Raw genomic sequence first — 115,343 nt, forward strand, 5'->3', positions numbered from 1 at the left:
AGCTCAAAGTCTGAAATGATAGTAGTGCGGATATCAGGGCGGACGACCTTTACCACGACTTCACGGCCATCTGTCAGTGCAGCGGTATGCACTTGAGCAATGGAGGCAGCAGCTAAGGGCTTGACATCAAAGCGCGCAAATAGCGCCTCAATAGACTGACCAAGACCATGTTTTGTATCTTGAATTTGAGCGATGGCAGTATCAGCGTCAAAGGGTTTTACTTTATCTTGCAATTGAACAAGTTGTTCGATAATTTCAGGTGGCACTAAATCGCGACGAGTAGAGAGGAGCTGACCGAGTTTTAAAAATAGCGTACCCATATCCTCTAGCGCATATTTCACCGCATTTGGCTGGTGCTTTTTGCCCCAAGCAGATGGATGCATACGAATTAAGCGCACAAGAGGCTGTAATTGCGGAGACTCTTCAACGGTAAAATGAGTATCTATGCGGTAGCTTGCAGCGATACGCCAAAGCTCAAGTAAACGGGCGCGATGAGATAATAGCATGGGTGATAATTACTCTAAATAGTTACTCTAAATAATAAGGCTAGATAAGGATACAGATGGATAAATGAGGCAAGATAAATCATGCTCATCTATTGGTTAAGCGTGCTTGCTCAGCTTTAATCGCTGCTAGCCGTGCCTCTTCGCGCTCGACATCAGCCCGCAGCTTAAGGATTTGCTGTTTGAGACTATCCGCTTCTGCTTTTTCGGCAGGGTCAGAGGCGCTATTGCCCGCCACATCATTTGCCCAATCACTCACATCATCAAAGGCACGCTTGGCAGTATGGCGAAAGCTGCCTTTAAGATGAGATATAAGTAGCTGTAACTGGCTGGCCATTGGTTTGCCAATGAAAGGCTCGAGCTGACCGGCGATATCAGGATCAAATCCAGCAACCAGTTGTTTGAGCTGCATCAAAACCTTGTAGTCGCCATCAATGGGCAGATTGCCTTCAGCGCCGCGCATCAAGTTGAGTAGCTGTGCAGGATTTTCAACGTTGATAGTGCAGTCTGGACTACTATGACCAATACGCCCCATATGTATATCTGCTTGCTGACGCTCGTCAGAATTTCTGCCAACGCTTTGTCCACGTGGTTCAAACACACTATTAGCAGTAATAGGCTCAAAACGCAGATGCTCATGGTTGAATAGAATATCTAATTGTATCTTAGGCATCACCATATTTAACCGCAGCACTTTACCAGCAAGCGGTACAAGACCATCTTGAGTAATCTCATCGCTAGCAATAGCCATATTAATGAGCTTTTCGGCACTTGCCAAAAGTAATACCGTTAGCATAATACTCTCACATATTTAAAATGATTATAGTCATGTTGCAGCATTGTCAGCACTGGTTTTAGTGTTGAGTTATATTGAACAGCATTTGCTATGCCTTAAAACCTCTATGCACAGCAACAATACCGGCCGTTAAATTATGGTAATCACAATTTTCAAAGCCAGCTTGTTCCATCATTTGCTTCAAAGTTTGCTGGTCAGGATGCATACGAATCGACTCTGCTAAGTACTGATAGCTTTCAGCATCGTTGGCCACAAGTTTGCCCATAAGTGGTAAGGCAGTAAAAGAGTACAAATCATAAGCTTTAGATAACGGCTCAAAGATAGGCTTTGAGAACTCTAAAATTAATAAACGACCGCCTGGCTTTAGTACACGGTACATTGAACGTAATGCCGCATCTTTGTCTGTGACATTGCGTAGACCGAAGCTGATCGTCAATAAATCAAAGCTCTCATCTTCGAATGGAGCAAGCGTTTCGGCATTGGCAAGGACGAAGTCAACGTTGTTGCAACCAGCGTTAATCAAGCGCTCACGACCAACTTCAAGCATGGCTGCGTTGATATCTGATAAGACCACATGACCATTACGACCGACTTCGCGGCTAAAGACTTTGGCCAAATCACCAGTACCACCAGCAATATCGAGTACATGCTGACCAGCACGTACGCCAGACAAGCTAATGGCAAAGCGCTTCCAAAGACGATGAATACCAAAAGACATCAAATCGTTCATGATGTCGTATTTTTTGGCAACCGAAGTGAACACGTCAGCCACGCGCGCTTGTTTTTCAGCTTTATTAACAGTTTTATAACCGAAGTGAGTCTCTTCTGCACCATCGGTATCAGGCGTATGTGGGTTATTAATATCATCACGTTGGTTAAAGGCAGCTTGCTTTGCCGCTTGTGTATTTGAGGACTGCGCTGAAGTTTTACTCATTTCATTATTGTTTGGCATAGTAGTTTGCTGACCTTGCGGCGTTCCTGTCGGTAAATCTTGTACTTGCGTGAAGTCGCTATTATTGGTATTTGCTGTGACTGTACTATTTGATACTGAATCATTAATCGATGTATTGTGAGTAGGGTTCTGACGAGCTTGAGCCTTCGAGCTAATGTTTTTAGTATGAGCAATACTATCTTTGACTAATTTATCTTGGATATGGCCGTTTGTAGTGAACTTGTGATTGGTCTTTTTTAAGGTGTCGGTCATAGAATTATCCTGTGGCTTATTTTTATGTCTATTTGGTAGTGACAATTATTTAATAATAATTATTATCTTTCCAAATGTAAAAGCATTTTGCTAGCACTTAAATGATCAATAGTTATTGACCAATATTGTGCGCGCAAAATGCCCAATTCAGTGCCTATTTTAGCCTATGATACAGCAAATACGTCAACGTTGCCGTCACTATCAGTATTGTGAACTTGATCGATAATTTTCAGTTCGCGCTCGCAGAATGGTTCAATAAAACTAGCCACACTTTTGAGAGGTTTCATCGCTGTAAAACCTGCATCGATAAAGTCGTATAACGGCTGATAGCCACGACTATATGCCGTGCCTTTAGCAAAAGAAAAAGCCTTACGTAACATAAATGAGTTGAGATATTTGTCGGTACGGTAACAGACTTCTTTAAGATTGTTAATCTGAACACGGCGTTCATCTGCTTCATTAACAGCGCGGTAAGCTTTAAGCATATTCTCTTCATTGACTGGTAGATCTTGCTCTAGCAACCATTGCGCCAAGTGCATATCCAGCTCAATCGCCAAAATAGCTGCCTGTACCGCCATAGTACCAGTCTCTAATACGGACTCTTTGGCAAGTCGCTCAAGCTTTTTCGCTTTTGGAAGAATACGTTCTAGTTGTTTGGCCAATAGCTTAAACTCCTCACCCCCATATAGTTTGGTGAGAAAATAGCTTGCCATCGGCTTGTTGTTTGGCTGCTCAAATAGCTCTGAATGGGTGCGTTGAATACGCGCGCGTTGCCATGCTTGTACGTCATTAAGCTTAGCATGTAATGCTTCATCATCGTGATAAGGTAATGCCCAGTAGCGCGTTAAATGCTGTTGTAATTCAGATAAAGCAGACATAGCAATCCGTCCTGTATAGGTAAATGTGTATTTTTTAAATGGAAATGGCTTTTATTTTAAAGTTATAAATAGTCGTAAATAGCATCGCTAACGTAATATATTACCTTAAAAGAAATTAACACAGAATACAAATGTCAAACTGTTACATAGCACTGTTATTTCCTGCTCAAACGGATGCTATTATTATTAAACAGTAATAATTAATAAAAGCGCTTATAAAAATAAAATGGAATTAAGATATGTCTAATAATAAACAAGATCCTGTTCAGCATAAAGAGCAATCTAAAGATCAGAAGCTAAAAACGGTAAACAATCAAATGAGCAAGCAAGTGATAGATCAGCGTTTGACTCTCAATCCCCTGAGTCAGTTTTCGATGGATAAGGATGCGCTTAGGTTGGCATTGGTGACTGCACAATATGCCTTGCGAGCGACCCGACAACAAACGCCGCCAACCGTCAATAAACCAACCGGGCTTCTGGTGCTGGTCAATGGGATGGAGCAGGCAGGCAAGGGCACTGCTGTCAAGCAATTGCGCCAGTGGGTCGATCCGCGATTATTAAAAGTAGAAGCAACGATTGGTCACCCGCCTCTCAAATACCAACCTATTTGGCAAGCTCATACAAAGGCCATGCCGCGTCATGGTGATGTCATGGTTTATTTTGGCAACTGGTATGCTGACCTGCTATATAACGTGATGCATATGGCAACCATAGCCATTCAGGATGAGGATATTAAAAAATCAACGCGTAATAAAAGTAAACATTCCAAAGATAAGTGCTCTAAGCATAAAGCTATTAACTACAATGATTCAGATAAACATCAAATGCTACCTATTGCTAAATGGCAAGATTATTTGCAGCAGCAGCTGATTAAGTTGCAGATATTTGAGCGTGATCTAGCGGCGAACCAAACCAAGATACTGAAGTGCTGGTTTCATATTGATGTGGATACCTTGCAGGCACGTTTAAAGGATAAAGAGGCCGATCCACAGTTTTTATATCAAATTGATTGGAGTGATACCGAGATATTAGCGCAGTTTAATCATGTTGCAGTGGCGTTATTAAGGCAACAAGATGACTGGGTCATTATTGATGGTAGTGATAAGTCGCAGGCCGCGACTGACTTTTGTCATGAAGTATTGCAAGCTATGCAGATGGCGCTTGCGAGTAGCGTTCCTGCAGATGATGACAAGGCTACTGACGAAATTACCGATGGAATGGCTGATAAAGCCACTAATGCTAGCAAAAATAACACTAATAACACTAATAACACTAATAAAAATAACAGCGAAAATAGTGATAACAGCAATCAGAACTTTGCATCTAAAAACCCTGAATCTAGGAATTTTGTACCTGTAAAGATACCTGAGAAGCTTATAGAGATTGATGCTCCAGATGTAGATAAGTCAGATTATAATAAGCAACTTGCGAAGAAGCAAGGCAAGCTTGCAGAGTTACTACGTGCACGCAAGGGTCGTCATGTGGTATTTGCCTTTGAAGGAATGGATGCTGCTGGCAAGGGCGGTGCTATTAAACGGCTTGTCGCACCACTCGATCCACGTGAGTACCAAGTTTATAATATTGGCGCACCGATGTTATATGAGTTGCAGCACCCATATTTGTGGCGATTTTGGACGAGTCTGCCAAATGAGCAGACTGATCGTATAAGCCGTATCGCTATCTTTGATCGTACTTGGTATGGACGAGTATTGGTGGAGCGTGTCGAGGCGTTAACAGACAAGGCAGTTTGGCAGCGCGCCTATGATGAAATCAATCGTTTTGAAGCAGATCTAACAGCAGCAGGAACGATTGTTATAAAGTACTGGCTTGCTATCGATAAAAAAGAGCAGTTAAAACGTTTTGAAGATCGCCGCGAGACCCCGCATAAGCAATTTAAACTAACTGATGATGATTGGCGCAACCGTGATAAATGGCCAGACTATGTGCAAGCAGCGGCTGATATGCTGGCACGTACTGATACAATCGATACACCGTGGTGCGTAATTGCAACTAACGAAAAGCGTCGTGCACGTTTAGAGGTACTAGACCATGCTATTGCACAACTAAAATTCCGCTCATAGATATTACATTAAGTACGATAGCATTATTACAAAGCAACTGAAAAGAGATTGGGTTTAAAACGTCTTGATATTAATACCTTATATGTTTTCTTTGACAATTCACCGTGAATATTGATAATAGGGCCAACAATAACTGAAGATTCTATATACTCTTATTTAGCCTAAGCAAAAGTAAGCACTATAAAGACAGCTGATGCAGATATCTTCAGTTACAAATCTTATAGTATCATTATGCATTATGTTCAATTATTTAATATAATAGGCACGTGCTCGCAATGGCTGAATAAGCAATCTGCTAATTTCAGCGCAAAGTTATATTACAAGTGGGTTATTAGCCTTATTTAATAGCAATAATTAAGTTGTTAAAATTGACAGTATCATGAACATAGCTATCATGAGTGAATATTTAAGCCGCAAGATGCTTTAATCAAATGATTTAGCGTTATACCTTGCGGCTTAGTAGTATGTTAGACGCTCTAATTTCTATCGCACGTTTATAACGTGAAAAAGTCAATATAATGACAAAAAATCGATAAAAATCTACAAGCCAATAAATTTCTAAAAAAGTACTTAAAGCAGTGTTTCAAAACAGTATTCAAAAGAACCATGTCGCGCATATGATGTCATGACTTTAATCCTCCTCTGACATAGATAGTGTTATGCGTTGCAATGTTATCAATCGCAAGTATTTTCAATCAGCTTACGCAAGGCGTATTAATTTATGGGTATTAGCAGCAGTTCTACAGAGCCGACCAAACCAGTTGGCAATATGAGAATCAATCTATTTTTTGCTATTTTACTGATTGCGATGACCAGCTATTTTTTATGGTGGGGATTCGATTACACCCTGCGTCAACAGACAACGCTATTCATTGTTGCGACGGCTTTTGGTGTCTTCATGGCATTCAATATCGGTGGTAATGATGTCGCCAACTCTTTTGGTACCTCAGTAGGTTCTGGCACCTTGACTATCCCGCAAGCGTTATGTGTGGCAGCGATATTTGAAGTGTCGGGGGCAGTACTGGCTGGTGGTGAAGTGACCGATACTATTCGAAGCGGAATTGTCGATTTAGATGGTCTGAGTGTCACGCCCAATCAGTTCATCTATGTCATGCTTTCAGCTTTGATTGCTGCTGCATTTTGGCTGTTGTTTGCTACGCGTAAAGGCTTACCAGTTTCAACGACGCACTCCATTATCGGTGGGGTTGTTGGTAGTTCCATTGTCCTTGGCATCACTCTGGGCGGTACTGAGATGGCGCTATCAACGGTAGATTGGGGAACCGTTGGAACTATTGCTATCTCTTGGGTATTGTCGCCGCTACTAGGTGGTGTTCTGTCCTACCTCCTATATGGACGGATTAAGAAAAACATCATTGAATATAATGATAAAACAGAGGCGCACATTGCGACACTCAAAGGCAACAAAAAAACCTTAAAGCAAAATCATAAAGAGTTTTTAGACGCTCTAACAGAGTCAGAGCAACTCGCTTATACTTCAGCGATGTTACGTGACCAAGAAATCTACAAAGATGATGATTGTATTGTTGAAGAATTAGAAACCGATTATTATAAACGGCTTTATGAAATTGAAAACGAGCGCAGTAACCTTGATACGCTAAAAGCACTTAAACAATGGGTACCTATTATTGCCGCTGCAGGTGGCGCAGTAATGACCTCTCTAGTCGTCTTTAAAGGCTTGAAAAATGTCAATAACGGCTTGACGACCCTGCAGGGTTTTCTAATCATGGGGATGATAGCGGCGTTGGTGTGGCTCGCGACCTTTATCTATACCAAGAGTATCCGTGGTAAACATAAAGAAGACTTAACCAAAGCGACATTTATTATGTTTAGCTGGATGCAGGTCTTTACCGCATCAGCCTTTGCTTTTAGTCATGGTTCAAATGATATCGCTAACGCTGTTGGTCCATTTGCAGCGATCATGGATGTGATTCGTACTAATAGTATTTCCACAGAAGCTGCGGTACCACCTGCTGTGATGCTGACCTTTGGTGTGGCACTTATTGTTGGTCTTTGGTTCATTGGTAAAGAAGTTATCCAAACAGTGGGTACCAATTTGGCAAAAATGCATCCTGCTTCTGGTTTCTCAGCTGAATTGGCTGCCGCTGCTGTGGTTATGGGTGCATCGACGATGGGTCTGCCAGTATCGAGCACCCATACCTTAGTAGGTGCGGTACTGGGTATTGGTATTGTTAATAGAGATACCAACTGGAAACTCATGAAGCCGATTGGTCTGGCTTGGATCGTTACTCTTCCTGCAGCGGCTTCAATGTCTGCAATCAGTTATATCGTATTGGTCAACATCTTTTAATGCTAAGGTTGTAAAGTTGGTAAATCAGACTTTATGAGTTAGGTAAACACAATAAAAAACGCTTATCCGTATTTTGCAGATAAGCGTTTTTTTGTATTCAAGTTAAAGCTGAGTATTTAGAGCGTGACATCAATTAGCCATTTTAAGCCTCACGATCTAGATGATGACATACCCTAGATTTAAGCAGTACCGAATTGCTGGCGTTTTTTGGCAAAGAAGCGATCTAAGCGATCCATAGCGTCTTCTAAATCATGCAGATTGGGCAAGAACACCACGCGGAAATGATCAGGTGCATCCCAGTTAAAGCCAGTACCTTGCACCATTAATACTTTTTCCTCTAGTAGAAGCTCCATCATAAACTGCATGTCATCCTCTATAGGATAAACGGCAGGATCCATCTTTGGAAAGCAGTAAAATGCGCCTTGAGGCATGGTGCAAGAAATGCCTTTGATAGCATTAAGACGTGAAACAGCCATTTCGCGTTGCTTATGTAAACGTCCTTTTTCTGAAGTTAATTCTTTCATACTTTGATAGCCACCCATCGCGGTCTGAATTGCATACTGTCCTGTGACGTTTGAGCATAGGCGCATGGACGCAAGCATGTCCAAGCCTTCAATAAAATCGCTGGCATGTTGTTTTTTACCAGAAACCATCATCCAGCCAGCGCGAAAGCCTGCAATCCGATGCGATTTAGATAGTCCGTTATACGATAAAATAAGAACCTCATCAGACAAGGTGCTCATTGGCGTATGCACCATGTCGTCATAAAGCACGCGATCATAAATCTCATCTGCCATAATGACCAAGTCATGCTCAATGGCAACTTCAATGATTTGTTTGAGGACTTCATCTGAATAAAGCGCACCCGTAGGGTTATTAGGATTGATGACGACAATGCCTTTGGTCTTGCTAGTAATCTTTGATTTGATATCTTCAATATCAGGATGCCAGTTGTCTTCTTCATTACAGCGATAATGCACTGCTGTACCGCCAGCGAGATTGGTTGCTGCTGTCCATAATGGATAATCTGGCATCGGAATCAAAACCTCATCACCATCATTCATCAACGCCTGCATAGTCATGACGATCAGCTCAGAAACGCCATTACCTAAATAGACATCACGCACATCTACGGCAGATAGCAGGCCTTTTGATTGATAATATTGCAGTACAGCTTTACGTGCCGAAAAAATACCTTGCGAGTCTGAATATCCAGTGGCTTCAGGCAAGTTCATTGCTACATCACGCAGGATTTCATGTGGTGCGCTAAGTCCGAAGGGAGCAGGGTTACCAATGTTTAGTTTTAAAATACGCTGACCTTCTGCTTCCATCTTAGTCGCTGTTTGTAGCAATGGTCCACGGATGTCGTAGCAAACGTTTTGTAATTTAGTAGATTTTTTTAGTGATGTCATAGTATTACTACCTGTAGTTATTTTATTTTTTGAGTCTGCTTGCTGGTCTGTTGATTGTATTGCGCTGTTAGCTTGCTTACTGACAGTTTTTTCTTGTGAATTATAAGATGGATGATGAATGGCTTGAGTATCTGATGGGCTAGCTAGTCTATCGTTGTTAATAGCGTCTTGATTCTTGTCGTCACTCTTTAGGTCGCCACGAAGTAAGTAACCTTCGCTACATCCCAAGATACGTGCGAGAGTTGGCAGTTTAGATGAGACGATACCGTTAGTGCCACGCTCCCAATTGGAGATCGCGCCGCGACTAACTTTTGCACCAGCTTCAGTCATCGCTTGAGCCAATTGCTCAGCAGTAAGACCCTTATCTCGACGCAACTGTACTAAACGTTCGGCTTGTGTCAGCTTGTCCTTAGTATCACTCATAATCGTCCCAGCCTTCTATTTTGTTAGAGCTATTTTAATGACTCTAATTAGGTGTTTTTAATAAATTAAGATTTTAATTGGTATGGAATTATATTTTCACTGTGTCTATTGCAAGATATTATTGCATTATTTACATGGATGCAAGTTTTTTAACAATTGATAATGCAAGTTATTCTTGCATTAAGTTAAGTGAGAATGTAATGGTAGTTTCAATAAGATTATAAATATCATCATAGCTGACATAAGAATTAGTAATCTGCATTAAATAAACTGGAAATGACACAGGTTCTAATCGTCACATAGTGTTGTTATATTCTTTATAATCATGATGTTATTAAAGTCTTAACTAGCTTATTAGTGTTTACCTCACAGCTCGCATTTTTACGTGTAGATTTGGTAAATGTAGAGAAGGATTTATTGTGTAATCATGGTGAATTGCTATATCTTATTTATCTACTATGCTGAGTACTACATACATTCATTAACAAATACGGGCAGCGGGTTTTAGATACTTGCCTTGAATAACTGGCTTATAACCAACAGATAAAGAACGTTAGATTAGTCTCTTAAAGTGTTCGCAATAGTACTTTATTAACAGGCTAGATAATAATTGGCAGACTAGATAATAAATACTCAAATTAAGGATAGACCATGCAAGACAATCAACTTAGCAAAGAAGAGATCAGCCAGTTAACTGAAGCTGACTGGAAAGAACGCTTAAGCGCCGATGAATATCACGTAATGCGCGAGAAGGGTACAGAACGTCCATTTACTGGCGTTTACAATGATACTGAGGATAAAGGTATCTATCGTTGTAAAGGCTGCGGTGCCAATTTGTTTGACTCTGCGAGCAAGTTTGATGCTAGCTGCGGTTGGCCAAGTTTCGATCAAGGGATCGATAACAGTGCTATTGAAGAGCATGTTGATAATTCATTGGGCATGACTCGTACAGAAGTCACATGTAGCAACTGCGGTGCACATTTAGGTCACGTATTCCCAGATGGGCCAAGTGAAACGACAGGCATGCGCTATTGCATCAACTCAGTTGCTATCGATTTGGACGAAGCAGACAAGTAGAATAAGTACTGTTAAGACGACTACATTTTGCACCATTCAAGTAAGTGATTAAAACAAGGATAGCTGATGAGCACTATTTATGATTTTACGGCTGAGCGTGTAGATGGTACGCAGCAAGCGTTTTCTGACTACCAAGGTGAAGTGCTGCTGCTGGTTAATACTGCTAGCAAATGTGGCTTTACGCCTCAATTTGAGGGTTTAGAAGCACTTTACCAGCAGTATAAAGATCAGGGGTTAATGATCATCGGTTTTCCTTGTAATCAATTTGGTAGTCAAGATCCAGGCACTAATGACGAAATTGGTGCGTTCTGTCAAAAGAACTATGGCGTGACCTTTCCTATGATGGCCAAGATAGATGTCAATGGTGACCATGCTCATCCTATCTTTGAATGGCTTAAAGAACAAAAGGGTGGGGTACTCACAGATGGTATCAAATGGAACTTTACTAAGTTTTTAATCGGTCATAATGGACAGGTAATCGATCGCTATGCACCAACGACCAAGCCTGAATCAATGAAAGCTGATATCGAGCGTGCATTAGTAGCCGCTAAATAGTTTGAATAACTAAAATAGCTTTATATTGCTAAAAATATAAAGCTAATTAAAACAATTGCTTGTCGAATTATTAAGTAATAATGCAAAAAATATGGAATAAAAGGTCAAATAGTATTTGACAGGCAGTTGTAAATCTATATAATACACACCCACAGCAAGGGGCTTTAATTAATAAGTTCTGAGTTGTTAGAAATTATCGTTAAGGTATTTCGATATTAACTAGAGCGTGACTACTTTAGTTAATAAAAGCTTTAGAAAATTCTATTTAAAGAATTTTCTCTTGTAGTAAGATATAGGAAACGAGTTTTATAGAATTTTCAGATACGAAAATTCTCTTGCGCTCGGATGAAGCAGTGCTTCATTTATTCCTCGCTCAGGGTGATTAGCTCAGTTGGTAGAGCGTCTGCCTTACACGCAGAATGTCGGCGGTTCGAATCCGTCATCACCCACCACTTATTAGCAAGTGGACCTGTAGAAAGGTTAGATGCTAAAACGACCTAAGCAGCGGTAGTTCAGTTGGTTAGAATACCGGCCTGTCACGCCGGGGGTCGCGGGTTCGAGTCCCGTCCGCTGCGCCATATTTAAAACGAATTTAGACTCTCGAGTTTATCCAAGTTTTGCCCCAAGTATTCATTTACTTGGGGTTTTTTTGTGCTTGATTACTTTGTATAAAATATTGATTTATAAGATTATTTTTTTTATAACTTAATACTTTTCAAAAACTTCTCTCTTGTTATATTCAGTATGTTTTCTCGAAAATTATTTTGTTGTTTTTTATCTTATTAGAGGATTATATTGGCAGATTATGTAATAAAAGATGGTGAAATATTGATATGTATTTATTAACTAAATGTTTTTAGTTATAGCTTATATCGAAAAATTCAGCTTGCGTCGTCTTTGCAAGAAGGTTACTGTTATAGATAATTTATGTATGCCGTTGCTAATTTTCATCTAAATATATCCATATATGCGGATATATTTATCAGATTGTAATAATTGTTCCTCATGCGTCTGACAAAAGTATTTTAGTAAACTGAGCTTATAATAATAATTTTAAATCCAGTGTCGGATTTATTCGGCAGTGAACCAATGATCCATGCTTTTGCAATGTGTAAAAAAACAATTGTACTAAACATCTAAATGGAGAAATTGAAATGATTGAGAATAACAAACCTACCTCAGACAAGAAGTATCCCAAATCCACAGAATATAAAGGACGGAAAATTAAGTTTTCTGATCTGCCAAGCTCTGACCTAAAGGACAAGGCGGCACTTGAAGTCGAGAAACGCATCGATAAAAGCCAAAAGCACTTACGGAAATTAAAGGTTGAAATCGATGACAAAGCATTTGAAGTCGTAGAGTTAAATGAAGGGATATTTGAGTCCGGTTTACTGCCGTATTCTTCGTACTCATCGCCGGTTGAGTTGGCACAAGACGTGATTGACTACATAACAGAATTTAAAAAATAAACTCTCTTAAAAATACAGTTTATCCAAATTCACACTGCCTGGACCTTTGCTTCAAGCATCTAATTCCAAGCATCTTATAAAGGAATTTTCACTCATGACTTGTAGAAAAAATGTGAATGCTCTGACGACAGAGGAAAAGGCAGCTTTCATCACCGCTATTAAACTTATGAAGGCCGAGGAGTACGTGTACGTCGACAACCCAAACGATGAACCACACGTACGTGCCAGATATCCTAATATAACCAACACCTATGACAAGTATGTACTCGACCATCATATCGCTATGTATACAGGGACCCCAGGAGGGTGGGGGAATGGTTTTTTGACTCGCAATGCAGTGTACCGTGGTCCAGCGTTTTTGCCATGGCAACGTGAGTTTATACGCCGTTTCGAGCTGGACTTGGACAGATTGGTGCCCGGGGTGACTTTGCCATATTGGGACTGGGCGTCAGATGCGGCGAACCCTATGAATGCGGTGGTCTGGACGAATGACCTTATGGGCGGTAACGGATCTGGCGCGAGTAGAGTGGTTCGAAGTGGTCCATTTGCTTATGATGATGCAGATCCAGATAACAGTTGGGTTATTATTAATTATCTTGGACTACCCGACGGCGGATTGGTTCGGAATTTTGGCTCGCGCCGTAACACTCCGAACTTGCCCACTCAAGCGGACATTGACGAAATACAGCAGATTTCCACATATGATAGCGGTAATTTTGATACTAGTAGCGTGGGTTATCGCGGCGCGAACGAAGGCCGCATACCTGTCAATGGAAAAACACCTCCGCCTAGTAATACCCATGCTCTCGTACATGAATGGATAGCTGGCTCTATGATGCTTGGCACGTCGCCCAATGACCCGGTGTTTTTTCTGCATCATTGCTTTGTGGATAAATTGTGGGCTGATTGGCAAGCGCTGCATCCAACAGTACCTTATGTACCGGGCAACACAGCAAGCAATAATCTTAACGGTCACCGCTTGAATGACGAGCTTGTTGGTTTGGGTACGCTGATATCTGCAACGTTGGATCACCATGCTATGGGGTACTCATATGATACGGATACGCCGCCTATAGTGACCCCGGTCAACACGACGTTAGTATTTAACGACACCCCTGTAGGTAGCACCGCTGTGCAGGCTGTAACTTTTAACATTAGCACCCCAACTCCTGATAACAGTTTTTGTAGAGATTTGATATTCACTATCACAGCCGGCCCGACAGGCACGGGGTTCGGAACTCCTAACGGCGATAGGGTCGTCGTTAATAGAGACAATACGAATACGGCGCAGGTTTGGTTTTCTTACACGGCTACCAGTGACACTGATCCAGTTACGGGAGAAGCAGAAATTACCAGTGTGCAAACAGGGCAGACGTGGCACATTAGTTTGTCTGCCAACACTATGCCTGTCAATAATACCACTAGAAAAAATTTGAATACTCTGACGACAGCGGAAAAGGCAGCTTTCATTAACGCGATTAAGCTCATGAAAGCCGAGGAGTACGTGTACGTCGACGATATAAACGATCCAATATACGTACGCACCAGATATATTAACATCACCAACACTTATGACAAGTATGTACTTGACCATCATATCGCTATGTACACGGCAACACCTGGGGGCTGGGGCGGGAATTTCATGAATCGAAATGGAGCGCATCGCGGTCCATCATTTTTGCCATGGCACCGTGAGTTCATACGCCAGTTCGAGCTGGACTTGGCTAGATTAGTGCCTGGGGTGACTTTGCCCTATTGGGACTGGGCGGCGGATGCGGCAGATCCTATGAATGCGGCTATCTGGGCCAATGATTTTATGGGTGGCAACGGATCTGGCGCGAATAGAGTAGTTCAAAGTGGCCCGTTTGCTTATGATGCAGCAGACCTAGAGAACAGTTGGATTATCATTAATTATTTTGGACGGAACGACGGCGGGCTGGTTCGGAATTTTGGCAGTAGTACTTTGAATTTACCTACCCAAGCTGACATAAACGAAATACAGCAAATCTCTACTTATGATAGCGGTGATTTTAATCAAGGTAGCGTGGGTTATCGCGGCGCAAACGAAGGACGTCTGCCTGTCAATGGCAAAACACCACCACCTGGCAACACCCATAACCTCGTACATGAGTGGATAGCTGGCTCTATGTTGCCTGGCACATCGCCTAATGACCCGATCTTCTTTATCCATCACTGCTTTGTGGACAAACTGTGGGCTGACTGGCAAGCATTGCACCCAACAGTGCCTTATGTACCGGGCGACACGGCAAGCAATGATCTCAATGGTCACCGCTTAAGCGACGAACTTGTTGGTTTAGGTGTGCTGGTATCCTCAACGCTGGATCACCATGCTATGGGATACTCGTATGATACAGATAGCCTGCCATAGTGACATCGATCAATATAGCGTCAGTGTTTAACGACACGGCTGTAAGTAGTACAACCGTGTAAACTGAAAATTTTAATATCAGTGTACTCAATCATGACGGTGATAGCGTCATGATTGATACATAAAAAGCTAAAGGAATGATATATGTCGTCCCTTTGGCTTTTTATTGCTTAGCTTTTATAGCTTAGTATGAAGAGTTAGATGGTACGTACTTTTCAATCAGTTTATTTTTCATCATAAACCTCTTTTCATCTAGCATAGTGCCAATGAGCAAGTATCTAATTAATCCATCGACATATAATCCATTACATATGAATGTAGCCTGGACTCACTCTAATCATCATATTTCTACTCAAGCAACATTAATCTGCTATTAGACTTTCACTTTATATTTATAAGCAATTCTAAAAATCACATTTAAAAAGAATTATAAGAAATCCTATTAAATAAATCTTAGTTATTTAGTATATTTGTAATAATGAGTATATCAAATAACTAAATTGAGTTTAGATTAATTAACAATACTTCTTAAGATATTAATGCAAATTTTACAACCATCTGGAGGCTGGTATTAGGTTTTTGACTCTCTTTTTCTGCTGCAAATTTTGAAAAACATTAAATCTAATAGGAGTGGATTTTATCGTCAGAATGCTAATCAAAATCTCTGTAGATGGAATCTCATGGGTTTGACAACTCAAATTAGACTGTGTATAGATAAAAGTGATAAACCATTGATGTAATGGATAATTTCCAAGCATTAGTACATTTATTTTATGTGTTTGGTAATCATTTCTACATCTGCTCGTGCTGTTGACTTTCAGTTGTGATGTCCGCTGCAATATAAGGCTAAACCAAACAGTCGTACTAAATATCTGGCTAATGGAGAAATTAAAATGAATGAGAATAACAAACATACCCCAGATGAGAAGTATCCCAAATCCATAGAGTATAAAGGACGGAAAATTACCTTTTCTAAACTGCCAAGCTCTGATAAAAACCAAAAGCTTTTACAGAGATTAAAGGTTGAAATCAACGATGAAGCATTTGAAGTCGTAGAGTTTCGTAATGGAGCATTTGAGTCCGGTTTATTACCATATTCTTCATACTCGTCACCGATTGAGTTGGCGCAAGACGTGATTGATAACATATCAGGTTTCTGACAATAACTCATTTCATATACACAGTTTATTCAAATTCACACTGCCTGGACCTTTGCTCCTAGTAATTAACTTCAAGCATCTAATTCCAAGCATTTAATAAAGGAATTGTCACTCATGACTTGTAGAAAAAACGTGAATTCTCTGACGACAGAGGAAAAGGCCGCTTTCATTACCGCTATTAAGCTCATGAAAGCCGAGGAATATGAATACGTCGAAGATCTAAACGATCCAGCACATGTACGTGACAGATACCCTAACATAACCAACACCTATGACAAGTATGTACTTGACCACTATATCGTCGCGCGAACAGGAACACCGGGGGGGTGGGGGGTAGGTGACGGGGTACGAAATGGAGCGCATCGTGGTCCAGCGTTTTTGCCGTGGCACCGTGCGTTTATACGCCAGTTTGAGCTGGACTTGGACAGATTAGTACCTGGAGTAACATTGCCGTATTGGGACTGGGCGTCAGATGCGGCGGATCCTATGAATGCGGCCGTCTGGGCCAACGACCTTATGGGCGGCAACGGATCTGGTGCGGGTAACTTTGTTCAAAGCGGACCATTTGCCTATAACGCTTCAGACATAAATAACAGTTGGAATATCATTGATATATTCGGAAATAATACCAACTCATCGGGTATGCATTTTGGTTTGGTTCGGAATTTTGGCTCTCGTCCTAACACTCCGGACTTGCCCACTCAAGCTGACATTGATGAAATTCAGCAGATCTCCATTTATGACAGCGGTAATTTCGATTCAACGAGCGCGGAGGGTTATCGCAGCGCGAATGAAGGACGTCTAACTGTCAACGGCAAAACACCTCCGCCCGGAAATACCCATAACCTCGTCCATGAATGGATAACTGGCTCTATGCTGCCTCCCACCTCACCCAATGATCCGGTCTTCTTTCTACATCATTGCTTTGTGGATAAACTGTGGGCTGATTGGCAAGCGCTGCATCCAACAGTGCCTTATGTACCTGGAGACACAGCAAGCGATGATCTCGAGGGTCACCGCTTGAGCGACACGCTCTTTGGCTTGGGTATGCTGGTATCTGAGACGTTGGATCATCATGCTATGGGTTACTCATATGATACGGATACGCCGCCCATAGTGACACCGCTTAACACGACGTTAGTGTTCAACGCCATACCTGTAGGTAGTACAGCGGTGCGGGCTGCAACTTTTAATATAAGTCCTCCTAGTCCTGACAACAGTTTTTGTAGAGAGCTAATCTTTACTATCACGTCTGGCCCAACGGGTACAGGGTTTGGAACGCCTGACGGTGATAGGGTCGTCGTTAATAGAGACAATACTAATGTGGCACAGGTTTGGTTTTCATACACGGCAACCAATGCCGGTAGCTCAGGCCCAGAAACCGCGGAAGTTACCTGTGTGCAAACTGGGCAGACGTGGCTCATTAGTTTATCTGCTACTACTATTCCCAAACCAACGGTTGCCACCGTTTTGGTGTTGGATAAATCTGGTAGTATGGCTTGGGACGCAGGCGATGGTCGGTTGCGTATTGATGTGCTCAAAGACAGCGCGCCTGTATTCGTCGATCTATTAGGCGATGAGGACGGCATTGGTGTGGTGTATTTCGACAATGATGCGACTCTAGGGACTCCGATTGCGGTTGCGGGCGCAGTAGGGACTGGCTCTGGGCGTATAGCTGCGAATGAAGCCATCACGGATCAACCATCACCTGGCGGTTCGACGTCTATTGGTAGTGGGATTGAGTTGGCCAGTAGCGAGTTGGATGATTTGGCATCTGGCAGCTATAATCATACCGCTATAGTGGCGCTAACGGATGGTCGCGAAAACCGATCGCCTTACATTGACGAATTGGATATTGGCATCATTGATGACAGTGTCTTTGCCATTGGTTTAGGAACGGCACTACAAATTGAGCCTGCTGCCTTGATTGCACTAACTGGTAGTGCGGACGGTTACGTTTTGATGACTGGCACGTTGGACTCCAATGATTACTTTACGCTTCAAAAATACTTCTTGCAGATATTGTCAGGGGTTAAAAATACGGAGGTAGTGATGGATCCCGAAGGTTGGATTCAACCTGACCGCGAGATACGTATTCCGTTTAATCTTAACGAAGCAGATATCACAGTGGATGCAATTTTGTTGACGGGAGACGTTCTACCAGATGTTTTTGACTATGTGCTTGAAACTCCGAGTGGCAAAATTATCGACCCAAGCATTGCCAATGCTTCTGTTGAGTTAGCGTTTTCAGCAAATGAACATGTGCAGTTTTATCGCATGACTTTGCCGACCGCTGTCGCAGGGTTGGAAGAACGTGAAGGTCAATGGCATGCCGTCCTCAATCTGAATGAAAAAGTATTCGCTAAATATTTAGCCAGCCTTGAAAATGACCGTGAAAAATTTGATGAGGTCAAAACACATGGGCTACGCTATTCTTTCAACGTGCATTCTAGCTCTGATTTACGCCTCAAAGCGCAGCTTGAACAAGCCAGCCGAGAACCAGGTGGCATGATAACGTTATCAGCACAATTAACCCAATACGAGCGCCCCTTGGACAATAGTGCGTCTGTCCGAGCGGAGTTGGAAAGACCTAACGGCACTAAATCAAACCTAACCTTATCGGAGGTTGAGCCTGGTGTTTTTAATGTCACATTCAATGCTGGTTCAGCCGGTGTCTATAAGGTGCGAGTTTTGGCTAAAGGTCAGTCGATACAAAACAACCCTTTTACAAGGGAGCAACTCTTAAGTGCTTCGGTCTGGATAGGCGGTGATGAGCCGTTCCCAAGCAGTAACACGGATGGACGTGATCAAAAACTTTGCCATCTGCTCATGTGTTTGCTGGAGATGGATAGTATTCGCAGCTTCCTCAAACGACAAAAGATTGATGCCGAAGAGGTGATCGAATGCCTTAAAAAAGTTTGTACAGATGACAATCAATCGGAATTACGGCCCGAGATTGCCAAAAACAAACAATTGGCCGATACCTTACTCGCGTTTGCTAAGAACCCAAACCTCATAGCAAAGTTGCTTAAAGCTGCGAAAAATATGTCGTAGTTTTATAGACATATAAAAAGCCAAAGGGATGAAATAATTTTTCCCTTTGGTTTTTAATTTAACGTATAAATGATCTTCAGAAACTTCTATTCATAGAAAACTCTATAACATTATTTAGATAATTAGCTGATACAACTAATTCGGTCTCAAGTATTCGTTTATTCGGGTTTTTTTGTGTGCCCTTAATTTGTAACATTGAAATGTTAGATTAAAGACACGTTTACATAATAGTTATTAGCTTATAGAACCTGATTTCTGATAGAGTAAGATCTGCAGGTTTTTACTCTTCATTAGTTTATTAATGATAATCGGTCCTCATTTGGTATTAAACCCTTACAAATAACAATGATTTATTACCAACATAGGATAACTATCACGAGATAACTATGTTATATTCTGAAAAAAGAATACAGCTGTACACTAATTATTCATTAACGAACAAGGAAGTTTTTTATGCCAAAATCAAATATGTCAGATAAAAAAGTTGCTTTAGTAACCGGCGCGCTTGGTGGCATCGGTACGGCTATTTGTGAAAAGTTAGTGGCTAGTGGCTACCATGTTATTGCAACTTTAAGTAAAGACGATCCAGAACGTACGAAGAAGTGGTGCGATGACAATGGATTTGACTCGAGTAACTTTGAGTTTCTGGCCGTTGATGTGAGTAATCACGAAACCGCGATGGTAGCGATTCAACAGACAATTGATAAGTATGACAGTATTTACGCCTTGATAAATGGAGCAGGTATTACTCGTGATAGTAGCTTCAAAAAAATGAGCTTTGCGCAGTGGAAGGAGGTAATTGACACCAACCTAACGTCTCTTTATACCATTGTTCATCCAGTTTTTGTAAAAATGCTAGAACAAAAAACAGGCCGCATTGTCAATATCAGCTCGATAAATGGTTTACGTGGTCAGTATGGACAGACGAACTATTCGGCCGCTAAAGCAGGTATTATTGGATTTACTAAGGCTCTAGCATATGAAGGTGCTACTTCTTCAGTTACCGCCAATGTCGTCGCTCCCGGTTATACATATACGCCCATGGTAGAAAGTGTACCTGAACACATAATGGATAAAATCAAAGAAACTATACCAATGAATCGTTTAGCTAGTGCAAATGAAATCGCTGCTGCTTGTATGTATCTTATTAGTGATGACGCAATATTCGTCACAGGTGAAACCATATCAGTTAATGGTGGTCAATATATGTCTTAACTCTAATGTTAAATAAATTATATTTGTTACATTACTAAATAATGTCTCAAACTTAATAACATTATAATGTTTTCTTAACAACCAACACGCGTAATTCTTTTAACCATCAATCCTCGGAGTAGTAATATGTCACAGCAAACCCCTCAAGATTATATGAATCAGTTTAACGAGAGCGCAAAAAAAATGTTCGAGCCTTGGACAAAGCTAAATCAATCATTCGATACACGGAGTAATAATATGTCACAACAGACCCCGCAAGATTACGTGAACCAGTTCAATGAGAGTACACAGAAAATGTTCGAGCCTTGGACAAAGCTAAACCAAGCTTTTTTGAAAAATGCTGAAATGATGACCGAGTTTTCCCTTAATACTATTAAGACCTACGCAGAAATGGGTCTAGAGAATATGCGTCAAGTTTCAGAAATAGACTCTCCAGAAGCTGCCAAAGACTTTAGCAGCAAGCAAGCAGAAATGCTTAATACAATTAGTCAAAAAATGCTATCAGATGCTCAGCGCATGACAGAGCTTGGCAGTAATATGCATGATGACGTTATGAAAGTTTTGGGTGAAGTTCAGGGTCAAACCAGTGAAAAAATGCAGGAAAATATGCAAAAAACTGCTGACCAAGCAACCAAGACAGGTCAAGAATACGCAGCAAATATGAATAAGATGGCTGAGCAGTTTAGTGAGCAAGCCACAAAGGCTGCAAAAACTGCTACCGGCACAAATACACAAGCAGATACCAAATCAGATACTAAAGCCGATACTAAAGCCGATACTAAAGCCGATACTAAAGCCGATACTAAAGCCGATACTAAAGCTGATGCTAATACAAATTCCAATTCCAATGCTAAGACAAATGCAAAGACTGGTACTAGTAATACTAGCAGCACTGGAAAATCAACAAATAAGTAATTGTAATTACTGATGAATTTAATTATCTTATTAGTAGTTAATAATGAGATATCATGTAATTATCACACCTAAAAGGTGGGTTAGATAGCTCTATCCCATCTTTTTTCTATTGTGTTAGCAGTGTGAACTTATTGTGCTTGCACTTTCGTACAAATTAGATGTAGTTTATAGCTAGATATCGTTTATAAACAGGAACATGGGTAAAGATATGGATAATCAGCAGTCCGATAGGGATAATCAGAACTCCGATGAACAATCAAACAAGTCATCCCACGAGTCAAATACACAAGATAGTCAAAATAACCAAGACAACACTAATGATGCCTTTAATTTTAGTGGCTTTGGTCAACAATATTTAGATCAGTTGAACCAAGTTAGTCAATTCAACCAATCTTTATTTAATCAATCTGGTCAAACTTCAAACCCATTTGAAGCCAATATGAAGCTATGGCAAGATTCAATGAAGAGTTTTGGCAACTTTATGATGCCGAATGCTACTGGAAACGCGGGTTCTCAGAAACCAGACTCATGGCAAAATGATCAAAATACTGACAACGATGCGGGTGACTTTAACGAATCGACCCAAAAGTTATTTAGCGAAATGTTAAAACGAGTCGGTCAGGACGATAATATAAGCCAGTCCCTAATGCTTAATTTGATAGACGGATGGCAGCAGTTCAATACTGGCGTCACAGACAAAAGCCCCACTGTGTTAATTGAACAGCAAACAAATCTGTGGAAACAGCAGTTCCAACTGTATCAAAACACCCTAATGAAGGGATCAGAAAATCAACCACAACCTCTCGTTACCCCAGAAAAAGGCGATAGACGCTTTGAAGATGATGAATGGACCAACAATCCTGTTTTTGACTTGCTAAAACAAAGTTATCTGCTAACGGTTAACGGCATGATGGACACCATTGATAATACTGAAGGTGTTGATGAAAAAACTCGCCAGCGTTTATCCTTTTTTACTCGTCAATGGCTAAATGCAATGGCACCAAGTAACTTCTTATGGAGTAATCCTGAAATACTGCGATTGACCATGGAGTCAAAGGGACAGAATCTAGTAAGGGGACTCAAGCAGCTAACAGAAGACATGGAAAAAAGCTCTAAAATGCTGAGCATTCGCATGACTGATAATGATGCTTTTAAGCTGGGTGAAAACATCGCCACGACGACGGGCAAAGTGGTGTTCCGCAATCGGTTGTTTGAGTTGATACAATATAATCCAACTACAGCCAAAGTTAATAAACGTCCTTTATTGATTGTACCGCCATGGATTAATAAATTTTATATCATGGATTTAAAAGAGAAAAACTCATATATCCGTTGGGCGCTCAATGAAGGTCATAGTGTATTTGTTATGTCGTGGGCCAATCCAACGCGGGCTTATAAAGACGTCAATATGAAAGACTATATGCACGAAGGGTTGCTGACTGCTTTAGATGTCATTAAAGAGATTACTGATGAGCCAGATGCCAACGTCATCGGTTATTGCATCGGCGGTATGTTACTGGCGTTGACGCTGTCTTGGTTAACTGAAAATGAGCAGGCAGATCGTATTGCTAGTGCTACTTTCTGGGCCACGATATTTGACTTTAGCGATCCTGGGGATTTAGGCGTATTTATTGATGAACGTACGGTGAGTGCTCTTGAACAAGAAGGAGATCAACAAGGTGTATTCGACGGACGATTAATGGGCGCCGCCTTTAGTCTGTTACGTGAAAACAGCCTTTATTGGAATTATTATGTGCAAAATTACCTAAAAGGTGAGCGTCCTATTCCTTTTGATCTCTTATATTGGAACTCTGATGCCACCAACGTGACGGCCGCATTGCACAGTTTTGTACTACGTGAGCTGTACCTAGCTAATAAGATGATTAAAAAAGGCGAACTAGCATTTGACGGCGTGAAGATTGATTTGTCAAAAGTGACTATCCCAACCTATGTCGTGGCAACATTGCAAGATCATATCGCCAAATGGAAAGGGAGCTACGCGTCTACACAAGTGCTCGGTGGAGATGTTACTTTTGTACTCGGTGAGTCAGGACATATCGCTGGCATTATTAACCCGCCAACGGGAAAATACGGCTTTTATATACATGAAGATTATGTCGCCGATCCTGATGAATGGTATGCCAAAGCAGAAAAACAGGATAAGAGCTGGTGGCTGCATTGGGGAGAGTGGATCAAGAAGCACAGCGCAGGCGAAGTAGATAGCAGACAACCGGGTGTGAAGCACACAGGTAAAGAGTGGCAGGTAATATGTGATGCTCCGGGAGAATATGTACACGTTAGAGCGGATGAAGCTTTACGCTCGATTAACACCTAGTTGACAGATCTTATATTTTGGTTAAAAGTTAACTTTACCGGATGATCAATAGGGGTGGCATACAGCTCCTATTGAGCTTAGAACTTAGTATCAAGATTTCAGTATCGAGATTCAGTATTAAAATCAATATATACAATGTATGAAAAAACATGATCGTTAACTCAAAATTGGAACCAGCTATGTCAGACATTATTGAAGAAAATATTGAAAATCCAGACAAAGCCGAAGTATGGTTAAGTCGTAGCAACCCACATCATAGAGCTACAGGTTTGATACCAAACTTTCAAGATATGGTAAACCATCAATTTTACAAAAATGAAAGTACCTTAGACGAACTCAACCTACAAAATCACTATAGGACAGATAGTGCTGGTTTGCTAATAGAAGTTACTTGTAAACATCTACAACAAAATCATCAACAAATTCAAGAAAACATACGGACACTGAGTCAAGACAAGAATGCCATCATGAACAGTTGGCAAAAGACGTATACCCCAAAAAGGCTATGGCAAGAATGGTTAAGCTACAGCACTGACAGTAGTAAACGATTTTTACAAACGGTCGATGTACTCAAGGAGCGTGGCGATATTTTTCTTGAGCATGAGCTGGCTGGCTGTCCACCGGTTTTAGATTATGATTATCAAGTAATCATGGATGCAAGCAAGTTTGAACGCCCGTGCAACTATGTCTTACTGAGAATAGAGCCGCCTGAAGGGATTGTCACCAATGACAATGAACGCCCTTATATTATTATCGATCCTAGAGCTGGGCACGGTGCTGGTATCGGCGGCTTTAAACATGAGAGTCAAGTCGGTGTCGCACTTAATCAGGGGCATCCTGTATATTTTGTGGCGTTTAAGCGTCTTCCAGAGCCGACACAAACCATTGCCGATATTACTTATGCAGAAGGAAAGTTTGTCCGTGAGGTAGAAAAGAGACATCCAAATGCAGAGTCACCAGTAATCATTGGTAACTGTCAGGGTGGATGGGCAGCGCTCATTTTAGCTGCAACCAATTCAGATATTAAAGGCCCTATCGTCTTAAATGGTGCGCCTATCTCAGCTTGGAGCGGAGAGGTTGGGATCAATCCAATGCGTTACAAAGCAGGTGTCAACGGTGGCACTTGGCTATCCATGCTTAGTGCTGATATGAATAACGGGGTGTTCGATGGGGCAGCACTGGTCGATAATTTTGAAAAAATGACCCCCTATCGCAACTATGTGGGAAAATATTACGATCTGTACAAAAACCCACAGGCTAATCGTCAGCGCTTTCTTGATTTTGAACGCTGGTGGGGTGGATTTTTCTTGATGAATGATAAAGAAATTCAGTGGATTGTAGAAAATATCTTTATTGGTAATCGTCTTGCTCGCAATACCGCACAGCTAGAAAAAGGAACAAATATTGACCTGCGTAATGTCAAAGCACCGATTATAGCTTTTGCCTCACGTGGTGATGATATTACTCCTCCACAACAGGCATTAACGTGGATTTTGGATGCTTATAGTGATGAGAGAGATGTTGAAGTATGCGGTCAACGTATCATCTATATGATTCATGAACAAGTAGGTCATTTGGGTATCTTTGTGAGCTCAAAAATAGCCAACCATGAACATACAGGTATTGCCTCGATAATGGATATGATCGAAGTTTTACCTCCTGGACTCTATGAGTTGGATATTGACCGTATTGAAGGATCTGGGCAAGAAAAAACGTTTACCGTTGATTTGAAGCGTCGTACTTTTGAAGATTTAAGTCAGGCGATAGGGGATAATCGAACGGATGAAGAGTTATTTAAGGCAGTACATCGCTATTCGATGACTCAAACCCAAGCTTATGAGCATAATTTGCGCCCACTAGTGAAGGCTATGAGCAATGAGACTTCTGCTCAATTTATGCGTACTATGCACCCACTGAGACTGCAAAGAAGCATATGGAGTAGTAAAAATCCGCTAGCAGTAGCTGCCTGTAATTTGAGTAAAGCAATTACTACTACAACCGATAATCAACGAAGTGAAGACTTCGTTCCTACACAAAAAACTCAAAAAACGCATCAGCCTTCTGATGTTTATGCCAGAGTAAAACTGCCAGCTATTGAATCTATGCAGCAGGATAACCTTTTCTTGCAAGTAGAAAAAATGTTTATGGATAGTGTTAGAGTGACGCTAGACTTTTGGAGAGATTGGCAAGGTAGGTATACAGAGAGTATGTTCTTCGGCATTTGGTCAATGCCTTGGTTTCGTGAGTATGGAGAATCAGTAGGCTCACGCCGTCTTTTGAATAAAGATGAATTGCATGAATTGCCGAAGGTAGAGGAGGCACTGACCAAAATTGCTGAAGGTGGTTTTAATGAGGCGGTTGTGCGTATGATGATCTTATGCAATATTGTTGCTGATAATAACATAGACCGTGACCAGCTGATGCGTTTGACCGAAGTGCTTACTGAGCAAGAACCTTTTACTCACTTGTCGCACACTGATTTGGCGGCTATGATACATACTCAGACGCTTATCGTTCGTTTTGCTGAAGATGCCTCTATTAAATCTTTAAGCACACTAATCGAGACTAAGCCAGAACGCATCGACGCCTTCAAATTGGTTTACTATGTGGTTGGCAATAAATCAGAAGACAAGAACCCTGATACCTTGTCAATGATGAATGATATTAAAACAGTATTAGATTTGACGGATGCTGATATCAAGTAGTAGTTTTCACAAGCACAAAAACCTCAAGTATTCGTTTACTTGGGGTTTTTTTGTCTGTTAATTTATTTAATAACACCAAGAGTTTTATGAATAAGTCGTTAATATGCCAAATATCTAGGCAAGATTTAAAAATAGCTTCTTTTACTACTTTTGGTAGTGTGCTATTAATATAAGTTAAATAACAACCTATGAATAACTATTATCAATGGATAAGGTTTAACATCATCCATAATTTTCTTATTATAAAATGGACAAAACATGGAATATAACAATATAGCTAGACAGTCGCTAGGGTTTTTCCCAACACCATTAATTGAACTCACCAGATTAAGCAAAGAGCTTGCTGGCCCTGAGATTTTCATGAAAAGAGATGACAATACAGGACTAGCACTAGGCGGTAACAAAACCCGCAAGCTTGAGTTTATCATCGGTGATGCGCTTGCCAAAGGCGCAGATACGATTATTACCGCAGGTGCTGCACAATCAAACCATTGTCGCCAAACGGCAGCCGCTGCAGCGAGCTTGGGTCTTGAATGTCACTTAGTGTTAGGCGGAGAAGAGCCTGAGCAAGTAAGTGGCAATCTGTTGCTGGATAAAATATTCGGTTGTCATATTCATTGGGCAGGAGCCAACCGTAAAGGTGAAGACATTCCTAAAATCGTTGAGCAATTAACCAAAGCAGGCAGGAATGTCTATGTGGTGCCTTATGGTGGCTCAAGCGAGCTAGGTACTTTAGCATTTGTAGAAGCCTTTAAAGAGCTAGAGTCGCAACGTGAAAGCATCAACGAAACATTTACTCATATCGTCTTTGCCTCCAGCTCTGGTGGCACACAAGCAGGCTTAATGCTTGGTAATAGAATATTCAACTCGCCTTATAAGATAGTAGGTATCAACATTGATAAAGGCGAAACCGATAAAGTGCCATTTGATCAATATACTATCTCTCTTGCTAACAGTACGGCAAAACTCATCAATGCAGATTACGAGTTTTCAGAGTCTGATTTAATTCTTAATTCTGATTATGTTGGCGAGGGTTATGGAGTGGTTGGCACACTCGAAAATGAAGCCATTGAGTTGACGGCGCAAACAGAGGGAATATTATTAGATCCTGTTTATACGGGTCGTGCGATGGGCGGGCTCATAGATATGATTCGTACGGGAAAAATTAAGAAAACCGACCGTGTTTTATTTTGGCATACTGGCGGTGCGCCTGCCTTATTTGCCTATTCAAGTGATTTGGATGTCACTCAAAGACACTAATAAAACTACGTTTAAACTTTAAAAAAAGAGGCTGTCCATGATTATGAGAATAATCTTAGGCAGCCTTTTTAGTATGCGAATGCTTATCTATTTACTATAGTCGATACTAAATAAAATGGATACGTTATTTGATAACACGAAACTGGTATAAATTTTTCTGGCTTGCTGTGCCTACGCAGATAGATGCTGCTAAAAATTCATACCAGTAGTCCTGTATCTTGTTATCATCGCTTGTCTATTTATGATAACTGCTCGCGACCATGTGGCGTATTAAAGTCAATATAAGGACCGACAGGTACGATGCCAGTTGGATTAATATTGGCATGACTGGTGTAATAATGGCCCTTGATATGATCCATATTTACGGTCTCGGCTATACCCAGTACTTGGTATAAGTCTCGTAGGTAGCCCCAAAGGCTAGGGTAGTCGACGATACGGCGCAGGTTACATTTAAAATGACCTACATAAACGGCATCGAAACGCACAAGCGTGGTAAAAAAACGCCAATCAGCTTCAGTAATGGTATTACCGACCAAATAACGCTGGTCTTTCAAACGCTTCTCTAGTACATCTAGCGCATCAAATAGCTCATTAACGGCTTCTTCGTAAGCTTCTTGCGTGGTTGCAAAGCCAGATTTGTAAACCCCATTATTTACAGCAGAATATACAAACGCATTAACCTCATCGATCTCCGCTAGTAGCTCTGACGGTATAAAGTCACCTGATAGCGCACCAACCTCATCGAAGGCTGAATTGAACATACGAATGATTTCGGATGACTCGTTACTGACGATAGTGTTGGTTTTTTTATCCCATAAAATAGGGACGGTGACGCGTCCTGTATAATCTGCTTTTGCGGTAGTGTATATCTCATAAGCGTAGTTAGCATGAGAGATAGGGTCGGCAATCACTCCAGCGCCATCTGCAAACGTCCAGCCGTGATCACCCATGTAGGGATGAACGACAGATAGCGAAATCATATCTTCCAAACCTTTGAGCTTACGATAAATGGTCGTGCGATGCGCCCAAGGGCAGGCCAAAGATACATATAAATGATAACGATTAGGTTCAGCTTTGAAGCCGCCTGTACCTGTTGGTCCTGCGCTACCATCTTTGGTAACCCAGTTTCTAAAGCCTGACTCTTCACGTTTAAAATGGCCGCCACTAGCATCGGTATCGTACCATTGGTCCTGCCATTTGCCATCGACTAATAAGCCCATACCGATCTCCCATTTATTTTGATTTAAGTATTAATTTTTAATTTAAGTTCGAATTAAAAACGACTATAACGAGGATTGATAAAGATAGGTGATAGTTCAGCTTGAGTATCTATTAAAAAAGGTATGCAAAGAGGGACTGTATTCTTATGATTTTGTAGTTATGGCAAAGCGTTCGTCTCTATCTTAATTAATCTTACCGTTATCAATCTTACCGTTATACTGTCATTACAGTTTATTAGTTATTTAGAAGTAGATAAATAGCCATAATCACAAATCAAAGTTCTTATTTGAAGAACAATGATGAAACGGATAAATTGTTTTCATTTTTACGCTATGTAAGCCATTTAGTGAGGCTTACAGTGAGTCGAAGGCGTATCTTTGGGCGGGAAGCCGAAGTGTTTTTTGTAGATACGCGAGAAATAACTTTGATCGGTAAAGCCAACCTGATAGCCAACTTCTGCAACAGAGCTACAATTAGCTTTAGTCAATAGCTTGTTGGCGGCTAGCAGTCTGGTTAGTTTGACCCATTCCGAAAACGAGTAAGGCAGGTCTTGAAATAAAAGATGTATATAGCGCTCAGAGATATGACAGGATTGTGAAACTAGCTTGGGAGAAATCTGGGGGTTGGCCAAGTTAAAATGTATAAAATTTTCGATACGTTGCAAGTGAGCGGCTTTTATCGTTGAGACTTGGCTGTCTGCTAGAGATAGGGTAGGACGGTGCAAAGTATGTATGATTAAATCTAGTAGTTGTTGCTCTAATAATTGCGACTCTACAGATGATAATTCAAAATTAGTGGCTAAGTGCAGGGCATGATTGATTTGATGATTAAGTAGTCTGCCAGAGCCTTTTTCAGTAGTGATAGGCTGGGCAAAATATTGCTCTATTAAACGCTGGTGGTTTTCTAACTTGGCGATAGGCACTTTGAGGACTTGTAGCTTTACAGTTTCAGAATGGTAAAATTAATAAGGTTCGTGAGACAGCTCGATAAAGAATTGACCTGGGTGACAAGTTAACTGCCGTTTTTGTTGTTGGAAACATACTGAGCCATTGAGTGGAAACGTCAGCAAAATACTATCGCTGGCCTTGGATAAATCCTGACCACTACGCTGATAATGGACAGAATCAGCAACATAGTCTGAGATACCCATTTGATCCAAAACTGCTTGTTGAATTTGTCCAGTGAACTGATTGGGTCTTTTGACTTGTACTTTTAAGTCAAAATAGGTTTCATTAACAACACGTTGCCAACCGTTTGCATTGAGCAGCGGTTTACTTTCTGATTGAAGCCCCTGAATGCTACTAATTTTCTCAAAACCAGTGTGCTCATCGTGTTCTTTGTTTATTACTTGACTATGTTCCATTTGCATTCATCCTTAAATGCTTGGCAATGAATTTACAGCTCTTTATTCTTTCTCAACTTGTTTTTCAAATTTATCTTGTTTTTCATGTTTGTCTTAATAAAAACGATAAATACCCTTCTCCCATAAAGAGAGAAAGGCGAAGGTTTAACTAATACCTATAAAGAGTATTATATTCACATTATTAAATTTTACTCAACTTATATGTTCCAGATTGATGCAAATCAGCTTGCCAATTAGGTTTAATCACAATAGTTGTGGTTGGCTCTTCAATCAAAGCTGGACCAGTAACGACTGCTCCTGCGCCCAATTTGTTGCCATCATAAATAGGCGTTTGAATCCACTGGTAAGTATGATCATGTATCATCTGGCGCTCATCCACTTTAGCACTTTCTACAGATCCAACTTGAGCATCTAGCGTCGGTAGCTCAGGTTTAACCACTTTACCAATGATTGAAACTTCTACGTTCACAAGCTCTACAGCACTATCTCGTTCATCATAAGTATATAATTCTTTATGACGCTTATGAAAGGCTTGTAGGATATCTGCGGCAGCATTACTATCTATGTTGCCGTTTGGCACGATGACATTGCATTCATGGACTTGTCCAACATAGCGCATCTCCATAGCGCGTTCAACTTCTATATCGTCGTCACTAAATCCGTCCTCTTTAAGCTTTTCAATACCATCTTTCTCTAGCCTTGTAAGAGTGGCATTCAAAGATTCAAGGTTAGCATCTGCAGACATAATCATAATCTGAGTGGCTAGATATGAGTATTTGACATCAGAGATAATCTGGCCAAAAGCACATAGGCAAGAGGCTGACTTGGGCACAAGTATGGTATTAATACCCATCTCTTCTGCTAAAGGAATAATGTGCATACCAGCAGCACCGCCTGCACAGACTAAGGCAAAGTCGCGAGGGTCATAGCCTTTTTCGATAGTGATGCGGCGAATACCATTGGCCATATTTTGATTGACAATAGTGCTGATGCCATAAGCCGCATGCGGCAAATCAATATCTAATGGGCGAGCGATATGCTCTTCGATAGCAGCCCTTGCTTTGTCTTCATCTAAGGTGACAATACCGCCTAATACCGCGCCAGGACGCAGATAACCCAGAATCAAGTTGGCATCGGTGACCGTCGGTAGCGTGCCACCTTTACCATAACACGCAGGACCTGGGGTCGCGCCTGCACTTTGTGGTCCTACCTCTAGCATGCCAAAGGTATTGATATGGCCGATAGAGCCACCACCTGCACCTAAGGTTTCGACATGAATCATAGGTACGCCAATACGATTTCGTAAAAAATCAATATCACGATTCAGACTGGTTTTGCCGTCTTTTGCTAACGTAATATCAAACGAGGTACCACCCATATCGACAGTAATCACATTATTGATACCGAAAGGTTCAGCGATATACAATCCAGCTTGCGGGGCAGAAGCAGGTCCTGAGTTAATGGCGTTAACCGCACGCTCCTTCATCACTTCGCCCAATGCAAGACCGCCATTAGATTGGAAGTAACGTACCGGTTGATCAGCGCCGAGCTGTTTGAAGTAGTCATCAATTTTATAGACATAAGATGACATAATCGGACTCAAATAAGCATTAACTAGAGTCGTCGAGGTGCGTGTATATTCTTTAATTTGCGGATAGACCTCACTGCCGCAGCATACAAATGCATCAGGCATGTGCTGCTGTACCAGCTCTTTTGCGCGCTGTTCGTGCTTGGTATCGCGTATTGACCACACAAAAGAGATGGCCACACTTTTGATATTTTGGCGTTTAAGCTCTTCTATGGCTGCTAGAATATCGTCTTCATTAAGCTCTTCACGCTCTGTCCCATCGGCAAGTATCCGTCCGCGAATAGGGAAGCGCAAATCTCGCGGTGCTATCTGCGGCGCTGGGGGATAGCTGGCATCATAACGGTGGCCTTCTTCTTTATGACCCAAACGAATTTCGATACTGTCTTCATGTCCCTTAGTACAGAGTAATCCTACCTTCACGCCTTTCATTTGAATCAGAGCATTCAGGGCAACAGTCGTACCGTTAATACATAAGTCACAAGCTTGGATAATATCTGTGATTGAGCGATTAAACTTCTCTGAAATTTGTTGCAGCCCGTTAGCAATCGCTTTGGTACCATCTTCAGGGGTAGAAGGGGCTTTAAACAGATGTATGTCTCCGCCTTTTTCAGCCAACACGAAATCGGTAAAAGTACCACCAGCATCTACGCCTAAACGAAATTCATAACTCATAAGTCATCCTTAAACTTCTTTATATAATATGTAGAGTCAATACATCCCTGTATTAACTATGCCGCTTCTGCACGTAAGGCTTTAGTGGCTTTTTCATCTAGTTGCAAGGTCTCGCTATCGATAACGACACCGTACTCCTTGGCAGCAGCATTTATAGAGACAATACCTTCTATAACGTCACGTAGCACCGCTTCAGGCTCACGCTCAAAAGAGCTACCAAAACCACCGCCACCAGGGTTGGTGTTACGCGCGCGTTCTCCAGCCTTTATCTCAATCACAGTATTATGAAGATGTAAATCAGTCTGGCCGCCTTCACGGAACACTTCTAGCTTACCTAATTTGAGCTCTGGTGAGATTTGCTCAGCACCGCCTGCACCCATGGTTGGGATATGACGTCCTTCACCGAAGGCAACAACCGTCATGGTATGATCAAGTGGCTCAACTTCCCAGACTGTACCGCAACCGCCCCGCAGTCGCCCAGCACCGCCACTGTCTTCTGCCAATCCATACTTATGAATGACGATAGGGTATTGGTATTCTAATAACTCAATATCACCTGAGCTTAATGCGCCAAAGCAACATAAAGGCCCGCAAGCATGCCAGCCATCCATTTGCTGAGTCGCTCCTGCACCTGAAATAATTGACGCGAGTACCATGGTGACATATTGTTCACCCGTTTTTGGATCAATACCGGCGATGTTAACCCCTGAGGAATGTCCCCATGATGCCGTTACGCGCTCAGGTGCGGCGTCCTCTAATGCTTTACGAACCGCATCTGTCAGCGTCTCCATCGGCGTAGTAGTACAGTTAACATGAGGTGCGGGTTCTTTGGCATTACATAGCGTGCCATGTTCACCTAAATCTACCGTGACGCAGCGATACAGACCTTCGTTATAAGGAGGGTCTACTTGAGCGAACATCATGAGGCCAAGCAGGACGCCTGACATCGAATTGCCAGCATAAGAGTTAATAAAATAAGGCACTTGTGGCGGACTGCCTATCTTGATATGGACATCACTGCCTTTGATAGTAATGTCAGCAGTGATGGTCAAATCGCCAAGACCATGTCCTGAATCTTCCAGAATGGCCTCGCCATGATAATCACCATCATTCAGTGATTCGATAAGCGAGCGCATATGCCTATCAGCCATGTTCTTCAGCTCTTCGATAGCTGCACGAACCGTCTCTACACCATATTTGTCTAGCAAGGCAATCATGTTGCGCTCACCAACCGCGCAAGCACCGTACTGAGCATTCAAATCGCCTTCTTGATTGCGACGTGAACGCATATTGCTATGAATTAGGTTGATAACGTCGTTACGTCTAACGCCTTTTTCCCATATTTTGATCGGCGGAATGCGCAAGCCTTCGGCATAAATCTCTTTGGCGTCTGGGTTATATCCAGCAGGAACAGGGCCACCAATATCGGTGACATGACCTTTACATACGGTCCAAAATACCAATTCACCTTCATAAAATACGGGCTTATACATACAGCAATCTAAAATATGACTGCCCATAACGACAGGATCATTATGATAAATAATGTCTCCTTCATGAATATCATCACCATAAAACCCTGCCACTGCTTTCATGGCTGGCATCAATGAGCCTAAATGGATAGGGATATCTTGACCTTGCAAGATCATTTCAGGTAGATGATCAAACAGCGCATTACTATAATCGTGAGCTAGGTTAAACACACTAGAGCGTGCTGTTTTTTCTAAGGTAAGTGTCATCTCGCGTTGCGCGGTTTCTAACGCGCCACGAACAACGGATAAGGTGATAGGATCGAGGGCCGTGGTTGAAGCTGTGGTCGAGGTGTTTGTAGCTTGATTCATGATTCACTCCTTGTAATCTTATTATCGCACTGACTTTACTATAGCAACGCGCACTGTAAATAAATGGATTGTGCAGGTACAGTATTTGACTGTGAGCGCACTTTTTATCTCATTTATTTAGCCAGTCATTGTTTTTGGTGAGAGTTGTAAAACGTGTTGCTGATTTTTGGGCATCAATATCGCGTACAGGACAGTCGCTGTAATAAAGGTCAAGGTCGCATACCAATTGACCCAGCTACCGCCCAGATTCATTAGTACGATTCCGACGATTGAGGCTGCTATCCAAGCGACTAATCCTGACTTATCAAATGCTGGCAAGCGCTGCGGATCAATGACGGGAACCGCGCCAAAGATATCTTCACGTTTAGGATAGAGAATGTGGGTTAGGGCAATAGCCACCCAAGCCACCACAAACACGCCTTGATAAGCAAGCGCTTGTAACAGATAGGCAAATACATCGAGTAGCATGAGAACGAAAATAAAAGTACCAATTAATAAAGCCCCAACGAATTTTGGAATCTTAATATTGATAGTATCTTTGAGGAAGGCCTGTAAATTGGTCGTCGCTAATAAGTAATTTGCAGTGTTAATACGAGTTTGAGTAATGACCACAAATATGAGGCCGAACACACCCATTAATTTTACCAGTCCTAAAGTGATGGACACCTCGGATAACGCGCCTTCTAAGGGGATAGTGCTCACTAAATAAATACCCGCCAATCCGCTTAAGAAAAAAGCGACGAGATAGAAGGGGATACCGAAATTAAACCAAGATAAGAATTTACTGTCTTCTTGCTTGCCATAACGCGCATAATCAAAGGTATACATCATCAATACCCATATGCCCATGTAATATACGGCAACGTTCCACCAGCCAAAGGGCAGTGCTTCTTCAGGCCCTAAAGACAGCCAAGCACTACTATAACCATACTCATTGGTCGCCATGACGACCGCCGCAATGAGTCCGATAATATAAAACGGCAAGAGCACACCATTTAGTTTGTCCAGCCAGTTTTGGACACTGCCCATAATCATAGGCACACTATAAGCCACCACGATTAAAGCGGCGATCCAGTAAGGGACAGAGGGGTAAGTTTGGCTAAAGGTGACGGCAATGACAGAGCCTTCAAATACCGCGTAATACATAGCCGTGGCAAAAAATATGAGTGTCGCTAAAGCTGCGCCTTTGTGACCGAATAATACGCGAGAAAACAAAGCCACTGACATGCCTGTACGAATGGCATAGCGAGTGATGATTCCATTGATAATCCCGTAAGCGACGCAGCTTATCAATAAGCCGATAATAGCGTTCTTAGTTCCATAATTCTCTGCCATCGCAATACCAATGACCAGATAGAACATGGCGCTACAAACGCCCCACCACGCCATGGTTAAAGAGCCTTTGGTAGCTCGATCTTCGTTTGACACTAACTCTTGGTTAGGATCAGAAGGGGTGGCAGAAATGTCATGCCCTTTATTCTTTGGTTGTATTACACCCGCCATATCACACTCCTTATGATAGTCTATTGGTTGTACTGTCGTCATAATCGTCTATCGACTAAACATAATTAGTTGCAAAGACTTTTGATTCGTTGACAGTAGCCACATCATGCCTTTTACGTCCTGTAAAAAGATGCTATTCCTACAATATCTCTATATCTAAAAAGATAAATGTAGTCATTTAACTATAGACAATACTTTAAGAAATAAAATGACTGGAGATGCAGTATTTTTGATTGAGGGTGCAGGTTTGTTAGAATTTATCGGTTGGTGGTTTTTGTTCACTTCCACCTAGCCACATCTGTAATAGTTATTTATAGTACTATCAGCGAATATAATTAGCTCGATCACCATAACCAACACCACCGTAATAATTATTAAAAATAGGGCTTAAAAAAGATGGATACCTTAAATATCCTATACTTAGTAGGGGCATTGTTAATTTTCGCCAGTATCATGGCAAGTACGCTATCAGCACGCTTGGGCGTTCCATTATTGTTGTTGTTTTTAGCAGTAGGCATGTTGGCGGGCGAGCAGGGTATCTTGGGGATTGAGTTTTCACAATATAACATTGCCAACTTCGTCGGGCAGGCAGCCTTAGCCTGTATCCTGCTAGACGGCGGATTACGTACCTCTTTTAAGTCATTTCGAGTCGGTCTAAAGCCTGCGGTCACTCTAGCGACTTGGGGCGTACTTGCTACCGTCATGGTGCTAGGGGTCTTTGTTACTTGGTTACTCGATGTTGATTGGCGCTTTGGTTTGCTAATGGCAGCAATCGTTGGCTCTACCGATGCGGCAGCAGTGTTTTCTCTATTACGTAATGGCGGCGTCAAGCTCAATGATCGGGTACAAGCTACGCTCGAATTAGAGTCAGGTGCCAACGATCCTTTGGCTATCTTATTGGTTACGGGTCTAATTGCTCTAAATGTAGATCCTGCTGGGCAGACGGTATTCGGATTTTTAGGTTTACTATTACAGCAGTTAAGCTTTGGCCTAGGAATGGGCTTACTCTTTGGTTATCTACTATCTAGGCTACTACCCAAAGTTCTTTTGGCAGAGGGCATGTATGCAATTTTGATACTATCTGCTGGCTTGTCAGTCTTTGCGGCTACCAATTTAATTGGCGGTAGTGGCTTTTTGGCCGTCTACCTCACTGGTGTGCTAATCGGCAACCATAAGGTACGCTCAACTGAGCATGTCATGCGAGTGATGGATAGCTTTGCATGGTTATCGCAAGCGGTGCTTTTCGTCGTTTTAGGACTATTAGTCACCCCATCTAACGTCATCAATGTCTGGCATTATTCAGTGGCAATTGCAGCCTTTATGATTTTGGTTGCCCGTCCTATTGCCGTCTATACCAGTGTTAAGCCTTTTAAGTTTAAAGACAGAGAGATCGGTTTTATCTCTTGGGTTGGTTTGCGCGGTGCTGTCCCTATTACCCTTGCTATTTTGCCAGTCATGGCGGGGATAGATGGTGCCTTTATGCTGTTCGATATTGCATTTGGGGTGGTGGTCTTATCGTTGATTTTACAAGGAACGACCATTCCTATCATGGCGAATTTATTTAAGGTGCGTATTCCGACTAATAAAGATCCAAAAGAAGAGCATGAAGTTTGGGTGTCAGACAAGGCAAGTATCACCTTATATAAGTTTGAAGTTCAATCAGGGGCGTTTGCTATCGGTCGTCATCCTAAAGGTATCTCTAACCGGGTGAGTCCTGATGAGATTAGTATTTTTGCGCTAGTGCGCGGACAACAAATCGTCATTGTCGATGAAAATACCAAGCTAAAATTTGGTGATAGTGTCTGGTACGCCATGAGGGGAAACCATGCCAGTAAAATTGCTAAGATTTTTAATGACACAACGTTAGACCGTAAAGCTATTGATGACTTTTACGGAGATTGGTTATTATCGCCCAGTGTCAAACTTGGAGATTTACCATTTTTTACGGGCGTTATAGCATCCGAAACCCTCGCAGATAAACTCAAGTCTAAAGCTGACGACCAATCAATAAATATGTGGCAGCAGACCGTTGCTGAGTATGTTAAAGAAAATTTAGAAACTGCTCCAGTGTCGGGTGATACCGTCGCGATAAATGACGAATGGTCGTTGGTTATTAAGGAAGTCGATGACAAAGGAGCATTGAGAACCATTGGTTTAAAACACCAAGAATTGCCAACGGTGGTCTAATGCGATAGTCAACTTGGCTACTGTTAAAAAAACGAAACTATGAAGCATTAAGTCATGAAAAGTCAGGCCATGTCTGATAAAGGATAATGCTCCTGAACGTACTTGATACACAACTCATAAAAGGCTTGCGCTGGCGGTGAGACGGTTTTATTGGCCAATTTAAAGATACCAATTTGTCTGTTTAAAGTCGGTTCAAGTAAATCAATCCAAACAAGCTCAGGCTCATTAGAGGGGAAGGCAAGCTTGGGCAAAGTCGTGATACCAAGGTCATTGCGTAATAGTGAAAATAAGGAAGTAATGTTTTCGACCGTATAGCGTGCATTGCGATTGAGCACCTCAGCTGGCGTGTTCTCAAGTAGCCGACAAGTGCCGTTATAAATAAAAGGCTGCGTGACTAGCTGTTGCCATTTAAGCCCTTTTTTTCGTTGGCTCTTTGTCTGGTTGTTTGACTGCTTTTCTAGCTGGTTTTTCAATTGATTTAACGAATTGCTTTTTAAGCAAACGACACCAATAGGATCTGAGATGAGCGGGGTAAAATCTATATCCGTCTGATCCATACTGGTACAGTTACCCAATGCTAAATCTACTTCACCTGCCAACAATCGATTGGCCACACCAACAGAATTATCATCTATTAATACAATCTCAATATCAGGGTGTTTTTTTGAGTATTCGACCAATACGCTAGGCAATAGCTTAGTCACTAGCGATGGCACGCTGGCAATTCTTATTTTACCTTTGTCGCCAGACGCAGACGCTTTAAGATCATCTTCTAGTGCTTTATAAATTGTGAGGAACTGCTCAACCTTCGGTAAACAGGCTTCACCGAAAGAGGTAAGCGTGGCCTTATTACCACTTTCAAACAAACGCTGACCGAGCGTTTTTTCTAATTCTTTGATGGATGCTGACAACGCTGCTTGCGACCGATTGGCACGATCAGCTGCGGCACGAAAGCCGCCTTCTTCTACCACAAATAAAAAATGCCGTAATTGCTGTAATTTCATATTTTTAACTCTCTAAATCTATTCACTAATAATATATCTCCCATGATAGATTAAATCTATCAATTTTAATATTTAATTAGTTAGATTTGTCATTATTAAAAAGGTAGCATGGATGCAACATAGCAATACAGGCTATCAAGTAAATAACTGATGCCACCATCTATTTAAGGGATATCACCACATGACGACTCACACCGCCAAGCAACCGGTTAAAACCTCACTTTACGCTTCTAAGTCACCGTTAGAGTGGGCGATTACTAATAATGGCACGCTGTATACCGCGCAGATTCCTATCGATGAGAACGGTGAAGTGGTCGCAGGTGGTATTGAGGCGCAAACTCGGCAAACGCTAGACAATCTTAAGCACACATTAGAATGTGCCAATGTCGGCATGGATTCGGTATTGCAAGTGCTTATTTATGTGACGGATCGCGAGTATCTCAAAACCGTTAATCAAGTCTACGCTGAATACTTTGAAGCACCATACCCAAACAGAGCCGCTCTGGTTATCTCAGGACTTGCTCGTGAAGAGATGCTGGTAGAGCTGGTTGTTTATGCCGCTGTGCCTTAAGCTTCTCATAGATTCTCTAATAAATAATCATTGTACGTTTTCAGTATTTTAATTATTCAAATAAATTTTCTAAGCATTTGATTTTAATCGTTTTACTAAGGATGTTCTTATGTCAGCCCAAACCACACAACAAGTATTGCAACAAGACCCAACCAAATCACTTTATATCAATGGTGAATGGCAAGCGGGCGCTGATACCATTGCCAATATCAACCCATCTGATACCAGCGAAACCATTGGTGAGTTCGCACAAGCAAGTAAAGACCAAGTAAAAGATGCCATTGCCGCTGCTCGTCAGGCGCAGCCAAAGTGGGAAGCAACGCCACTTGAAAAGAAGCAGTCTATCCTGCAAGCGATTGGTGATGAGATGATTGCCCGCTGTGATGAACTAGGTACTTTGTTGTCACGTGAAGAAGGCAAACCTTTTCGTGAGGGTCGCGGTGAAATTTATCGTGCTGGTCAGTTCTTTCATTATTATGCTGCTGAAGTATTACGTCAAATGGGCGATCTTGCTGACTCGGTACGTCCTGGGGTCAAAGTCGAAGTCACCCGTGAAGCTGTCGGTGTGGTTGCAATTATCTCTCCTTGGAACTTTCCAACTGCAACTGCCGTATGGAAAATCGCGCCAGCTTTAGCATTTGGTAACAGCGTTATTTGGAAGCCTGCGAACTTAACGCCTGCCAGTGCGGTCGCGTTAGCGGAAATTATTCATCGTCAAGGCATGCCAGAGGGTACGTTTAACCTGTTATTAGGCGGCGGCTCTAGCGTCGGTGATGCGCTCATCAATTCTACAGATATCGATGCAGTCAGCTTTACGGGTTCTGTACCAACAGGTCGCAAAGTTGCTGCTGCTACGGCACCGAACTTTATCCGCTGCCAGCTTGAGATGGGTAGTAAAAACGCCTTGGTCATCGCTGATGATGCCGATTTGCAAGTTGCTATTGATGCGGCGGTTGCTGGTGCTTTTGGTGGTTCAGGACAAAAATGTACCGCTTCGTCGCGTTTGATTGTTATGGACAGTATCCATGATGCCTTTGTCGAAGGTGTGGTCGCAAAAATGAAGACGCTAAAGGTCGGTCATGCGCTTGAGGACGGTATCTTTATGGGGCCTGTGGTCGATGACAAGCAACTGGCAGCAAATATGGACTGGGTCGAAAAAGCCAAACAGTCTGGAGCCAATTTAGCCTTTGGTGGTGAGCGTTTAGAGATGGCTCACGATGGCTACTATATGTCACCGACTTTGTTCACCGAAACCGATAACAGCTGGGATATCAACCAAGAAGAAGTGTTTGCTCCGCTCGCCTGTGTTTTGCGTGTCAAGGACTTGGAAGAGGCGATTGCCATGACCAATGATACCCGCTTTGGTTTGACTGGCGGCATCATCACCCAAAGTCTGCGTAGTAGTGCGATGTTTAAAGAGCAAGTACAAGCGGGCTGCGTGATGGTGAACTTAGCGACAGCGGGTACCGATTATCATGTTCCGTTCGGTGGTCGTAAAGAGTCGAGCTTTGGCCCACGCGAGCAAGGTCAGTATGCCAAAGAGTTCTATACCATCGTCAAGACTGCTTATCAAAAAGCGTATTAACTTGTATTAAAAATCGTATTTGTAAAAGCATAAAAAGGGAATGGATATGTATCAAGATCATATCGTCATTGACGGATTACAGTATAGCCATTGGGATCGTGACTACTTCAAGATGCTAAAAGATAGTGGTATCAATGCGGTACATGCCACCTTGGTCTATCACGAAGACGCGCGTCAGACCATGACCCGCTTTGCTGAATGGCACGCGCGCTTTGAGAAAAATAGCGATTTGATTTTGCCTGTGTATTCGGTCGCTGATATCAAAACCGCAAAAGAGCAGGGTAAAGTCGGTATCTTTTTTGGCGCACAAAACTGCTCACCAATCGATGACGAAATTGGCCTGATTAGCGTCATGCGCCGCTTAGGTTTATTAATTATGCAGCTGACTTATAACAACCAAAGCTTACTAGCGACTGGCTGTTATGAGCAGAACGATAGCGGCGTTACGCGCTTTGGTCAGCAAGCTATCGCTGAGATGAATCGCGTTGGGATGATTATCGATATGTCGCACAGCGCTGAGCAGTCTACGCTTGAGGCGATAGAAGTCTCATCGCGTCCGATATGTATCAGTCATGCCAATCCGACTACCGCACATGATGCCCTGCGTAATAAATCGGATACTGTCATTAGCGCCTTAACCAAAGCGGGTGGCCTGTTAGGTTTTAGTTTATATCCGTTCCATTTGCCCAATGGTAGCGCATGTACGCTTGATGACTTCTGCACCATGATTGCTAATTGCGCTGATCAATACGGTGTCGAGCATTTAGCGATTGGTAGTGATTTATGTCTCAATCAGCCGCAAGCGGTGCTCGAATGGATGCGAAATGGACGTTGGTCAAAAGCGATGGATTATGGTGAAGGCAATGCTAATAATTCAGGTTGGCCAGACACTTTACCATGGTTTGCTGGCAAAGATGGTATGGAAAATATCTATAACGGCCTGCTAAAGCACGGCTTTAATGAGGCTGATGCTGGAAAGATCATTGGTCAAAACTGGTTCGATTTTTTAGAGCAAGGTTTAAAACCTTTGGCTTAAAGATTAATACTCTAAAGCTAATTTTTAAAGGCTCGTTTTTTAGAGGTTCATTGTTTAAATCTGAGCTTTGCAAGCTATTACTCGAAAGCGCTATAAGACGAACGACGTTTTATAGCGTTAAACTCCTTTCATTTTTATAGTGGATTGACTGTATATCTCTGATTTAAACAATATAACGTTAGCATATGGAGCCACATCATGGCCGATTTAAAGGGATTTAACAACGATGAGCAAGGACGCTCTATTATTGGTAGTGATATCAATAAAACCGTGGGTACATTGGCTCATGTAGAGGGGCCTTCCGATACTTTAGGACTTAAAAACCCAGCGTTTTGGTACAGTGGTGGTTTTCTAGTCGCCTTTGTTTTGATGGCTATCTTTGCAGAAGAGCGCTTGGCAAAAATAGTTGAAGTAGGCTTTGCTTGGTCGGTCAATATCTTTGGTCCTTTTTGGCAAATACTGCTATTGGCGACCTTTGTGATTGCTTTAGCTGTTGGTGCTGGTCGCACGGGACGTGTCATTTTAGGTAATTTACCAGTGCCTGAGATGGATAGTTTTAAATGGATGGCCATTCTTTTCTGTACGCTACTTGCTGGCGGTGGGGTATTTTGGGCAGCCGCTGAACCTATTGCACATTTCGTTTCAGCTCCGCCTTTATATGGTGAGTCACCAGACTTGCAACAACGCGCATTTAACGCTTTGTCACAATCCTTTATGCATTGGGGCTTTTTGGCGTGGGCCATTGTGGGCAGCTTGACGGCTATCGTTGTGATGCATTTGCACTATGACAAAGGTTTACCGCTTAAACCACGTACGCTACTTTACCCTATGTTTGGCGAGCGTGTGCTCACCGGTCAAACGGGCGCAATCATTGATGCTTGTTGTATCGTTGCGGTTGCTGCTGGCACGATCGGTCCTATCGGATTTTTGGGTCTACAGACCAGCTATGCTCTTAATGTCTTGTTCGGCATTCCTGATACTTTTACCACTCAGCTGATTATTATCCTATTCGCTATTGCGCTTTATACCATCTCGGCTATTAGTGGACTGACTCGCGGTATGCAACTGCTTAGCCGCTTTAACGTCATATTAGCCTTTGCGCTCATGGTCTTTATTTTAATCTTTGGACCGACCAATTTTATTATCAATGGCTATATTCAAGGTGTCGGTGGCTTGATTGATAACTTCATTCCGATGGCAACTTACCGCGGTGATGAAGGCTGGCTTAGCTGGTGGACGGTGTTCTTTTGGGGTTGGTTCTTAGGTTACGGCCCGATGATGGCTATCTTTATTGCCCGTATTTCACGTGGCCGTACGATTCGCCAATTAATCACCACCGTTTGTATTATTGCGCCATTGGTTACCTGTTTTTGGTTCACCGTCGTTGGTGGTTCAGGGCTGGCGTTTGAGATTGCCAATCCCGGTAGTGTTAGTAGCGCTTTTGAAGGTTTCAACTTACCTGGCGCGCTATTGGCGGTCACGCAGCAATTGCCGTTTCCATTGATTACCTCGATACTGTTTTTGATTTTGACCACGGTCTTTATCGTGACGACAGGGGATTCGATGACTTATACCATCAGTGTCGTTATCAGTGGCGAGCATGAGCCAAATGCTATGATTCGTACATTTTGGGGCGTTATGATGGGGGTTACCGCTATCGTATTAATCTCGCTTGGTTCAGGCGGGGTAACGGCGTTGCAATCATTCATCGTGATTACCGCTGTTCCGGTTTCGTTTGTTTTATTGCCGTCACTATGGAACGGACCACAAATCGCACAGCAAATGGCACGCGATCAAGATTTGTATCGTCCGAATCGAGTTGAAGTCAATCATCGAATGGCGGAAGAAAAACTCGCTAAAGAGAAGGGTGTTAAAGAAAATAGCTAATGGGTCAACTATCGTAATTGCAAGCTAGTCATTAGAGGTTAATTGCGATAGCCATTCGTTTGTTTAAAGCAATTTAGTTGAAATGGTTCGTTAAAGTTGTTCGTTGAAACGGTTAGCCAGTTTACTGGCCTAGCACATTATGTAAGGTAGTGGAATTATGAATTTGGTTCACGCAAGCAATGAGAGCATTGACGTAGCGACACTGTCTTTACGCAGCCCCGATGTGGTTATGAATGCTGAAAGATTGGGCGCCATGCACCAGACGCGTATCAGCTTTGTGCGCACATTATTGCGTAAAATTGATAGAGAAAAATGGACGCTAAGCAGGCATCTTTGGGATTTAGATGACAATGGTTATGGACAAGTCATTTATCGCCTGCAAACCCCAGAGTACAAGTATCATCTGGTGGTATTCTGTAACGAGCTGGCGGATGACGAGCGTAATGATCGGGTAATAGCACAAAAGTGGGACGTCACCTTTGGTCTGGTTTTTGGGGAGATTGGTCAGGAGCTGCTCGATAATCTCAAAGCCAATGTGCCATTACAAGAGGCAGGTCGCAACTCCAATATGGTGATGGTGCTGGCACGTGCTAATAAAAGCGTGCGGGTCTTTGATCATATCGTCAGTGCGCTAGCTGATGGCAAGCAGCCAGACCTTGATGTACTAGCACAAGTAGGTTATATCCTGCGTACCACGGCAGTCTATGGCAATGGCAAATTTGGTATTTATGACTTTAAGCCATTAGATCATAGTGAAGACTTTAATCAGTCGTTTCGTGCGCAGATGTGTGCGGTTTATTTACTGCGCGAATTTAGCCTTGATTGGGTTGATTTTTTAGCCAAGAAAAAGGGCGGTAGTAAAACGGTCGCCCTCCATCCAGAGATTAAGCGTTATCTCGGAATCGGTAATGCGACTGGTCTTGGTATGGCGCCATATTTGATTAACCACCCTTGCGTCGTTGATCAGTGGCTCACCACTCGCGAAGAAGCCGTGCAAGCGACCTTGGTCTGTGCTATTGAAGCAGAAAAGACTGAGTACTTTGAAAGCTTACTTAAGCGTGCCATTCAGCACTTTACCGAAATCGTTACCATCAATGAGCAGCAAGCTACATTAAATGCGACCGTGGTTGCAGAGTTGACCTCATTACAAAGCGCCTTGATGACGACGATTGAAGATTACACGATATGGGCAGAGTTCCTGCAAGCTCATAATCACTTAAGTTTTGAGAGCCAAGAAGTCATCATTTCCTGCTTGATGGAGCTATATCCTGAGCGTGTGGATTCGTTTCAAGAAAAGGTCAACGCCGATGAAAACTTAATACTACCTAAAGGCAAAGTGATTCAAGATTTGCTTAACGTATTAGAATCACGTTATCAATGGGCGATTACTATTGATTTTAATGAGCCTGAAAATAGCTATTGGTTTTGGTATCGATCGGTGGATAAAGAAGAGCCACGCATGGGCGTACGCGGACAAGAGCCCGGTGATGATCGAGAGCTGTCATTAGACATCGCACGGCAAGCAAAAAATCTGTATTTAGCATTACAGCAAGCCGATCCACAGCAGCTCATATCTGAGTTTATGTTAAGCAAACCTAAGTACCGCTCTATCGCTCGCCGCGTATGGACCATGGGCCATAAAAAAATGGGCGATATCCAGATGAATGTCTTACATAAGAATGCACCGCCGATGCATCTGCTACGCTGTAAGCTATCGATGTTTGGCGCGACCAAGTTCGATCCTAGATCTGATCGCTGGGTGCGAATTACTTTGTTCCAAGGTGCGCCTTTATTTAGCGAGGTGCATAGTGATGAATGGCTGTTTCCTTTATTGCCTAATTTGTCAAAAGAAGAGCCGTCAATAAAAGAGTCATCCACACAGTAGGGAGGTTTAGACATGATTGTATCGCATAATGAAATCGTAGCAATGGTGTATAAAGCCTTTACTGGTATGCACCGTGAAGTAGGCGAAGCTGATGTTATTGCCTCAATGGTGGCTGAGCTAGAGATGGCTGGACTCGACGGTGTGCGCCACTTTAATAATGCCAGCCCATATATCTTAACTGAGCAAGATACGCCCATTGATATCGTTCATCAAGAAACGGGCGCGATTCGCTTTGATTTGCATGGCAGCAGTTTGATTTGTCACTTGCCTGCCATCATGGACTACGCACTAGAAAAAATGGGCGATCTTGATCATTTTCAGATTTATTTAATGAACTGCCATAATCGCTGGTTGGCTTATAGTGAGCTGGTTAAATTAGCTGATAATGGCATTGCCTGTCTAGCGAAGTGGGATAATGGCACAGTACCCAAGCATACTTTGTTAACCTTAAACCAAGGCTTTGTCTATCCTGATTTATACTTTTTTAATGAACCGCAAGACAATTATAATACTAATGATATGATCATTGAGCTGGCTACTGCTAACTTCGATATTGAGCAAGAAATCGAGCATTTCGATCATAAAATATCGACGGATGAGCTATTTGCAACGCATCAGCGCTCATGGAAGGAAGGTATCCATGTCGATGATGAACAGTGGGCAATACTCAAAAAAACAGCGGCCGCTATACTGGTAGAAAATAGCGAGGCGTCAAGCAAAGGCGCGGGCGGGGTGTAGATTTTATAGCCTTTAACACTTTTAAAACTTAGGTTCTAAAGTTTGAACCTCTTGTACACACACTATCTAAAAACTAAGATTGCGTTAATCAGTTTTACCCTAAGTATTTATTTACTTAGGGTTTTTTTATGTTTAATGCTTTTATGAATGTTAGGTAGGTTTGTTAGTATAAATACTTTTTTGGGACACAGTACAGAGGCTATTAATTGTACTAAAACTGTAATATGCCAATTTTTGCCTTGTACACATAAAGTTTTATTCATATAATAATATTAAGAATAGCTAATTCCAGGATTAGTATTATTAAGTTTTTATTAATAATATAATTCAACTTCGTTATACCATTTCAGCATTTATTAATGAGTTAGTAGGTTTCGGCTGTAAGATTTTCCTAGCCCTAAATTTTTATAATTATTCACTTTATTATTAGGATATTAAATATGTCTAACAAACTTTTAGAATTATTGAACCCTCAGAATAGTCAGCTTATTTTTATTGATCAACAGCCGCAAATGGCGTTTGGCGTACAGTCGATTGACCGCCAAAGTTTAAAGAACAATGTGGTTGGTTTGGCAAAAGCGGCTAAAGCTTTTAATATTCCAACGACGATCACTGCCGTTGAAACGGCTAGCTTCTCTGGTAATACGCTACCTGAACTTTTGAGTGTATTTCCACAAAACGAAACGCTTGAGCGTTCTTCGATGAATTCTTGGGACGATCAAAACGTACGTGATGCCTTGGCCAAACATGCACAAGATGGCCGTAAAAAGATTGTGGTATCTGGTTTATGGACAGAAGTATGTAACTTATCTTTTGCGTTATCATGCATGCAAGACACAGACTACGAAATTTATATGGTTGCTGACGCTTCTGGTGGAACTTCTGTTGAAGCGCATCAGTACGCAATGGATCGTATGGTGCAAGCGGGCGTTATCCCTGTTACTTGGCAACAAGTCATGCTTGAATGGCAACGTGACTGGGCTAATAAAGCCACTTATGATGCGGTTATGGATATTGTAAGAGAGCACTCTGGTGCTTATGGTATGGGTGTTGATTATGCTTATACAATGGTGCATAAAGCGCCTGCCCGTGCTCAATCTATTGGCAGCATCGGCCCTAACCCTGCCAAAATATAAGATTAATTAATCACAAAAGGTTGGTTGTGTCTTTAGCTATTCTGGACAGCTAAAGGTTCAGCCAACCCTTTATAATAAAATGATAGGAATATGAAAATTTATATCATCTCATTGACTGTCGGTATTCTCGCTGGTTTGTTATATGGTGTACTAAAAGTGCGCTCACCTGCGCTCACCTGCGCCGCCAGTTGCTGCCTTAGTTGGATTGTTTGGTATGCTGATGGGCGAGCAGATAGTGCCTTTTGCTAAGCAGTTTATTAACAAATCCTCCTTTGCCTTTCACCAAACCGTGACACTAGATAGTAAAAATAGTAGCGCGCCCGACAGCACTGTTTCTTTAAAAGCTCCTATACAGAATGATTAAAATTAATAACAGTACAATGTTTTGAGATGTAGTAATTATAGAAACGTAGTGTTTATAGAAGCAATGTAGTGTTTATAAATGCAGTGTCATTTGATTGGTTTTATTGCTAATAAAATTCATATAGTTAAGTTGTTTGACACTAAGGTCTCTTACTATAACAAGGATAATATTATGACAAGCCCTGACATTATTTATTACAACGGTAAAATGACCACCCTTGATCCTGCTAAGCCTAATGCTAGTGCTGTCGCTATCAAGGACGACCGTTTCATCGCTGTCGGCAGTGATCAAGAAATACAAGTGCTCAAAGGTGATAATACCAAGTCGATTAATCTTAATGGACGTAGCGTGATACCAGGTCTATTCGATAACCATACACATGTCATTCGTGGTGGTCTGAATTACAATATGGAACTGCGCTGGGATGGCGTACGCTCATTAGCCGATGCTATGTCTATGCTAAAAACGCAAGTAGACAAGACACCGTCACCGCAGTGGGTTCGTGTCGTTGGCGGTTTTACTGAGAATCAATTTGTAGAAAAGCGGCTACCGACATTAGATGAGATTAACGCTATCTCGCCAGACACGCCAGTGTTTATCCTGCATTTATATGACCGCGCTTTGCTTAATGCGGCAGCGCTTCGCACCGTGGGCTATACCAAAGATACGCCAGAACCACCCGGTGGTGAGATTCAACGTGATGCCAATGGCAATCCAACAGGTTTGCTTATCGCCCAGCCTAATGCGACTATTCTTTATGCCACATTAGCCAAAGGACCAAAGCTGCCGTTTGATTATCAAGTCAATTCAACCCGTCATTTCATGCGTGAGCTTAACCGTTTAGGCGTGACTGGCATCATTGACGCTGGTGGTGGTTCGCAAAACTTCCCTGATGATTATGAAGTCGTGCAAAAGCTCAATGATGATAATCAGCTTACCGTACGTATGGCTTATAACTTGTTTACCCAAAAGCCGAAAGAAGAGAAAGAAGACTTCTTAAGATGGACGCAGACCACCAATTATAAGCAAGGCGATGATTACTTCCGCCATAATGGTGCAGGCGAGATGCTGGTATTCTCAGCCGCTGACTTTGAGAATTTTCGTCAGCCGCGCCCAGAGATGCCGCCTGAGATGGAAGGCGAGCTTGAGGATGTTATTCGTATCTTGGTACAGAACAAGTGGCCATGGCGCATGCATGCCACTTATGATGAGACTATTGAGCGCTCACTAAATGTGTTTGAAAAAGTCCATAGAGACATGCCTATCGACGGTCTCAACTGGTTCTTTGACCATGCGGAAACTATCTCACAACGCAATATTGATCGTATCGCGGAGCTTGGTGGTGGTATTGCGGTACAGCATCGTATGGCGTATCAAGGTGAGTACTTTGCTGAGCGTTATGGTACGGCTGCTGCGGCAAATACGCCACCCGTTAAGCAAATGTTAGATAGTGGTGTCAACGTATCTGCCGGTACCGATGCGACGCGCGTCGCGTCTTACAATCCATGGGTATCTCTGGCTTGGCTTATCACTGGCAAAACTGTTGGCGGTATGAAACTATATGATCAAGACAATTTGGTCGATCGCGAAACAGCACTACGGATGTGGACTGAAAAAGTCGCTTGGTTCTCTAATCAAGTAGGCGAACGTGGCCGCATTGAAGTGGGACATTTGGCTGACTTTATTGTGCCAAGTAAAGACTTCTTTAGCGTGGCAGAAAATGAGATTCCATATTTGACGTCGAATATGACGGTGGTTGGCGGAAAAGTCGTCTATGCTGATGGCGAGTTTTCAGATTACGATACGCCACTACCGCCTGCTATGCCAGATTGGTCACCAGTCAATCAATATGGGGGCTACGGTGCATGGGGCGAACCTGAGGGTGCGGGTAAAAATTCACTAGAGCCATTAATGAATCAAGCAGCGATGGCTTGTGGTTGTGCCAGCGCTTGTACGCTGCACGGTCATAACCATGCTAAAGCTTGGACTTCGAAAGCACCAGTGTCTAATTTTAAAGACTTCTTTGGTGCCTTTGGTTGCTCTTGTTGGGCAGTGTAAGACCACTCTAGCTGATAGCCTGACTTGTTTATTGACATTAGAAACCCGCTAAATTATTTTTAGCGGGTTTTTTGCTGTGTGTTGTGCATTGTTAAAAGCTCTAAGTCATCACTTATCAACATTTCTGATTTATTATTTGTTGAATTATTTCAATATGTCTGTATTATTGGACATATGGAAATAACAAATGCTATCGCAAGCTTCGCTGCGCTCTCTCAAGATACTCGTCTCAAAGCCTTTAGGTTACTTGTCAGTCAAGAGCCTGAGGGTTTGCCTGCGGGTGAGATAGCCCGTCAGCTGTCTGTGCCGCATAACACTATGTCGGCGCATTTATCGGTGTTGGCACGAGCAGGGTGGGTAGTGTCAAAACGCCAAAGTAGGCAGATAATTTATCGCGCGTCGCTGTCGCATATGGAAGCTGTCGTGCAGTTTTTATTGCAAGACTGCTGTGCGGGACATCCAGAGCTGTGTGCCTCGCTGATGGATAGCTTAAGCGGCTGTGAGACTGCCAAACCTAATAAACAAGACAGTCTTTAAAGCAAGCGCTAAGCCGATAGCTGATTCAATAATTATCTCTCAATAAATAAATTTTTAATAAACGTCTTCTTAACAAATATATTCTTAATAAATATACCCATAAAATAGGTAAGATTGCTATGAAACCATTAATTTTTCATAATCCTAACTGCGGTACTTCTCGTAATACACTAGCCATCATGAAGGCATCAGGCGAGCAGCCAGAAGTAGTGGAATATCTGAAAAACCCGCCAACCCGTGACTACTTGTTTGAGCTATTGGCAAAAATGAACCTCTCGCCAAGAGAGTTGCTACGCAGTAAAGAAGCCATTAATGATGAGTTGGGCTTAGATAATCCTGAGCTATCTGATGATGATATTATCGATGCCATGATTGCCCATCCTATCTTAATCAACCGTCCTATTGTGGTCACAAATAAAGGCGCAGCCTTGTGCCGACCTTCAGAGCGAGTGTTTGAATTGTTAGAAAATCCAGTGAGCAGCTTTACTAAAGAAGATGGAGAGGTTCTATATCATGGTCAAGGTTAATACATGTCAACCTGATGTAGATGACTTAGCCAATCTAGATGACTTGCCTAATATTGATGCCAGTAAATTACAACCGATTGATATTGAGTCATTGATTGCGCCAAATGACCCACGTCATCCGCCTAAGATACTAGTGCTATATGGGTCGTTACGTGAGCGCTCATTTTCACGGCTGGCAAGTGAGGAGGCAAGTCGGCTATTGCGTTGGTATGGCTGCGAGGTGCGGATTTTTAATCCATAGGGGTTGCCACTGCCTGATGATGCTGATGTCGATCACCCTAAAGTGCAAGAGTTACGCGAGCTGGCGCAGTGGTCAGAGGGCATGCTGTGGGTGAGTCCAGAGCGTCATGGCAGCATCACCAGTATTATGAAAGCACAAATCGATTGGATTCCATTATCACTGGGCGGCGTACGTCCAACCCAAGGCAAAACCTTAGCGGTGATGCAAGTGAGCGGTGGCAGCCAAAGCTTTAATACCGTCAATCAGCTGCGTATTCTTGGACGTTGGATGCGCATGATTACGATCCCCAATCAATCGTCTATTCCTAAGGCCTTTTTAGAGTTTAACGACGATAATCGCATGGACAAGTCGCCCCTATATCTGCGCCTCGTTGATGTCTGTGAGGAATTAGTAAAGTTCACTTGGCTTACTCGTGGACGCTCAGCCTATCTGACTAATCGCTATTCAGAACGTGTTGAAAACGCTGAAGCAGTATCGCAACGTGTCAATCAAAAATCGCTCTAATCTTTTATATATTAAGTCGGCTAAACCAAACCAGCTAAACCAATTCGGTTAAAACAAGCTGGTTAAAAAAGTCAGCTCAAATAAGGTTGCTCCATGCTCGCATTAATTATCTTTATCGTGACTTTAGTTTTGGTGATATGGCAGCCTAAAGGATTGGGCATTGGTTGGAGCGCGATGGGCGGTGCATTGGTCGCCTTAGCTTTTGGTGTGGTGCATTTATCTGATGTTGGTATCGTCTGGGACATTGTTTGGGATGCAACCTTTACTTTTGTGGCGCTTATCATCATCTCAATTATATTAGATAAAGCGGGATTCTTTGGTTGGGCGGCCCTACATGTGGCTAGACTTGGCAATGGGCAAGGACGGTTGTTGTTTCCTATGATTGTGATATTGGGCGCGTTTATCTCCGCGTTTTTTGCCAATGATGGCGCTGCATTACTTCTGACACCGATTGTCATCGCTATCTTGCTACGGCTTAATTTCTCACCGCCATCGGCATTGGCTTTTATCATCGCCACGGGCTTTATCGCTGATACTGCCAGTCTGCCGTTAGTGACTTCTAATCTGGTCAATATCGTCAGCGCCAATTATTTTGATATTGGCTTTGGACGTTATGCGGCAGTCATGGTGCCGGTAAATATCGTTTCTGTCATCGCGACATTAGCAGTGCTATGGGTGGTCTATGCGCGCCAAATTCCAAAACACTATTCCATCGCCAATCTTAGCGCACCTGTATCCGCTATTGAAGATTCGCTGGTTTTTAAGGCAGCTTTTCCGCTATTAGCATTATTACTTGTTGCTTATTTTGCGACTGAATCACTAGGTATTCCTATTTCCCTCGTCACTGGCGCTGCTGCGCTGGTGCTGATGGCTATTGCAGGGCGCTGGTGGCAGGGTGGTCGGGGAGCTGTTGTTTCTGTATCTGATGTTGTACGTAAAGCACCTTGGCAAATTGTATTGTTTTCAATCGGTATGTACTTGGTCGTTTATGGGTTGGGTAATGCAGGGTTAACGGCTTATGGTGCCCAAATACTTAACTGGTTAGGACAGCAGGGCAATATCATCGCTACAGTAGGGACTGGATTCCTTTCGGCGATAGTGGCTTCTATCATGAACAACATGCCATCCACCTTAGTAGGTGCATTGGCTATTGATAGCGCGCAAGTACCCGCAGCGACTCGCGAGCTGATGATTTATGCTAATGTGATCGGCAATGATTTGGGACCGAAGTTTACGCCCATCGGTAGCCTTGCGACATTATTATGGCTACATGTATTGGCAGAAAAGGATTATAAAATCAGTTGGGGGCAGTATATGAAAATCGGGCTGCTCATCACGCCGCCAGTATTATTAGCCACGCTGTTGGCCTTGGTATTTTGGTTGCCGATGCTACCGAGTTATTGAAATCAGTTATAATTATCCGTTGACTCTTATCTATATATCGGGATATCATGATTTATGAATATTGAAAATGTAATCTCCGCCCTTAACAACCCTATGCGGCGCAAAATTCTTGAATGGTTGAAAGATAGGTCGAACTTTCCGCCTTCGCTACCAGAGCATGCTGATTTGGACGGTGTTTGTGTTGCGTACATTCAAGAAAAAGCAGGGTTGTCACAATCGACAATTTCAACCTATATGAGTCTTTTAAAGCAGGCTGGTTTGGTCATTGCTGAGCGTCATGGACAATGGACCTTTTATCGACGCAATGAAGTCAATATCCAAGCGTTCCTTGATGAGGTTGAGAAAGAGTTGTTAAAGCATTAATAGTTAATATAAGTAATTAGCATATAGGCCAACCACTTTAAAATCGATACAGCGCTACTGGGATGAATTTTTCGCAGCCTCTGTGTTAGCAGCAAGCAAGGAAAATCTATACCAGTAACACGTGGCTATTAACGTATCTATTCTATTTCGTACTGATAAAACTAAAGACAATGCATTTAACAGAACCACAGTATTTAACAGAAACTTAATATCTAAATATTTCGATATAACGATGGAGAAAGTCGATGACACAATTACAGACTAAGCATGAACTTTCAAGTTCGGCCAATGTATTAGCCGCTCCACTTGAACTGCCATGTGGTGTGATGCTCAAAAACCGATTATCAAAGGCCGCAATGTCAGACTCACTTGGTGATGGAAAAGGCAACGCCACTACAGCACAGTCACGTCTCTATGAGCGCTGGGCGGAAGGCGGTACAGCCTTGTCCCTGATTGGCGAAGTACAGGGCGATCCTCGACATCCTGAAAAACCTGGCAATCTAGTATTAGGACCAACTACTGATCAAAACGCATTGCAATCCTTGGCACGTCGAGGATCTAACGGTGGAGCGCATATTTGGCCGCAACTCGGACATGCTGGAGCGTTATCCTATTTGCCTGTCAGTCGGCCTAAGGGTCCATCTGCGTTAGACCTTGAAGGATTGAAGTGTGAGAGCATGTCAGTCGAAGATATTAAGGAGTTACCAAGTATCTACGCAAAGGCTGCGTTAATTGCCAAGGATGCAGGATTTGGTGGTGTGCAGATTCATGCTGGACATGGCTTCCTTTTGAGCCAGTTTTTATCTCCGTTATTCAATCGACGTACGGATGAATATGGCGGATCAATCAAGTCGAGATTTCGCATTGTTCAAGAGATTATAGATACGGTTCGGCAAGCTGTTGGAGACGCGTTTCCGATTGGTATTAAAATCAATTCAACCGATAAGTTGGAAGGTGGATTGACGGAAGACGACGCTATGGAGATGGTTCGATTGCTTGATCAGACGTCTATTGATCTAATCGATATCAGTGGCGGAACTTATTTTCCAGGGGCAGTTGCAAGCTCAGACAGTAATTCAGGTACTGGGCCTTATTTCCTTGATTTTGCAAGCCGTGCGAAAAAAATAACTGCGATTCCAATCATGGCGACTGGTGGCTTTAAGTCACGTCAGCAAGCAATTGATGCTGTCGAAAGCGGTGCTGTAGACATGGTAAGTATAGGACGTGCTATGGCGCTTAATCCACATCTTGCACATGATTGGCTAAGTATTGATGGGGGCGATCCAGAGTTTCCAAGATTCGATACCAATCCTCCAGGCGGTGTGACTGCTTGGTATTCGATGCGACTGACAGCACTTGCAGAAGATAAGGAGGATGAATTCAATTTGAATCTCGAATCTGCTATGAGCATATATGACAAGCGTGATGCAGAACGCTGTGAGGGCTGGTGTAAAACCTTTGATTACTTAAGAGAATAAACTTGGAACATCTAACTTTGAGTGCTACAAAATTACCTCAACTTGGAAGTAATAATCATCTTTGATAGTAATGCTGACTTTGCCGTTATGGGCGTTGACGATAGCTTGCACAATGGATAATCCCAGACCTGATCCTGCATGCATAGTTGTCGTTCTATGATGACGATGGAAGCGCTCAAATAATTTGTTCGCCTCAGTTTGAGTCAAGGGTTCGTCCAAGCGATTGGTGATGGTTATTTTTAAAGGTGATGGTTTAGAGGTTTGTTTTATTGTTTGCCCTAGATTTTGGATGTCATTATTTTTTACATTGCTTGCTACATTGACTTTTGCGCTATTTACCACGTGATGAGAGGCAATAGAAGTAGTGGCAATCGCAGATGCTGCAATAGTAATGACGCTATCACTAGCCGCATAATAGATGGCATTTGACATTAGATTGGCAAACAATCTTTGCAACAAGCCTTCATCGCCTAATACTGCGCCAAAGTTGCCCGTTTTTTCAAAAGCTATCTCACGATCTTCCGCTATCATTTCATAGTAGGAGATAAGCTTTGTGATTAGTGACTCGGTATCGACAACGTTGAGTTGAGAGTCATAAAGCCCTTTTTGAGTTTTAGCTAGCAAGAGCATGTTATTAATCAGCGCAGATAATTGCTCAAGCGTGTCATGCTGATGATGCAATTGCTCGATATATTCATTGGTGTTTCTCGTCTTGCTAAGCATGACCTGAGTCTGAGTACCAAGGGTTGCAAGCGGGGTACGCAGCTCATGCGCGATGTTATCCGAAAAGCGCGATAATGATTCAAAGTTACTCTCAAGCTTACTCATCATTAAGTTATAAGACTCAGCAAGCGGTCGTAGCTCGCGCGGCATATCATTGACGATGACTCGTTCATCCAGCTTTTCAGGGTTGATGCCCTTCATCTTTTGTACGATAGTAGATAAAGGCGCAAAACCCCAGTAGACACTTAATGCTGCGACTGACACCAATAGCAGGGTAATCGCTATCAATATCATACTGAGCTGGCGGTTAAACTGTAATAAATACTGATGATGGACATCAATAGGCAGGGCGATAAGCGCGAGCATTTGATTGTCTTGAATGATAACTGCTCGGTAACTTCTATTATTTATCTCTATAACAAACTGCTGTTCGTGATGGTCTTGCCATAGAGATGACAGGTTAAAATCTGTGGGCAATTCATCGGCAAAACTACTAGGAGTGCTAGACAATAAGCGGCCGTTTTTATCGGCTACGAGCGTCTTTAGATCGTAGTCTAGCCAAGAGGAATGCAGGTGGTCAGCTCCAATTGGTGCTGGCGCTTGTGCTGGTAAAGTGGGCGAGTTCAGCGAAGTTGATGAAGATATTGAAGAGGGTAAAGTTGGAGAAGCCGTTTCTTCATCGAGATGGGTTACTCGCTTGCGTAGATTAAAGGCGGCATGAGTAATAATCTCTGAATCCATTTGCTCAAAGTGACCATTTACAGAGCGCTGAACCCAAATGTAAATAACGATTTGAGAGATAACAACGAATATCGTCAGTAAAAAAATTGTCCGCCATAGCAGTGGTAAGCGTCGATTTTCGAAGTTATATTTCATTTTATTTGGCTTCAGTGCTATTGATGGCAACGCTATTCATTGCATTGTCATTGATTGTAGCGCTATCAGTATTCGTATCCGAAGTATTTACGGCATCCAATCTATAACCCATCCCGCGCACGGTATGAATCAGCTTTATAGCAAACTCGTCATCGATTTTGAGTCGGAGACGTCTTATAGCGACGTCAATGACATTGGTATCACTATCAAAATTCATGTCCCATACTTGCGATGCGATGACGGAGCGCGGCAATACCTCACCTTGGCGTTCTAACAAAAACTGCAATAGGGAGAACTCTTTTGCAGTCAGCTTAATGGCGCTGTCGCCTCTATATACGGTGCGCTTGGCAATGTCCATTTTTAGATCTGCTAACTCCATAATAGTACTTTTATAATCAGATTGATTGGCACGGCGCAACAGACTTTTTATTCTGACTATTAATTCTGCAAAGGCGAAAGGCTTGGTTAGATAATCGTCTCCACCGATTTCAATGCCTTTGATTTTATCACTCAGATCATCTTTTGCAGTCAAAAACAGGACGGGCGTATGCTTCCCAGCAGCGCGGTAATTGCGTATCAACTCAAAGCCACTGACATCAGGTAGCATCACATCCATTAACACCACGCTGAACTCATCTGTCATCAAGGCATGATAGCCGTCTAGACCAGTCATATGGTGGTCAACGATGAAGCCAGCCTCGGTTAGCCCCTTTTTTATATACTCTCCAAGCTTTATCTCATCTTCTACCAGTAATACTTTCATAGCCTATCCTTTTTAATAATATTTCTTATATTAATAGCACTTCTTATATTAATAGCATTTCTTACTGCACTTTAATGATTCGTAGCTTAACAGAAGATGCTTGATATAACTGCGCGGGCCAAAAAGCATAGGTGCCACCGTGGGTTTTAGCATTTGGTCTTATTGGAGAGTATGACAAGATTTATTTATTTCTAACAAACATGTCATGTATTCGTCATTAAGCTGTCAGTCTCAATTTAGTATCCTTAATCAACGCTAAATAGAAAGCTTTGTCTGCTAGAGATGGCCTTTAGAAGATAAAGATGACTTCTATAAATAGCTTCACTAACAAACATTCTACTTGAATGTCCAATTATTTATTTTTGAGAGTATTATATGAAAAATTATGGTCTAAAAAATGCAGCTCTATTATCACTGTCGATGTTTATTGGCATGTCAGCAGCAAATGCTCATACTACCAACCTAAGTACTTCGATTATCGACAACTGCGATGCGGTTACTGAATTTGCAAAAAATGCTGATCACAATGATGCGCAGATATCTGATGCTCAAATGAAAAGCTATGTCAATGCAAGAGCGGCCTGTCAGGTTCAGCACCAAGATCAACATCTACAAGCTGAAAAGTATTTTGTAGACAAGTACGGTAGAGATCGTGACAGTAATGCTAAGACAATACTAAAGGATTACGTTCAGCATTAAAATCTATAGATGCGAAGATGACAGAATTGTCATCTTAGTGTCATCTGTCAGTCAGAATGAGTAAGTTATCATTTAAACTGATTTAATAGCCTTAGTCTTTGACAACTTTAAGTGACAATATATTCTTTAAGTTTCAATACATTAAAGCTGAATTCAACCCAAACCTACGCTTTATAAGCTGTTAATCAAATCAAACAAGGAATTAATTATGTCACTATTCAAATCAATGCCTAAATCAATCATCGTTACTGCTGTTGCTCTAGTCGTTTCAACGTCTGCTATGGCACATGATCCAAAAATGCATGCTGAAAAGGATCAAATGAACTGCGAAAAGATGGAAAAGCATGTGCAAATGATGGGCAAAATGGATCATAGCAAAATGGATATGAATGACCCTGCTATGAAAGCAATGATGGCTAATATGGGCAAAATGAAACAAATGTACCAAAAACACTGTGTGAGCAGTGACAGTAAGTCTTAAGAATTTCAAATCTAGTCCTGTTAAATATACATCACTATTAGGCAGTTTTATTAAATAAGCAGTTTTGTTAAATGATAGTGATGTATTAACAAAAATGGATTTTTAGGATAAGTATATGAAATTTTTATTGGGGGCACTTTTTACTGTTGTTGTCGCAATTGCTGGTATTTTCATTGTCGTTATCAGTGGCGTCTCAAATGTTGGGGCCGATCAAGAGCATAGTCCTATGGTCTACAATTTCTTGGAGACAGCTCGTAATCGTTCTATAGAAAACGCGAGTAAAGATATCATCGTTCCAGATTTAGAACAGGTGGACATGATTAGCACTGGTGGCGCGGATTACAAAGATATGTGCGCAGGCTGTCATTTGTCTCCTGGGGTAGAAAAGACTGATTTCAGCGAGAGTCTATATCCTAAACCGCCTAACTTTACCAAGACTGATGTTGTTGAACGTTATCAGACGGAAGCGGGTGCACAACAAAGTTTTTGGGCGATTAAACATGGCATCATGGCATCTGGAATGCCAGCATGGGGAGCTTCTCATGATGACGATAGGATGTGGGCAATGGTTGCTTTTATTAGATCATTACCTGAATTGAATGAAAGTCAGTACACCATGCTAACGACTAGGTTAGACGACGATATGTTGGATATGTCATTTGATGGCAATATGGATATGTCGGGCGATGAATCTGGAATGCAGCATTAATTATTTTCAATATTATGGTTTTTAGTATCGTGGTTTTAGTACATGGGTTTTAACACATGGTTTTTGATGTCAACAACGCAGTACTGAGCAATACTGCATAGGTGCTGCGCTTAACATTTTATATTAGGCCCATACTACTTTAGATGCAGGGTAAAGTATTTAGAATATCAAATATGTAAACAAACGCTTAGGAGTGGCTTTATGAGACGCTATACCAATATTTTTTCTAATGAACACAACCGGTTATCTGGTCGTGTTCTTTTAGTGATGGTGACATCTTCACTATTATTAGCGGCTTGTAGCCAATCAAATACGAGCGCATCTGATTCAAAGCCTGTACAACCTGAGCCAACGGTTGCTACACAAACGGCTCAGGTAGTAGAACCACAAGCTGAGCTTACAGCGGTGACGGCTCCTTTGATAAACCAATCAGATCTCCTTAAAAATGTTTCTGCCACTGTTTATAAAGATGCCAATTGTGGCTGTTGTAAAGAATGGGTAGGTTATGTAGAAGATAATGGTCTAAATGCAACGGCGAACGATGTTGCAGACTTGTCTTTATTCAAAGAGCGTTATGGCGTACCGCCGCAAATGCAGTCTTGCCATACCGCAGTCACCACCGATGGTTATGTCTTTGAAGGCCATGTCCCCGCCAAGCACATGGCACAATTCTTAAAAAATCCGCCTAGCGATGCTATCGGTCTTGCTGTACCCGGTATGCCAGTCGGTAGCCCTGGTATGGAGTATCAAAACCAATTTATGCCGTATCAAATTATGCAAATTAATAAAGACGGTACGACAAGCGTTTATGCTGATGTTGAGTCGCCGCAACAGCAATTGTAGTTTTGGTTTGAATAGAGTTAACCACCATCTCGCAGATTAAGTTAGGTCATCATTATGAATAATAAAAACATGCTTAACCGTCGACGTTTTTTGACAGGGTCATCTACGCTACTTGGCGCGTCTATGTTATCGACGTTACCAACCATTGCCAATAGTGCGTTGGGTGCAAATCAAAAAAACGCCGTCATTAACAGTGATAAACCCGAGCATAAAGTACCCATACTGACAGGCAAAGAGTTTGATCTTTATGTCAGCAAAAAACCCATTATTGTTAATGGAAAATCAAGCACGGCGACACTCATTAATGACTCATTACCAGCGCCGACGCTAAAAATGCGCGAGGGTGATACGGTAGTGATACGCGTCCATAACCAGATGAATGAGTCAACCTCTATCCATTGGCATGGTCTGCTAGTGCCATTCGAGATGGATGGCGTGCCAGGTATTAGTTTTGATGGTATCCCAGCGAATAGCACCTTTACGTATAAATTTACGCTAAAACAATCTGGCACTTATTGGTATCACTCGCACACTGGATTCCAAGAACAAACTGGTATGCGCGGGGCCATTGTCATTGAGCCAAAAGGACGCGAACGTCATCCTATCGAGGAAGACCATGTCATTTTACTCAGTGATTGGACGCACCGCGATCCGCATAACTTACTGAAACTATTAAAGCAACGCGCCGACTTTGATAATTATCATTTACCAGATTTCAAAAAGCTACTGTCCGATATTGCCGCAACAGATCTAGAAGCAGCTTTTGATAAGCGCAAAATGTGGAATCAGATGCGGATGATGCCGACAGATTTTACTGATCTGTCCGGTGAAAAGACCTTTACCTATTTGATGAATGGTAAAACGACAGCGGCTAACTGGACGCAACTTGTCAAGGCTGGACAGCCGGTCAAACTACGTTTTATTAATGGTTCAGCGCAGACGATATTTGATGTACGCATCCCCGGCTTAAAAATGAAAGTCGTCGCGACGGATGGGATTGATGTCAGTCCTGTCGATATCGATGATTTCCGTATTGGGGTGGCCGAGACTTATGATGTCATCGTGACGCCGACTAAAGACGCGCATACCATATTTGCTCAAAACATAGATCGGTCAGGCTACGTTGCGACAACGCTTTCGACCAAAAAAGGCGCTCGTCCTACGATACCTGCTATGGACAAAATCGAATGGCTGACGATGGCCGACATGATGGGCGCCATGGGCGCTGATGGCTATAAAGCCAAGCATGCTAAGACAGAATATGACTTTAAGTCCGATATGCGCGTTGATAGTCCGCGTATGAACCTTGATGACCCTGGTATTAATCTACGTAACATTGATAGAAAGGTTTTGAATTATAGCCAGTTGCGCTCTGTCGGCGATGAGATAATGGCAGAGCAGCGCAAACCCACCAGAGAGATTGAAATACATCTGACGGGAAACATGGAGCGCTATATTTGGGCTCTAGACGGAGTTATGTTCAAAGATGCCGCACCGGTCAATATTAAGCCCAACGAGCGCGTACGTATTACCTTAGTCAATGACACCATGATGAATCATCCCATGCATTTGCATGGTATGTGGAGCGATCTGCGGATGCCTTCAGGTGAGTTTCAAGTACGTAAGCATACGATAATGGTACAGCCTGCACAAAAGATAAGCTTTGATGTCACCGGAGAAGCTGGCAGATGGGCATGGCATTGCCACTTGCTCTATCACATGGAAGCAGGGATGTTTAGAGAAGTTGCCGTTGTTTAATAAACCTTCGAATATGAGCCTTATTATGAAAATATATAAAGTAGGTCTACCGTTTATTGGCATGTCATCTTTGATGTTATTAATGTCACCTTTAGCAAATGCTGCTGAGATGTCGCACATGGATCATGGCAGTATGGATATGTCTGGTATGGATATGTCTGGTATGGATCACAGCAGCATGGATATGTCGGGCAATATGTCAGATATGGACCATAGTGGCATGGATATGTCAGGCGATATGTCTGATATGGATCACAGTGGCATGGATATGTCGGGCGATATGTCAGGTATGGATCATAGTGGCATGGATATGTCGGGCATGGATCATGGCAGTATGGACATGTCAGGGATGCAAGGTGGCGAAGCACCAGCCGATGCTCGAAGCCCTGACTACTCGAACGGTGTTCCCTATGGTCGCTTTGGTAAGCCTGTGATGATGGGTAGCTTACCGTTATGGGGCGTATCAGTAGACGATCTGGGCTATCAGTTCGAGGAGGATCAAATCAATTATGAGTTTGATACGTGGTACGGTACAGACAGCAACCGCGTAACGCTACGTAGCGAAGGTAGTATCCAAACTAAAGACGATAAAGAAATTGATAGTTTAACCTCACTCGCTTACTGGAAGCCACTTAGTATTTTTTGGAATGGGGAAGCCGGTGTTGCTTATGATACCGAAAATGATAAATCTGCCGTGATGGCTGGTATTGCAGGCACTGCACCTTACTTCATCGAAACCGATGCTAGAGCTTATTTATATACTGATGGGCAAGTTCGTCTAGATCTAGGTGCAGAGTACGAGTGGCGCTTAGATCAACATTGGGTAGTGATTCCAGAAGTAGAGCTGACGGCATTTAGCAAAGATGATACGGATAACCATATTACTAAAGGCTTTAATGAGTTTGGGGCTGACGTTAGGCTTACTTACGAGATGTTAAGTCGTCAGCTCGCACCTTATGTGGGTATCAGCTATGAGACCGCTTTAGGCAACGCAAGAGATTTGCGACGTCAAGAAGACGAAGCTGTTGATTCTAGTAGCGTTACAGCTGGTGTGAAATTTTGGTTCTAGTGTTAACCATGTAAGCAAAAAACAGTTTATAACACTAGCTCCAAAAAAAGGCACCTCTTCATTTAGGTGCCTTTTTTACTAAATTAAGGACAAGAATATGAATAACCATATGGATAATAAACAGAAGCAAATGAACCCCTATGTGAAGTTCACCCTGATGATTTTAACATCGACAGTGGTGATGTTTATCATGATGTATTTTAATACTTATCAATGGGATCACGTTTATTTTAGCGAAACCAGAGCTTATATGGCGTTATATATGGGCGCTATGATGGCTATTATCATGCTCGCCTTTATGACCAATATGTATAAAAAGACTAAGGTCAACCTAATGGTTTATGGGATTAGCGTCGTGCTATTTGCCTTTGGTCTATGGGGCGTTAGATCACAACAAACAGTCGATCAAGTGGATTGGATGCAAGCGATGATACCGCATCACTCGATTGCTATTTTAACCAGTTCACGTGCTGATATCGAAGATCCGCGTGTACGTCAGCTTGCTGATGACATTATCGAAGCCCAAAAGCGTGAAATCGATGAGATGCAGCAACTTATTGATGAGTTGGAATAAACAGTCGTAAATTTTGAGCATTTCATATTAGGTGTCATTAAGTAAGCAGCCTATTGAAAGGTATACGTTCACACGCCAGTACTATATCATTACTTATACTAAGGAAATAACAAATAAGGAGTACTTATAATGGTTATTATGATGCACGGTATGATGAATGGGCCTATGGATGGCATGATGAATGGATCGATGATGCATGGTATGAGCTGGGGAATGATGGTTGTCTGTTTAGTATTTGCCCTACTGTTTTTTGCCATATTAGTATTAGTAATTATGTCGCTGCTCAAATATCTGCGTAAACGAGATTGAGTCTTACGCTTAACTAAGTTGTTAAGCGTGTAAAGCAAGAGTAGAAACAACGGCTATCAGCGGTTGATATAACTGATTCAAGATCTCTACTCATGGTCTTCAAGGAGTGGTTTTATGAAACATATTGACGATACAAAGTCTATAGAAGGTGGACAGTACGATAAAGTACCTGCTGGCTATAGTGGCACAATCTATACCTGCCCAATGCATCCCGAAGTCCGAGATATTGAGGATAGTGGCTGTCCAATATGCAACATGGCACTCAAACCTGAAGACCAAGTTGTTAAAGAGGTCGCTGATTCCAAAGACAATGAAGACAGTCATGCGCATTGTCATGGTACGGATACTACTGATAATAGTGCTGAGGTAAAGTCTATCAAAGGCAGCAAGTACGACAAAGTACCCGAAAATTATAACGGTACGATTTATATTTGTCCTATGCATCCAGAAGTTAGAGATGTTGAAAAAAGTGATTGCCCAATATGTGGCATGTTTCTTAAACATGAAGACGAGGTTGCTAAAGATGATAGTCACGACAGTTGTCATGGAAAGGGTAGTAGCGAGGTAAAGTCTATCAGAGGCGGTAAATACGACAAAGTACCAGACGATTATAAGGGTACGGTCTATATCTGTCCTATGCATCCCGAAGTCCGAGACGTTGAAAATAGTGGCTGTCCAATATGCGGCATGGCACTTGAGCCAGAAACGGTCACCATCGGCGAAGAAGATACGTCTGAGCTTGACGATATGACCCGTCGATTTTGGGTTTGTACCGTACTCACCATACCGCTATTTTTATACGCGATGAGCGATATGTTCGGGATAAACTTAGATAATATTGGTCAATATGATATCTCAGGCCCCGTCTCGCAGTGGTTGCAATTAGCGCTTGCTACTCCCGTTGTACTGTGGGGCGCCGCGCCGTTCTTCGTTCGAGGCTGGCAGTCTATAAAAAGCCGCAATCTAAATATGTTTACTTTGATTGCGATAGGCGTAGGCGCTGCTTATATTTTTAGTATTATCGCGACCTTTTTCCCGCATATTTTTCCAGACAGTTTCAGAGATAGCGCTGGTCAAGTCGGTGTGTATTATGAAGCGGCAGCTGTCATCGTAACCTTAGTGCTACTTGGTCAAGTGCTGGAGCTAAAAGCCAGAAGTCAGACCTCGGGCGCAATCCGTGCTTTACTTGAGCTCGCACCGCCGACTGCAAGACGTGTCGATGAAAACGGCAACGAAGTCGAAGTCTCACTTGATGAAGTCATCAGTGGTGACCAGCTAAGAGTTAGACCTGGAGAGAAGCTGCCAGTAGACGGTACTGTGCTCGATGGTAATAGCAATGTTGACGAATCAATGGTTACGGGCGAACCCATTCCTGTCTCAAAAGTGCAAGGTGATACGGTCACCGGCGGTACGGTGAACGGCACTGGCACGCTATTGGTCGAAGCGGTCAATGTCGGAGCAGATTCGGTATTATCCAAAATTGTGCAAATGGTCGCCGAAGCCCAGCGCAGCCGTGCCCCTATCCAGCGCCTAGTAGACCAAGTAGCGGGTTGGTTTGTGCCCATTGTCATTGTCAGCTCTATCATAACCTTTATTGTATGGGCGACATTCGGACCTGAGCCGGCTATGGCCTATGCACTGGTCAACGCTATCGCGGTACTCATTATCGCTTGTCCTTGTGCGCTCGGACTTGCAACGCCGATGTCAATCATGGTCGGTACGGGAAAAGGCGCACAAAATGGCGTACTGATCAAAAACGCCGAAGCACTAGAGACGATGGAAAAGGTTGACACTATTGTCGTTGATAAGACTGGAACGCTCACCGCTGGTAAGCCCGAGCTTACCGCAATTGATGCGCTCGCAGGTCAAGATGAAGACGAGTTCCTCGCACTGGTAGCGGCAGTAGAAAGCGCGAGCGAGCATCCTTTAGCAGAAGCTATCGTTAGAGCGGCTCAAGAAAGATCACTCACTATTCCTAAAGCTACTGACTTTAATTCGACTACTGGCGAAGGTGTACAAGCCGTGGTCGATGGTAAGAAAGTCGCTATTGGTAACTCAAAGCTTATGGAGAGTTTAAACAGCTTCGATCAGGATTTATCTACTAAAGCCGACGTCCGTAGAAAGGACGGTGAAACGGTAATGTTCGTGGCGATAGATAGTAAAGCTGCTGGTATTATTTCAGTTGCTGATCCTATTAAACCAAGCACCAAAGAAGCTATTTCACTGCTTCATGACGCGGGACTAAAAGTCGTTATGCTAACGGGAGATAACGAAAAAACCGCGCAGGCAGTCGCTAACAAGTTAGGCATTGATGAAGTCCATGCGGATGTGTCACCAGAGGACAAAAACCGCATCGTCAAAGAGATGCAAGACAGTGGTAAATTGGTGGCGATGGCAGGTGACGGTATCAACGATGCGCCAGCGCTAGCGCAAGCGAATGTCGGCATTGCTATGGGTACTGGCACTGATGTGGCAATGGAGAGTGCAGGGATTACCCTGCTAAAAGGTGACTTAATGGGAATTGCCAAAGCCTATAAGCTTAGCCACGCAACCATGCGTAATATCAGACAGAACCTGTTCTTCGCCTTCATTTACAATGCGCTTGGTGTTCCAATTGCCGCAGGTGTGCTCTATCCCGTATTTGGGCTTCTTCTTAGTCCTATGATAGCAGCGGCAGCTATGAGCTTATCGTCAGTTTCGGTGATTGGTAACGCGCTGAGATTGCGTACTTTGGATTTATCCAAATAGTATTGGGTATTAAGCATAATGTGGTTTAAATATACCTAAGACAATTTAACAAAAAAGTGATTTAAAGGGCTACCATTGAACACAGTGGTAGCCCTTTTTTATGGACTATAACGATAACTGGACTTTCAAACACGGTATAAATTTTAAATTAGAGTTAGTCAAGTATTTAGACTCAATCAAAGCAGGGTAGTGGCATAATAAATAATGGGTCTGTTCTATAGTCAGTTCAAAATAAAAATGTTATGCCTTGGACAAATATCATAAAACAATTTGGATAAGTCATTTTGCATCCAACCTTGGCGTAGAAACTTCACTTGAGCCCATTTCTTTTCGATAGGGTTTAGGTCTGGGCTGTACGGCGGCAACCAAAGAATACATGGTCATACCCTCGTCTAAGCTTTTTAGTACTTGTTTGCGAAAATCTAGTGAGTAAGTCATGGTCTTTATGATAACAATTGGGTTTAATAATTAGTTTATAACACTTTTAAATGGGTTTGGCTATAGATAAGCGAAATAATTTAGGATAGCGTAATGCGAAAGAATAAATTAAGTCAGTACGAACAAAATAGGCTTATTAAGTTATTTATTGCTGGCTCTATAGCGAGTACAGCAGCGAGTAAACTCATTCTAGGAAAGCCCCTCAAATCATTAGCAATTAAGAATATTAGCAATCGGCGAGATAATCATGAAACTAAACCTAACAAAGCCTTTAAAACGAAGCTACTGGCAAGAGTCCATTGCTCCAGTAGAAGTATTGCCTATATTAAGTGGCAAGCATCAAGCTGATATAGTGGTTATCGGAGGTGGTTTTGTTGGTCTATGGACCGCTTTAACTATCAAGGAATACGAACCAGATTGTAATGTGGTAGTGCTCGAGCAAGATATTTGCGGAGGAGGCGCGTCAGGACGAAATGGTGGGACCATACTGTGCCTGTAGCTCTTGCGCCCAAACTTTGCGCTCGACAACAGGCTCTATAGCTTTTTTATAATCTCTTCCTGCATCTGAGATTTTAAGCTTAAATCAGCATACATCTGTTTGAGTCTGCGGTTTTCTTCTTCAAGCTCTTTTAGACGATTCACATCAGACGATTCACATCAGACGATTCACATCAGACGATTCACATCAGACGATTCACATCAGACGATTCACATCAGACGCTTCACATCAGAGTCTTCCATACCACCGTATTTGGACTTCCATTTGTAGAAGGTTGAACTAGCGATACCGTATTTACGGCATAGCTCTTTGGCAGGTAACCTTGCATCAGCTTCTTTTAAAATGGATACAATTTGCGTTTCAGCCATTCGTTTGCCCATGTTAAAACTCCTTATAGGCATTTTATAAGAAATTCTATGGCTGAGCTGTATTAGTTTAGGGGATAGTTACACGAGCATGCAACTTTTATGATTTTTCATCAGTAACTCTAATGCTGATTTCTTGTGTACGTTTCTTAGGTCTGTTATTTGGCATTAAGACTTCTTAATGAAATGATATCTATCGCATATAACTGACATTAACTTCTCTGGTAGAGCTATGCATTCGCATACAAATAGGATACCATCGACGATATCTTCTTAGTCGACTGGTGTACAGCCTACAATGCTGTATTTACAGTAATATTTATAACAACTTTATATTAACCTTTTGGACAGTGTTCTTATGAAATTTAGAAAAGATATTAATGGCCTTAGGGCAATCGCAGTTATCGCTGTTCTGCTATTCCATTTTAATCCTTCTTGGATGCCAGGTGGCTTTGCTGGCGTTGATGTCTTCTTTGTAATTTCAGGGTTCTTAATGACTGGGATAATATTTAGAGGTATTGAGCAAGAGAAATTTTCTATTCTGAAATTCTATGTTGCTCGTGCCAACAGAATTATTCCTGCCTTAGCATTGCTTTGCTTAGTACTAATGATTTTTGGTTGGTTTTACCTTACGCCCTTTGATTACAGAATATTAGGTAAGCATGTTGCCAGTAGTATAGGTTTTTTATCCAACGTCATGTACTGGAGGGAAGCTGGATATTTTGATGCAGCTTCCCTTGAAAAATGGCTGTTACACACTTGGACATTATCAGTAGAATGGCAGTTTTACATCATCTATCCATTAATTCTGGTCGCTATGCGCAAGTTTCTGTCAATAAAGACTATGAAACTCATACTACTAGTGGCAACAGTTCTAGGCTTTATATTTTGTGTTTTTTCTACTTACAAATGGCCCAATGCTTCTTACTTCCTATTGACTACCAGAGCGTGGGAGATGTTGATTGGTGGTGTTGCCTATTTTTATCCTTTTACTTTAAAAGAGGGCAGAAAAAAGTTTGTAGAGTGGATAGGCGTAGCTTTGGTTGTCAGTTCTTATTTTTTAATATCAGCAGAAAATCCTTGGCCAGGTTACCTAGCATTATTTCCGGTTCTAGGATCGTTCCTAATTATCCAAGCACAGCGTAACGATAGTATTATTACGAGCAATATAGTCTTCCAAAAACTAGGGACTTGGTCTTACTCAATTTACCTTTGGCATTGGCCACTTGTTGTAGGTATATACTACTTCTCACTAAGCAGCTCTTATATTTACTTAGGTATGGCACTCTCTATACTTCTTGGGTTTTTAAGCTACAAATATGTTGAAAAAATCAATTTCAGAAAAGAGTTTGGCAACTTATTTACTTATTTAAAACACAAGCCTATATATATAGTATTGGTAGTTGGAGTCATGGGAAGCTTTGTTTTTTTAGATAAAGGGATTGAGGAAAGATTTTCGTTAAGCGCAACTGACAAAAATATTATTGATGACCTAAAAATACCTTATAGAAATAACGGTTATTGTTTTTATTCATCTCATGACCCAAGTTTTGAAGTAAGTCAAAGTAAGGGAGTTGATTGCTATTTAGGTAATAAAGAAGAAAATGCCAAGACATTACTATTTGGGGATTCTTTTGCTGGTCATAATGAACCATTTTTTGACGAGGTATTTAAGGCTAATGACGCATCCTTTCAATCAATAGTTACCAATTGGTGCGTTCCGTCTCTTACTGAAAACTTTATTGGTTCTAAAACGAATAAGGCCTATGAGCAATGCTTACTGAATAGAAAGTACCTGAAAGAAAATATGCAAAATTATGAAAATTTAATATTCGCAGGATCATGGGGTAATGCTCTAGAATTTAAACAATTTAAAGATGTGGAAATACTGATTGATGAAGCAGCTAAGCTGGATGTAAATATATTCCTTATGGCAGCTCCTTATGATTACAAAAAAAATCCATTACAAGGTTTTTATAAAAGTATTTATTTTGATCAACCATTTGATATTGATGTTTTCGATGGTAACGATAAATTCGTAAGTGAAGCAAACATGAGACTGAATAATTTATCTCAAAACTATGACAATGTTTATTATATTGACAGAACAATGCTCTATGAAAACAACAACACTTTTGATGTTGATGGAATTACTGTTCCGTATACTTTTGATGGAGATCATATCTCAGTTATAGGTTCAAAATATTCTGCAAAACACTTTATGAATCACAGTAAGTACCAAGCTATGATAAATAACTTTAAGTTAAATTAACTGTTTGAGGCCTCAGAGGGGACGTATGCCCCTTTTGACGGCACGTGAAATGATGGTTGTAGCAAAGCAAAAACTCCAACTTTCACGACTGCTGACTTATTGGTTGTATACTTGGAGCATCTATTTGTCTGTACTTATTTTTAGAAATACCTGTACTTATATAAAGGCGTAACTGACTAACTGTCACTTCGGGCATAGCCCTACGCCTTACGTCACTAAAACAGTCTCCCAGACTGTTTCTTAACGTTCCTCATTTGCAAAGTACGCCGTGGCCTCATTCGAGCATAGCTCTCATCTTGCGTTGGGGCGAAGCAGTGCTTCGCTTTATCCCTCCTCATTTAGGATCTTTAGTTCCTCTTCAGCGACTTTAAGCTGCCGCTTGAGCCGCTTTATTTCCTGAATAGCTGCCACAAGCTCAAGATCATATTGTTCTGTGCCAATAAGCTTGCCTTGATTGGCTTTGTTCTGCCAGTTTGATAAGGCTTGCATCGCTATGCAAAGTTGCTTGGCAGTGGCCGAAACATTACCGTTGTTGTCCGCTATCTTCTTAACGGCTTCTGCTTTAAATTCTGTGCTATAAGTTCTGATTTTCTTGGTCATAGTAAACTCCTCATTGAGTCGTTAGTTTACCAAGTTTATCTCTACGGTTTCTTAAGCATAGCTCGGTTTTCCATTCTTCGGGCCTTTACTCAGTCCAATGATAGCGGCAGCTGCTATGAGCTTGTCGTCAGTATCGATGATTGGTAACGCGCTGAGATTGCGTACTTTGGATTTGTGATAGGCGCTCATACTAAAGCTTGGTCATAGACCTGTTTAAGCTCATTAAACTTAGCTGCTTGTTCTAGGTGGTTTAAGGTAGTGAGCTTTATTGATTCTGTAAAAGAAACGCCCGAAACATCATGGATGATATCTTTTAGAGTTAATGGCTTACCCAGCTCAAATAAGTAATAAAGGTCAACTGAATCCGATGATTTTCCTGACTGTTCTTCATTAATGGCACGTCTCGATTTAAGAGTCACGTTTTTGATAGGCCAAAGCATGGTAATTTGCTTGCTATTGGTATTTTGCTCAGATGTGATTGCCAATGCCAAATAGCGTATTTCATTCACAATGTTTTGTTTGTATTTACCTAAAAATGTACTTTGAGGCAGATGATACCAAGTAGCCAATCCATTTTTAAAATTATCAAAATAGGCCGAATGGCGTCCTTTCCCCCCCCCTCCCAAAGCAATAGTCATAATCAGATCAGGATATAGCACTTGCTCCATACCTGAATAGGGAATACGTGCAGCATCTTGTAAATAGAGACTCTCTTCAAGATTATGAGTATGCTGTGTGAGTTTATCTGCATGAGAGTCGTGGTCGTTTACTCGGTATGCGACAGCGGTACTATTTACAGTACTGCTATTTTTGATTTCGCTGCTATTTTTGCCACTATTATACGTTGGGTTAGTAGCAAGGTTATTCCCCAATTGCTGACGCAAAAAACTCAATAGCCACTGATGCCCATTATTACTATTTGAATCTGTTTTAAAGGGGCTTGGCAGTAATGCGAATGCACCAATCCCGACCTCATTGATCTCATCGAGATAAGGATTCGTAGTAACTGCTTGATTAAAGTAACCGGGATATAAAGCAAAAGCACCGAATACTGGACGACTTTTTTGGAATTCAGTCGTATCTTTGCTTTCTTTATCCTTTGTTAGACGAATTAAGGCATCACGGTAGCGATGCATCTGATTTATCGCATCATCTGGCACGTAGTCGGTAGTATCGATATTTATATTAGTATCATCGTAGCGGTTTTTAATGGTCTTAATACGGTACTTAGCGTCAAATAACCAAATAAAGCGCTTGTTGCTAGGTTTAGGTAGCGTTATCTCTAATACAATATCAGGCTTCTGGCTGATGAGATATGAGCGAATATCTGCCCCTGCTTTAGTGAAAATTGGCTCGTGAGCGAGCCTTGCTGTAACCCCATCGCTACGCTTAAATTCAAATGCACCAGCGAAGCCATCCTTTAACTGATATTCAAAAAAGTCATTCAACTTTAGTGACTGTTTTTCAGTAGTTATTTCTTCAAAGCCAAGCTCATCTAGCAAGATGTTTCTGAGGGTTAAAAAACACCACACCTCATAAATTTCAGCGACCGACTTCATAGAGATATTAGATTGATTATCAAAGACATCTAGGTAAAATTTTAACTCTTGCCAAATTCGATATACTGAGCTGTAGCCGACCTTTTGCTGCAATACCAATGACTCGTGGTTACGTCCATTATAAGCACCGACATCAGTCATAAAGCCTTGTTTCAGGGTTTTCTGTAGAGGCTGTTGCCAGTGGTGTAGCTCATCTAAAAACGTGTTAGACAGCCGTTGTTTATCCGGTGCTGCGTTGTTTTGTCTAAGCTTATGTTCAAAGTCAGCCAGTCGCTTCTTGGAGGTAGAGACCACCATCTTAACAAAGCGGTTCTCTGGAGTATCTACGCTCAGCTGTTTTTTGGTGACTTGATAGCGCTTTTCATACAGACCATTAGCAAAATCTTCTTTTATTTTTGCACCCAGTCGCGCTGGTAGCTTACCTTTTAGCCGTGATGCTTTATTATAAGAGGTATGTGCTTGTAGGCGGCTATGCGGTGCTTGGTTTATGACTTTAAGACCTTGCTCAAGTTGGCTACGCAGATGGCTAAAATTAGCTAACCATAACAATGGAAAGTAGTTACGCTGTTGGCTGTTCGCGGCATCCTGCTCGGTTTTTTCTACTAAGCTAAAGCGCCATAGCGGAAAGACGCTATCAATCGACCGATACATCGCTGGCAAGTCATCGTGCAAGCTCATCTTGGTGGGCAGCACTTCAAAGGCAATATGGCTTTGATGGGTTTGACCGTTTGTGACATATTCAAGAGGAAGGCGCATCCAGCCGACATGGTTAGAGGTATTAATAGATCCTGTCAAACGTGCTGGTATTGAGCGATGTGCTTCAACGAATCGAAAGCTTTCATTCACTAAATGACTGCGATGGGTTAAATAAGCGTTTTCAGTTTTCGCTTGTTCATCAAAGCCCTTTTTATCAAAAAATACCCATTCAAATTGATATTGGATATTTTCAAAGAAGATAGGCTCATTAATCTCAATTTGGTTAAGCAGAGTAGACTGGTTAATTGCATCATCTATGTCGATTCGCTGACCCATAAAGGTAGCATCAATGATAGATAATGGCGGAGAAAAGCGGATAACGGGTATCTGGTAATGAGTAAGGTCATTAGGCGCATGGTGTGCTTGGCGTTTTTCTACAGTTGCCTGATAAGCAGCTTGCCGTTTGCTAATATCGCTACACCAAATGGACAGCTCAAAATCAGGAGTTTGTATCCGTAACAGTTCTGGCATTATTGCTCCATATTGCTCCATTAATTTTGCTGTATCAGTGCTAAATGCCAAAGGCTAAGAGCAGCTACTGAGTTTAGATGTGCTTATGCATTTTAGCGATTAAGGCCAAAAACTGGTAAATCCTGAACGTTCTAAACGTCCTTTCATCCATGCTAGTTTGGCTCCACTGCGACAAGTGATACGCAATACTTTATCATCCTCTTCTGCTACTAACTTCTCGCGATATAAGTCAGGACGAGCGTTAGGAGAATCCTTTGGCTCATGCCAAATATCAGCAAGCTCTCGTGCTAATACGAGCGATAGCTCATCAAACAATGAATCGTTGTTAGTAGTACTATTATGAATAGTCAGTTTATCGTGATCACCTTCGATACGTGGCAGCACTTTATGCATTAGGAAGTCATCCCATACCGCTTGTAACTGCCGATCATCTGTCGGTTGGGTACTAATAACGGCTAGCAATAACTCGTTGAGTGCTCTAAAAGCCAATTGGAATGGCGTGTTATCAAGCACGCTATTAATAGACTGTAAGAAGCTAATACTTCTGTTACCTGTGCTATCTATAGTAGGCAAATCGTCGATAGTGGCTTGAGAATAAAGGGGATAACTCAAAATGTTATAAGTCACTTTCGGTTCGAAGAAGTGTTCAAAGTCATTGGGGAAAAACTCACCAAAATCAAAGCTCAAAGCGCGATCAATCACTTTGCGTGAGAATCCATGGGTAGTTTCATCCATATTTACCGTACCAGCGACGATTAGATTAAAGGGTAGGCTTAAACCATGCTCACAAAACAATTCCCACTCTCTATCGTATTTACTATCTATAAAACCCAAATCGCTACGCAGTTTGTTTGTGTCCGCTAATTGTTTAATAGTTGCTGATTTCAAAAGAGGATCACAGCAATAATCAAATTGCTCAGCATCCCATTGCCATACGCGTGTCTCTAACACTGATAAATAATCAGCAAAATACTGCTCAACAGGCGCTAAGTTCATTTCATCTAAGCATAGCCAATAGGGCAGTACTCCATCTAATTGAGCTTTATCGCCAGTCACAGTGAGCCTTGTATCAAGGCCATTAGAGTCGCTAACGCTTAGCTTAAGCCCAGCATCGATAATCGCCCGCCACGATTTAGCAATGAATTGCAGCACATCAGTGATGATGTATTCAGCGTTACCATCTCCACCCAAGCGTGATATATAGCCTAATATGTCACTAGGCTCATGCCAATCAGGGCGTACGGAAGTTAGGCAGTAAGTATCGCTAAGGCTGCCTGTGGCTTTGGCTTGCTCACGGACAAAACGAGTTTTACCAGTGCCAGAGATACCAGCTAGGAGTAGGAAGGGTTTGGATAGGGGAGTTACATCATCAGGGAGAGATTTTTGCTTTTTTTGGAGAGGTTTAGTTCTTTCTTCTGGCTTATTCATAGTAAATTTCTGCAACTCTACTTCAATATCTAAGGTTTCTATCTTCCGATAATAAAACAATAGCTTTCGTAGATCTTGCTTTAAAGATTCACTGTCTAGCTCTATATCTAGGCTATAGTACTTAGCGACGATATTTGCAGTCTCATAAGACTTACCTAGTGGTGTATTCGCATTTAAATCTATTCTTTGCTCGCCCCAGTCTTTTAATTCAGGAAACTTTTCAAGTATATACTTCTTAATAAGCTCTGCCCTGATATCAGCTTTAACTTTACCTAGCTCTTCCTTAGGTGTTGTTGTACCTTGGTTTAAAGATAAGTAAAAACCTAAGCCATCGGTACTGAATAAGTACACAGGGTATATACCATCTTGGATTGCTGTCGTTATTTTGGGATTAAGTATTGCAAGCCATGGAATATTAGCCCAATTTCCAGCTCCCACGCTAGCTTTTATTAAATAGTTATTATCAAAATCTTTAACGATAGCTGCTATTTCTTCTTTTAAGTCGTTTCTCAAAAAGTTGGCGGTTGGATGGTTTGTAAAAGACTCATTAGTTGCTTGAACCCAACTAGAAGTAAATTTCTTTAATTTTTCTGCAAGGTTCATGTCAGCCATTTATTCATCCAAAAGGTCAGCTTAAGTTTGTTGATTAGTGTACACAATACTAATAAGTTAGGCCAGACAAGGTAATAGATTCTGTATCGTGAGAATATAAAAACTATTGATCTCAGTTATTTTTCTAATCTATATAGTCTAAGCAATTAACCAAACATTAATATTTCTCAGAGTTTGTGCTGGGCTAAAGCCTCAGCCTACGGACGAATCGCTTATAAAATAGCCTTCTGCTAAAGTAGGCTGTATATCTAAAAGTTACTGAATAAGGGATAATACCCGTCATGGATTCTGCGACACTATAATAGCTAAAATGAGCCGAAACTTATAGCCGTAGACATTCAATACCGCAAACTCATATAACAAGGCAGTTCTGAATGACCAACAATAACCCATATAATCTTGTGCCCCTGCAACCTACCGGCAGAAACGAAGAAGACAACGTAAACACCTATTCTCCTGATGACATGATAACCATATACGAGCAACAGTTTCTCACGCAAGTACCCGAAGACAAACTAACCGAGTTTTTACCAGCTCTAAAAGCCTTTTATGATATCGATGATAATACTTTAGATATCAGCGCGGTTATTTTTGACGCCATCGCTGATTTTTGTATTATCTATAATCATAAGGTAAAAGTAGGAGATTATCAGATATTAGGAAATTTAGTAGAAGAGCAGATTGAAGTAGATGAAGACAATGCAGACGATGAAAATAGTGATAGCCAAGCCTACACGATAGACTGTATGCGTACTTTCTTTATCAATGATGTAGAGCTGCCTTATCACTTTAATGTATTCATCCAAGGCGAGGGTTACTCTACTTTAACCGAAAGAGATACGTTGTTAGAAAAAATATATTGGTTCGTCAATGCTGGGTTTGATGAGCACCTATTAGGAAATCCTGAGGATGTCGTAAGCTTAGAGTCTATCAACGAAGAGCTAGCCAGTTTGGGTATCAGAGAGATGGATCTGACCACCATCTATGAATTAGTTGATTATGTTGAAGATAGTATCATAGATGATGACATGGTAGATGCGCTAAATAAGCTAATAGATGACGCTGAGTAGGGTTTGGTTTTAGTCGTAGGGTGCATTACACGTACTCTACGAGCCAGAGCCAATATATCGTGAGTTTTTTGAGCAGTTTTATAAACTAACACGCAAAAAAATACCGCTAACAATGAATCGTTAGCGGTATTTTAGTATTGGTACCGGTGGTCGGACTTGAACCGACACGCTTTTAAAGGCAACGGATTTTGAATCCGTCATGTCTACCAATTCCATCACACCGGCGTGTTAGGTGATAAAGTTTGTTTAAAAACTAAAAATTATCGAATTGGGCTACAGGGTTAACTGTATAGGCTGCGTATTATAACAGCCTATTTTTAGCCGTCAAGAATTATTTATGATAATTGCGTATTAATTAACTCAGTACTAATTAATTTATCCGACAAACGCACGTTCAACCGCATAATCTGCCTGTACGCCCATACGCGGTGAGACAGTAAGACCAAAATCATCTAAAATCGCTGAAACTTCCGCATTGAATGGCATGCTACCGCAGATCATCACACGGTCATCTTCTTTATTCATCGGTGGTAAACCAATATCTTCGAACAGTTTGCCTGATTTCATTAAATCGGTGACGCGCCCAGTATTTCTGAACTCTTCACGTGTGATAGTCGGATAGTAGATGAACTTTTCGCGGTACCATTCGCCAAAGATTTCGTCATTTGGCAGCTCGTTTTCAAACATATCTTGATAAGCCAAATCATCAATGTAACGTACACCATGTACCAAAATGATTTTATCAAAGCGCTCATAAACTTCAGGGTCACGCGCCAATGCTAAGAACGGCGCAAGTCCAGTACCAGTTGATAGCATATAAAGGTGTTTACCCGGCAATAAATCGTCAAGCACTAACGTACCTGTTGGTTTTTTGCTGACCAATAGCTCATCGCCGACTTTGATATGCTGTAAGCGTGAAGTCAATGGGCCGTCTTGAACTTTGATAGAAAAGAATTCTAAATGCTCTTCATAGTTAGGGCTAGCAATCGAGTAAGCGCGCAGTAATGGTCTGCCATCGATAGCGAGACCAATCATCGCAAACTCACCATTACGAAAACGTAAACCGTCATCGCGCGTGGTTTTGATGCTGAATAGAGCGTCATTCCAGTGATGAACCTCTGTGACCGTTTCGGTGCGAAGTTTTGACATAAAGTCCTCGTTAATAGATTACTGACTACATTATTAGGTTTAAATGAGTATTAAATTAAAATTTTCAACGGTGAATCCAATATTCTAAAAATACCTGCTGTTTTTAATAATTATCAAAATAATTATAAAGACAGCTATCGCGACTGCTCATGATATAAATCTTAAACCTACTAGGCTTATCCGACTTGGGCATCATGGGTCTAAGAGCATCATGAGTCAAGCAAACAGGCTGTGTTATAAATATCGCTATTTTAACATTATTATAAGCGTTATACGGGGCTGGGAATGCCTGCAAAGTCTATGTATAGAGACGCTAGCATATGAATGCAAGCGATTCTCAACAAATTCACCGCTCATAATACCAAACTTTAAAATAAAAATCCGCTAAGTGGCTCTGAGCGGGCATGATAAAATAGAATATCGTTAGTAAATAATTTTGTATGATTGGATGAGACCGTTTTATAGTCAGTCTGTTTTATTGTATAAATCTGTTTTGAATAGACAAATTGTCACTATTGGCAAGTTTTTTTGGAGATTTTTTATGTCAGGTGACAATATGGTAGAGGGCGATAAGTCAGAGAGCAATGCGTTAGAGGGCAATGTGTCAGAAGGTTATCACCATGCGCCAATTATTGGCTACCATCGCGCGCCACTATCACAGAAGTTTGGGGCGCCAAGACAGCCAAATCTGGTGGCACTGACAAGTGTGATTGAGATGCTAGCGCCTTACGACACACCAGCCGCGTTTGTCGGATTAGAAGCGTTTAGTCATATTTGGCTTAGCTGGCAGTTTCATCATAACTTTATAAATAAAAACGGCCATGCAAATAAAGCCAGTCATGCAAGTAAAAACGGCCATATCAATAAAGCGGATAGCAGTTTTCGCGCGCAAGTACGACCACCACGGCTAGGCGGTAATGAGAAGATAGGCGTGTTTGCCAGTCGCAGTATGTATCGACCTTCAGGTTTAGGGCTGTCTGTGGTTAAACTTCAACGGGTTGAGGTAGTAGAAGGCCGCGTATTACTTATCATTAGCGGTGCTGATATGATTGATGGTACGCCAATTATCGATATCAAACCCTATGTGGCTTATAGCGATGCTGTTGATGATGCAGAGAGTGGCTTTGCGCCAACTGCACCAACACTGCTGAATGTGACAATGACTGAATCTGCTTACGAGCAGTTTATGGCTTTGATTAATGTAGAGCAGGTTAATGTAGAGCAATCTGATAAAGCTAATAATAAAAATAATGACACAAATAGTGGTACGGAAAATGCTGCATTACTTTTTATAGATTCAATGAATTCAATAAACTTAACAAATTCGCTAAACTCAAGAGATGGGCTTGTCCACAAGGTGCAAAAGCAATTGCTGGAATCTGATATCGACTCTATAAAAGCCTTAATCGCGCAAGATCCACGTCCAGCCTATCGCCGTACGGAGATAAATACACCTTTTATCATGCGCTATAAGTCTGTGGATGTGAGTTTTCAGTTGCTAGAATCAGGGCAGCTACAAATAATGGCAGTTGTAGAAGTGAATGAGACCTTGTAGGGTGCTCTTTAAGCACCACTTACCGATAATAAAAGAAGAAAAATATGTCCGCTCAGCAGTATTCGATAGTGATTGATTTACGTTGGTGTCTTGATGAACTATTGGCAGATAGGGTGATTGACCAGCGTGGCTATAATTTGGTGATTACTAGTCGCCGTGATAAGGCGCAGCATCCGCTACTGACGATTAGTGAATTTGGTTTGCCAAATGGTCATGCGCTTGATAATAAGCCTGAGAATAAATTAACACTGGCATGGCTCAATCAATGGCTGGCAGCCAAAGCAGATATGCCAATCGTGCGTATTGACCCGTTAAAGGTTGATGTGCCGGCAGTGACGCAGCTGATGTCTTTTGAGTATGCGCGCTTGCAGCATATTTTGCCGATTGAAGTGACGCTTGATGAGGTAGTTATCGGTACCGATCAGCCGTTTTATACGGATTGGCACTCAAATATCGAAAAAATCATCAAATCTAAAAGCTATCGTACGGTCTATATTAATCCTGAGCAGATTAATCGTTATCGGCAAGAGTTCTATCAAGTCACGCAAGCGATTGCCGGGGCGAATAGTATCCATAAGCGTGCGGCAGCTGATGTGACCAATGTTGAAGCCTTATTACAACTGGGCGACAATACCAATCCAGATGCCAACGATCAACATATCGTCAAAGTCGTCGATTGGTTACTGCAGTATGCCTTTGAGCAGCGCGCGAGTGATATTCATTTAGAGCCGCGCCGTGAGACGGGAAAAGTGCGCTTTCGAATTGATGGCGTGCTGCATACTGTTTATGAGATGCCACTGGCGATTATAGTAGCGGTGACCGCACGTGTTAAAATTTTAGGACGTCTTAATGTCGCAGAAAAACGCAAACCGCAAGATGGTCGCCTAAAGACACGTACCCATAACGGGATGGAAACCGAGCTGCGTCTGTCTACCATGCCGACTGCTTTTGGCGAAAAGCTGGTCATGCGCGTATTTGACCCAGAAGTGTTGGTGCGCTCGTTTGCTCAGCTTGGTTTGTCGGGTAAGCAGCTTGAGACTTGGCATGAGCTGACGGCACATCCAAACGGCATTATTTTGGTCACCGGTCCGACGGGTTCTGGTAAAACTACCACCTTATACAGTACGCTTAAGCAGCTAGCGACGGAGCAGGTCAACGTCTGTACTATCGAAGATCCTATTGAGATGATTGAGCCAGCCTTTAACCAAATGCAGGTCAATGCAGGCGTGGATTTGCACTTCGCTGATGGTATCCGCTCCTTGATGCGTCAAGACCCAGACATCATTATGGTCGGTGAGATTCGAGATGCTGAAACTGCTAATATGGCAGTGCAGGCATCCTTAACTGGACACTTGGTACTCTCGACTTTGCATACCAATGATGCGCCCAGTTCAATCACTCGCTTACACGATTTAGGGATTCAGCCGTTTTTGACTTCGGCAACTATCTTGGGCGTGATGGCGCAGCGCTTGTTACGTACATTATGTCTACATTGCAAGCAAGCAGTTGATGTTACGCCAGATAGCGAGATAGCTATTCAGTGGCAGGAGTTGGTACAGCCTTGGCGCGCTGCTGTGCCAGCACAAATTTATACGGCGCAGGGCTGTGAGCACTGTCGCCATACAGGTTATCAAGGCCGTGTCGGTCTGTACGAGATCATGCCATTGTCGAATGAACTAAAAAAGCTGGTAGCCGCTGATGCCAATTTGGATACGCTCAAACAACAAGCGTACCGAGAAGGCGTGCAACCATTGCGCCTATCTGGGGCGAAGCGCATTAGTGAAGGGGTGACGACCATAGAAGAGGTGATGCGCGTTGTGCCGTTGCATTGATTACATTAAAAATCAGCTTTGATCAGTACGTGTCTAAAGCACACTTGAAAAATACTCTTTTCACTGCAATTAACACTAGTACAACTTGAATGCTTTATCCGAATATTTTTTGTCTGCAAAATTACTATAACTTATCTAAAAAATTACTATAACGAGATTGTTTATGTTTACTGATAGCCACTGCCATCTAAACCGTCTGGATTTAACAAAGTATGATGGTCAATTATCCGGCGCGATAGCTGCTATGAAAGAGGCCAATGTCACCCGTGCGATGGCAATTATGTGTGATTTTGCTGAATATGATGAGATTGCCAATATCGTCAGCACCTACGGTGATGAAACCTTAAATTTAGGCATGAGCGTGGGCATCCATCCTTGTGAAGATATTGGCGTATTGCAATCAGCGACGGTCGAGCGTTTGCTAGAGACCGCTGACGCTGAGCACGTTTGGGCAATAGGGGAGACGGGGCTGGATTATTACTGGTCGACAGAAAATAAAAAAGAGCAACAAGCAAGCCTTGCGCGTCATATTCATGCCAGCCAAAGTTTGAAGAAACCGCTGGTCGTACATATGCGTGATGCCAAAGAGGACACTATCGATATCTTAAAAGCGGAAGGTGCAGAACATGGCATTATTCACTGCTTTACCGAAGATTGGGACACGGCAAAACGTGCGCTGGATTTAGGGTTTTATATCTCATTCTCAGGTATTGTTAGCTTTAAGAGCGCGCAAAATATTAAAGAGGCTGCGCAAAATATGCCTAGGGATAGAATACTTATCGAAACTGATAGTCCGTATCTAGCTCCTGTGCCAAAACGTGGCCGACCTAATGAGCCAGCATATGTTCCTTATGTCGCTAGCTGTATTGCCGATATGTATGGCTGTAGTAGCGATGAAGTCGGTGCACTGACTGCAAAAAACTTTGAAAATTTACTGGCACAGTATCATTAAAATCGTTATGCTATGACCAGTCAGTCATTAATTGTATAGTCCTATTACTGCGTAAAGAGCTATTAAGCTCTAAAACGTAAGCGTATGATTATCAATGACTATTAAGCAAACGTAAGCAATGTAAGCATAGCCACTATTTATATCATAGTCCCTTATAGCCCTTTATAGTCTTCGTGCAGTTCTCATACCGTCATTGCCGACTCACTATCTATCGCACTGTCATAGCAATAGGGTCATATGCTTAGTCTTGTCAGGTTTTAGGAGAGGTTATGAGTCGTCAACATCAGTTTAAAGCTCGCGAAGAGAATATCTTAGCGATGGCTGAACAATTATTACTTGAGTCAGGCGACGGTGATATCACTTTAGACAGTTTGGCCGATCAATTGGATTTGGCAAAAGGTACGCTATATAAGCATTTTTCGAGTAAAGATGAGCTTTATTTACGTATTATCATTCGTTATGAAGAGCAACTTTTTGAGATAAATCGTATTGATGATTGCCCGTCAGCAGGGATTGCGCGAATGATATTTCAGCAACTGTTCAATCCCCAAAAAGCCATGCTGCTCAATCAAATAGAGGAACGTTTGGCTGCTTCGGTGACCGGTCTCAACCGTCTATTCGGTGAGCTATACGATATTCGCCGCCAGCGTATGAAGCGTTTGCTCGATATAATCAGTATTTATCTAAAAGATGAGCGTAGCAGCTTAAGCACCCGTGATTATCTGTCCTCCATTTGGGCGATGGGTCAAGGTGGAGCAGGACTGTTGAATTCCAGTTTCTATCAGCGTTATTTAGGTCGTCGTGATACTTTACGTTATGTTTTTGTGCAGCAAATGCTTGAATTGCCCAGTCATTACCCAGCTGATGAGATAGATCAACATGCATTGGATGAGGACATGCAAGAGTTGGTTGAGCAAATTGAAACTGAATCAGAAGAACATCGTAATGCGACTTACTGATAGGGTGTACTTTTACTGATAGCATAGATTAAGATTGGTAGGTTGTAAGAATTGCTTTTATAATTTTTAAAAGTAACTTGCCAATTTTTAATCATGTTGATTTGATCTTTTTATGATTATGCTGAAAAATGACCTAGGTTTATAATAATTACTTCTTACTCCCATTCTACGTATTATATTGTTGATAGTAGGTACACCATGCCGATCACTGCCAAGACTCAGTCCAGCTCAGTGGTCGAGCACGCTTTTTGCCCCACAAAAAGTAAGCTAACTAATCTAAATAATGACACAGCTATAAAATTCAGTCATCGCTGTTGTCAGACTCCTAAGCATTTTCAAGAAAGCTGTTCGCAAAAAAAACAGCTCCAAGAAAACCATCACCGAGCACTTTCTAATCGAGTAATACCTAGTCGAATACTTCCCACAAAGTTCGCATTATCAAACTTACCACGTTCGCAAACAGGCTTTACCTTGGTTGAAATCATGGTAGTCATGGTTATTCTGTCTATATTCGCTGGCATGATTGCTGTGTCAGTCGGTAGTAGTGAATCCAGAAAAAACCGCGCCTTTTATGAGCATCTTACTGACTCATTAAGTTATGTCAGACTACTGGCAGCTGAGCGTATGCAGCCGATGGGTCTGAGCTTGCAAGCAGACAAGCAAGGTCAAGTGACGCCCGTCATTATGAGTTTATCAAACCCTTATATCAGCTATCAGACCCAATCAGTAACGCCAAGTAACGGTGATAGTACGCCCAAAAACTCAATGGAGTTGTCTGCAGACTTGTCCGGTATGTCAGGGGCTAATGGAGAAAGTCAACCAACTCCTAGCTGGGAGCTGGAATCGGAAGTCACGTTGCCAGAAATGCCAGCTGGGGTCAGCTTAAGCATTCAAAGTCTGCAGGCGAATAATGCGTCAGGGCTAGAGTCTGCCCAAACTTTACAACCTTGGTTTAATGGCCAAGTAGTGCCGCAAGTATTGTGGTTTGGTACTGGGCAGGCAACTCCTGTCACGATTGAGGTGCGTCATCAGTCGCGATTAGTCGGAGAAGTCATCACTATTATGCCGGATGGCAGTATGACTATAGGGCAGGGGCTGTAGCAGATGACGAAGAAATATAATTATAAGTACAAACCAACAACACATATTAAAAATCGTAGCGCATATCAAATTCCATTTTCAAAGCGTGAGGGTGGGTTTACACTGATTGAAGTGATGGTGGCACTCGCCATATTAGCAGTGGTCGCCGTTGCCGCTAGCCGTGCCAGTAGTGCATATCTGAACTCGGTTGAGGTATTACGTACGCGTACGCTTGCACACTTTGTGGCACAAAACGCCGCGGCTGATTTGCGGATTCAAGAGTCGTGGTTGACGGCCAATAGCACGCAAACGATGGATGCCCAAGGCCGCGCGTGGCAAGTAGCCATGACTGTCAATAGCACTTTGACGCCAGCGTTAAAGGAAGTGAATATCAGTGTTGCCCCTATTATCGATGGGCAAGTGCGCTCAGCGGTAACGGATATCAATGTGATCCTAGGCAATGCAGAGCAAGACGTCGGTAGTTTAGATTTGGGTAGCTTAAATCCAAATGGAGGCAACCCGTGAGGCAGCAGCGCGGCTTTACCTTACTTGAGCTCATGGTAGCGATGGTGATATTTGCGATGCTTGCGGTCGCAGGGTGGCAAGTATTTGATGGGGTCAACCGTGCTCGCGAACGGGCGCAGTTTCATGCCGATCAGCTGGCGGTCTTACAGTATGCGTATTTGCAATTGCAACAAGATATGGGTCAAGTCCTTGCTTATCAAGCACCTTCTACGCAAAATAGTAGCGCGAACGGCTCCAACCTGAACGCCAATACCAATGGCAACACTAATGGCAATGATACTAATAGCGCTCAAGACTCTATAGCTGCTGAACCCTTTATGAGCTTAGATGGTGAGCAGCTTAGCTTTGTGCGTTTTGCTGATCCTGATCCACGCTACCAAACCAGTCCAAGCTTGCAGCGTGTTGACTATATCTTTGCAGATGAGCGTCTTATCCGTCGACAATACAACAGTATCCAAGGTGGGGCTGATAGCGTCAGCTTAGATACGGTGCTTCTTAACGGTGTCACAGCAGGGCGCTGGCAGGCCTACTTACCTGAGGTGAGTAATAATTTCCCTAGCGCAGATAACCAATTTGGTAATAATGAGAACAATAATAGCGATAACTCTGCTATTGATAAGCCGGAAACTGTCTTACTTCCTAAAGGGGTAGGGATGAGTTTTACTTATCAAGATATGCCGATTACTTGGCAATGGGCCCTCGCACCACAATCTCTACCAAATAATAGCAATAGCGGTGCTGGTAATGAGAATAACAACGGCAATAATGAAAATAACTCTGATAACATGACAAATGGTCAATAATAGGAGGCGCTTATGACAATGACAGCAGACTCCCAGCGCGGTGTGGCACTATTGACCATTTTACTTTTGGTTGTCAGTATTACAGTAGTAGCAGGTGCAATGCTTGCTAGTCAGAAAATCGCCATTCGCCGCAGTGGCTTATTGTTTAATCAAGATCAACTACTACAAGACATCGAGGCCGGTCAGCAGTTAGCAATTACCATTATTCGCGCTGATGATAAGCTGAATGATACCGATAGCGCACAAGATATTTGGGCACAGCCGATGCCGCCTTATACTTTAGGGGTGCATAGCATCACTATGGAGCTACGTGATGAGGCTAGCCGCTTTAACATCAATAATCTTTATCATGATGGCACAGCCGATACCAATGCATTAGCGGTGTTTCAGCGTTTATTGACACAGTTAAATCTAGAGCCTGAAATTGCTATTGCGGTGCTTGATTGGCAAGATGCAGACAACGAAGTCTATAACGATGGCGGTGATGAGAGTGTCTTATATAGCCAGTCAGCAAGTAGCAGCGCCAATAAAACTCTGCCCAATCAGCCATTGGTTAGTATAGACCAGCTCCAAGAAGTACGCGGGGTCAGCGCTGAGACCTTGGCAATCTTACGACCGTATATTACCGCAGTGCCTTACTTTTTACCTACCAATGTCAATACGGCAAGCCCTGTATTGCTCGCTGCGCTGATGGATGAGGTGACCCCAAAACAAATGCAAACGCTGACAGATCTGCGTGCACAACAAGTATTAGCATCTGTTGATGATCTATGGCAATTGCCACCGTTTATTAGTATGGGCACTGAAGAGCGTAAAGGAATGGACTCATTATTAGCGGTGGATACTCGAGCATTCAGAGCTCTTATCACCGCCACTGATAGCACCGGTGTAGGTGCAGCACGGCAACGTTTTGCGACAGTATTAATTAGCAAAACGAGCGCTAGCAGCGACGATGATAGGGATGATAATAACAATGGCAACAATAACAATGCTAGTGAAAGCAATAATAATGAGGCTAAGACAGTAGAAGTAATATCACAGCGCTTATGGGCATTCCGTCCTAGCTTTTAATGACTAATACCATTAATGAGAAGCAGCTAATGCATTATCAATCATTTAATGCACTATCAATCATTAAGCTGAGTTTCTTCGCTCGATTTCCAGTTATAAGCACCATAAAATAGCATTTGTGCTTGACGGGTACAATTGTGTAGCATCAGCTGTTTTTTATCTTCAATTTCTGCTGAATCAACTTCATCGTCATGCTCTTCAGAATAAGTCAGCTCTAACCAATCGATAATCCAAGAGAAAAACATATTAACCCCCGCCTCAGCGAGCAACCGGCGGTCATAAGCATTGATATGAGTAAAAGCAGGCTGTAAAGCTAGATCTTCTCCTAGTATTTTCCCATGCATCTTTATCAGATCGCTAATAGCTTTACGGACAGCTTCTGAGCCACCAAAGCGTTCACTGACCAAAAACTGCCAATAACGTGGCTGCGCGCTCACGGTTTGTAAAAATAGCTGAATACTCTTGGCAATCTGACGATCAAAACTGCGTTTACGGCCAATCTGTAGGCCATCACGCAACGTAGCAAGCGTACCACCTAACTCTTCAACAACTAATGCCTCGCCCAACGATTCCATACCATCAAAATGGCGGTAAAATGCGGTCGGCACCACGCCAACCTCACGAGTTACTTGTCTAAGACTGATAGAGCTAAAAGATTGCCCAGTGATACATAAGTCTAGCACTGCATTAAAAAATGCGCGCCGAGTTTGAAGCTTTTTTTGTTCGCGACTGCTCATAATATTTCAAAATTACCTAATAGATGTTTATCATACTCATTTCAACGCAAAAATACGAATGAAATCCCTAGTTATGATGGATAAGATGGATATTGGATGGTGAATTTACTAGACCATCGTACCCCAATGACCTTGCAACTCCTGCGCCAACCTATAAGCTTCATGATCGTTCATGCCAGTAATAAAATCTAAAATATTTAGAATGTTATGATAAATATTATCGGATAGTACCCGCCGATGCTCATCAAGATGCGGCTGTAGCAAGCTTAAGAGGCGCTGCTGCTCAAACGGTTTTGGTGCGTCCGCAAGGGCTGTCCAAGCCAGTGGCATAAATGCATCAAGGAGACGATGCAAGCATTGATTGGCCATCAGCTCCATACGTACTTTACTGGGATGATTAAATATTTGTTCGCGGGCCAACTGCTTGGCTTGGGTAATGCCATTTTGTACAGTGGGCTCGCAATGATTAAATAAGCTACCTGTGAGTGTGCCAGCAAGCATAGCGCTAGAGTTGGCAACAAAGGCATCGGTTACCGTATTAACCAAGCGCATCATGGCCCGAGCACGTAGAGCTGCTAGCTGTTGTCTGACGGAAACTTGCGGTGGCAAAGCGATAGGCAATGCAATGGTATCAGAGCGTTCACCGATCAGCTCATAAAGGATGGCTGCTACATCGCTATAACTCAGCATGTTTAGATGAATACCATCCTCTAAGTCTATCAATGCATAGCAAATATCGTCTGCCGCTTCAAGTAGATAAGCGAGTGGATGACGCGCAAAGCCATCATGCTGCTGCGAGCGCGGCAAATGCAAACAGTCTGCCAATTGCTCCAACTGCGCAGCTTCACTATAAAAGCAGCCAAATTTCTGCACGTTGGTCGTCGGTAAGTTTTTGTTAACATCCTCATTCTTCTGGTCGCTGTTTATTGAATTGCTATGCGTTGCTAGCCACGGATACTTCATAAACGCGCCCAAAGTTGCGCAGGTCAGACGCATACCGCCCTTATCTGGATGATGCTCATTACGCGCTAGCAGTCGAAACCCTTGTGCATTGCCTTCATAAGCCAGCAAGTCCAATTGCTCATTGCTGCTCAAATGCTGCAAGATTGGTTGACGATCTGGATGAATAAACCAATCACGGATAGCATACTCACCAGCGTGACCGAAAGGTGGGTTGCCGATATCATGGGCAAGGCATGCTGCTTGTACAATCACCCCGACATCAGCTGGCGACACGCCTGCTGGCAGTCCGTTATCCAGTTTGTCATGCAATTTTTCTGCTGCCATTATCCCTAGCGAGCGTCCAATACAAGAAACCTCAAGCGAATGAGTTAAGCGCGTATGGATACCTAGTTGATTGGTGAGTGGGTGAACTTGGGTTTTTTGATTCAGCTGACGAAAGGAATGTGAAAATACCAAGCGATCGTAGTCTTTATGAAAGGAGGAGCGAGCACTGTCTTGGATAGGTGCTTTTTTCACACTGCCTAAACGCTGTGCGGTAAATAATTGTGCCCAATGATCGGCTGGAGTCTGTGGCTTCTTAAAATGAGCGACCATAATCTATAATCCATTATTTATTATCGTTTTTTAAAATATGCATTGTAAAAATGTGCGATGTTTTTCAGCGCTGGTTAAATCAGTATAATAAAAAAAGCCAGCACAAAGGCTGACTTTTGGTTGTTCTATGCTAAGACTGTGTAAGCAAGGTATCAAGTAAAAGAAATACTTAAACCATCAGAAGGCTTATACGTTAAAGCGGAAATGCATCACATCGCCATCTTGTACGATATAAGTCTTACCTTCTAGACGTGATTTGCCTGCAGCAGCTGCGCCTTTTTCGCCATTGTATTCAATAAAGTCATCATAAGCGATTACTTCAGCACGAATAAAGCCTCGCTCAAAGTCTGTATGAATCACGCCAGCTGCTTGAGGAGCTGTAGCGCCCACTTCAACGGTCCAAGCGCGTACTTCTTTAACGCCAGCGGTAAAGTAAGTCTGCATATCAAGCAAGTCATAACCACCGCGAATCACTTGGTCTAGACCCGCTTCTTCCATGTTCATCTCGGCCAAAAAGTCTTTTTTATCATCTTCATCAAGCTGTGCGATTTCAGATTCAATTTGGTTACATAGAGCGATAACGATAGAATCTTCGCCAGTGGCATAGTTGCGCACGGCATCTAGATAAGGATTGTTCTCAAAACCATCTTCGCTGACATTAGCGATATACATAGTTGGTTTCAAGGTAATTAAACCATAACTTCTAATAAGCTTTTGCTCATCTCTGTCAAGATTGGCGGCGCGCGCGGCTTTACCTTCTGCTAATAATGGTTCGATTTTTTTGAACACATCAAGCATGGCCCCAGCATCTTTATCACCACCTTTGGCTTTTTTGGTTAAGTTAAATACCGCGCGCTCAACGGCTTCGAGATCAGCGAGTGCCAATTCAGTATTGATGGTTTCGATATCATCAATAGGGCTGACGCGACCATCGACGTGTACGACGTTGTCATCATCGAAACAACGTACCACGTGAGCAATCGCATCGGTCTCACGGATATTGGCTAGGAACTGGTTGCCCATGCCTTCGCCTTTTGACGCACCAGCGACCAGACCGGCGATATCGACAAACTCCATCGTCGTTGGCAATACGCGTTCAGGATTGACGATGTCAGCCAATTTCTTTAGGCGTGGATCTGGTACTGGCACGATACCAGTGTTGGGATCTTTGGTACAAAATGGAAAGTTTTCAGCGGCGATTCCCGCTTTAGTTAAGGCATTAAATAAAGTGGACTTACCCACGTTTGGTAGGCCGACGATGCCGCAGTTAAAACCCATAGTAGTTTCTCAATATAGTAATAAGACTGAATCCAACTCTTAAGCTAGTTTAGGCTATGGTTTTAGCCCAGCATTTTGCTTTCGCAAAGATTTAAGCTGAGCTAAAACGGTAGCCTATGATAATGATAGCTAGAAAGCTAAGAGTCAGATAGTTAATTGGTTTAATATGAAATAAAAATTGGCGCTATTGTAGCAAAAATTACCTGCCAACGGGCGTATAGATGTGCTAATTTTACTTCAACTCAACCACTCCAATCATGACACCCATCTCTTTTTTATCGTGTTTATCGATACTGGGTGCATATAATGCCGAAGCAATCCCGCCATCTAAAAATAGTGCATTCGGACAGCTTAAGTCATTTTTAAACAGCGATGCAAACTGATAAAACGTCACAGGCTCATTACTATTAACGAGACGTATACTGCCATCACTGCAAACACCTGCACCATTACGAAACTTGATTGAGTTGCTATCCGAGTTAAACTGCGGGTGTATCTCATCGTTGATGACTAGCATCGGCCCTGATTGCGTGGCATACCAAGGCTTAGCTTCGTCATTCTTAATCTGTTCATCTAAAGCGTTGCTTTCGGTAATTTGTACATTGCCAGATTTATCCCACCACATGACCCCATTAGGCAGTAAATGGAAATTGCCACCACCTTCGTTTAGGTTTAAGGCGCGAATCTCTTTACCTTTAATGACTGTATAACCAATCGGCGCGTAACTTTCGTTATACATGCCTGCATTCATAGCAAAATTAAGCGTTTGGTTAGTTGGTAATGTCGCTAATAAGTTATCAAAAGTAAGCAATGGCTGCGTATCGCCGGGCTGTTGCCAAAAAAGCTGTAGTGAATAACGTTCGCTATTTAACGCGTCAGCGTTAACGCTACAAATACTATAAGTAAATGGCGTATCTTGCGACTGACATGACCAGTTTTCTGTGTCGCTGTCAGACGCATCAGCGCCTATTGGTTGGCAAGCACTGACGCTTAACGCTAGCAGTGCTAATGATAAGGGTAAGGCAAAAACGAAACTTGGCATCAATTACTTATCTTTTGTAATATGGATATAATTTATAGACTTTTATTGCTGAGCACTTTTTAGCTACTGTTCAATCGCTAGTAGATGGAAATTCGCGAAAAGTATTGTTGACGTTGCCGATTAACTGTCCACCGCCAGTGATGCTAGCGAAGTTCCCAAGGCTCTGTTCCGTTGATGTGGTGGTTTCTCTACCTTTATCTCGTGAATCTTTATTATAAGCAATTAGGGCATCGTTATTTGCTAAAAAGCTATCAGGATTTGCCATGACCCACATCTGATTAAACACGTCCGCGCGGGCGCTACTATTAAGTAGGGCGCCTCTATCAGTGAAATAAAAGAATTTCGATAAAAGTTTTATCTGCCCGTCATCTAGACGACGCGCAATATGATAAGGCTGCAACTGACTCGGATGTTGTAGACCAACGGCACCGACGATATTAGAAAGTGATTTGAGCGTATTCTTATGAAAGCTTGCGACGCGCTCAGCTTTACTAGGCACATCGAGCGCCTTTTGACGATAGGGGTCTTGGGTCGCAACGCCTGTCGGGCAGGTGTTGGTATGACAAGAGCGCGACTGAATACAGCCAACGGCAAACATAAAGCCACGTGCTGAGTTACACCAATCTGCACCCAGTGCGATTAGGCGAGCAATGTCGAAGCCGGATACGATCTTACCACTGACGCCAAGCTTGATTTTGTCACGGATGCCAGCGCCAACTAAGGTGTTGTGTACCAATAAAAACCCTTCAACCATTGGCATGCCAACGTTATCCATAAATTCAACTGGTGCTGCGCCTGTGCCGCCTTCTGCGCCATCAATGACAATAAAGTCAGGATAGTTATCAGCTTCTATCATGGCTTTGACAATCGCCATAAACTGCCAAGGCTGTCCAATACATAGCTTAAAGCCGACTGGTTTGCTGCCCGACAACTCACGTAGCTGCTGCCAAAAAGTAACTAGCTCGCGCGGAGTGCTAAATGCCGTATGGGAAGAGGGCGAGACGCAATCTTGACCAGTAGGCACTTGACGCGTATCAGCAATCTCTTGGGTGATTTTTTCCGCTGGCAACACGCCACCTTTACCAGGCTTCGCCCCTTGAGATAGCTTAATCTCAATCATTTTTACTTGAGGGTCGACGGCTTTTTCGGCAAAAGACTGTGGATCAAAATTGCCATCATCATCACGGCAACCAAAATAACCGGTACCCAACTCCCAAATCAAATCGCCACCAAATTTACGGTGATAGGGGCTAATCGCACCTTCACCGGTATCATGGGTGAATCCGCCCATCTTAGCGCCTTGATTAAGCGCCATAATGGCGTTGGCAGATAAGCTCCCAAAGCTCATCGCTGAGATATTGAATACTGACATATTATGCGGCTGCTGACAACGTTCGCCACCGACCATGATGCGAAAATCTTGGTTTTCTAGAGGCTGGCTGACCGCCGACTGCAAAAACCATTCTTTACCGGGCGTATATAAATTATCCAACGTACCAAAGGCATTGGTATCACTGACGTTCTTGGCGCGTTGATAAACAAGGGCGCGCTGCTGGCGTGAAAACGGCACTTGCTCTTTATCGTTTTCTAACAAATACTGACGAATCTCAGGACGAAAGTCTTCAAGTACGTAGCGAATATGCCCCGCCACTGGATAGTTTCTCAAGATGGCATGCTTTGACTGTATGACGTCATAAATCCCCAAACATACTCCAAACCCGCCAAGAATAATCAGCCACCAATTCATCAATAATAGCCCTGCTAAAAACAGCAAGACAGCAGCGGCAAAAGTGCTGTAACGTAACAGCACACCGACTAAATAAGGCGAATTGGTTTTGGGTTCTGGGTTTAGATTGGTACGAGATTGGGGCATAACAACGCTCAACAGTAATATGTAAAGATTAAAAAGGCGAAGATGATTGAAAGAGAAAGTAGGTCAAAAGTCCACTCTTTTATCATCATTATCAAACACAGATAACGCGCTCAGATTTATCGCCTACATCATACACATATGATATCACTGCATAACGGTATTTGAGTAACAATGTGCTAATACTAGTATTCTGACATTGATATTATTAGGTGGTTTTAACAGATAACCTGCACCAATGTTTTATCGCCATCAATGGCTTTAAACTTATTATAAATTACAATCTACGCACAGCCTTCTCCCAACCTTAATGCAGACTCAAAGCCGATACTGATGCTGGTCACGACATTATTATCGACTTGATATTTAGTGCCAATTTTTTGCTCACTGCTTTGACCATTATCTTCATACCAATAGTAGAGAATAATATTCTCGTTTGGATTGCCGTAAGGGCTGTCTTCGACTTCAGGTTGTTGTCCTTGATGCTTAGCGTATAGTTGTTCAAGACTGTCACCTACCATAACCCCATAAGCAGATAAGATGTCTGTACTTGATGTACCTATTTCAACCACAGTATTGTCGATGATTATATAACCAGCAGCAGGATGAGCAGTGCTCTGAGCGCCGAAACAGCCGTCTAAATTTTCAGTGTTTTGAGTCAATATCTGTGGGTTAAAGTCAGAACCGAGCTTTATATTGTCGAAGCTGTTTTTAGTAAACGAACCAGAAGGTGTGATATCAGTAGTAGTGCGGTCATCGACCTTAACTTTGGTATCTATATCGGTGATAGTATCTGGCGGTGGCGCACAGCTGGTTAAACCTAGGAGTAGAGCGGTCATCACTACTATCATTCGGTGCGAGCTAGCATATAGAGTCATCGTTATATCCTTATTCACTAACATCAGTCACTAATATCAGTTACCAACGTCATATTCTGGAATCATAGTCAGATCTGTAGTGACATCAATTTGATAATTATAAGTATGTTTTTCACATTAATAATACCATTAGTAACGCTATCTGACTGAGCAGTAAAGTAGTAGCGTAATAGTTAAAAAGTGTTGAACACAGGCTCATATTGTTTATCAGTGATTTCTTATATTCTAAGCACCATTTCCAATCCGCTCAGCCAATTCCTGCAACTTAGGCACAATTACCGCTGCATAGTCGTCGCTTTGCCAATTAGCACTCGGAACGCTGGCATTGAGTGAATAGGCATACTGTCCAGTGGCAACATCAAATACCCCAACGGCTACTGCTAATATATCACTAGAAAACTCGCCGTCAGACAACGTATAACTGTACTTCTTATAATATTCTGCTGACTGATTTAACGCTGTTTGCGCATGGCTGTAATCTGTGTCAGATAAATTATTTTGCAAGTGAGAGCTAATGACCGCTTGTCTGGTTGGTAAGCTTGCCGCATAGAACGCACGTCCAATAGCGGTTCGTGCGACGGGGACCGCTGAGCCTACTTGTAGATTCACGGATAGGCGAGCAGGGCTACGGCAGCAAGCTAAGTAGCGCATTTCACCTTCGATTTCTGTCGCCAAGTTTACTGAGACTTCATTTTGAGCAGCAAACTGACGGAGTAATGGCTCGGCAAACGCGACCACATCATGACGACTCCATGCCGTCGCACTTAGTCGTACCGCGCTACTACCCAATTCGTACTGACCGTGTATCGTCGTACGCAAAAACCCAAGCGTAGTTAAGGTATAAATTAAGCGTGTAACAGTCGCCTTTGGCAGTTCTGTCATTTGACATAATTGCTGGTGACTTAGCTGATCTTGATGTTCAAATGCAGCAAGTAGGGTTAAGCCACGGCCAAGGGCAGTGACAAATTGCCGATCATCTTCCTCTTTGCTTCGAATAAGCGTCGCACCCATTCGATCTAGTAAAGGCATAGTTGCTAGTGATTTTCTTATCATTTTTTGACCATATATATTTAAAAGGGTTTACAAGAAGAATAAATTTTGCTTAAATGGTTTATATTATGAAACTAAGTTTCGCACAGCGGAACATGTAAGTCAATTACTAGTTGCATTAACCAAATCAATCATTATCGTCGGTCAGGATGACTGACACCAAGGAGATCCACATGGCAACATCTACTCGCCCAAGTTTTGATTGGGAAGATCCTTTTTTATTACGTGGTCAGTTAACCGATGAAGAGCGTATGGTCAATGACAGCTCACGTCAGTTTTTTCAAAAAGAGCTAATGCCTGGCATTATTGAAGCCAATCGCCATGAGAACTTTGATCGCAACATTATGCGCCAAATGGGCGAGATGGGCTTGCTTGGTGTGACGATCGAGGGTTACGGCTGTGCTGGCTTGTCAAGCGTGGCTTATGGTTTGATTGCTAAAGAGGTTGAAGCAGTAGATTCTGGTTATCGTTCAGCGATGAGTGTGCAGTCAAGTTTGGTTATGCATCCTATCCATGCCTACGGTACTGAAGAGCAAAGAGAGAAGTACCTACCTAAGCTTGCAACTGGCGAGTATGTCGGTTGCTTTGGTCTGACCGAGCCAGATTCAGGTTCAGATCCTGCGTCAATGTCGACTCGTGCGCGCGCTGTCGATGGCGGTTATGAGCTGACTGGTAATAAAATGTGGATTACTAACAGTCCTATCGCTGATGTGTTTGTCGTTTGGGCAAAAGATGATGCAGGCGACATTCGTGGCTTTATCTTAGATAAAGGTATGAAAGGCTTATCAGCACCGAAGATCGAAGGTAAGTTCTCACTTCGTGCTTCAGTCACTGGTGAAATCGTCATGGATAAAGTATTTGTCCCTGAAGCCAATGCTTTCCCAGATATCCGTGGTCTTAAAGGTCCGTTTGGCTGTTTAAACAAAGCCCGTTATGGTATCGCATGGGGTGCAATGGGCGCAGCTGAGTTTTGCTGGAAAGGCGCACGTCAGTACACGCTAGATCGTAAGCAGTTTGGACGTCCACTAGCAGCAACGCAGTTGGTACAGTTAAAGCTTGCTAATATGCAAACTGAGATTGCTCTTGGTTTACAAGCGGCACTACGTGTGGGTCGTTTGATGGACGAAGACAATGCAGCGCCTGAGATGATTTCATTAATTAAGCGTAATAACTGCGGCAAGGCATTAGATATCGCTCGTGTTTCTCGTGATATGCACGGTGGTAATGGTATCTCTGATGAGTTCCATATCATTCGCCATGTTATGAACTTAGAAGCGGTGAATACTTATGAAGGTACGCATGATATCCATGCACTTATCCTAGGTCGTTCGCAGACTGGCATTCAAGCGTTTTATTAATCTAAAGCATTCAATAGTTTTTGATTAAAGTACAACTCAGTATAGATTTTCAACGACTAACGTACGTTACTGTTTAGCCTTTAATATAGCGCTTAACATTAGCGTGCGTTTTTTTATAAGTTGAAATAATGGTATATGAGCAAGCTTAAAATAATAGATATCTCAATGTTTCTAAAAGGTAAGGGAATATCATGAGTACAACATTACAACCTTCTAATGCACAAGACGATGTTGATAATGCACCACGGGCAGCATTACAGGGTATCAAGGTATTAGATTTATCGAGAGTATTGGCAGGTCCATCTTGTACGCAAGTTTTAGCAGATCTTGGCGCAGAAGTTATCAAGGTTGAACGTCCTGGCATCGGCGATGAAACTCGCCACTGGGCCCCGCCAAAATTCAGCGATGACACTTCTGCCTATTATGCGACTATTAACCGCAATAAAAAATCGCTCACTGTTGATATTACTAAACCTGCAGGACAAGTCATTATCAAGCAGTTAATCGCTGATAGCGATATCGTGGTGGAAAACTTTAAGGTTGGCGGTCTTAAGAAATATGGCTTGGATTACGATAGCTTGAAACAAGACAATCCGCGCCTGATTTATGCGTCATTGACAGGTTTTGGACAAACGGGACCAGATGCTAAGCGTCCAGGTTACGATTATATTATTCAGGGCTTATCAGGACTGATGAGTATCACTGGTCCTAGTGATGGTGAACCGCATAAGGTTGGCGTTGCCGTTGTTGATTTATTTGCAGGCTTGCAGCTCACGATTGGTATCCAAGCGGCACTATTAGCGCGTCAACATAACGGACTTGGGCAGCACGTTGATGTGGCGCTACTCGATAGTGCGCTGGCAATGTTAGCCAATGTCGGTATGAATCATTTAGCGTCAGGAACTGTACCGCCAAGACTGGGTAACCAGCATCCTAATATCGTGCCTTATCAAGTGTTTGCAGGTCAGAGTGAAGAGCATTTCATTTTAGCATGTGGTAATGACAGTCAATTTGCCAAACTTTGTGAAGTGCTAGGAGTCGATTGGCATACCGATATTCGTTTTATGACCAATCCTGCACGAGTTGCAGAGCGTGATCTATTGTGTGATGAGCTGGCTAAGAAGTTTGCTGAGCACCCGCGTGCGTATTGGTTGGAGGTTTTAGATCAGGTAGGTATTCCGTGCGGTGCTATTCATAATATCGCTGAAGCCTTAGCAATGCCGCAAGCACAAGCACGTGAGATGATTGTTGATTTCGCCGCGCAAGGCAGTCCTGTAAAAGCACTTGGTAGTCCTATTAAGCTTTCAGGGTCTCCCGTCACTTATCGTACGCCGCCACCAAAATTAAGCGAGCATACTGACAGCACGCTTGCAGATCTTGGTTATGATAGTGAGATGATAGCGAAGCTTAAAGCTGATGGAATTGTTTAGTTAGAATTAGTCAAAATAGTAAACAGGGAGTTGCTGGATGCTATTTTGAGTATTCTGTTTTTTGAGGCGTTTTAAGTTTAAAAGCTTATAAACCAAGGTCTTTAGGTGAAAGCTGTTGGAAAAACTAGGCTGAATGCGAAGGTATAAAGCCTAAGCGCTGTTCAATTTGTTTAGCTAATTCAATAAGGACAGCACTAACTTCGGCACGCTTAGATTCATACTCTACCTGCAAAAAGCTGACCGCCATGCCAGCGACTGCAGTGCCAGATGCGTTGCGAATATAAGTACCCAAGCAATACATACCCTCGCGTAGTTGCCCATCATCCAATGAGATACGACTGCTATGAATAGCGGTCAGCTCGTCAGATAGACTAGCAAAATTATCTACACCATTTGGGGTTATTGGTTTAGGAAAGTCGCTTTCGTATAGTGTCTCGATGGTGTCCATAGATAAGGTGGAGAGCATAGCCTTGCCGGTCGCTGAAAATACCGCTGGTACGCGCACCCCAGCACGGAAGGTAAAACCGAGTGGGGCAGGCGCTTCATGACAGGCCAAAAATACGACCTCGCCTAAGTCTAGCTTGGATAGGGTGACAGTATGTTGTAGGAGCGCCGGATATTGTACGATTAGATCTTTAAATAACTGTATGACCCCCTGCTGCTGCTCATATTTGCCCGCCCAATACATTAAGTATGATCCTAGATGAAAGCGATTCTCAGTATCTTTATAAATGACATGCTTGGTCAGTAGACTTTGTAGAATATTATGAGTTGAGCTACGAGGAAGCTCTAGTTCTTTAGCGATATGTGCTGCTGTTAAAGGCTGAGAGCTGGCCGTAATCAAGTCTAAAATCTGGAAGGTTTTATCTAACGCAGGAACGGCGGTCGAGCTCATAAGTAACCTATAAAAGTAAGTAGAAGTAGAAGGGTATAAAAATAAAGCTTTAAATAGTCAGGAAAATGATAATAGGGGTTGCAAAGTGTATCCTATCATTCTTATAATGATGTCTCATATATAGAATTGATGTTCAGTATATTGAACAACGTAACAGTTATCAATAATTATTTATAGATAGAAAGTCGTATCCAAACGATGCCTTTATTTATTATTACAAACACGCAATCAGCCTAATCGACAAGGAGTGTCAACATGTCACAACTGCCACAGTCTACGCTAAAGCTATCAAACCCAGACCTACTCAAACAACATTGCTTGATTAAAGACGGATGGCATGCCGCCAGTGATGAGGCAACTATTGAAGTGAGCAATCCTTTCAACGGCGAAGTCATTGGTAGTATTCCAAGCCTGACGACCGATGATGTCAACGATGCGGTTGCTGCTTCTCATGAAGCACAAATCACTTGGGCGGCCAAAACCCCAAAAGAGCGTGCTGAGCTACTACAAAAGTGGGCAGACCTCATCGATGCCAATAAAGAAGATTTGGCTATCATTATGACCGCTGAACAAGGCAAGCCTTTAAATGAATCACGTGGTGAAGTTGGCTATGCCAATAGCTTTATCCGCTGGTTTGCCGAAGAAGGCAAGCGTGTTTACGGTGATGTTATCCCTGCTAATCAATCACAACTGCGCCATGTCATCCTAAAACAGCCTGTTGGTGTCTGCGCGGCCATCACGCCTTGGAACTTTCCAGCGGCGATGATTACTCGTAAAGCAGCGCCTGCATTAGCGGCAGGCTGTACGATGATTATTAAACCTGCGACCGAAACCCCATTTTCTGCGTTAGCGCTTGGCGCTTTGGCGGAGCAAGCTGGTATTCCGGCAGGCGTTATCCAAGTGGTCACTGGTAAATCATCTGTCATCGGCGACATCCTAACCGGTGATGCTCGCATTCATAAGCTATCGTTCACAGGCTCTACCGAAGTCGGTCGTACTTTGATGGCTCAATGTGCGCCAACTATCAAAAAACTGTCATTAGAGCTAGGTGGTAATGCGCCCTTCATCGTCTTTGATGATGCCGATCTTGAAAAAGCCGCTGAAGGCTTGATTGCTTCTAAATATCGTAACGCTGGTCAAACCTGTGTTTGCGCCAACCGTGTCTATGTTCAAGACAGTATCAAAGATGCATTTTTAGATGTATTCGTCAAAAAAGTGGCTGAGTTGAAAGTGGGTAACGGCTTGGAAGAGGGCGTTGATATTGGCCCTCTGATTAACAAAAAAGCGTTAGAAAAAGTGCAAGCACTACTCAAAGATGCATTAGATAAAGGCGCGACGCTCATTGCTGGAGGCAGCACTAACAGCGCATCGGAGCTGACCTACAATCCAACGGTCATCACTGATCTTAGTAGTGATATGGATATTGCTCACGAAGAAATCTTTGGTCCTATCGCAACTATCTTTACCTTTAAAGATGAAGAAGACGTCATTCGTAAGGCCAACGACACTATCTACGGCTTGGCCGCTTACTTCTATAGTGGCGACTATGCACGCTCATGGCGTGTGACTGAAGGCCTTGAGTACGGCATCATCGGCCATAATACGGGTTTAATTTCTACCGAAGTCGCACCATTTGGTGGCGTCAAGCAATCTGGATTTGGTCGTGAAGGATCAAAATATGGCATCGAAGAATATGTTGTAACCAAATACTGGTGCTCTGATATTAGCTAATAGCCTAGCTAATTGGTTCAATATTTAGTTTTAAGCCTTCAGTTGATCAAATAAGTTGTTCGACTGAAGGTTAATTAGATAAATCACTACTCAATAACCGCCACTTAATAACTGGCACTTATGTTAAAAATAAAGAAAAGGACATTTCTATGACTACTACCAATCAATCATTGTTTGAGCGCCGTAAAGCTGTTTTACCAACAGGGCTTGGGGTTGCGTTTCCTATTTTTGCAGAAAAAGCAAAGAACTCAGAAGTTTGGGACGTTGAAGGCAATCGTTATATCGACTTCGTTGGTGGTATTTCAGTATTGAATACTGGTCACAGCCATCCAAAAATCACTCAGCGTGTGCATGAGCAACTAGATAAGTTCACCCATACTGCGGCGCAAATGATCAACTACGAATGCTACGTGGATCTTGCTGAAAAACTTTGTGAAAAAGCCCCTATCAGCGGTGAGAAAAAAGCTTTCTTCTTAACCACTGGTGCTGAAGCGGTTGAAAACTGTATCAAGATTGCACGTGCTAAAACGCGTCGTCCAGGTGTGATTTCTTTCGTTGGCGGTTGGCATGGTCGTACCTTAATGTGCATGAGCCTAACGGGTAAAGTATTGCCATACAAAAAGAACTTTGGTCCTATGCCAGGTCCTGTGTTTCATGCGCTATTCCCTGCTGAAGAGCTAAATGTTACAGAAGCTCAAGCACTGCATAGCCTTGAGATGATCTTCCAAGCGGATATTGATCCTAGTGAAGTGGCCGCGATGATTATCGAGCCAGTACAAGGCGAGGGTGGCTTCCATCAAGTAACGCCTTCATTTGCTAAATCTTTACGCGACATCTGTGATGAGCACGGCATCGTCCTAATTTTTGATGAAGTACAGTGTGGTTTTGCTAGAACAGGTACTTTATTTGCAAGTGAGCAGTTAGGCGTTGAGCCTGATTTGATGACCAGTGCCAAGAGCTTGGCTGGTGGTTATCCTATCTCTGCGGTCATTGGTCGTGCTGATATTATGGATGCCCCTCAAGTAGGCGGTTTAGGTGGTACTTATGCTGGTAACCCACTTGCTTGTGTAGCAGCGTTAGCGGTTATGGAAGTGATTGAAGAAGAAAACTTACTTGAGCGTAGTGTGGAGATTGGCGACAAAATTGAAGCATTCTTAAAGGGCTTAAACCTTAGCAGTATTGGTCATATCCGCCATAAAGGCGCGATGCTAGCTTTTGAGCTAATCGACAGCGAAGGCAAGCCTGATACTGATGCAACGGCTAACCTAAAAACCAAATCTTTCGAGCAAGGATTATTATTAGCATCTTGTGGAATGCACGGCAACGCCATTCGTGTGATGGTACCGCTAACAGTTGAAGATGAAGTCCTACAAGAAGGTCTTGATATTATTAAGGGTATTCTAACTGCTTAATTTTTATTAAGTCTTAGCTATTTTACATTAGACAATATATTATGCGTTGTAGCACTATTAATTAGACTTATTAGTTTGATTAAAATTTAAGATGTCAATGTAGTAGTCAAGGTCTACCTCGACTTCGGAGCACTAGCTCTGAGTATAAGCTCTGCAACGGCGTCTTGTAAATCAAGACGCCGTTGCTGTTTTTGAGGTTTGAGAAACTTCAATAATCAAAAATGTTTGTTGGAGACGGTACTCAATAAGTACGTTGTTTGAATAGAATAATAGGTAGGTTTAACCTATAAATCAAAGTCAGCTTAACCCTAAAAAGGTTAACACGGATGACACACGGACAAGGAGTAAATTATGTCTGGATTAAAGAAATCGTTGGGGACGTTCGATATTATTGCCCTAGCATTTGGTGCTATGGTAGGTTGGGGCTGGGTCGTCTTAGCTGGTGGCTGGATTTTATCTGCGGGCACATGGGGCGCTATGCTAGCGTTCTTAATTGGCGGTATAGCAGTGATACTGATTGGCGTTACTTACGCTGAGCTGGCATCATCAATGCCGATTACAGGCGGTGAGCATACTTATACGCACCGAGCATTGGGGGTCAATGTCTCTTTTATTTGCTCGTGGAGTATTTTGTTTGGTTACTTCTCAGTAGTCGCATTTGAGGCAGTAGCCCTACCAACAGTCGTTGAATACTTTATACCCAATTATAACCAAGGTTACCTATGGACCATTGCCGGTTGGGAAGTTTATGCCACGTGGGTAGGCGTCGGTATGCTAGGGTCGGTCGTTGTAACTTGGCTTAATATTCGTGGTATGGAAGTCAGTGCTTGGTTCCAGAAGACAGCAGTATTAGGTATCTTGTTTGTTGGTACGCTGCTAATTATCGGTGCAATACTATACAATCCTGAGACTTCAAATGCAGTGCAATCGCCAGCCTTTATCGGTGGAGTCGGTGGCATGATGGCGGTTATCGTGATGGTACCGTTTATGTTTGTAGGCTTTGACGTTATTCCGCAAGCGGCAGAAGAGATTGATCTGACACGTCCTAATATTGGTAAGTTTTTGATTGTCTCTATCGTCGTTGCTGTGATGTGGTATGTGGGCATCGCATGGAGCGTTGGTACGACATTGCCACTTTTGCAAGCGGAAAACTCAACGCTTGCTACTGCTGATGCAATGACTAACGCATGGCAAGGCAAATGGGCAGGTATCTTACTAGTTATTGGCGGTGTACTCGGTATTTTATCTAGCTGGAATGCGTTCCTAATCGGTGGCAGTCGTCTACTATATGCCATGTCAAAAGCGCATATGTTGCCAGCATTCTTAGGTAAATTACATCCAAAATACAACACACCTGTTAATGCAATTTTACTGATTGGTGGTCTTGCAACGCTAGCGCCATTGTTCGGTCGCAAGATGCTGGTGTGGATCGTTGATGCAGGTGGTTTTGGTATTGTTATCGCTTATACCTGTGTTGCTATCTCGTTCTTAGTGCTACGCTACCGCGAGCCTGATATGGTACGCCCGTTTAGAGTACCAGCTGGAAAGCTGGTAGGCATAATCACAATTGTTTTATGTTTTGGCCTACTTATTCTATATATGCCAGGTATGCCTTCGGCGCTTATAGGTGTTGAGTGGTGGATCTTCCTTGGTTGGACAGTGTTAGGTATTGCATTGTATGGCTATGCATCAGTTAAATATCCAGGTCAAAGTGAAGCAATCATGTCAGAAGAATTACGTCAATTGAAGATTGTGAATCAGTTGTGGTTAAAAGACAATCCGCCCAAAAGATAATATTTTAGATAAAATATTATCTTCCAATAAAAAAGCCTAACATTCAATGTTAGGCTTTTTTTCTAAAAAATTAATTCATTAATTACGATTTATCACGAATTAACTTATAGTTTAAAAATTCAGTGATACCAAGGGTACCAAGCTCGCGACCAAAACCTGAGCGTTTGACGCCGCCGAATGGGGTATTGGCTTCAGAACCAGAAGGTGAGTTGATCGTAACCATACCGACTTCCAATTGCTCAGCGATCTCTGCTGCTAATGCTGAGTCTTGAGTCTGAATGGAAGCACCAAGACCAAATGGGACATCGTTGGCAATCTTGATAGCATGTGCAACATCACGCGCCTTGTAGATGACTGCGACAGGACCAAATAGCTCTTGGCTATAGACATCCATTGAATCATCAACGTCTGCAAGTACGGCAGGAGCAAACCAAGCACCGGGCTTGTCTTTGACAATGCCGCCTTCAACCAATACAGTTGCGCCCGCTTTAATAGCACCGTCTAACTGCTCTTGCAAATTCTCCGCTGCACTCTGTGATGACATCGGTCCAATAAACGTTTTCTGATCTAACGGATCAGACAAAGTCATTCCACGTACGGCATCGGTGAAGCCTTTTACAAACTGGTCATACACGCTTTCGACGATGATTAAGCGTTTAGCAGCATTACAAGCTTGTCCCGTGTTACCAAAGCGACCTTCGATTGCACCTTTAACGGCTTGCTCAATATCAGCATCTGCTGCAACGATAAAAGCATCAGAACCACCAAGCTCTAAAACGACCTTTTTAAGGGCGCCGCCCGCTATTTTGGCAACCGCTTGTCCTGCACGCTCAGAACCTGTCAACGATACACCTTGCACTCTGCTGTCTTCAATAATAGTCGCTGCTTGATCGTTGGTAGCAAAGATATTGTTATAAACGCCATCAGGTAAACCGGCGTCTTTTAGGATCTCAACGACGACTTCTGCGGTATTAGGACACTGCGGCGCATGCTTTAGGATAATGGTATTACCCGCTACCACGTTTGGTGCCACAAAGCGTGCTACCTGATAATGCGGGTAGTTCCATGGCATAATGCCAAATAATACGCCAACTGGTAGCTTTTCTACCGAGGCTGAGCCTTGATCTACATCAATGGTATTTGGTGCTAATAGCTGCTCAGCATTGTCCGCATAATAGCGATAAATTTCAGCAACTAGGCCAATTTCACCCTTTGCTTGGGCAACTGGCTTGCCCATTTCTGTAGCAACCCTATCTGCCAGCTCATCCTGACGATCAATATAGATGTCAGCGACTTTATTTAATATTGCACTACGTTCGCTAAGAGACGTTTTTTGCCAGTCTTGATAAGCCGTATCAGCTTGCTCAATAGCATTCTGAATATCTTGTTCGTTTGCAGTAGGGTAAGTGGCTTCAACTTCGCCAGTAGCTGGGTTGGTTACTTGATATTCGCTCATAAATATTCCTTAGGTTCAAAATCCATTTCTGGTTGTTATTTAAAAAGGTGCTTACTCTGTTAAATTAATTTAAATCTTAGAATAAAGTCTTAAACTAAACAGCCCTTAACAGGTTTGTTGTTAATTAATCACAATTTGGCTGCTGGTTGCTGCTGGGTAATACAATGTATATTACCGCCGCCAAAGACAATCTCTTTCGTCCGTACTCCCACTACCTGATGGCTAGGAAAGACTTTTTCAAGCTGCGCAATTGCTAAACTGTCATTAATATCATCATATTGCGGTACGATAATGGCATCATTACAGATTAAAAAATTGGCATACGAGGCGATGCATACATCACCTGTACGACGTGCTTTAGCATCATCAGACTGCTCAACGTCGTAATGTTCAGGCAAAGTTACGGGGTCTTTAGTACAACAAAGCTTATGAACTTTCAAACGTCTACCTTTAGCATCTGTCATAGCAGATAACTGCTGATACGCTTTTTGCGTAGCGTCAAAAAACGGATGACTAGGATCATCGGTAAATAAGCAAACCACTTCACCGGGGCGCGCAAAACAAGCAATATCATCAATATGGCCTGTGGTCTCTTCAGGATCAATACCGTCATCGATCCATAGCACTTTTTGAGCATTAAGATAAGCTTTAAGCTGGTCTTCAATTTGGCGCTCGGTAAGATGCGGATTACGCCCAGAACTGAGCAGACACATACGCGTAGTCAGTACTGTGCCTTCGCCATCGACATGAAAAGCGCCACCTTCCATCACAAAACCTTCAGTACGATAGCGTTTGATATCTAAATAATCGCATAGACGCGCAGCTAACTTATCATCATCATCCCAAGGTGCATAAAGACCGTCATAGTCTCCGCCCCATGCATTGAAAGTCCAATCACAGCCGCGTAGCTCACCTGCATCATTGATTAAAAAGGTTGGAACGATGTCACGCGCCCATGCATCATTGCTCGGCATGGAGATGACTTCGATATCATCAGGCAGGCTATCACGACATTGTTGATAGTCATTAAGGTTGACTAAAACTGCGACCTCACAAAAGCGTCTGATAGCCATAGCTACCGCTGCATAAGCTGCTTTAGCAGGTATAGCTTGCTGACGCCAGTTATCCGCTCGATAGGGCCATACCATCCATACTTTCTGTAATGGCTCAAATTCCGCTGGCATATAAAAGCCGTCATCGGACGGAGTTGAGTCTTGAATGAGTTCAGACATATGAGTCACCTTGTTAGCAGTAGTATTTTAAGAAACGATTTTGTATGGCCTATATCAGTCATAGTTTGACATTATTTGCAGTTTAGCCATGGGTAAGTAAAGTGCCATACATAGATGGACGACGATCGCGGAAAACACCCCACTGATGACGATCACTGGCAAGCTTATCCAAATCAAAGGTTGCGCTAATCACTTCAGTTTTATCTGCTGAGGCTTCTTCGATAATCTCACCTCTTCCATCAGTGATAAATGAGCTACCGTAGAACGCCATAACGCTATCAACGCCGTTCTGCGTTATCGTCTCGGAGCCGATACGATTAGACGCCACCACTGGCATTAGGTTGGCTGCTGCATGACCTTGCATACAACGCTGCCAATGGCCTTTTGAGTTGATACCCAATGTTGGCTCATCACCAATCGCTGTCGGGTAAAATAATATCTCAGCACCCATAAGTGCCATACTACGCGCGCATTCAGGGAACCACTGATCCCAGCAGATACCTACACCAATCTTGGCATATTTGGTCTCCCAAACCTTGAATCCAGTATCGCCTGGGGTAAAATAAAACTTTTCGGCGTAAGGAATACCATCTGGTATGTGGGTTTTACGATAAGTGCCCAGTATTTCGCCATCGGCATCAATCACGGTGACACTATTAAAAAAAGTATTACCTGATTTTTCATAAAAGCTAATCGGTAGTACCACTGCTAGCTCTTTGGCCAAGTTTCTAAAGTGTTTGATAGCAGCGTTGTCTGCTACTGAGGTAGCAAGCTTAAAATAATCGAAGTCATGAACTTGGCAAAAGTAGGGGGTCTCAAACAACTCTTGTAGCAAGATAATATTGGCGCCAGCCTTGGCAGCTTTAGTGACTAAATCAGTAGCGATATCAATATTTTGTTGTTTATCCCAGCTACAAGCCATCTGAGTGGTAGCAACGGTTACAGTGCGCATAATCTAATTCCTTTTATAGGCGGATAAGTAATGTCGGACAAAAAGATGATGTTGGACAGTTAATAATGGGCAACTACCAATCAGTAATTGCCCATGGTTTAACGGTTAATAATAACGCTAATCAATACTTAAGCCATCATATAACCTAAGCCTAAGAAGGTTACGACGGACAATACTGCACCAAGCATCGCATAGGGGAACTGCGTAAAGGCATGCTGCATCGGTGAACAGCCAGCTCCTTGTGCTGCTAGTAATGATGAATCACTAAAGAAACAAGCATGGCTACCAAATGAAGAGGCAGATAATAATGCGCCGATCATCAATGGTGTACTAACACCTAATGCTAATGAGATTGGAAATACAATTGGCATTGCTAGAACGTATAGACCCCAGCTTGACGAAGTCGCGAATGTTAAGAAAGCCATAACGGCAAAAATAACTGCTGGGAAAATTATAATAGTCATGTAAGGGGTAATGGCATCGATAACATAAGTTGTCATGCCAAGGCTATCATTGATTTCTTTCAAGAAGAAACCACCAATGACGGTTGAAAGTGGGTAAAGCATGACCTTAAAGCCTTTAAAGATAGCTTCAACTTGCGTATCAAAATTCAAGATGCCTTGTATCCAATAGATGATAACCGTTACAAAACAGGTAAATAATGCACCACGTAATAGATCAACCTCAAAATAAATCGTTGAGCCGATTAATAGGATCATAGGAAAGGCGAAGTTAAATATATTGGCCTTAAAAGAGAGCTTGCGTTTGGCTTGTACGTTAGAGACTAGCTGCTCTTCTACAAACGCTTCAGGAACAGGATTGCCAGCTTTGGCGCGTGCTTCCGCTTTTTTCATCGGACCCCAATCGCCTAAAATACCGTAGGCTACCAAAAAGACGATAAGGAGAGCAAACCACGCGTAGGCCATAAAGGGAATAGCACTAATATAGAGCGACAGCCCGCCACCTTCTACTGCGACATTATTTTCTTCTAATAAACCTGCAAAATAGACGGCCCACGTAGAAATAGGAACAATTACACACATCGGCGCAGCTGTTGAATCGACAATATAAGCAAGCTTCTCACGGGATACATTGTAGACATCAGTAAGTTTTTTGACAGACGTTGAGACTGCTAAACAGTTTAGATAATCATCAATGAAGACCACAACGCCCAAAGCAAATGTAGCCAATAGTGACTGTCTACGCGACTTGATTATTTTTTGTAGCCATTCGCTAAAGCCGTCTAAACAACCGCTAATCTCGAGCAATTGAATAAGACCACCCATTAGGCCACAAACTAAAACAATCCAGATAATAGTCTCATTACCTAGAACCATAGAAATATTGTCAGCAAAAGGTGAGACCAGATTGAAGGGATTAAGCATCACCAGACCAGCGACACAGCCCGCTATCATCGACTCAAATGGACGTCTAGAGATAATAGCAGTGACTAGTACTAGTAGCGTTGGTAGTAGTGATAAGGCGCCCCATGATTCAGATGCATCACGAGTGGTTGAGAGCCAAACAAAAGCAAGGTAAATGGCTATACCCACTACCAGCGTTAGAAAAACTCGCTTGTTATGATACTGTCCTTCAACAGCATCATTGAGCTTCATATTCATATTTACACTCCTTGTAAAACCTCATTGTTTTTGTAGAACAAAATTCGTTCTTTAATTAGTTCTTAATAGGAGTGGCGAATCGACTTCCTATCAAGCCCATCACAACACTCCATTGTTATGATGGTGTAATGTAACAACGATCCTCAAAATAAAGATTTTAAAACTGGACTATTATCTATTAATAAATCCAGCCAGTCTACATGCCAGTACTATCTTTTAGGGCGTACCACCATGATCCCATCATAGAATAAGGAACCCTTAATGCACGGCCACCTGGGAAAGGTATCCACGGAATCTTGGTAAAAGTATCGAACTCTGCGGTCTTCCCATTAATAGCATCAGCTAGTATCTGTCCAAATAAATGTGATCCTGTTATACCATGGCCACTATAGCCATGAGCAAAAAATACTCGGTCATGTAGCTTACCTAGTTGTGGCACACGAGAAAAAGACAAGGCAAAATTACCACTCCATGCATAGTCTATTTTGACATCGCGCAACTCTGGAAATATTTTATTCATATTAGGTCTGATCTTGGCAGTGATGTCGGCTGGGTCTTGACCACCGTAAACAGTACCGCCACCGAATAACATACGTTTGTCGGCAGAAAGACGGTAGTAATCAAGAATATAGCGTACATCTTCAACACAGACATCAGTTGGGAGTAGTTGGTCTGCTAGATCTCCTAAAGGTTCGGTAGCGATAATCTGAGTGGATACTGGCATAACACGGTCAGTCAGTTTTGGAATGACTTTATTTAAATAAGCATTGCCGCAAATAACCGCTTGCTTACAAGTAACCGTGCCAAACTCGGTAATAATTTTGATAGAGTCATCAGCATACTCAATATCAACCATGAGCGTATTTTCATAAATGATACCGCCGCCTTGTTCAACAGCAACAGCTTCACCAAGCGCAAGATTTAACGGGTGAAAATGCCCACCCGAGTGATCAATGACTCCGCCTACATAAGCATCTGTTTTTATATGCTCTTGAATACCATGCTTGTCTAACATCTCTCGATCATGCATACCATGGCTTTCCCACAGTGCATGCGTTTCTTGTAAATCTTTTAATTGACCGTTATTTAAAGCGGCAAAGATATTTTTTTCTTTTAGGTCACAGTCAATATTGTAGTCGCTGATGAAACGGCGAATGATTTTGCCACCGCGAGTCACTAGCTGACCGACAAAGTCTGCATTCTGTTGACCATAAGACTTTTTAATCTTTTGTAGACTAGCGTTGAGTCCGTTGACAATCTGACCGCCATTACGTCCTGATGCGCCCCAGCCAATCTGTGCCCCTTCAAGAACGACGACCTCGTGATCAGTCTCAACAAGATGTAATGCTGTTGATAAGCCACTATAGCCGCCACCAACCACACAAATCTCAGTTTGAATGTCGTTTTTCAAAGCAGGTCTGTCGGGCTTAGGATTACGACTGGCAGCATAATAACTATCAGGGTATTGACCTTTGTCTGAATAATGCGGGATATTGCGCTTGTTATTAGACTGAAGGTTTTGATCCATAGGCGGAGTAGCATTGCTATTTGACATATTAGACATCCTGTAAATAGGTGAGGTATTCAAGGTTAGTGACTTGCTGAGCAAAGCGCTTGGCTTCTTGCTTTTTGACTGCGATTAACAGCTCAATCATCTCGCTTGGGAATAAAGAGTCAATTAAATCGCTGCTTTCAAACTTACGGATAGCTGAGAGCCAATCTAAAGGCAAGGTTTTAAGCTCAGCTTCGTTATAAGTAATGCTGTTAATTGGTTCTGGGGCTTCAAGCTTGTTTTCGATGCCATATAACATGCCTGCTAAAACTGCACTACAGACTAGATATGGGTTAGCATCTGCACCAGATACACGGTGCTCAATGCGGCGTGCTCTAGAATCGCCACCAGGGACACGAACTGCCGCTGTACGATTCTCATAACCCCATGAAATGTTGTTTGGTGCCAGTGTACCAGGGGTAAAACGGCGATAAGAGTTAACATGTGGGGCAAATAATAAGGTGCAATCTGACATAGTCTTTAGCAGACCTGCGACCGCATGACGTAACATGTCTGAGCCTTCATCTGACCCATCATCAAACACATTATTGCCGTCTTTATCAAGCAAGCTACAGTGGACATGAAAGCCATTGCCCGATTGTAGACCAAAAGGTTTTGCCATAAAGGTGGCAGTTAACTTGCGACGTGCAGCGACAGCTTTAACAACTTGTTTGAACAAAATAGCATCATCAGCTGCTTTTAACGGATCGTCAACGTGTAATAAATTAATCTCAAACTGACCGCAACCGTTCTCAGCTAAAGCTGCATCAACGGGAATATCAAGTTTTTCGCATTGAGCATAGACTTCATCTAAAAATTCATCGAATTGTAGCAAGTCATTGATACTTAAAATTGAGGTTTTATTTAATCTCAAACCGCTTTTTGGACGGATAGGTGGTTTTGGAGTTTCACCTTCAATGTAGTCAACCAGATAAAACTCAAGTTCAGTTGCCATCACTGGCGTGAGTCCAAGCGCTTTGAATTTTTTACTGATGTAATCTAAAACGTGTCTAGCATCACCGTAATAAGGCTCATTGTCTTCGGTATATAGCCAAACGGGTAGCAAGGATGATGGTGCACTAGTGTTAAGAAGTGGATATGCTGCGCGGCCTGTAGGACGGGCAATGGCATCTATATCACCATTACATTGAGATGACTCGATGACATCAGCGCCCCAAATATCGACTCCTAAGATTGACAAAGGTAATCGTATCGCACCGTTTTCTGCTTTTTCCATCTGATTAAAAGGGATGCGCTTACCACGAAGTAAGCCATTAATATCACCTGCTGCAACATATACATATTCGGTGTTGTTTGCAGATTCGACCATTCCATTGGTTGTCGTCATGTCTATAATTCCTATTAATTTTGATGATTTCTTGGGTTGTTGTTACTACGTTTTTAATAGCTGTCATTTATAACCTTTTAGTAGAGGTTATAAATGGTTTTAAATAAAACATTGGCTATAAGTGATGCAAAAGATAAGAGCTGATTTACTTGCTACGAGTCATTATCAACGTTAATTAATTTATTTTTTACAATAATATTAACTACTTAACGTTATTTCATAACCACATTTATCAATTTGTTTAATGTATAAAATGTGTCTTTTGTCTTACTGATGTCCTCCAATATATGACTGAAATTTATATATGTCAATTTTTATTTAAAACTATTGAAAAGTAATTTATTACATTCATATTTATTAATGGATATTAATAATGAAGTTTATAGTTTACATTTTAGGAGTGAATATGTTAAATTTTAGTCCATGAGAAGCTCATACTAGGCTTTTAGGTTTAGATGTCACATTCAGGGAAGACTAACATGCATACTTTCAGACCAATTATCGCTATTGTCTCTTGTCACAAAATGGTTGATGGTCAGCCAGCACAAGCGGTTTATCAAAAATATATCGATGCAGTAAACTTCTATGGCGGTAATCCCATATTGCTGCCAAACACTGCTGCTGATAGTGAAAATTTTGATGCACTGCTAGAAATTGCTGATGGCATATTATTAACTGGCAGCTATAGTAACGTCGCACCGACACGCTATGGAGCAACGCATATTGAAGAAAAGCAAGATTTGGGTCGTGATGATCTCAGTTTTAAGCTGTTGGCATATGCTGATAAAACTGGCACGCCCTTATTAGCGGTTTGCCGAGGTTTACAAGAGATGAATGTCCATTTTGATGGAACGTTGCATCCAGATTGGCGTGACATAGATGGATTTTATGAGCCGCATTTAGAAGACAATACACAACCACTTGAAGTGCAGTATCAGCCGGTACATGACGTTATCATTCAGCCGAAGGGAAGGTTAGCGGCGTTTGGCAAAGAGTGGCATGTTAACTCGCTACACAAGCAAGCTATCAGTGAAGTAGGCGAGCGCTTATTTGTTGAAGCAATGGCCCCTGATGGGCTAGTAGAAGCTATAAGCTTAGTACAACATCCATTTATGATTGGTGTACAATGGCATCCTGAGTTAAATTATGCGCAAGATAACTTGTCCAAATTTCTATTCACGGAATTCATTCAATATGCCAGCAAAAAACTCTCTAGATAATATTACTGATACTGATACTGATACTGATACTGATACTGATACTGATACTGATACTGATACTGATACTGATACTGATATCGACGATGAATTGATACCTGACAAAGTGTCGGCAGTGCTCGAAACAGATGAACAACCAGAAGAAGATATTGGCAAAAAGATTAATCAGCTGCGCCTTGCTAAAGGTTACTCACAACGTAAACTAGCAAGGATGGCAGGACTGACCAATACTTCAATTAGTGCTATTGAACGCAATAAAGTTAGTCCAGCAGTCAATACATTAAAAGCAATATTAGAGGTGTTAGGTTCTGATCTCACCACCTTTTTTAGTGATGAATGGAAAGAGCCTAAGGCGAGAGTAGTGGTTACCCCTAAGGATTTGATTGAGCTCAGTGAATCTAATAGTAGAGTTTCACTCAAGCAGGTATATAACTGCAGCACAACAAAGAATCTAGGATTCCTGATTGAGACTTATCAACCGAATAGCTCTACTGAAGAGAAGATCGCTCATGAAGGAGAAGAGATTGGCACGGTCATCGAAGGCAAAATTCTTATCCGCATCGAAGAGACCACGTATTTGCTAAATCAGGGTGATAGCTATGTGATTGATACTATGAAGCCGCATACTTTTATCAATCCTAGCGATATTGTCACTCGTATCGTTAGTGCGCATACACCAACGACTTATTAAATTAGAATCTTAGTAAATCTTGTTTAGTAGTATGTTATAGAGTGATATGTCGATAAATTTCGCTGTCTATTTTTATCGATTATTATCAACTTCCTTCTTATTCGTGTTGTCTGTCTTTTTGATAACTACCTTAGAGTCGCCCATCGCTTTTGGCGACTTTTTTAATAGCTCAACCTTAGTACCTTCTGGCCTTTTGTGAATAGATTCGATAACAGGTTTGTTAATAGCTTTCAGATGCTTTTTAGATCTCTTTAATGAGTGAGCCTTCAATAGTGCTTGTTCTTCCGCTTGTAGCTCGTCATATAGACTTTGATAGACCTCAATCGTCTCTTTAATCATCTCACGCATGGTGAATTTATCTGTCATCTCAGGACGAGTGACGCTCTCTAGTTGACTTTTAACGACTTTGCACAGTGCTTGAGCACTGTATTTTTTGACCAATCCTTGGGGGTATAGAGGTTGCAAAATTTCACTAAATGCGGCTTGATCCCAACCTACTACTGGTGTGCCCAAATGAATCGCTTGTAGTGCATTAATACCAATAGATTCAGGCTCATTAGCAAGTGCCATCACGATATTTGCTGCTGATAACCACTCACGCATATCATTACGCTTACTGCCAACATAGGTGATGCGGTCCGCAAGCTCAAGAGCGTGAGTACGTTGCCGAAAATCCTCGTGTGCTACATCGCCATCTCTATGATCTTCGTCCATTATAATCGCGTGGATATTGGGAAATTGTTCCTGCAAATTTCCCAAAATATCAATCAGCCATTCTTGACCATACTCATTACCGATTACCGTTGGGAATACCAGCCACTTTTTATGTTCAAGCTCAGGGTATTCTGCAAAAGTCCGTCGTAACCAGTATACGGATGGGTTATGGCGATACGGATAACGACGCGTATCAACACCGCGGTAAATGCGTTTGATTGCTTTAGAGTCGATATCTTCGCGTTGTAGTCCTTTTCTTAAATAATTCGTCACACTGTCTGATACCGTAATAATGGTATCGACATCGAGTAACGCTTGTGAGTATTTATTAATAGAATAAAAGCCATACATGGTTGAGACTAATTTTGGCCGACGTTTTACGCGTGCGCGACGTAAGGCTAAATGTAATATCCAAGCAGGCGTGCGTGAATGCACATGGATAATATCAGGATTGTATTGTTCAATAAGATGACGTAACGGTGCGACCTGTAATAAGGATAACCACGACTTTTTATACATATGTAGC

General features: G+C 42.3%; 87 protein-coding genes, 3 tRNA genes and 5 pseudogenes (2 of these 95 cut by a window edge). 58 read left to right on the forward strand and 37 right to left on the reverse strand.

Annotated features, from left to right (window positions below; genetic code table 11):
- The 4 genes from AK823_RS03980 to AK823_RS03995 all read right to left on the reverse strand — a co-directional run.
- Positions 1-506: the start of an AarF/UbiB family protein gene (locus tag AK823_RS03980; RefSeq protein ID WP_068326400.1), read on the reverse strand. The gene continues 1,156 nt to the left of window position 1, outside the view; only the first 506 of its 1,662 coding nucleotides appear in the window; the start codon lies at positions 504-506; its stop codon lies beyond the left edge, outside the window.
- An 85-nt stretch (positions 507-591) separates the two neighbouring features.
- Complete coding sequence (locus AK823_RS03985; protein WP_068326403.1) at positions 592-1,299, reverse strand: hypothetical protein; 708 nt, start codon at positions 1,297-1,299, stop codon at positions 592-594.
- Between the two features lie 88 nt (positions 1,300-1,387).
- Positions 1,388-2,251 (reverse strand): bifunctional demethylmenaquinone methyltransferase/2-methoxy-6-polyprenyl-1,4-benzoquinol methylase UbiE, encoded by an 864-nt coding sequence (ubiE, locus tag AK823_RS03990; RefSeq protein WP_203226512.1) that lies wholly within the window; start codon positions 2,249-2,251, stop codon positions 1,388-1,390.
- A 416-nt stretch (positions 2,252-2,667) separates the two neighbouring features.
- Positions 2,668-3,381 carry a hypothetical protein gene (locus AK823_RS03995; RefSeq protein WP_068326409.1) on the reverse strand — a complete coding sequence of 238 codons (714 nt, stop codon included), beginning with the start codon at positions 3,379-3,381 and terminating at the stop codon, positions 2,668-2,670.
- Positions 3,382-3,698: 317 nt separating this feature from the next.
- Between AK823_RS03995 and AK823_RS04000 the strand changes: the two genes are divergently transcribed.
- Complete coding sequence (locus AK823_RS04000) at positions 3,699-5,462, forward strand: ATPase (RefSeq protein ID WP_149031883.1); 1,764 nt, start codon at positions 3,699-3,701, stop codon at positions 5,460-5,462.
- Positions 5,463-6,183: 721 nt separating this feature from the next.
- Complete coding sequence (locus AK823_RS04005) at positions 6,184-7,791, forward strand: inorganic phosphate transporter (protein WP_068034856.1); 1,608 nt, start codon at positions 6,184-6,186, stop codon at positions 7,789-7,791.
- A 179-nt stretch (positions 7,792-7,970) separates the two neighbouring features.
- Here AK823_RS04005 and AK823_RS04010 read toward each other — a convergent pair whose 3' ends face one another.
- Positions 7,971-9,626: an aminotransferase class I/II-fold pyridoxal phosphate-dependent enzyme gene (locus AK823_RS04010; protein WP_203226571.1), complete on the reverse strand. Its 1,656-nt coding sequence runs from the start codon at positions 9,624-9,626 to the stop codon at positions 7,971-7,973.
- A 651-nt stretch (positions 9,627-10,277) separates the two neighbouring features.
- On the opposite strand from AK823_RS04010, the gene msrB reads away from it, so the two are divergent.
- The 13 genes from msrB (at position 10,278) to AK823_RS04075 (ending at position 27,760) form a co-directional block, all read left to right on the forward strand.
- Complete coding sequence (msrB, locus tag AK823_RS04015; protein WP_068326416.1) at positions 10,278-10,703, forward strand: peptide-methionine (R)-S-oxide reductase MsrB; 426 nt, start codon at positions 10,278-10,280, stop codon at positions 10,701-10,703.
- 66 nt (positions 10,704-10,769) lie between these two features.
- On the forward strand, positions 10,770-11,258 hold the full coding sequence (locus tag AK823_RS04020; RefSeq protein ID WP_068326419.1) for a glutathione peroxidase: 489 nt from the start codon (positions 10,770-10,772) through the stop codon (positions 11,256-11,258).
- Between the two features lie 376 nt (positions 11,259-11,634).
- Positions 11,635-11,710, forward strand: a tRNA-Val gene (locus tag AK823_RS04025).
- Positions 11,711-11,759: 49 nt separating this feature from the next.
- A tRNA-Asp gene (locus AK823_RS04030) sits at positions 11,760-11,836 on the forward strand.
- Between the two features lie 576 nt (positions 11,837-12,412).
- On the forward strand, positions 12,413-12,727 hold the full coding sequence (locus AK823_RS04035) for a hypothetical protein (protein ID WP_068326423.1): 315 nt from the start codon (positions 12,413-12,415) through the stop codon (positions 12,725-12,727).
- 94 nt (positions 12,728-12,821) lie between these two features.
- On the forward strand, positions 12,822-15,116 hold the full coding sequence (locus AK823_RS04040; RefSeq protein ID WP_068326427.1) for a tyrosinase family protein: 2,295 nt from the start codon (positions 12,822-12,824) through the stop codon (positions 15,114-15,116).
- A gap of 893 nt (positions 15,117-16,009) precedes the next feature.
- Positions 16,010-16,276 (forward strand): hypothetical protein, encoded by a 267-nt coding sequence (locus tag AK823_RS04045; protein ID WP_068326430.1) that lies wholly within the window; start codon positions 16,010-16,012, stop codon positions 16,274-16,276.
- A 114-nt stretch (positions 16,277-16,390) separates the two neighbouring features.
- Positions 16,391-19,330, forward strand: coding sequence for a tyrosinase family protein (locus AK823_RS04050; RefSeq protein WP_068326433.1), 2,940 nt, complete (start codon positions 16,391-16,393; stop codon positions 19,328-19,330).
- Positions 19,331-19,798: 468 nt separating this feature from the next.
- Entirely contained in the window at positions 19,799-20,545 is a 747-nt protein-coding gene (phbB, locus tag AK823_RS04055) for an acetoacetyl-CoA reductase (protein WP_068330131.1), read from the forward strand.
- 237 nt (positions 20,546-20,782) lie between these two features.
- Positions 20,783-21,460: a phasin family protein gene (locus AK823_RS04060; RefSeq protein ID WP_158510467.1), complete on the forward strand. Its 678-nt coding sequence runs from the start codon at positions 20,783-20,785 to the stop codon at positions 21,458-21,460.
- 208 nt (positions 21,461-21,668) lie between these two features.
- Positions 21,669-23,795, forward strand: coding sequence for a class I poly(R)-hydroxyalkanoic acid synthase (phaC, locus tag AK823_RS04065; RefSeq protein WP_203226572.1), 2,127 nt, complete (start codon positions 21,669-21,671; stop codon positions 23,793-23,795).
- 179 nt (positions 23,796-23,974) lie between these two features.
- Entirely contained in the window at positions 23,975-26,500 is a 2,526-nt protein-coding gene (locus AK823_RS04070; protein WP_158510468.1) for a DUF3141 domain-containing protein, read from the forward strand.
- 258 nt (positions 26,501-26,758) lie between these two features.
- Positions 26,759-27,760, forward strand: a complete 1,002-nt coding sequence (locus AK823_RS04075; RefSeq protein ID WP_068326445.1) for a D-cysteine desulfhydrase family protein — start codon at positions 26,759-26,761, stop codon at positions 27,758-27,760.
- 239 nt (positions 27,761-27,999) lie between these two features.
- On the opposite strand, the gene AK823_RS04080 is transcribed toward AK823_RS04075, so the two are convergent.
- The 6 genes from AK823_RS04080 to AK823_RS04105 all read right to left on the reverse strand — a co-directional run bounded on the left by AK823_RS04080 (position 28,000) and on the right by AK823_RS04105 (position 35,948).
- The gene (locus AK823_RS04080) at positions 28,000-28,980 is read right to left on the reverse strand and encodes a glutathione S-transferase family protein (protein WP_068326448.1); all 981 of its coding nucleotides are present in this window, start codon (positions 28,978-28,980) and stop codon (positions 28,000-28,002) included.
- Between the two features lie 344 nt (positions 28,981-29,324).
- Positions 29,325-29,903 (reverse strand): helix-turn-helix transcriptional regulator, encoded by a 579-nt coding sequence (locus tag AK823_RS04085; protein ID WP_068326450.1) that lies wholly within the window; start codon positions 29,901-29,903, stop codon positions 29,325-29,327.
- 39 nt (positions 29,904-29,942) lie between these two features.
- Complete coding sequence (locus AK823_RS04090; RefSeq protein ID WP_068326452.1) at positions 29,943-30,344, reverse strand: hypothetical protein; 402 nt, start codon at positions 30,342-30,344, stop codon at positions 29,943-29,945.
- Positions 30,345-30,525: 181 nt separating this feature from the next.
- Positions 30,526-32,604, reverse strand: coding sequence for a hydantoinase/oxoprolinase family protein (locus AK823_RS04095; protein ID WP_068034868.1), 2,079 nt, complete (start codon positions 32,602-32,604; stop codon positions 30,526-30,528).
- Positions 32,605-32,660: 56 nt separating this feature from the next.
- Positions 32,661-34,445 carry a hydantoinase B/oxoprolinase family protein gene (locus tag AK823_RS04100; RefSeq protein ID WP_068326455.1) on the reverse strand — a complete coding sequence of 595 codons (1,785 nt, stop codon included), beginning with the start codon at positions 34,443-34,445 and terminating at the stop codon, positions 32,661-32,663.
- Positions 34,446-34,562: 117 nt separating this feature from the next.
- Positions 34,563-35,948: an allantoin permease gene (locus tag AK823_RS04105; RefSeq protein WP_068326458.1), complete on the reverse strand. Its 1,386-nt coding sequence runs from the start codon at positions 35,946-35,948 to the stop codon at positions 34,563-34,565.
- Positions 35,949-36,344: 396 nt separating this feature from the next.
- On the opposite strand from AK823_RS04105, the gene AK823_RS04110 reads away from it, so the two are divergent.
- Positions 36,345-38,135 (forward strand): potassium/proton antiporter, encoded by a 1,791-nt coding sequence (locus tag AK823_RS04110; RefSeq protein WP_068326460.1) that lies wholly within the window; start codon positions 36,345-36,347, stop codon positions 38,133-38,135.
- A gap of 62 nt (positions 38,136-38,197) precedes the next feature.
- Here AK823_RS04110 and AK823_RS04115 read toward each other — a convergent pair whose 3' ends face one another.
- The gene (locus tag AK823_RS04115) at positions 38,198-39,139 is read right to left on the reverse strand and encodes a LysR family transcriptional regulator (protein WP_068326462.1); all 942 of its coding nucleotides are present in this window, start codon (positions 39,137-39,139) and stop codon (positions 38,198-38,200) included.
- Between the two features lie 181 nt (positions 39,140-39,320).
- Between AK823_RS04115 and AK823_RS04120 the strand changes: the two genes are divergently transcribed.
- From AK823_RS04120 to AK823_RS04185, 15 genes and pseudogenes are all read left to right on the forward strand, one after another.
- Positions 39,321-39,710, forward strand: a complete 390-nt coding sequence (locus AK823_RS04120; protein ID WP_068326466.1) for a RidA family protein — start codon at positions 39,321-39,323, stop codon at positions 39,708-39,710.
- A gap of 109 nt (positions 39,711-39,819) precedes the next feature.
- Positions 39,820-41,295 (forward strand): aldehyde dehydrogenase family protein, encoded by a 1,476-nt coding sequence (locus AK823_RS04125; RefSeq protein WP_068326469.1) that lies wholly within the window; start codon positions 39,820-39,822, stop codon positions 41,293-41,295.
- Between the two features lie 46 nt (positions 41,296-41,341).
- Positions 41,342-42,331 carry a membrane dipeptidase gene (locus AK823_RS04130; protein ID WP_068326472.1) on the forward strand — a complete coding sequence of 330 codons (990 nt, stop codon included), beginning with the start codon at positions 41,342-41,344 and terminating at the stop codon, positions 42,329-42,331.
- A gap of 198 nt (positions 42,332-42,529) precedes the next feature.
- Positions 42,530-44,218 carry a BCCT family transporter gene (locus tag AK823_RS04135; RefSeq protein WP_068326474.1) on the forward strand — a complete coding sequence of 563 codons (1,689 nt, stop codon included), beginning with the start codon at positions 42,530-42,532 and terminating at the stop codon, positions 44,216-44,218.
- Positions 44,219-44,375: 157 nt separating this feature from the next.
- Positions 44,376-46,103 carry a hypothetical protein gene (locus tag AK823_RS04140; RefSeq protein WP_068326477.1) on the forward strand — a complete coding sequence of 576 codons (1,728 nt, stop codon included), beginning with the start codon at positions 44,376-44,378 and terminating at the stop codon, positions 46,101-46,103.
- Positions 46,104-46,115: 12 nt separating this feature from the next.
- Entirely contained in the window at positions 46,116-46,841 is a 726-nt protein-coding gene (locus AK823_RS04145) for a DUF3726 domain-containing protein (protein WP_068326481.1), read from the forward strand.
- 440 nt (positions 46,842-47,281) lie between these two features.
- Positions 47,282-47,977 (forward strand): hydrolase, encoded by a 696-nt coding sequence (locus AK823_RS04150; protein ID WP_068326484.1) that lies wholly within the window; start codon positions 47,282-47,284, stop codon positions 47,975-47,977.
- A 90-nt stretch (positions 47,978-48,067) separates the two neighbouring features.
- Positions 48,068-48,218 (forward strand): annotated as a pseudogene (locus AK823_RS14205) (DUF1427 family protein); the annotation flags it as partial.
- A 294-nt stretch (positions 48,219-48,512) separates the two neighbouring features.
- Complete coding sequence (locus AK823_RS04155) at positions 48,513-50,399, forward strand: amidohydrolase (RefSeq protein WP_068326487.1); 1,887 nt, start codon at positions 48,513-48,515, stop codon at positions 50,397-50,399.
- A 174-nt stretch (positions 50,400-50,573) separates the two neighbouring features.
- Positions 50,574-50,936 (forward strand): metalloregulator ArsR/SmtB family transcription factor, encoded by a 363-nt coding sequence (locus AK823_RS04160; RefSeq protein WP_068326489.1) that lies wholly within the window; start codon positions 50,574-50,576, stop codon positions 50,934-50,936.
- Positions 50,937-51,055: 119 nt separating this feature from the next.
- Positions 51,056-51,463 (forward strand): arsenate reductase (glutaredoxin), encoded by a 408-nt coding sequence (gene arsC / locus AK823_RS04165; RefSeq protein ID WP_068326492.1) that lies wholly within the window; start codon positions 51,056-51,058, stop codon positions 51,461-51,463.
- A pseudogene (gene arsH, locus AK823_RS04170) lies at positions 51,450-52,208 on the forward strand (arsenical resistance protein ArsH). Before arsC ends, arsH begins: the two are co-directional and overlap by 14 nt.
- Positions 52,209-52,301: 93 nt before the next feature.
- Positions 52,302-53,612, forward strand: a complete 1,311-nt coding sequence (locus tag AK823_RS04175; protein ID WP_068034892.1) for an arsenic transporter — start codon at positions 52,302-52,304, stop codon at positions 53,610-53,612.
- Between the two features lie 54 nt (positions 53,613-53,666).
- Positions 53,667-53,975 carry a metalloregulator ArsR/SmtB family transcription factor gene (locus AK823_RS04180; RefSeq protein WP_068326496.1) on the forward strand — a complete coding sequence of 103 codons (309 nt, stop codon included), beginning with the start codon at positions 53,667-53,669 and terminating at the stop codon, positions 53,973-53,975.
- A gap of 245 nt (positions 53,976-54,220) precedes the next feature.
- Positions 54,221-55,453 carry an NADH:flavin oxidoreductase/NADH oxidase family protein gene (locus AK823_RS04185; RefSeq protein WP_068326500.1) on the forward strand — a complete coding sequence of 411 codons (1,233 nt, stop codon included), beginning with the start codon at positions 54,221-54,223 and terminating at the stop codon, positions 55,451-55,453.
- A 24-nt stretch (positions 55,454-55,477) separates the two neighbouring features.
- Here AK823_RS04185 and AK823_RS04190 read toward each other — a convergent pair whose 3' ends face one another.
- The gene (locus AK823_RS04190; RefSeq protein ID WP_068326503.1) at positions 55,478-57,052 is read right to left on the reverse strand and encodes an ATP-binding protein; all 1,575 of its coding nucleotides are present in this window, start codon (positions 57,050-57,052) and stop codon (positions 55,478-55,480) included.
- A gap of 1 nt (position 57,053) precedes the next feature.
- Positions 57,054-57,815 (reverse strand): heavy metal response regulator transcription factor, encoded by a 762-nt coding sequence (locus tag AK823_RS04195; protein WP_228138907.1) that lies wholly within the window; start codon positions 57,813-57,815, stop codon positions 57,054-57,056.
- Between the two features lie 375 nt (positions 57,816-58,190).
- Between AK823_RS04195 and AK823_RS04200 the strand changes: the two genes are divergently transcribed.
- The 9 genes from AK823_RS04200 (at position 58,191) to AK823_RS04240 (ending at position 67,005) form a co-directional block, all read left to right on the forward strand.
- Positions 58,191-58,514, forward strand: a complete 324-nt coding sequence (locus tag AK823_RS04200) for a hypothetical protein (protein WP_068326506.1) — start codon at positions 58,191-58,193, stop codon at positions 58,512-58,514.
- 208 nt (positions 58,515-58,722) lie between these two features.
- Positions 58,723-58,995: a hypothetical protein gene (locus tag AK823_RS04205; RefSeq protein ID WP_068326508.1), complete on the forward strand. Its 273-nt coding sequence runs from the start codon at positions 58,723-58,725 to the stop codon at positions 58,993-58,995.
- Positions 58,996-59,110: 115 nt separating this feature from the next.
- The gene (locus tag AK823_RS04210; RefSeq protein ID WP_068326510.1) at positions 59,111-59,704 is read left to right on the forward strand and encodes a cytochrome c; all 594 of its coding nucleotides are present in this window, start codon (positions 59,111-59,113) and stop codon (positions 59,702-59,704) included.
- A 201-nt stretch (positions 59,705-59,905) separates the two neighbouring features.
- Positions 59,906-60,547, forward strand: a complete 642-nt coding sequence (locus AK823_RS04215) for a DUF411 domain-containing protein (RefSeq protein WP_068326514.1) — start codon at positions 59,906-59,908, stop codon at positions 60,545-60,547.
- 54 nt (positions 60,548-60,601) lie between these two features.
- The gene (locus tag AK823_RS04220; RefSeq protein ID WP_068326517.1) at positions 60,602-62,305 is read left to right on the forward strand and encodes a copper resistance system multicopper oxidase; all 1,704 of its coding nucleotides are present in this window, start codon (positions 60,602-60,604) and stop codon (positions 62,303-62,305) included.
- Between the two features lie 25 nt (positions 62,306-62,330).
- Positions 62,331-63,374, forward strand: coding sequence for a copper resistance protein B (locus AK823_RS04225; RefSeq protein WP_068326520.1), 1,044 nt, complete (start codon positions 62,331-62,333; stop codon positions 63,372-63,374).
- Positions 63,375-63,471: 97 nt separating this feature from the next.
- Positions 63,472-63,948 (forward strand): DUF305 domain-containing protein, encoded by a 477-nt coding sequence (locus AK823_RS04230; protein ID WP_068326524.1) that lies wholly within the window; start codon positions 63,472-63,474, stop codon positions 63,946-63,948.
- A gap of 129 nt (positions 63,949-64,077) precedes the next feature.
- Positions 64,078-64,257: a hypothetical protein gene (locus tag AK823_RS04235; protein WP_068326526.1), complete on the forward strand. Its 180-nt coding sequence runs from the start codon at positions 64,078-64,080 to the stop codon at positions 64,255-64,257.
- A gap of 114 nt (positions 64,258-64,371) precedes the next feature.
- Entirely contained in the window at positions 64,372-67,005 is a 2,634-nt protein-coding gene (locus tag AK823_RS04240; protein WP_068326529.1) for a copper-translocating P-type ATPase, read from the forward strand.
- A gap of 279 nt (positions 67,006-67,284) precedes the next feature.
- On the opposite strand, the gene AK823_RS14210 is transcribed toward AK823_RS04240, so the two are convergent.
- Positions 67,285-67,443, reverse strand: coding sequence for a hypothetical protein (locus AK823_RS14210; protein ID WP_228138908.1), 159 nt, complete (start codon positions 67,441-67,443; stop codon positions 67,285-67,287).
- 93 nt (positions 67,444-67,536) lie between these two features.
- Between AK823_RS14210 and AK823_RS14215 the strand changes: the two are divergent.
- Positions 67,537-67,641 (forward strand): annotated as a pseudogene (locus AK823_RS14215) (IS1595 family transposase); the annotation flags it as partial.
- A 384-nt stretch (positions 67,642-68,025) separates the two neighbouring features.
- On the opposite strand, the pseudogene AK823_RS14220 reads toward AK823_RS14215, so the two are convergent.
- A pseudogene (locus tag AK823_RS14220) lies at positions 68,026-68,322 on the reverse strand (transposase); the annotation flags it as partial.
- A gap of 343 nt (positions 68,323-68,665) precedes the next feature.
- On the opposite strand from AK823_RS14220, the gene AK823_RS13915 reads away from it, so the two are divergent.
- Complete coding sequence (locus tag AK823_RS13915; protein WP_082785632.1) at positions 68,666-70,579, forward strand: acyltransferase family protein; 1,914 nt, start codon at positions 68,666-68,668, stop codon at positions 70,577-70,579.
- A 333-nt stretch (positions 70,580-70,912) separates the two neighbouring features.
- Here AK823_RS13915 and AK823_RS13920 read toward each other — a convergent pair.
- The 4 genes and pseudogenes from AK823_RS13920 to AK823_RS04270 all read right to left on the reverse strand — a co-directional run.
- Positions 70,913-71,179 (reverse strand): annotated as a pseudogene (locus AK823_RS13920) (transposase); the annotation flags it as partial.
- 51 nt (positions 71,180-71,230) lie between these two features.
- Positions 71,231-71,368, reverse strand: coding sequence for a hypothetical protein (locus tag AK823_RS14115; RefSeq protein WP_158510471.1), 138 nt, complete (start codon positions 71,366-71,368; stop codon positions 71,231-71,233).
- A complete protein-coding gene (locus AK823_RS04265; protein WP_068326537.1) occupies positions 71,365-73,965 on the reverse strand; it encodes a restriction endonuclease-like protein in 2,601 nt (866 codons plus the stop codon). The genes AK823_RS14115 and AK823_RS04265 overlap by 4 nt, the downstream gene beginning before the upstream one ends.
- A gap of 99 nt (positions 73,966-74,064) precedes the next feature.
- Complete coding sequence (locus AK823_RS04270) at positions 74,065-76,005, reverse strand: DUF3578 domain-containing protein (RefSeq protein ID WP_203226573.1); 1,941 nt, start codon at positions 76,003-76,005, stop codon at positions 74,065-74,067.
- Between the two features lie 374 nt (positions 76,006-76,379).
- On the opposite strand from AK823_RS04270, the gene AK823_RS04275 reads away from it, so the two are divergent.
- Entirely contained in the window at positions 76,380-77,075 is a 696-nt protein-coding gene (locus AK823_RS04275; protein WP_068326539.1) for a hypothetical protein, read from the forward strand.
- A 138-nt stretch (positions 77,076-77,213) separates the two neighbouring features.
- Here the strand turns inward: AK823_RS04275 and AK823_RS04280 are convergent.
- Together AK823_RS04280 and AK823_RS04285 are read right to left on the reverse strand one after the other, a co-directional pair.
- Positions 77,214-77,300, reverse strand: a tRNA-Leu gene (locus AK823_RS04280).
- Positions 77,301-77,450: 150 nt separating this feature from the next.
- A complete protein-coding gene (locus AK823_RS04285; RefSeq protein ID WP_068326542.1) occupies positions 77,451-78,224 on the reverse strand; it encodes a ferredoxin--NADP reductase in 774 nt (257 codons plus the stop codon).
- Positions 78,225-78,780: 556 nt separating this feature from the next.
- Between AK823_RS04285 and tsaA the strand changes: the two genes are divergently transcribed.
- The 8 genes from tsaA to gspK all read left to right on the forward strand — a co-directional run bounded on the left by tsaA (position 78,781) and on the right by gspK (position 87,001).
- The gene (gene tsaA / locus AK823_RS04290) at positions 78,781-79,779 is read left to right on the forward strand and encodes a tRNA (N6-threonylcarbamoyladenosine(37)-N6)-methyltransferase TrmO (RefSeq protein ID WP_068330135.1); all 999 of its coding nucleotides are present in this window, start codon (positions 78,781-78,783) and stop codon (positions 79,777-79,779) included.
- A 44-nt stretch (positions 79,780-79,823) separates the two neighbouring features.
- Positions 79,824-81,611, forward strand: coding sequence for a GspE/PulE family protein (locus AK823_RS04295; protein WP_068326546.1), 1,788 nt, complete (start codon positions 79,824-79,826; stop codon positions 81,609-81,611).
- A 163-nt stretch (positions 81,612-81,774) separates the two neighbouring features.
- Positions 81,775-82,563 carry a TatD family hydrolase gene (locus AK823_RS04300; protein WP_068326549.1) on the forward strand — a complete coding sequence of 263 codons (789 nt, stop codon included), beginning with the start codon at positions 81,775-81,777 and terminating at the stop codon, positions 82,561-82,563.
- A 269-nt stretch (positions 82,564-82,832) separates the two neighbouring features.
- Positions 82,833-83,522: a TetR/AcrR family transcriptional regulator gene (locus tag AK823_RS04305; RefSeq protein WP_068326551.1), complete on the forward strand. Its 690-nt coding sequence runs from the start codon at positions 82,833-82,835 to the stop codon at positions 83,520-83,522.
- A 198-nt stretch (positions 83,523-83,720) separates the two neighbouring features.
- Positions 83,721-84,623 carry a prepilin-type N-terminal cleavage/methylation domain-containing protein gene (locus AK823_RS04310; RefSeq protein WP_082785633.1) on the forward strand — a complete coding sequence of 301 codons (903 nt, stop codon included), beginning with the start codon at positions 83,721-83,723 and terminating at the stop codon, positions 84,621-84,623.
- A 3-nt stretch (positions 84,624-84,626) separates the two neighbouring features.
- Positions 84,627-85,127, forward strand: a complete 501-nt coding sequence (gene gspI, locus AK823_RS04315; protein ID WP_068326554.1) for a type II secretion system minor pseudopilin GspI — start codon at positions 84,627-84,629, stop codon at positions 85,125-85,127.
- Positions 85,124-85,930 carry a type II secretion system minor pseudopilin GspJ gene (gene gspJ, locus AK823_RS04320; protein WP_068326557.1) on the forward strand — a complete coding sequence of 269 codons (807 nt, stop codon included), beginning with the start codon at positions 85,124-85,126 and terminating at the stop codon, positions 85,928-85,930. Before gspI ends, gspJ begins: the two co-directional genes overlap by 4 nt.
- 12 nt (positions 85,931-85,942) lie before the next feature.
- Positions 85,943-87,001: a type II secretion system minor pseudopilin GspK gene (gene gspK, locus AK823_RS04325; protein ID WP_228138909.1), complete on the forward strand. Its 1,059-nt coding sequence runs from the start codon at positions 85,943-85,945 to the stop codon at positions 86,999-87,001.
- Between the two features lie 56 nt (positions 87,002-87,057).
- Here gspK and AK823_RS04330 read toward each other — a convergent pair whose 3' ends face one another.
- The 7 genes from AK823_RS04330 to AK823_RS04360 form a co-directional block, all read right to left on the reverse strand.
- Positions 87,058-87,738, reverse strand: coding sequence for a TetR family transcriptional regulator (locus AK823_RS04330; protein WP_068034913.1), 681 nt, complete (start codon positions 87,736-87,738; stop codon positions 87,058-87,060).
- A 108-nt stretch (positions 87,739-87,846) separates the two neighbouring features.
- The gene (locus AK823_RS04335; RefSeq protein WP_068326560.1) at positions 87,847-89,295 is read right to left on the reverse strand and encodes a deoxyguanosinetriphosphate triphosphohydrolase; all 1,449 of its coding nucleotides are present in this window, start codon (positions 89,293-89,295) and stop codon (positions 87,847-87,849) included.
- A 186-nt stretch (positions 89,296-89,481) separates the two neighbouring features.
- Positions 89,482-90,573: a redox-regulated ATPase YchF gene (gene ychF, locus AK823_RS04340; RefSeq protein WP_068034915.1), complete on the reverse strand. Its 1,092-nt coding sequence runs from the start codon at positions 90,571-90,573 to the stop codon at positions 89,482-89,484.
- 232 nt (positions 90,574-90,805) lie between these two features.
- Positions 90,806-91,615: a phosphodiester glycosidase family protein gene (locus tag AK823_RS04345; RefSeq protein ID WP_068326562.1), complete on the reverse strand. Its 810-nt coding sequence runs from the start codon at positions 91,613-91,615 to the stop codon at positions 90,806-90,808.
- 70 nt (positions 91,616-91,685) lie between these two features.
- A complete protein-coding gene (locus tag AK823_RS04350; protein WP_068326565.1) occupies positions 91,686-93,488 on the reverse strand; it encodes an FMN-binding glutamate synthase family protein in 1,803 nt (600 codons plus the stop codon).
- 281 nt (positions 93,489-93,769) lie between these two features.
- The gene (locus tag AK823_RS04355) at positions 93,770-94,363 is read right to left on the reverse strand and encodes a hypothetical protein (protein WP_068326567.1); all 594 of its coding nucleotides are present in this window, start codon (positions 94,361-94,363) and stop codon (positions 93,770-93,772) included.
- A 225-nt stretch (positions 94,364-94,588) separates the two neighbouring features.
- Positions 94,589-95,416 (reverse strand): helix-turn-helix domain-containing protein, encoded by an 828-nt coding sequence (locus tag AK823_RS04360; RefSeq protein ID WP_068326569.1) that lies wholly within the window; start codon positions 95,414-95,416, stop codon positions 94,589-94,591.
- Positions 95,417-95,586: 170 nt separating this feature from the next.
- Between AK823_RS04360 and AK823_RS04365 the strand changes: the two genes are divergently transcribed.
- Entirely contained in the window at positions 95,587-96,771 is a 1,185-nt protein-coding gene (locus tag AK823_RS04365) for an acyl-CoA dehydrogenase (protein WP_068034925.1), read from the forward strand.
- A 191-nt stretch (positions 96,772-96,962) separates the two neighbouring features.
- The gene (locus tag AK823_RS04370; protein ID WP_068326572.1) at positions 96,963-98,201 is read left to right on the forward strand and encodes a CaiB/BaiF CoA-transferase family protein; all 1,239 of its coding nucleotides are present in this window, start codon (positions 96,963-96,965) and stop codon (positions 98,199-98,201) included.
- A 124-nt stretch (positions 98,202-98,325) separates the two neighbouring features.
- On the opposite strand, the gene AK823_RS04375 is transcribed toward AK823_RS04370, so the two are convergent.
- Complete coding sequence (locus AK823_RS04375; protein ID WP_068326575.1) at positions 98,326-99,096, reverse strand: IclR family transcriptional regulator; 771 nt, start codon at positions 99,094-99,096, stop codon at positions 98,326-98,328.
- Between the two features lie 255 nt (positions 99,097-99,351).
- On the opposite strand from AK823_RS04375, the gene AK823_RS04380 reads away from it, so the two are divergent.
- From AK823_RS04380 to AK823_RS04390, 3 genes are all read left to right on the forward strand, one after another.
- A complete protein-coding gene (locus AK823_RS04380; RefSeq protein WP_203226574.1) occupies positions 99,352-100,827 on the forward strand; it encodes an NAD-dependent succinate-semialdehyde dehydrogenase in 1,476 nt (491 codons plus the stop codon).
- A gap of 149 nt (positions 100,828-100,976) precedes the next feature.
- Positions 100,977-102,239 (forward strand): 4-aminobutyrate--2-oxoglutarate transaminase, encoded by a 1,263-nt coding sequence (gene gabT / locus AK823_RS04385; RefSeq protein WP_068326578.1) that lies wholly within the window; start codon positions 100,977-100,979, stop codon positions 102,237-102,239.
- Between the two features lie 351 nt (positions 102,240-102,590).
- The gene (locus tag AK823_RS04390) at positions 102,591-104,033 is read left to right on the forward strand and encodes an APC family permease (RefSeq protein ID WP_068034930.1); all 1,443 of its coding nucleotides are present in this window, start codon (positions 102,591-102,593) and stop codon (positions 104,031-104,033) included.
- Between the two features lie 82 nt (positions 104,034-104,115).
- Here the strand turns inward: AK823_RS04390 and AK823_RS04395 are convergent, their stop codons facing one another.
- The 6 genes from AK823_RS04395 to AK823_RS04420 form a co-directional block, all read right to left on the reverse strand.
- A complete protein-coding gene (locus AK823_RS04395; protein WP_068034931.1) occupies positions 104,116-105,489 on the reverse strand; it encodes an NAD-dependent succinate-semialdehyde dehydrogenase in 1,374 nt (457 codons plus the stop codon).
- Between the two features lie 128 nt (positions 105,490-105,617).
- Positions 105,618-106,721: an agmatine deiminase gene (aguA, locus tag AK823_RS04400; RefSeq protein ID WP_068326581.1), complete on the reverse strand. Its 1,104-nt coding sequence runs from the start codon at positions 106,719-106,721 to the stop codon at positions 105,618-105,620.
- Between the two features lie 82 nt (positions 106,722-106,803).
- Entirely contained in the window at positions 106,804-107,676 is an 873-nt protein-coding gene (aguB, locus tag AK823_RS04405; RefSeq protein WP_203226592.1) for an N-carbamoylputrescine amidase, read from the reverse strand.
- Between the two features lie 125 nt (positions 107,677-107,801).
- Positions 107,802-109,295: a Na+/H+ antiporter NhaC family protein gene (locus AK823_RS04410; protein ID WP_068326587.1), complete on the reverse strand. Its 1,494-nt coding sequence runs from the start codon at positions 109,293-109,295 to the stop codon at positions 107,802-107,804.
- Positions 109,296-109,491: 196 nt separating this feature from the next.
- The gene (locus tag AK823_RS04415) at positions 109,492-110,850 is read right to left on the reverse strand and encodes an FAD-binding oxidoreductase (RefSeq protein WP_228138910.1); all 1,359 of its coding nucleotides are present in this window, start codon (positions 110,848-110,850) and stop codon (positions 109,492-109,494) included.
- 1 nt (position 110,851) lies between these two features.
- Positions 110,852-112,195: a glutamine synthetase family protein gene (locus AK823_RS04420; protein ID WP_068326590.1), complete on the reverse strand. Its 1,344-nt coding sequence runs from the start codon at positions 112,193-112,195 to the stop codon at positions 110,852-110,854.
- Between the two features lie 479 nt (positions 112,196-112,674).
- On the opposite strand from AK823_RS04420, the gene AK823_RS04425 reads away from it, so the two are divergent.
- Together AK823_RS04425 and AK823_RS04430 are read left to right on the forward strand one after the other, a co-directional pair.
- Positions 112,675-113,415, forward strand: a complete 741-nt coding sequence (locus AK823_RS04425) for a gamma-glutamyl-gamma-aminobutyrate hydrolase family protein (RefSeq protein WP_068034936.1) — start codon at positions 112,675-112,677, stop codon at positions 113,413-113,415.
- A complete protein-coding gene (locus AK823_RS04430) occupies positions 113,390-114,103 on the forward strand; it encodes a cupin domain-containing protein (RefSeq protein WP_068326593.1) in 714 nt (237 codons plus the stop codon). Before AK823_RS04425 ends, AK823_RS04430 begins: the two co-directional genes overlap by 26 nt.
- Before the next feature lie 72 nt (positions 114,104-114,175).
- Here the strand turns inward: AK823_RS04430 and AK823_RS04435 are convergent, their stop codons facing one another.
- Positions 114,176-115,343, reverse strand: the 3' portion of a protein-coding gene (locus AK823_RS04435) for a glycosyltransferase family 4 protein (protein ID WP_082785634.1). It continues 173 nt past the right edge of the window; only the last 1,168 of its 1,341 coding nucleotides appear in the window; the start codon falls outside the window, past its right edge — the gene reads right to left on this strand; its stop codon occupies positions 114,176-114,178.

Origin of the sequence: Psychrobacter sp. P2G3 (assembly GCF_001593285.1) — a bacterium.
Classification (GTDB): Bacteria; Pseudomonadota; Gammaproteobacteria; order Pseudomonadales; family Moraxellaceae; genus Psychrobacter.

What these genes read in the sequence shown, in the direction of transcription:
- AK823_RS04160 (WP_068326489.1), top strand. Translation starts at nt 50,574, where the DNA reads ATGGAAATAACAAATGCTATCGCAAGCTTCGCTGCGCTCTCTCAAGAT.
- AK823_RS04410 (WP_068326587.1), bottom strand. Translation starts at nt 109,295, where the DNA reads ATGAATATGAAGCTCAATGATGCTGTTGAAGGACAGTATCATAACAAG.
- AK823_RS04300 (WP_068326549.1), top strand. Translation starts at nt 81,775, where the DNA reads ATGTTTACTGATAGCCACTGCCATCTAAACCGTCTGGATTTAACAAAG.
- AK823_RS04010 (WP_203226571.1), bottom strand. Translation starts at nt 9,626, where the DNA reads ATGAGTGATACTAAGGACAAGCTGACACAAGCCGAACGTTTAGTACAG.
- AK823_RS04420 (WP_068326590.1), bottom strand. Translation starts at nt 112,195, where the DNA reads ATGACGACAACCAATGGAATGGTCGAATCTGCAAACAACACCGAATAT.
- msrB (WP_068326416.1), top strand. Translation starts at nt 10,278, where the DNA reads ATGCAAGACAATCAACTTAGCAAAGAAGAGATCAGCCAGTTAACTGAA.
- AK823_RS04185 (WP_068326500.1), top strand. Translation starts at nt 54,221, where the DNA reads ATGACACAATTACAGACTAAGCATGAACTTTCAAGTTCGGCCAATGTA.
- AK823_RS04135 (WP_068326474.1), top strand. Translation starts at nt 42,530, where the DNA reads ATGGCCGATTTAAAGGGATTTAACAACGATGAGCAAGGACGCTCTATT.
- AK823_RS04395 (WP_068034931.1), bottom strand. Translation starts at nt 105,489, where the DNA reads ATGAGCGAATATCAAGTAACCAACCCAGCTACTGGCGAAGTTGAAGCC.
- AK823_RS04060 (WP_158510467.1), top strand. Translation starts at nt 20,783, where the DNA reads ATGTCACAACAGACCCCGCAAGATTACGTGAACCAGTTCAATGAGAGT.
- AK823_RS04200 (WP_068326506.1), top strand. Translation starts at nt 58,191, where the DNA reads ATGAAAAATTATGGTCTAAAAAATGCAGCTCTATTATCACTGTCGATG.
- AK823_RS04275 (WP_068326539.1), top strand. Translation starts at nt 76,380, where the DNA reads ATGACCAACAATAACCCATATAATCTTGTGCCCCTGCAACCTACCGGC.
- AK823_RS04145 (WP_068326481.1), top strand. Translation starts at nt 46,116, where the DNA reads ATGATTGTATCGCATAATGAAATCGTAGCAATGGTGTATAAAGCCTTT.
- AK823_RS04425 (WP_068034936.1), top strand. Translation starts at nt 112,675, where the DNA reads ATGCATACTTTCAGACCAATTATCGCTATTGTCTCTTGTCACAAAATG.
- AK823_RS04295 (WP_068326546.1), top strand. Translation starts at nt 79,824, where the DNA reads ATGTCCGCTCAGCAGTATTCGATAGTGATTGATTTACGTTGGTGTCTT.
- AK823_RS04190 (WP_068326503.1), bottom strand. Translation starts at nt 57,052, where the DNA reads ATGAAATATAACTTCGAAAATCGACGCTTACCACTGCTATGGCGGACA.
- AK823_RS04100 (WP_068326455.1), bottom strand. Translation starts at nt 34,445, where the DNA reads ATGAATCAAGCTACAAACACCTCGACCACAGCTTCAACCACGGCCCTC.
- AK823_RS04235 (WP_068326526.1), top strand. Translation starts at nt 64,078, where the DNA reads ATGGTTATTATGATGCACGGTATGATGAATGGGCCTATGGATGGCATG.
- AK823_RS04370 (WP_068326572.1), top strand. Translation starts at nt 96,963, where the DNA reads ATGAGTACAACATTACAACCTTCTAATGCACAAGACGATGTTGATAAT.
- AK823_RS04430 (WP_068326593.1), top strand. Translation starts at nt 113,390, where the DNA reads ATGCCAGCAAAAAACTCTCTAGATAATATTACTGATACTGATACTGAT.
- gabT (WP_068326578.1), top strand. Translation starts at nt 100,977, where the DNA reads ATGACTACTACCAATCAATCATTGTTTGAGCGCCGTAAAGCTGTTTTA.
- arsC (WP_068326492.1), top strand. Translation starts at nt 51,056, where the DNA reads ATGAAACCATTAATTTTTCATAATCCTAACTGCGGTACTTCTCGTAAT.
- AK823_RS04210 (WP_068326510.1), top strand. Translation starts at nt 59,111, where the DNA reads ATGAAATTTTTATTGGGGGCACTTTTTACTGTTGTTGTCGCAATTGCT.
- AK823_RS04090 (WP_068326452.1), bottom strand. Translation starts at nt 30,344, where the DNA reads ATGGAACATAGTCAAGTAATAAACAAAGAACACGATGAGCACACTGGT.
- AK823_RS04155 (WP_068326487.1), top strand. Translation starts at nt 48,513, where the DNA reads ATGACAAGCCCTGACATTATTTATTACAACGGTAAAATGACCACCCTT.
- AK823_RS04120 (WP_068326466.1), top strand. Translation starts at nt 39,321, where the DNA reads ATGACGACTCACACCGCCAAGCAACCGGTTAAAACCTCACTTTACGCT.
- AK823_RS04205 (WP_068326508.1), top strand. Translation starts at nt 58,723, where the DNA reads ATGTCACTATTCAAATCAATGCCTAAATCAATCATCGTTACTGCTGTT.
- AK823_RS04390 (WP_068034930.1), top strand. Translation starts at nt 102,591, where the DNA reads ATGTCTGGATTAAAGAAATCGTTGGGGACGTTCGATATTATTGCCCTA.
- AK823_RS04020 (WP_068326419.1), top strand. Translation starts at nt 10,770, where the DNA reads ATGAGCACTATTTATGATTTTACGGCTGAGCGTGTAGATGGTACGCAG.
- AK823_RS04040 (WP_068326427.1), top strand. Translation starts at nt 12,822, where the DNA reads ATGACTTGTAGAAAAAATGTGAATGCTCTGACGACAGAGGAAAAGGCA.
- AK823_RS04180 (WP_068326496.1), top strand. Translation starts at nt 53,667, where the DNA reads ATGAATATTGAAAATGTAATCTCCGCCCTTAACAACCCTATGCGGCGC.
- AK823_RS04215 (WP_068326514.1), top strand. Translation starts at nt 59,906, where the DNA reads ATGAGACGCTATACCAATATTTTTTCTAATGAACACAACCGGTTATCT.
- AK823_RS04095 (WP_068034868.1), bottom strand. Translation starts at nt 32,604, where the DNA reads ATGAGTTATGAATTTCGTTTAGGCGTAGATGCTGGTGGTACTTTTACC.
- AK823_RS04050 (WP_068326433.1), top strand. Translation starts at nt 16,391, where the DNA reads ATGACTTGTAGAAAAAACGTGAATTCTCTGACGACAGAGGAAAAGGCC.
- AK823_RS04175 (WP_068034892.1), top strand. Translation starts at nt 52,302, where the DNA reads ATGCTCGCATTAATTATCTTTATCGTGACTTTAGTTTTGGTGATATGG.
- AK823_RS04345 (WP_068326562.1), bottom strand. Translation starts at nt 91,615, where the DNA reads ATGCCAAGTTTCGTTTTTGCCTTACCCTTATCATTAGCACTGCTAGCG.
- AK823_RS04355 (WP_068326567.1), bottom strand. Translation starts at nt 94,363, where the DNA reads ATGACTCTATATGCTAGCTCGCACCGAATGATAGTAGTGATGACCGCT.
- AK823_RS04000 (WP_149031883.1), top strand. Translation starts at nt 3,699, where the DNA reads ATGAGCAAGCAAGTGATAGATCAGCGTTTGACTCTCAATCCCCTGAGT.
- AK823_RS04270 (WP_203226573.1), bottom strand. Translation starts at nt 76,005, where the DNA reads ATGGCTGACATGAACCTTGCAGAAAAATTAAAGAAATTTACTTCTAGT.
- aguA (WP_068326581.1), bottom strand. Translation starts at nt 106,721, where the DNA reads ATGTCTGAACTCATTCAAGACTCAACTCCGTCCGATGACGGCTTTTAT.
- AK823_RS14210 (WP_228138908.1), bottom strand. Translation starts at nt 67,443, where the DNA reads ATGACTTACTCACTAGATTTTCGCAAACAAGTACTAAAAAGCTTAGAC.
- AK823_RS04305 (WP_068326551.1), top strand. Translation starts at nt 82,833, where the DNA reads ATGAGTCGTCAACATCAGTTTAAAGCTCGCGAAGAGAATATCTTAGCG.
- AK823_RS04380 (WP_203226574.1), top strand. Translation starts at nt 99,352, where the DNA reads ATGTCACAACTGCCACAGTCTACGCTAAAGCTATCAAACCCAGACCTA.
- AK823_RS04335 (WP_068326560.1), bottom strand. Translation starts at nt 89,295, where the DNA reads ATGGTCGCTCATTTTAAGAAGCCACAGACTCCAGCCGATCATTGGGCA.
- AK823_RS14115 (WP_158510471.1), bottom strand. Translation starts at nt 71,368, where the DNA reads ATGAGCGCCTATCACAAATCCAAAGTACGCAATCTCAGCGCGTTACCA.
- AK823_RS04350 (WP_068326565.1), bottom strand. Translation starts at nt 93,488, where the DNA reads ATGCCCCAATCTCGTACCAATCTAAACCCAGAACCCAAAACCAATTCG.
- AK823_RS04360 (WP_068326569.1), bottom strand. Translation starts at nt 95,416, where the DNA reads ATGATAAGAAAATCACTAGCAACTATGCCTTTACTAGATCGAATGGGT.
- AK823_RS04140 (WP_068326477.1), top strand. Translation starts at nt 44,376, where the DNA reads ATGAATTTGGTTCACGCAAGCAATGAGAGCATTGACGTAGCGACACTG.
- AK823_RS03985 (WP_068326403.1), bottom strand. Translation starts at nt 1,299, where the DNA reads ATGCTAACGGTATTACTTTTGGCAAGTGCCGAAAAGCTCATTAATATG.
- AK823_RS04220 (WP_068326517.1), top strand. Translation starts at nt 60,602, where the DNA reads ATGAATAATAAAAACATGCTTAACCGTCGACGTTTTTTGACAGGGTCA.
- AK823_RS04415 (WP_228138910.1), bottom strand. Translation starts at nt 110,850, where the DNA reads ATGTCAAATAGCAATGCTACTCCGCCTATGGATCAAAACCTTCAGTCT.
- AK823_RS04070 (WP_158510468.1), top strand. Translation starts at nt 23,975, where the DNA reads ATGTCAGACATTATTGAAGAAAATATTGAAAATCCAGACAAAGCCGAA.
- AK823_RS04075 (WP_068326445.1), top strand. Translation starts at nt 26,759, where the DNA reads ATGGAATATAACAATATAGCTAGACAGTCGCTAGGGTTTTTCCCAACA.
- AK823_RS04125 (WP_068326469.1), top strand. Translation starts at nt 39,820, where the DNA reads ATGTCAGCCCAAACCACACAACAAGTATTGCAACAAGACCCAACCAAA.
- AK823_RS04130 (WP_068326472.1), top strand. Translation starts at nt 41,342, where the DNA reads ATGTATCAAGATCATATCGTCATTGACGGATTACAGTATAGCCATTGG.
- AK823_RS04005 (WP_068034856.1), top strand. Translation starts at nt 6,184, where the DNA reads ATGGGTATTAGCAGCAGTTCTACAGAGCCGACCAAACCAGTTGGCAAT.
- tsaA (WP_068330135.1), top strand. Translation starts at nt 78,781, where the DNA reads ATGGTAGAGGGCGATAAGTCAGAGAGCAATGCGTTAGAGGGCAATGTG.
- AK823_RS04150 (WP_068326484.1), top strand. Translation starts at nt 47,282, where the DNA reads ATGTCTAACAAACTTTTAGAATTATTGAACCCTCAGAATAGTCAGCTT.
- gspI (WP_068326554.1), top strand. Translation starts at nt 84,627, where the DNA reads ATGACGAAGAAATATAATTATAAGTACAAACCAACAACACATATTAAA.
- AK823_RS04285 (WP_068326542.1), bottom strand. Translation starts at nt 78,224, where the DNA reads ATGTCAAAACTTCGCACCGAAACGGTCACAGAGGTTCATCACTGGAAT.
- AK823_RS04240 (WP_068326529.1), top strand. Translation starts at nt 64,372, where the DNA reads ATGAAACATATTGACGATACAAAGTCTATAGAAGGTGGACAGTACGAT.
- phbB (WP_068330131.1), top strand. Translation starts at nt 19,799, where the DNA reads ATGTCAGATAAAAAAGTTGCTTTAGTAACCGGCGCGCTTGGTGGCATC.
- AK823_RS04310 (WP_082785633.1), top strand. Translation starts at nt 83,721, where the DNA reads ATGCCGATCACTGCCAAGACTCAGTCCAGCTCAGTGGTCGAGCACGCT.
- AK823_RS04230 (WP_068326524.1), top strand. Translation starts at nt 63,472, where the DNA reads ATGAATAACCATATGGATAATAAACAGAAGCAAATGAACCCCTATGTG.
- AK823_RS04105 (WP_068326458.1), bottom strand. Translation starts at nt 35,948, where the DNA reads ATGGCGGGTGTAATACAACCAAAGAATAAAGGGCATGACATTTCTGCC.
- AK823_RS04330 (WP_068034913.1), bottom strand. Translation starts at nt 87,738, where the DNA reads ATGAGCAGTCGCGAACAAAAAAAGCTTCAAACTCGGCGCGCATTTTTT.
- AK823_RS04035 (WP_068326423.1), top strand. Translation starts at nt 12,413, where the DNA reads ATGATTGAGAATAACAAACCTACCTCAGACAAGAAGTATCCCAAATCC.
- gspK (WP_228138909.1), top strand. Translation starts at nt 85,943, where the DNA reads ATGACAATGACAGCAGACTCCCAGCGCGGTGTGGCACTATTGACCATT.
- phaC (WP_203226572.1), top strand. Translation starts at nt 21,669, where the DNA reads ATGGATAATCAGCAGTCCGATAGGGATAATCAGAACTCCGATGAACAA.
- AK823_RS04115 (WP_068326462.1), bottom strand. Translation starts at nt 39,139, where the DNA reads ATGAAATTACAGCAATTACGGCATTTTTTATTTGTGGTAGAAGAAGGC.
- AK823_RS04225 (WP_068326520.1), top strand. Translation starts at nt 62,331, where the DNA reads ATGAAAATATATAAAGTAGGTCTACCGTTTATTGGCATGTCATCTTTG.
- AK823_RS04365 (WP_068034925.1), top strand. Translation starts at nt 95,587, where the DNA reads ATGGCAACATCTACTCGCCCAAGTTTTGATTGGGAAGATCCTTTTTTA.
- AK823_RS04045 (WP_068326430.1), top strand. Translation starts at nt 16,010, where the DNA reads ATGAATGAGAATAACAAACATACCCCAGATGAGAAGTATCCCAAATCC.
- ychF (WP_068034915.1), bottom strand. Translation starts at nt 90,573, where the DNA reads ATGGGTTTTAACTGCGGCATCGTCGGCCTACCAAACGTGGGTAAGTCC.
- AK823_RS04375 (WP_068326575.1), bottom strand. Translation starts at nt 99,096, where the DNA reads ATGAGCTCGACCGCCGTTCCTGCGTTAGATAAAACCTTCCAGATTTTA.
- AK823_RS04110 (WP_068326460.1), top strand. Translation starts at nt 36,345, where the DNA reads ATGGATACCTTAAATATCCTATACTTAGTAGGGGCATTGTTAATTTTC.
- AK823_RS04265 (WP_068326537.1), bottom strand. Translation starts at nt 73,965, where the DNA reads ATGCCAGAACTGTTACGGATACAAACTCCTGATTTTGAGCTGTCCATT.
- AK823_RS04080 (WP_068326448.1), bottom strand. Translation starts at nt 28,980, where the DNA reads ATGGGCTTATTAGTCGATGGCAAATGGCAGGACCAATGGTACGATACC.
- AK823_RS04195 (WP_228138907.1), bottom strand. Translation starts at nt 57,815, where the DNA reads ATGAAAGTATTACTGGTAGAAGATGAGATAAAGCTTGGAGAGTATATA.
- ubiE (WP_203226512.1), bottom strand. Translation starts at nt 2,251, where the DNA reads ATGCCAAACAATAATGAAATGAGTAAAACTTCAGCGCAGTCCTCAAAT.
- AK823_RS03995 (WP_068326409.1), bottom strand. Translation starts at nt 3,381, where the DNA reads ATGTCTGCTTTATCTGAATTACAACAGCATTTAACGCGCTACTGGGCA.
- AK823_RS13915 (WP_082785632.1), top strand. Translation starts at nt 68,666, where the DNA reads ATGAAATTTAGAAAAGATATTAATGGCCTTAGGGCAATCGCAGTTATC.